The following is a 115,343-nucleotide window of genomic DNA, read 5'->3' on the forward strand; positions in this document are numbered from 1 at the left end:
GCCTCCGATGATCCGATCGATCGAGTGACGCACGGTCACGGCCAGGCATTCCGTGACGTTGTGCGTTGCTTGCTAGGACGCGTCGAGCATGTGCCGGATCTCGTGCTCCGGCCGCGAACCGACCATGATGTGGTCGACATTCTCGACTGGTGCACGGACGCGGGAATCGCCGTGGTTCCCTTCGGCGGTGGGACGTCGGTGGTCGGGGGCGTCGAACTTCGGTGCGCGAGCGAATATTCCGGAACGGTAGCACTGGATCTGGGTCGGCTCGACCAAGTTCTGGAGATCGACCGCACCAGCCGGGCAGCACGGATCCAAGCGGGCATTCTCGGCCCGGCACTGGAAGCGACGCTGCGACCGCACGGCCTCACATTGCGTCACTTCCCGCAGTCGTTCGAGTTCTCCTCGCTCGGCGGTTGGCTCGCGACCCGCGCGGGTGGTCACTACGCGACGCTGTACACGCACATCGATGACATGGTGGAGTCGATGCGAGTAGTCACACCCGCGGGGATCAGCGAATCGCGTCGGCTTCCCGGCTCAGGCGCGGGACCGTCGCCGGATCGAATGTTCCTCGGATCCGAAGGCATTTTGGGGGTGATCACCGAGGCCTGGATGCGACTGCAGGACCGGCCGCGTTGGCGGTCGGGCGCGTCGGTACTGTTCGACGACTACGACCGGGCGGTGGCCGCGACGCGCGCCATCGCGCAGTCCGGTCTGTACCCGACCAACTGCCGCCTGCTGGATCCGGTGGAGGCGTTCATCAACGCCGGTACCGCTACGGCCGGCGGCGTGCTGGTTCTCGGCTTCGAGTCCGCCGACCACCCGGTCGATGAATCCATGCGGCGAGTGGTCGAAATCTGCGCGGACCACGGTGGCAGCATCCCGGACGGGATCCGCGCGACAGATTCTGCGGAATCCGCCGCCCGACCGGAATCCGCCGCCCGACCGGGCGCGGCGGACACCTGGCGTTCCGCGTTCCTGCGCATGCCCTATCAGCGCGACGCGCTCGCCGCCCAGTCGATGATCGTGGAGACCTTCGAAACCGCTTGCACATGGGACCGTTTCGATGCACTCCGGGCCGCGGTGGCTTCCTCAGCGACGGAAGCGTTCCAGACCCTGGGTGTTCCCGGCGTGCTGACCTGCCGGTTCACGCACGTCTATCCGGACGGCCCGGCGCCGTACTTCGGCGTCTACGCGGCGGGCCGCTGGGGCCAGACCGTCGAGCAATGGGACGAGATCAAAGCGGCGGTGTCGGACGCGATCGAAAAGTCCGGCGCAACGATCACCCATCACCACGCGGTTGGTCGCGACCACCGGCGATGGTATGACCGGCAGCGGCCCGATCCGTTCGCTGCGGCACTGCGGGCAGCGAAGGCAACACTCGACCCTGCGGGAATCCTCAACCCGGGCGTGCTGATCGACCCGTCCCCACCAACCTGACGGTCAGACCAGGGTGCGCAGCCAGCGACGGGTGTCGGCCGGATCGATGACGTCGTCGAGCTCGAAAACCGTTGCCGCGGTGAGTGCTTTTCCGTTCGCATAGGCCAACTGAACCATGTTGTCGAAGGCGGCTTGCCGCTCGGCGGGGTCCTCGATGGCGGCCAGCTCTTTGGCGAAGGCAAGGCGCACTGCGCCTTCCAGGCCCATGCCGCCGATTTCTCCCGTTGGCCAGGCGATAACAAAACGTGGCGCGCGGAAGGACCCGGCTGCCATCGCCTGAGCACCAAGGCCGTAACCCTTGCGCAGGATCACCGTGCCGAACGGCACGTCCAGCGCCGCCGCCTCGATGAACAGTCGACTGAATTTCGTGACGGTCGCATGCTTCTCGGCTTCGGGGCCGACCATGAACCCCGGTGTGTCGCAGAGCGAGACGATCGGCAGGCCGTGTGCCCCGCACAACTGTAGGAACGCGGCCAGCTTGTCCGCGGCCGGCGCATCAATGGCACCACCCAGGTGATGGCAGTCATTCGCAATCAGCCCGAATGGCCGGCCCTCCACTCGCACCAGCGCGGTGACGATGCCGACGCCCCAATCGCGACGCAATTCGAGCACCGACCCGACATCGACCACCGACGCGATCGCGGCACGAATGTCGTAGGCGCGCAGCCGGTTCTCCGGAACCACATGGCGCGACAGCCGCGGATCGGGTGCCTGCCACTCCTGGACCGCGCCCTGGAAGTAGCCGAGATAGCACTGGGCGAGCGCGACCGCGTCGGCCTCGTCGGCGGCCACGAGGTGAACGACGCCGTTGCGCCGCTGGACGTCGACGGGCCCGATGTCCTCCGGCGCATACACGCCCAGACCGCCGCCTTCGATCATCGCCGGCCCGCCCATGCCGATGTTGGCGTCCGGGGTCGCGATCACGACATCACACATGCCCAGCAGTGCGGCGTTTCCGGCGAAGCAGCGGCCGGAGACGATCCCGATCAACGGCACCTGTCCGGACAGCGCGGCCATGGCCCGAAATGTCGTCACATCAAGCCCCGAGATGCCGCCGTAGTCGGTGTCTCCGGGTCGTCCACCGCCACCTTCGGCGAACAGGACGACCGGAAGTCGCTGCTCTCGGGCCAGCCCGAGCATGCGGTCGGTCTTGGCGTGGTTGCGCATGCCCTGCGTGCCCGCGAGCACGCTGTAGTCATAGGACATCACCACCGCTCGCGATCTGTCCGACCCGAACTGATCGGCATTGACGGTCGCAACCCCGACGATCAAGCCGTCGGCCGGGGTGTTGGCGATGAGGTCTTCGATACTGCGACGGCTTCGCTGTGCGGCGATGGTCAGCGCGCCGTATTCGACGAAGCTGTCGTCATCGACGAGGTCGTCGATGTTTTCTCGCGCGGTGCGCCGGCCCAGGCGGTGCCTCTTCGCCACGGCCTCGCTGCGGCTTCCGTCTCGCGTCATCTCCCGCCGCGCAAGGACTTCCTGCAGATCGGCGCGAACCAAATCCAGATCAGCGATGTCGGTTTCGTCGGACCTGCCATCGTGGTCGGCGGCGGTCCACGTCAGCAGTGCCGAGTGCGGGTCGACGACATCCCCCGGAGAGACCAACTGGCGCAACACCCGTAGTGGTTCCTCGGCTCGCACGACATGCTGCATCTTCATGGCCTCGAGCACGGCCACCTCGCCGCCGGCGGCCACCACGGCACCTGGTTCGGCGAGGCTGACCACCGTGGCACCCATCGGCGAGAGCAACGGGGACTCATCGATGCCCAGATCGGGGCCAACCAGCTCGGCAACCGGCGACGGCGAGCCTGGTGAAAAACCGGTGGGCTCTTCGTATTCAGCAGCGCGGCTGAGCAATTCGTCAAACCGCTGCTCGAACCACGTCGTCGTCACAGTTCCCGCGGCAGTGAGATCATCGACGACAGCCCGGAGCATGTGGAGGTTGGTGTCGATGCCGCTGATGGATGTCTCGGCCAGTGCGTCCGAAAGTCGTTGCAATGCTGCGTTGTACGAACAGCCGTGGGTGATGATCTTGGCGAGCAGCGAATCGAACTGCACCCCTTGCCGCATGCCCGGCTGCACGGCAGTATCCACCCGAACGCCGATGCCGGTCGGCGCACTGAAGTGCTCGATGGTGCCGGAACTGGGCAGCAAAGTGCCATCGGCGGCAGATAATTCGGCGTTGACACGTGCTTGCACCGCGAAACCGGTCGAGACGTCGGCGGCTAGCCCCAACTCTGCCAGCGACGCGCCGCCGGCCAGATCGAGCTGCACACCAACCAGATCCACGCCGGTGACTGCCTCGGTAACCGTGTGCTCGACCTGCAGGCGCGGGTTCACCTCCAGGAACCAGGCGTCGGTCCCGGTGACCAGAAACTCGACGGTGATGACTCCGCGGCACCTGACCGATTCCGCGAGTCGCGTGGCGGCCGAATGCAGTCGGTTGCGGACCGCATCGGCGAGATCCGGGGCCGGCGCGATCTCGATCAGTTTCTGCTGACGCCGCTGCACGCTGCAGTCGCGGTCGCCGAGGGCGATCGCCCGCACACCGTCGGCGACGACCTGGACCTCGATGTGCCGGGCATCGCGCACCAGTGCCTCGGCGTAGATCGCGTCACCGCCGAAACCAGCGCGGGCTTCCGCGCGACACCTGTCGTACACCTCGGTGAGCTGGGCGGGCTCACGCAGCACCCGCATGCCGCGGCCACCGCCGCCAGCAACGGCCTTCACCATGACGCCGTCGGGGTGCGCCGCGAGCAGCGCCGCGATATCCGATTGATTGGCGCCCGCATGAGTCGCTGGCAGCACCGCCGCGTCAGCTTGCTCGGCCGCAGCGCGCGCGGCGACCTTGTTCCCGAACGTGCGCAGGACGTCCGGTGCCGGTCCGACGAACACCAGACCGGCAGCCGCGCAGGCCTCGGCCAGCTCGGGGCTTTCACTGAGAAACCCGTAACCGGGATGAACCAGCGCACCCCGACCCGCCGAGGCGGCCGCGGTGACCAGCGCATCGACATCCAGGTAAGCCGCCGCCCCCCGACCGGGCAGTTGCACCGCGTCGTCGGCCAGCCGCACTGGCAGGCTCGCGGATTCTTCCGCGGTGTGCAGCACGACGGTCTCGTCACCCCGTTCCCGCGCTGTCCGCAGTATTCGAACCGCGATCTCCCCGCGGTTGGCAATGACGACTCGCATGCTGGCTAGTCTTCCTCGAGGGGATTCCGAACCACTTGCAGCCCGGACATGGACGGCGCCCCACAAGCCGTTTCGCTTGTGGGGCGCCGTTGTTGGGTCACCGATTACCGGGCGAGGTCGAACCGGTCAAGGTTCATGACCTTGCCCCAGGCGGCGGCAAAGTCATCCACGAACTTTTGCTGCGCGTCGTCGCTGCAGTACACCTCGGCCAGCGCGCGTAGCTGTGCGTTCGAACCGAAGACGAGGTCGACAGCGGTGGCCGTCCACTTGACCTCTCCGGTGGCCCGGTCGCGCACCTCGTAGACGTTTTCGTCCGTCTTGGACACCTTCCACTCGTTGTTCATGTCGAGCAGGTTCCGGAAGAAGTCGGTGGTCAAGCTCCCGACCCGATCGGTGAACACCCCGTGGGAGGTCTGCCCGAAGTTGGTGCCCAGCGCGCGCATTCCGCCGACCAGAACAGTCATCTCGGGGGCCGTCAGGTTCAACATGAATGCCCGGTCCACCAGCAGGCTCTCCGGCTGGAGTTTTTCGCCGGTCCGCACATAGTTGCGGAACCCGTCCGCGCGGGGTTCGAGGACAGCGAACGATTCGACGTCCGTCTGCTCCTGCGAGGCGTCGGTGCGTCCGGGCGCAAAAGGCACGGTCACGTCGAAGCCGGCATTCTTCGCTGCCTGTTCCACCGCCGCGCACCCACCCAGGACAATCAGGTCTGCGAGTGAGACCTTCTTGCCGTTGGACTGGGACGCGTTGAAGTCCTGCTGGATCTGTTCGAGCTTGCCCAGCACGAGGGACAATTGCGCGGGATCGTTGACCTCCCAATCCTTCTGCGGCGCAAGCCGGATGCGCGCGCCGTTCGCGCCGCCGCGCTTGTCGGTGCCGCGGAAGCTCGCCGCCGATGCCCACGCGGTCGCGGCAAGCTGCGAGATCGTCAGCCCCGAGTCGAGGATCTTGGCCTTGAGCGCGGCGATATCGGAGTCGTCGATCAATTCGTGGTCGACATCGGGCACCGGGTCCTGCCACAGTTGCGGCTCGGCAACCCACGGTCCGAGGTAGCGCGACAGCGGGCCCATGTCGCGGTGCAGGAGCTTGTACCACGCCTTGGCGTACTCGAGCGCGAACTCGTCCGGGTGGTCCAGCCAGCGCCGGGTGATCGGCCCGTAGATCGGGTCGAAGCGCAGCGAAAGGTCGGTCGTGAGCATCGTGGGCGCGCGTCGTACGTTCTCATCGAACGGGTCGGGGATCGCATCCGCGCCCGCGCCGTCCTTGGCGGTCCACTGCCAGGCGCCCGCCGGGCTCTTGGTGAGCTCCCATTCGTAGCCGTAGAGCGTCTCGAGGAAGCTGTTGTCCCACTTGGTCGGAGTGGGCGTCCAGACGACTTCGAGCCCGCTGCCCATGGCATCGCGCCCGACACCGGAGCCGAACGAGCTCTTCCAGCCGAGGCCCTGTTCCTCGATCGGCGCAGCCTCCGGCTCGGGACCCACCAGGTCGGCCCGGCCGGCGCCATGGGTCTTACCGAATGTGTGGCCACCGCAGATCAGCGCGGCCGTCTCGACGTCGTTCATGGCCATCCGGGCGAACGTTTCACGGATGTCCTTGGCGGCCGCCAACGGATCGGGCTCGCCGTTGGGGCCCTCCGGGTTCACGTAGATGAGGCCCATCTGGACCGCGCCGAACGGCTTGGCGAGTTCGCGGTCACCGCTGTAGCGCTCGTCGCCGAGCCAGGTGTCCTCAGGGCCCCAATAGATTTCGTCCGGTTCCCAAATGTCGGGCCGGCCGAAGCCGAATCCGAACGTCTTGAAGCCCATCGCCTCCATGGCCACGTTTCCGGCGAAGACGAGCAGGTCCGCCCAGGAGATCTTCTGGCCGTACTTCTGCTTCACCGGCCACAGCAACCGGCGCGCCTTGTCGAGAATTACGTTGTCAGGCCAGCTGTTGAGCGGGGCGAAGCGCTGCGCGCCCTCGCCGCCGCCGCCGCGGCCATCGGCGATCCGGTAGGTCCCGGCGGCATGCCAACTCATCCGGACGAACAATGGACCGTAGTTGCCGTAATCGGCCGGCCACCAGTCCTGCGACGTCGTCATGACCGAGACGATGTCCTGACGCAGGGCGTCGAGATCGAGCTTCGCGAATTGTTGTGCGTAGTCGAAGTCGGGACCCAGCGGATCGGTGGCGGCCGAGTGCTTGCGAAGAACCTGCAGGTTCGGCTGATTCGGCCACCAGTCCTGATTCGTCATCGGCCGATGCGCCTTCGGCGTCGGGGATGGGATTGCCGGATTTTCGCTTTCGCTGTTGGACACGTCAGTCCTTCCTTCGGAGGTGGGTGAATCTGCGAGCAATCACGGGTGTGATCGTGAAGTTTCGTTCTGGCTGGAACAGTTTGGGCACAGACCCCAGTAGATGACCTCCGCCTCGTCGATTCGAAATCCGTTGTCATCCATGGCAGTAAGGCACGGTGCCTCGCCGGTGGCGCAGTCGACGTCTGCGATCGCACCGCACGATCGGCAGACGACGTGGTGATGGTTGTCGCCTACGCGCGACTCGTAACGAGCGACGGAACCGGACGGCTGGATCCGCCGAACCAGTCCCGCGGCGGTCAGAGCGTGCAGCACGTCGTAGACAGCTTGACGCGATACCGCAGGCAGTCCCGTGCGGACGGCGCCGAAGATGGTGTCGGTGTCGGCGTGCGGATGAGCGTGCACCGCCTCCATCACCGCGAGCCGGGGACGGGTCACGCGCAGATCAGCCATTCGCAGCTGAGTCGCGTAGTCCGGCGTTGAGGACACGAGGCAACTATCGCCCCGTATCTGGAATGAGTCAAGAGTTTTTGGACAGTAATTTCCGCGGAGTTTTACGTGCCCTCGTGACCTCCTGCATTCAGTGTGGGGGCCGCGAGATATTCGTCCGAGAGATCAATACCATTGCACTGCAATAATATTGAGTGACGAGCCTGTCGATGAGGCGGTGTGGCGCGCACCACAGGTTTGCCGGACCGCCGGTTGGGGGTACCGAACGGATCGACCGCAACCGTCGAGAGAAAGGATCGCCACAATGGCCGACGAAAACAGTGGCCCCGCCGAAGCTGTCAAGGGCGTTGTCGAGGACGTCAAGGGCAAGGCCAAGGAAGCGGCCGGCGCCGTCCTGGGTCGTGACGAGCTTGCCCGCGAAGGCCGCGCGCAGCAGGACAAGGCCGAAGAGCAGCGCGAGGTCGCCAAGCACGAAGCTCAGGCGGAGCAGGCCCGGGCTGGTGCCGAGGCTGCCGAGCAGCGCCAGAAGGCGCACCAGCAGTAGTCACTGTGATCCCGGCCCCGTCCGCACCTACGCTGTGGGCGGGGCCGGCGTCTGCATCCGGCCCGGCGACGACAACCAAGGGTAGGGGCGTTCGATGACCATCACGAGTACGCAGATCCGAATGGCCGCACGCCCGGTCGGCGAACCGCAGGACAGCGACTTCGAGACATGCACGGTGGAACTTCCTGATCTGGAGGACGGTCAAGTCCTGCTGCGCACGATTTATCTCTCCCTCGACCCGTACATGCGTGGCCGGATGAGTGCCGCCAAGTCCTACGCGCAGCCGCTGGAGGTCGGCGACGTCATGGTCGGCGGGACGGTGTGTGAAGTGATCGAGTCCAGATCCGCGGCGCGCGAAGTCGGTTCGATCGTGCTGGCCTACACGGGATGGCAGACGAATGCGGTCGTCGACGCAAAGCAAACGCGCTTGCTCGCGGACTGGCCCGCTCCGGTGTCGACCGCGCTGGGCGTGCTCGGCATGCCGGGTTTCACCGCCTATGCCGGCCTGCTGGAGATCGGCCGGCCGAAGCCGGGGGAGACGGTCGTCGTCGCGGCGGCGACCGGGCCGGTGGGCTCGGCCGTCGGACAGATCGCGCGGATCAAAGGTGCGCGCGCCGTCGGCATCGCCGGTGGCCCGAAGAAGTGCCAGGTACTGCTCGAGGAGTTCGGCTTCGACGCCGCGCTCGACCACAGATCGCCGAGTTTTGTCGAGGATCTTGCCAAAGCCACACCCGACGGCGTGGATGTCTACTTCGAAAACGTTGGTGGCCCTGTCGCCGAGGCAGTCGGGCGTCGCTTCAACACCTACGCCCGGATGCCGGTGTGCGGGCTGGTGGCCAATTACAACGACACGGAGGCCCCGAGCGGCCCGGATCGCCTGCCCGGCTTCATGCGCCGAGTCCTGACGCTGAGCCTGACCATCCGCGGTTTCATTCAGTCGGAGTTCGTTGAAACACACCAGGATGCGTTCCTGCGCGACATGGCCGACTGGGTTCGCGACGGATCGGTCAAGTACCGAGAGGACATCGTCGACGGACTCGACGCCGCACCGGACGCATTTCGCGGATTGCTCCGCGGGGCCAATCTGGGCAAGCTGCTGGTCAAAGTGGGCGACGAGCCGTCGGGATAACGACAGTCATTGCAGCGTCGGATCCGTGACCCGGCCGCTGCTTCCGTTGGCGACCAGCAGGTCCGAAAGATCGAGTAGTGGATTTGCCGGTAGCACATCGACGTATCCCCGATAGATGACGCCGCCGTTGGGACACCACACCAGAACATGAGAGCGACCGGGTTCGATGTTGTGCGCCACCACGCTTCCCGACGGGCCGACAGCGACGCTCTGCGTGTGCCGCTCGGAGTCCGGATCGACGAGGCACTGACCGGGATCGGGATATCCGCTGACGGTCACCTTGATTCGCTGCCGCCCGGCGACGACGGTGGCGGTCGGGTCTGCGCCCGCGAATCCTGGTGTCGCCAGTGCGATTGCGGCGAGGCTAACCAGAACTGTGCACGCACGTAGGAAAGTCATTACCCGATCGTATGACTTTGCGGGCGATTAGCGGGACGATCGGCGTATGGTTTGACATCATCGGATGCCGCGAGAGAAACGGTCACAGATATATGAACGGGCACAACCAGACTGACGAATCCGGCTCGGTTTCAAAAGCACGGGAACGAGTGGCCGCCGAGTTGGCCGAGCTCCGGCAACGGCGCGAGCGCATGGCCAACGACCTGTCCCGACTCGACAACGTCGGCGATCGGGGCGACGACGCCGACGAACTTGGGCAGGCAGACGCCTTGGCAGCACTGGACAATCGAATCACCGAGTTGAGCACCTGGCTCGCCGGCGGCGACGCGATGAACGCTGACGGCACGCTGCCCGACGGCACCACTGCCACCCTGCGGTTCGGCGATTCGGATCCGGAGCGAATCCGGATCGTCGCCATCGCCGACGAAGTATCCGACGACGACGCCACCACGGTCACCGCACACAGCCCCTTGGGGCGGGCGCTCGTGGGTCGGCAATCGGGCGATGTGGTTACCTTCGAGACGCCGCAAGGACCGCGACAGGCCGAAATCCTCGCGCTGAATCTGCCCGAGGACTGATAGTTCGCGACTTGTGGGTATGAGTGCGGGTGTGGAGAACCTCGATGACAGTCAGCTACTGAACCTCGGCATCCAACGCGCGTACGAGGACAACGCCGAACAGCCCGCCCGACTCTCGGATGAGACCGTGCTGGCGCTTCGGGAAGCACTGGGGCAGCCTGATCCGCAGCTCGAGAGCAGCGCACCCATCGTCGTGCATCCCGGTGACGTCTGCGACTGGGATGTCGACGGCGTGGAATTGGAAGACGGCACGAGTACCGAGTTGCGGCGCGGTGCGGTCATCGACCTGCCCCTCGGCTACCACTACGCCATCGCCAAGGATCGACGCCGCCGCCTGATTGTCTCGCCGGGCCGCTGTGTGCTGCCAACGACGCGGCAGTGGGGCTGGACGGCCCAGTTGTACGCGACGCGCTCGAAAAAGAGTTGGGGGATAGGCGATTTCGCTGATCTCGGCGAGCTTGCGGACCTCGCGCGGGCGCAGGGTGCGGGCTTCGTCCTGGTCAACCCGTTGCACGCGGGCGGGTCGTCGCGGCGTCAGGAACCGAGCCCGTACTTTCCGACGAGCAGGCAGTTCCTCAATCCGGTCTATCTGGCGGTGCACGAGGTTGCGGGCGCGGCGCAGCTTGGTTCACGGTTGGCGGAATTGGAGTCGATGGGCCGGGCGCTGAACGAATCCGTGCACATCGACAGGGACAGCGTGTGGCGGTGCAAGCGCGAAGCGCTGCGAGCGATCTTCGATCACACCCGCGCGGGGGAGTCCCCGGAGTTCCTCGAGTGGCGGCGGCGACGAGGCGCGGTTATCGAACAGTTCGCGTGCTGGACACTGCTGAGCGAACGCTATCCAGGCGGCTGGCCGACGTGGCCGGGGGAGTTCCGCCGCCCCGACTCGCCCGCCGTACGTTCGTTTGCGCAGCGTTGCGCTGACGATGTGGCGTTCATCGTGTGGCTGCAATGGCAGGCCGAGCAGCAGTTGCGGTCGGCCGGCAGCGGGTCCCAAATTCTGCAAGACCTACCGGTCGGCGTCGATCCAGAGGGCGCCGATGCGTGGGCGTACCAAGACCTGCTCGCGCTCGGCACCGGGATCGGGGCGCCCCCGGATCCGTTCAACGCGGCCGGCCAGAACTGGCAGCTGCCGCCGTTCGTCCCGTGGCGCTTGCGTGCGGCTGACTACCAGCCGTTCATCGACGCCATTCACGCCACTATCGCGCTCGGCGGTGGGCTGCGGATCGACCATGTCATGGGACTGTTCCGGCTTTGGTGGATACCCGGCGGAATGTCGCCGGACCGCGGCGGATACGTCCGGTACCCGGCGTCAGATATCCTCGACATCGTTGCGCTGGAAAGCGTTCGCGCCAACGCGCCGGTGGTCGGCGAGGATCTGGGCACCGTCGAAGCGGGCGTTCGGGAGGAGCTAGCGCGCCGCAACATTCTGTCGTACCGGCTTTTGTGGTTCGAGGAGAATCCGCCGCGGCAGTGGCCGCGACAGGCGCTGGCCGCGGTGACCACTCACGACCTGCCGACGGTCGCGGGCGTCTGGTCGGGCCGCGACCTCACCGACCAGCGCGAGGCGGGCATCGACGCCGATGCCGAGGCGACCGCGCGGCTTCGGCAACTGTTGGTTACCAAAGCCGGTGTCGGTGCCGGTGCCAGTGCCGCCGAGGCCGTCGACGCTGCCTACGATCTGGTCTCACATGCGCCGTGCTTGATGGTATCGGCGACCCTGGACGACGCTTGTACCCAAGAACATCGACCAAACCTGCCCGGCACCCAGGTGGCCAGCAATTGGAGTCGCGCGCTGCCGTTGACGCTCGCGGAAATTGCCGAAGACCCGCGGGTCGACGGGCTCGCTCGCCACCTCACCGCTGCCGTCGGCGAAACTACAGAATGACACCCGGCTGCTCTGGCGGGTGGATGTTCTCCGGGTCTACCCTCGACTTGTGGGGTTCGGTCTGGCGCAGACCGTTGGCCTCGGCGAATTTGGCGCTCACGACCACACTGCGAGAAGTCCTCCGTGCACGTGCATGGTTTCCTGCGAAACCATCCGCACCAGCAGTCCGCCTGTGCTCCCGATGATTTCGCTCGATCGAGGATGCGCGGCGTGAGCGTTGGAAGGGGGTGTATGAGGCGATGTTTTCCGCAGTCTGCGGCAGCTTAGGGAGTCTAGGGAGCCTGTGGCTCTGGGGTAGCCTCGGCAGCTGCATATGTTGACAGACAAATCCGGGCGCGGAAGCCGCGCTGAACGACGCGTCGTCAGCCGCTTTCCGCGCCCGGTATCAGTCCCGTCAGCGGTCACTCTTTGTCGAGCCGATGCACGATCCGGCCTGCCACCTTCCGGGCTGCCCGGCCGACCGGTTCGGGAACGACGTGGCCCGGGCTGGCGTCGAAGCTGGACTCGTCAAGCATGTCCTTGACCATCTGCATGGCGATGCGGCTGCGGTTTGGCGTGCCGGACTTCATTGCCGAGTACAACTTCTTGACCTGATCCTTTTTGACCTTGGCCGGCATGGGTGGCTCGTGCTGGTCGACAACGCACTCGATGATCACCGGTCCGTCCCAGGACATGGCTTCCCGCAGCTGATCTGGGCAACGGGCCGGGTCCTCGATGCACATTCCACGGGCACCGCAGGCCTCGGCGAACTTTACGAAGTCCAGCGGCGCCATGTCGACGCCGTACTCCGGGTTACCGAGAAAGACCATCTGCTCCCACTTGATCAAGCCCAGCGAATTATTGGCTAGCACCACGACTTTCACCGGAAGTCGGTGTTGCACGCAGGTGAGGAAGTCGCCGAGTTGCATGGTCAGTGAACCGTCGCCGGTGAACACCACCACTTGCCGCCCGGGGTAGGCGGCTTGGGCGCCGATCGCATAGGGCAGTCCGGCCGCCATCGAGCAGTTGGTGCCGCTGAAGCTGAAGCGTTGCTGCGCACGCAGTTTGATCTGCCGGGCTACCCAGGTGGTGACGGTTCCGGAGTCGCCGCAGACGATGGCGTCGTCGGCGAGCACATCGTTGAGGTACCAGGCCGGGACCTGCGGTTTCATCGGCTTGTCGGTACGAGTGCCGCGCTCACGCATCAAATCCCACCAGTCGCGCATCCCCTGTTGTGCCTGCTCGAGGAAGGAGCGGTCGGAGTTGCGCGGCAGAAATGCGAGCAGTTCGGCCAACGTCGCCTTGGCGTCGCCACACAGGCCGATGTCCACGGGGTGGCGAAGTCCGATTCGCTCGGGCTTGTCATCGATTTGGACGCATACCACTTGGCCGGGGCTCGGGTAGTACTCGGTGTAGGGCATGCTGCTGCCGACTATCAACAGCGCGTCCGCCTGTTCGAGCGCCTCCTCGCTGGGCCGGCTGCCGACCAGCGCGATAGGCCCGGTGGTGTACGGGCTGTCGTCGGGCACGCAGTCCTTACCCAACTGTGCCTTGATGATCGGGGCGCCCAGCTTGTCGGCGACCTGTTCGAGTTCGGGACCGGCGCCGCGAGCGCCCGCGCCGGCCAGAATCGCGATCCGTTGCTTGCCCTCGAACAACTCGGCGGCCCGCCTGAGCAGGTCACGCTGCGGCACCCGGATCGGTGGCTGATACGACGTCGAGGTGTGTCCAGGGACGTTGCGCTGGAAGCGGTTTCCGCTGTCCGCGGGTGCCGCCTGATAGTCGATCGGGAAGCTGATATGCGCGGGACCACGTTCGGAAAGTGCGGTGCGGCAAGCGAAGTCGACGACATTGTGGACGTGCTGCGGTCCCATGATGCGCTGGTTGTAGAGCGCGACATCGTTCATCCAATAATCGGTGTTGATGTCTTGGAGGTAGGCGGTGCCGATGAGGTCGTGGTAGGTCATGCCGGTGATTGCGAGGATCGGCGCTTGTTCGACCTTAGCGTCGAGCATGCCGTTCATCAGGTGGACCGCCCCGGGTCCGGACGTCGAGAAGCACACGCCGAGCTTTCCGGTGAACTTCGCGTACCCGACCGCGGCCATGGCCGCCACTTCTTCGTGGCGGACATGGATGTACTGCAACTCGTCGTGCCGCTTTCGCAGCGCATCCATCAGGCCGTTGATTCCGTCGCCGGGAAGGCCGAAGATCGTGTCGACGCCCCATTCGATGAGTCGGTCCACCAGCACATCGGCGGCAGTCTGTTGGTCACTCACGGTGCACTCCTTGCTGTTTGTCCTCAGATGTCCAGACAGGACCGTTCCGGCAGATCGCCGGGCGGCCCGTCGCGGCCGAACCGTTGCGCGAGTTCGAGTAGTTGGGCCAGGTGAATCGCACCGCGATCGGTGAGTTGACCGATTTGCTCACGGCAGCTGAACCCGTTGGCCACCACCAGCGTTCGCGGGTCGGCCGAGCGCACGGCCGGCAGGATGACGCGCTCGCCAACCGCGACGGACACCGCATGACGCTCGCCCGCCTCATAACCGAAGCTGCCCGCCATGCCGCAGCACCCTGAGTCGGGATGGTCGATGTCCAGGCCCATCTGCTCGAAAAGTGCTATGTCGCACTCGGGTCTGAGCACCGCATGGTCGTGGCAATGAGTTTGCAGGAGAATCCGACGGTGCAGCGGTGGGGGTTGATACTCGCGGCCGCTCAGGTATTCACCGAGACTGACCGTTGCCTTGCTAAGTCGCTGGGCGTCCATGTCGTCGGGAAAGAGGTTGGTCAGCTCGTCCCGGAAGACCGCCGCGCAACTGGGTTCCAGCACCACGACGGGAAGTCCGTGCGAAACAGCTTCGGCGAGTTCAGCGACGGTTCGGCGCAGCCAGCGCTTGGCGGTGCGCAGCATGCCGTAGTCGTACAGTGGTCGGCCGCAACACAACGGCTTGGTCGGAATGCGCACGGCGGCGCCGGACGATTCGAGTACCGCGACCGCGGCGACGGCCACTTCCGGCTCGAAGAAGTTGGTGAAGGTGTCCGTCCACAGCAGCACCGGATCGCCGTGCGTCGTGGGATGGGCGCTGAACCATTCCCGAAAAGTGGTGTGCGCAAAGCGCGGTGGCGTTCGCTGCGGTGCGATACCGGCGGCGCTCTTCAGCGCGCCCGCAATGCCCGGGGTACGCAGGCCGGCGTTGGCCAGTCGCGGCGCATGCGCGGCCATGCGTGCCCACGTCGGGATCAGACCGAGCGCGTACGCGCTGCGCGGCCGCAGCCGTCGGCGGTAGTAGTGCGAGAGAAATTCGGCCTTGTAGGTGGCCATGTCCACGCCGACCGGGCAATCGGATTTGCAGCCCTTGCACGACAGGCAAAGGTCCAGCGCCTCTTTCACGTGCGGGTCGCGCCAGCCGGGCCCGTCGGCCAGGTGGCCGCCCATCATTTCGAACAACAGTCGCGCGCGACCGCGAGTCGAATGCCGTTCCTCGCGCGTCACCATGAAGCTGGGACACATGACGCCGCCGGAGGTGTGTCGGCATTTGCCGATCCCGAAGCAGCGGTTTGTCGCGTCGGCGAAACCCTTTTCGTCGTCGGGAAAGGCGAAGTGGGTCTGCAGCCGCCGCGGCCGGTAGTCCGGTCCGGTCGCCAGATTCTGGTCCGGGCGGTAGGGCCGCACAACTTTGCCAGGGTTCATCAGCGATTGCGGATCCCAGATCCGTTTGAATTCGTCGAACGCGGTGACCAGCTCCGGGCCGAACATTTTGACCAACTGGTTGGCGCGCAGTTGACCATCCCCGTGCTCGCCGGACAGTGACCCGCCGTATTTGACCACCAGGTCACCGGCGTCGTCGAGGAAGCGGCGGAAATTGGCGACACCGCGGGCGGTCTGCAGATCCAGGTCGAGCCGATTGTGCATGCAGCCTTGGCCGAAGTGACCGAACATCACGCAGTGGTAGCCGTACCGGGAAATCAGGCTGCAGTAGTCACGGATGTAGTCGCCGAGTTGTTCGGGCGCGACGGCGGCGTCCTCCCAGCCGGCCAGTCCAGCGTGTTCGCCCGGGATCCGGGTGAATTCGATGGTGCTGCGCCGCACCTCCCACACCTGCTCCTGCTGCTCGGCGTCGCTGAAAACCTTGCTGTGCCCGGGCCCGGTGATCCGACCTGCGGCCGCGCGTGCCACCTCGTCCACCGTGCGCTGGTCGTCGGCGCCGTATTCTGCGAGCAGCCATGCCTGCCCGTCAGGGAGTTGATCCATACCGGGGATGTGCAGGTTGTGTTTGCCCAGGTTGTCGAGCACGCCGGCGTCGAAACATTCCAGCGCGGTCAGCGACGAATCGTGCAGCGGCGACATGTGATCGGCCGCGGTGGCTGCGTCGGGGTAACCGATGACCAGCAACGTTCGGTGCTTGGGCTCCGGCAGCAGTCGCAGCGTCGCCTCCAGCACGAAGACGCAGGTGGATTCGGAACCGACCAGCGCCTTTGCCAGGTCGAAGCCATTCTCGGGCAACAGCGAATCGAGGTTGTAGCCGGAAACGCGACGTGGAATCTGCGGGTAGCGGGCGCGGATGTCGTCGGCATAGCGTCGAGCCAGATCGGCGAGCTGCCGGTATATTTCGCCGCGGCGTCCGGGTTCGGAGCACAACGCGGTCAGCGCGTCTGGGGGAGTGCGACCAACGGTCATCCGGTGCCCGTCGACCGTGACGACGTCCATCGAGACCACGTTGTCCACCGTCTTGCCGCCGAACACCGAATGCGTTCCGCAGGAGTTGTTTCCGATCATGCCGCCGAGCGTGCAGCGGTCATGGGTTGCCGGGTCCGGCGCGAACGTCAAACCGAAAGGTTTTGCCGCATCGCGCAGTTCGTCACAAATGACACCAGGCTGGACGCGGGCGATGCGCCGGTGCGGGTCGATTTCGAGGATGCGATTGAAGTGCTTGGAGAAATCGAAAACTACGGCGGAATTGACGGTTTGGCCTGCCAACCCGGTACCGCAACCGCGGGCAAAGACCGCCGCGCCATGTTCATGACAGATGCGCAGCGCGTCCAGCACGTCCTCAGCGGTCGACGGAAGTACCACGCCCGTGGGCACCTGCCGGTAGATCGAGGCGTCGTTGGCATAGAGCGCCCGGGCGCCGTCATCGAAGCGGACTTCGCCCGAGACGGCATGCGCGAGTTCGACGGCCAACTTGCCTCGGTCCAGCACCGCCCGCGTGCGCGCCATGTCCGCCCCTTTTATGTCCCCTTTATCCGAAACTGCCGGAAAGTTTTGCCGGTGCCGATAAGAAAGCCGTACCCGGCGCTTTGCCCGTCAAACGTCCGGGGAACCTATGCCGGTTCTGGATGCGGACTGGCTTCATCCTCCGTCGAAGCCGGCTCCGGCTCCGCGTACAGCAACTGGGTTATCGGCGCGTGGGCGAGGCCGGTGATGCCGAGGATGATCAGTAGGCCAGCCCCCGCAATCGCGGCAAGCGAGCCGGGGCTGGTGGGCGCTGGGGCGTTGAAAGCCAGTAGGCCCACGGCATAGCTCATGATCGGGTTCGTGACGCTGATCGAGGCGACCGCAGGCGGCAGCGCTCCGCTCGCAAACGCCAACTGGCCCAGCAGTAGCCCGCTCAGGGTCGAAACCGCTAGCGCGTAGCCGGGCCAGTCGGTAGCCGTAGCGCCGATGCCGTGATTGACCAGCTCTTCCGTCGTCAGCTTCATGAATACTGCAGTCATGGCGTGGCAGATGCCAGCCGAGATCCCGACCAGCATGCTGGCGATCCAGACCAAGGTGTGGCGACTGAGAAAGAGGAACGTCGCGACCAGTGCCACCGCGCACGCGGTGGCCAACAATATTCGCCCTATCCGCGGCGAACCGTTCAACGGCGCGGCGCCCTCCGTGATGACGAACAGGACGAGCCCTCCGCACACGGCGAACGCCGAAGCCCAGTCTCGCGGTCGCGGCCAGTGGCGGCGTTCGATCGAAGCGAAGGTAACCACGAACAGCAGTTGCGCGGACATCAGTGGTTGCACGGCCGCGACCGATCCCAGCTTGAGCGCGGCTCCGTGCGTCATGAACCCGCACATGTTGGTGAACCAGCCGGTGAGCCACGTCTTGCTGCGCGGCAGCTTCTTGATCAGCTCCTTGATGCCCGACGATTCCAGCACCGACGAGTCCGGGCGGCCAACGGCCTTGCGGGCAGCCCGTTTCTCGAGGTACGCCGAAAGCGCGAAGAGAAACGCGGCCAGGAGCCCCAGCGCGGTAGCGATCATCGACGCCTCTGTGTCGTCGTCCCATTTTCAGCATCGTCTCCGGTAATCAACCGCGCACCCACCTCCATAGCCTCGCGGTTCTCCGGTTACCCCATCTGTCGGCCTTTTAGTTGGCGCCGCCACGGTTCGTGCAGGTCGTCACAGCACTAGAGTTCACGAATATAGTGGTGGTTATCTCTGCGGCACACGAAAGGAGCGGACCTGTGCGCCTGTTGGTCACCCGCGACGACTACTTCGCCGCAGCCATGAAGCTTTTGGGCAAGCAGGGCGCCGGCGCGCTCAAGATCGCACCGCTGTGCAAGGCGCTGAAGGTGACCACCGGTTCCTTCTACGGCTACTTCGGCAGCTTCGACGGCTTCGTCGCCGAGTTCCTCGACTATTGGGAGGAGGCGCAGACCAAACGGATCGTGGAACTGTCCAATGCGCCGTCGGATCCCGCCGAGCGGATACATCTCATGAAGGAACTCACGGCCGGGCTTCCGCATGAGGCCGAAGCCGCGATCCGATCGTGGGCTCATACGAATCGCCAAGTGGCAGAAGCGCAAAGGCGCGTGGATGCGCGGCGGCAAGATGCACTGACCGAGATTCTGGTGCCGGTAGTCGGCTCTGTTCGGCTCGCGCAAACCCTGGCCATGATGGGTCTGACGTTGCTAGTTGGGTTGCAGCAGTTGCGCTCTCCGGTGACCAGGCGCGAGTTCGATCCGCTTTTCAACGAATACGAGCAGGTGATCTTCGCGCATGCAGAAGGTCGAGCTGCAGCGTCGTAAGTCCAATCAGCCCTCTCGCAATCGGTACAACGGTCTAGCGCCGTCATAACCCTTCAACGCGAATTGCCCGGCGGGTTCACACGAGAAGGACTTCGGGTCGAGATGGGCGTACATGGCCTCGTCGAGGTAAATAGTGTCCCGTTTCGCAGTTGCCGCAATTCGGCTCGCGAGATTGACCGTTCGCCCGATCCAGTCGCCGGCCCGCGGCAGCGCCGGACCCCACGCAATGCCGGCATGCAAAGGTGGCAAACCGTCGGCACGCGCGGCACCGAAAATCCTTGAGATTGTGCGCGCTAGCGCATTCGGGTCGGAGGAGATCAGCATGACGGCGTCTCCAACGGTCTTGACGAACCGGACCGGGGGTTCGATCGACTCAGTTGTCAGTCTGTCCAGCTGCTCGGCCAGTTCCGCAAGCTCAGTGGGCTCGGCAACCTCCCCGAGCGAGGTGAAACCGACGAGATCCGCGAAGCCGACCGCCAGATCTCTGCTCGGCACCCCCTCGTCGGTGAGCGTTGACGATGCCAGGCGTGTCGCGACGAGATGGGCCAGAATGTCCGCCTGGAACTGGGCGAGGCGGGTGACCTCAGAGGCGAGTCGAACCGCAACCTCGGAGTCGTCGCCTGCCGCGCTCAGCCGCAAATTGGTCAGTGATTCGACGGCGTCAGCCATCGCCCACAGGTTCCTGCCGAGGATGCGCGCCGCTGCGAACAATCCCGTTTCGTCGAGCCCGATTTGCCGGTACTCGATGAGGACCTGCGCCAACCGCAGATCGGCATCTCCATAGTCGGGTTCGGTCCGGCTCGCGACGCCGCGGCCCATCGCCCGAAACCAGCGTTCGACATCGTCGAGCGGTAGCCCGGCGAGTGACGCTATCTCCTCGAGGGTGTACTTCGGCCCGCGCGGTGTGAGCGCTTCTCGCATGACGAGATGTGCCAGCCGACCCTCTGCGGAGGCCTTGACCAGGCGCGGTGTCGAAACCCCCGCATCCGCAAGCCGAGAAAGCATTGCAAAGCGCTCTTGCCTTGCTGAAAAGTTGAGCCCGCGCAGTAGGCCTGCTTCGGAAAATTCTTGGAAGCGCGCGGTACGGCGCGTCCTCGACAAAAACCAGGACTGTGCTCGGCCGAGCGCCTCGTCGACACGCATGCAGCTAGTTTCACATTCGGGTCATTACCCACGGACCGATTCCCGCCGAAGCGAGTCTCGCCGAATCAGCGAAACGACGCCAATTGTGCGATCATTCCGAACTCCGGGTCCGCAGTTCCCCAAAAAGAATGCTGCGCCTTGCGGCCACCGGTCCGATACGCGGTTTCCAATAATGGCGGCAGCGGATCCCATGAGCCGATATCACAGGCGAAGGCGCCTTCGCTGTTCTCATAGACCAGCACCCGGCTGATACCGCGACCCATGAAGTGACCTCGGTGCGTGGTCAACTCGATGTAGGCGATCGGTTTCGATCCGGCGAAGAACGCGCCGACCCGACGGGGCATCGCTGCGAGGTCGCGCTCGATCTCCGACTCGTCGAGGTGCACAGCCGTGCACGTGACGTAGCCGCGGGTCGGGAGCAGCAGCTGGGTCACCGGATGCATGGCGAGATGGATCTCGAATGTCTGCCCAAGCAGCCCGCCGCGCCGCAGCGGGGTGAAACGTCCTGCGGCACAGGAGAAATCCGGCCAGGCCGCGGGGTCCAGCAACAGCCGCAGCGCGGTGTCCGGGTTCGGGAGCGGAACGGGCGGATAGGTGGACCAGACCTGGTCGGCGCCGGCGTTGCGGGGCGCGGCCAGCGGGCCGAGTCGGCCGTTGTGCAACCGGGCGGCGGGGTCGTAGGCGTCGCGTTCCACCCGGGTCGGAAAGGCAATGCCGTACGCCCGGCATTCGGGATCGGCCCACGCCCGGGGGAACCAGTCACCGACCAGTGCGGCCGCACCGGCGAGCAGTGCTTGCTCGTCCAGCGCTGGTCCGGATTTGCGGTGGCTGAGCGCATCGCCTCCGAACGCATCGCGAAATGCCGCGTGATCCTGTACGGAGATGCGTCGGCCGGTGCGGGCCCAGTACGTCGCGAGAACACCGTGCGCGAGCCGCAGATCGGCGACCGAACGCTGCTCCGGAGGGCGTCGGTAGAAGGACGAAATGAGGAATCCGGTGACCCACCATCCCGCGGTGGGCGCAACAATCGATGACCCCGCGAGCATCGGAGCGCCACTGATCAAGCTGCGCATACGGTCCCCCTCACGTCGGTGCGCGGGACACCAAGTGTCATTTTCGGCGCTCGACTGGCACCTGGTGTCCCGCGGCGGCCGTCAGTCGTTAGCCCCCGCCAACGCGGAATTGAACGTCTTGCTCGGCCGCATGACGTCCGCGGTCTTGTCCTTGTCCGCCGCGTAGTAGCCGCCGATGTCCACCCGCTGGCCTTGGACTTCGTTGAGCTCGCGGACGATGGTCTCTTCGTTCTCGCGCAATGTCTTGGCAAGTTGGGCGAACTGCTGCTGCAACTCCGGATCTTCGTCCTGCTCGGCAAGCTCCTCTGCCCAATACAGGGCGAGGTAGAACTGGCTGCCGCGATTGTCGAGCTCGCCGACCTTGCGTGACGGGCCCTTGTTGTTGTCCAGCAGCTTGCCGGTGGCCGCGTCGAGCGTCTTGGCCAGGATGGCTGCCTTTTTGTTGTCGGTCTTGCGGCCCAGGTCTTCGAGGCTCACGGCCAAGGCGAGGAATTCACCGAGCGAGTCCCAGCGCAGATGGTTCTCCTCCACCAGCTGCTTGACGTGCTTGGGCGCCGAACCGCCCGCACCCGTTTCATACAGGCCGCCACCGGCCATCAGCGGCACGATCGAGAGCATCTTCGCGCTCGTACCCAATTCCAGGATCGGGAACAGGTCGGTCAGGTAGTCGCGCAGGATGTTGCCGGTCGCGGCGATGGTGTCCAGGCCACGCATGGCGCGTTCCAATGTGTAGCGCATGGAACGCACCTGGGACATGATCTGAATGTCGAGGCCTTCGGTGTCGTGATCCTTCAGGTAGGTCTTGACCTTCTTGATCAGCTCGTTTTCGTGCGGGCGGTACGGGTCCAGCCAGAACAGCACCGGCATGCCCGAGTTGCGGGCCCGGGTGACGGCCAGCTTGACCCAGTCGCGGATGGGTGCGTCCTTGACCGTGCACATGCGCCAGATGTCGCCGGCCTCCACATGCTGGGTCAGCAGTATCTCGCCGGTCTCGATGTCGACGATGTTCGCGTCACCGTCCTCGGGAATTTCGAACGTCTTGTCGTGGGAGCCGTACTCTTCGGCCTTCTGTGCCATGAGCCCGACGTTGGGCACGGTGCCCATCGTGCGAGGGTCGAAGGCGCCGTTGGTCTTACAGAAGTTGATGATCTCCTGGTAGATCCGGGCGAAGGTGGATTCGGGCATGACGGCTTTGGTGTCCTTCGGCCGGCCGTCGGCGCCGTACATCTTGCCGCCGGCGCGGATCATCGCGGGCATCGAGGCGTCCACGATCACGTCGCTGGGCGAATGGAAGTTCGAGATGCCGTTGGCCGAATCGACCATGGCGAGTTCGGGGCGGTGTTCGTGACAGGCGTGCAGATCCTGAATGATCTCGTCGCGCTGCGAGCTGGGCAGCGTCTCGATTTTGTCGTACAGGTCGACCAGACCGTTGTTGACGTTGACGCCCAATTCGTCGAACAGCTTCTGATGCTTTTCGAAGGCGTCTTTGTAGAAGATCCGCACCGCGTGACCGAACACGATGGGGTGCGACACCTTCATCATCGTGGCTTTGACGTGCAGCGAGAACATCACGCCGGTCTTGCGGGCATCCTCCATCTGCTCCTCGTAGAACTCCAGCAAGGCCTTCTTGCTCATGAACATGCTGTCGATGATGTCGCCCTCGCCCATCTTGACCTCGGGCTTGAGCACAATGGTTTCGCCGCTCTTGGTCACCAGTTCCATCTTCAGGTCGCGTGCGCGGTCCAGCGTCATCGACTTCTCGCCGTGATAGAAGTCGCCGTGCTTCATGTGCGCCACATGCGAGCGCGAGGCCATCGACCACTCGCCCATGCTGTGCGGGTGCTTTCGGGCGTACTCCTTCACGGCCTTGGGTGCGCGACGGTCGGAGTTGCCTTCGCGCAGCACCGGGTTCACGGCGCTGCCCAGGCACTTGGCGTAGCGATTACGAATCTCGGTTTCTTCCTCGGTCTTCGGATCCTGCGGGAAGTCCGGCAGGTCGTAGCCCTTTGACTGCAGTTCTTTGATCGCCGACACCAACTGCGGCACGGACGCGCTGATGTTGGGCAGCTTGATGATGTTGGTGTCCGGCTCCTGAGTCAGGCGTCCGAGTTCGCCAAGGTTGTCGGGTACCCGCTGCTCTTCGGTGAGGCGGTCGGGAAACTCGGCCAGGATGCGGGCAGCCAGGGAGATGTCGCTGGTCTCGATGTTGATGCCGGCCGGCTCGGTAAACGCGCGCACGATCGGCAGAAAGGCGGCAGTCGCCAAAAACGGCGCCTCGTCGGTCAGCGTGTAGATGATGGTCGGCTGCTGGGCATTCATTGTGTGTGCTCCCGGCGTGGAGTGTTCTGGTCAGATTCAGGTCAATCTTTCCAGTTCCCTCCTGCGCGTGCCGATGGAAGGCGGGCAGGATGACCAAGAAATTGATTCTCGACGTAAGGACGCGCCGATGGACAGCCCGCTCGATATCGCCACACAAGGACCGACGCAGGTCTGGACGATCAATTTGCCGCGCGTGGGAAACGCCATCACGGACAGGTCGTTCATCACCGCTTTCGAGGCTGCGATCGACGCAGCCAACGCCGACACCGACGTTCGGGCGGTGATACTCACCGGTGCCGGCAAGATTTTCTCCGCCGGTGGCAACGTCAAGGAAATGGCCGACCGCCGGGGCATGTTCGGCCTCGATGAACGCGCCCAGCGGTACGCCTATGTCGATGGGATTCAACGGATTCCGCGGGCCCTTGCGCGTTTCGAGGTGCCGTTGATCGGTGCGATCAACGGAGCTGCCGTGGGTGCCGGATGCGATCTGGCGATGATGTGCGATCTGCGAATAGCCTCCGAGCGCGCGTCGTTTGCGGAGAGTTTCGTGCAGGTCGGTTTGATTCCGGGGGATGGTGGCACCTGGTTTCTGCCGCGGGCGGTCGGTTGGGAACGAGCCGCGGAAATGACATTCACCGGCGACCGGGTCGACGCCGCGACGGCGCGGGATTGGGGGATGGTCGGTCGCGTGGTGCCGCACGAGGAACTGTTACCGGCCGCGCACGAATTGGCTGACCGCATCACGAAGAACCCCGCCCACGCCTTACGCATGGCCAAACGACTGCTGCACGAATCCCGCACCGGTGTGCTCGAATCGGTGCTCGGTATGGCCGCGGCCATGCAGCCACTCATGCACGCCGACCCCGAACATGCCCAGCGCGTGGCGAAGTGGCGGACAAGCTGACTCTTGTGCGCAGCGCACGAGGCGGTGGCCGGATTTCGGGTTGTCCGACCGTTGTTTCACCCCCGTCGGCTGACTAGCGTTTTCGGTATTCCGCCAGCGCCGAATGGGAAGCTCGACGAAGCGTCGGATGGTGTAATGCTGAGGGCGTCAAGCACTTTCACGAACATCGTAGTTATTCGGAGCTGACACCTCACGCTTCCCGACGGCGCCATCCGCGATCAGACAGGGGACGCCCATGGCTTCGACCACCGTTATCAATTCGGCGCTGCCGCCCTCGCTTACGGCAGACCGCCTGCAGGTGCTTGCGGGACATGTCACGGCGTCCGGCGAGGAGACCGTAACCGCCTATGCTCCCTACACCGGCGCACAGATCACGAAACTGCCGGTCTCGAGCCAGTCGGACGTCGCGACGGCGTTCATGGACGCGCGTATCGCCCAACAAGCGTGGGCGGACACACCGATTCGCGAGCGCGCCGCGATCATGTTGCGCTTTCACGACCTCGTTTTGCGTCGCCAGGCCGAGGTTCTCGACCTGATTCAGCTCGAGAACGGCAAGACCCGCCGGGATGCGTTTCTCGAAGTGCTCGACATCGGGCTCACCGCCCGGTACTACGCCCGCACCGCCGCGAAGCTGCTCTCTTCGAAGCGGCGACGCGGGGCATTTCCGGTGCTCACCCGTACCGCGGAGCTGCGTCATCCGAAGGGCGTCGTGGCTATCGTTTCGCCGTGGAACTACCCGCTGAGCCTCGCCGCCGGCGACACCATTCCGGCGCTGCTCGCGGGCAACGCCGTGGTCCAGAAGCCCGATACTCAGACGGCGCTCACGGCGCTGTGGGCCCATGACCTGATGCGCACGGCGGGGCTTCCAGAGGGCTTGTGGCAGATTGTCATCGGGTCGGGCAGCAAGATCGGCGGAACGCTGATGAACAACGCCGATTACGTTATGTTCACTGGCTCCACAAGTTCCGGGCGCCGGATAGCGAGCGAGGCCGGCAAACGCCTGATCGGCTCGTCACTGGAGTTGGGCGGCAAGAACGCCATGCTCGTGCTGGCCGACGCGGACATCGATCGTGCCGCCGGCGGTGCGGTCGACGCGTGCTTTCCGTCCTCGGGCCAGTTGTGCGTCTCAGTGGAAAGGCTCTACGTCCACGAGGACGTTTACGGTCAGTTTGTCGCCAAGTTCACCGAGAAGACAGGCCGTCTGCGGATTGGCGCCGGTTACGACTTCAACTATGACGTCGGTTCGCTGACCAACCCCGCCCAACTCGAGACCGTTTCCGCGCACGTGCAGGACGCAGTCGAAAAGGGAGCGGTCGTGCTGGCGGGCGGGCGGGCAAGGCCTGACCTGGGGCCGCTGTTCTTCGAGCCGACCGCGCTCACCGGCGTCACGCCCGATATGAAGCTGCACAGGGAAGAGACGTTCGGACCGGTGGTGTCGATCTATCCGGTCTCCTCCGATGACGAGGCGGTGGCCCTGGCCAACGACACGTCGTATGGTCTGAACGCCAGCGTGTGGAGCCGCAGTGCCTCTCATTCGCAAGCGATCGCCGCCCGGCTGCACGCCGGAACCGTGAACATCAACGAAGCGTTCGCCGCCGCCTGGGGCAGCGTCGATGCTCCGATGGGTGGGATGGGCGATTCGGGTCTCGGCCGCCGCCACGGCTCGGAAGGTTTGCTCAAGTACACCGAGCCGCAAACCATCGCTCGGCAACGGCTCATTGGTTTCACGCCACCGCGCGGCGTCCCGTACCCGGTGTGGGCGAAGACGATGACCACGGCGCTGAAGGTGATGAAGGGCGCCCGGGTCAAGTAGCGCCCTTCACGTCATCGCGGTCTTTGCCTCACCTCAGTCGCGCGGCACCCGCCCGGCGCCCGGTGACACCGAGGTATATGGCGATCAGAATTGCGGCGACGACGATTCCTATCAGGAACGGGATCCATTCGAAGCCGCCGTTTTCGTTGTGGTAGCCGAGCTTGTAGGAAATCCATGACCCCGCCAGGGATCCGACGAACCCCAGGACGATCGTCATGATGATGCCGATGTTCTGCTTGCCCGGCATGACCAGCCGAGCGAGCGCTCCGATGATCAAACCGACCACGATTGCGCTGATAATCGTTCCAATCACGGCTTCTCCTTACACCTCGGCCCAACACCAGTTGTTGGGGCAGCGACAGAAGTAAGGTTCCCAACTTTGGTGAATATCTAACGCTTTCCGCGATGTATACCGAGACTGTGATGTTTCTTTGGTTGGCCGGCTCGAGGTAATCCGCTGTCAGCCCACCGGTCCGGCGACGAGTTGGATGGTCGACGAATGCGGCTGGCCCTGGGGATCGGTCCAGTCCACCGACACGCGGTCACCCGGGTGATGCTGGTCCATCGCCGCGGTCAGGGCGGTCGCCGACGTGACCGGCGCGGCGTCGAGTTTGGTGATAACCGCGCCGGTGACCAGTCCCGCTTGCTCGGCGGGCGCGCCCGCGACGACGGCGTGCACCAGCGCCCCAGAACCGTTGGCGTCGCTCACGGAGACGCCGAGCATCGCGGTCGCACCGATGTGCACGGCGGTCGACGCGGCGCCAGCTTCGATCTGCCGGGCAACCGGTAACACGTCGTCGATCGGGATCGCGAACCCCTCGCCACCGCGTGAGCCGAGCCGGTAGCGGGCTGTGGCGGCGGTGTCGACTCCGATCACCTGGCCGTTGGCGGACACGAGCGGACCACCGGAATCGCCGGGTTCGATGTCGGCGGCGACCTGGATCAGACCGCGCAATTGCTCCGCGCCACCGGTCACATCATCGTTGGCGGTGATGGTTTGGTTGAGCCCGGTGATCCGGCCGGGCGCTACCGTCGGTGCGCCGCCGACGCCGCCGGCGTTGCCCACCCCCGCGACGTCGTCACCCACTCGAGCCGCGCCGGAGGCGCCGAGCGGAGCCGTCGTCAGCCCGCTCGCATTGGTGAGATGGAGGACGGCAATATCGGAGGCACGGTCGAAGCCGGTGACAACGGCGCCGTAGGTCCTGCCGTTGCCGATGTCGGTAACCGAGATGTCGGTGGCGCCCTCGACCACATGGTTGTTGGTTATGACGTCATCGGCGGGCGTCACCACGATGCCCGTGCCGGCGCCGACCGCACCTTCAAGTCCCAATTGAGTATTGACATCGACGAGTCCCGGAACGACGCGCGCGGCAACGGCTTGCCAATCCGGCGCAGCCGTCTGCGAAAGTCCCTGGGCCGCACCGACTGCAGTGCCCGCGGCGCCGAGAACGAATGCGGCACCGACGATTCCGGCAATCCGGACAGATACACCGATCGGGACAGCTGTGGAGCAACCAGGTCGAATGTGCATGGTTACCTCCTCCAATGCCGCAGACTCTCAATGAATCTAGGCGCTTGTTGTGATGCCCGGGTTGGCCTGGTGGCAAACCGTATTGTGAGTCACGCTAAGGTGCGACGCGCCCGCGCGCGGGTTATTGACGCCGGCATTCGGCGCGGCGACGATTCTCAATCATTGCTCCGACAGGACGGCGGGTGGGCACGATGGTCGACACTGTGACTGTGGCGACGAAACCTGCCCGGTCGAGCGGAGAACTGCACCGCTCGGTGGGCTACTGGGGGCTGATGTTCATTGCCCTCGGCTCGATCATCGGATCGGGTTGGCTACTCGGCGCGCTCGGGGCCGCACAGACCGCCGGCCCGGCATCGGTGATCTCGTGGGTCCTTGCTGCGGTGATGCTGATGATCTTGGCGCTCATCCATGCCGAGTTGGGCGCGACCTATCCGGTGGCGGGAGGCAGCGCGCGATTCCCGTATTTCGCCTTCGGCACGCTGGCCGGTTTCACGGCGGGCTGGGCCGCATACCTACAGGCGGTCACGATCGCGCCGATCGAGGTCATGGCCAGCATTTCCTACCTGGCCAGTACCGAATGGTCCAAGCAGCACCTGCATGTGTTGCAGCCCAACGGCACGCTGTCGGGAACCGGACTGCTGGTGGCTTCGGCGGCAATGCTGGTGTTCACGATCGTCAACCTCTTCGGTGCCAAGCTGATGTCGTCGAGCAACAACGTCCTCGTTGTCTGGAAGTTGGCGGTTCCGATTCTGGCGATCGTGGTGATCGGCGTGCTGAGCTTTCATGCGTCGAACTTCCACGCCGGTGGGGGATTCATGCCATTCGGTGTGCACGGGATCTTTGCGGCGCTACCTGCGGGCGTGGTGTTCTCGATGCAGGGTTTCGAGCAGGCGGCCCAGATGGGCGGTGAGGCGCGAAACCCGCGCCGGGACCTGTCCCGGGCCATCATCTCGGCGATGTTCATCGGTGCGGCCGTGTACATCCTGCTGGAGGTCGTGTTCATCGGGGGACTGGCGCCGAAGGATCTCCTGCATGGTTGGGCAAACCCGATCGGCCCAAGCGATTTCGGCCCGTACTACACGCTCGCGATCGCTGCCGGGGCCGGCTGGCTGGCGACGATTCTGCTCATCGACGCGGTGGTTTCGCCGTGCGACACCGGCCTGATCTACGTGGCCACCTCCGCCCGACTCTCGTACGCGCTCGGCGAGGACGAGGTGCTGCCCAACAAGCTGACCGAAACCAACAAGCGCGGCGTCCCGGTGTACTCGATCTTGCTGGCCTTCATCATCGGCGAGATCGTCTTTCTGCCGTTTCCGAGCTGGAACTCACTGGTCGGTCTGGTGACCGGCGCGACCGCGATCATGTACGCCTTCGCGCCGGTGTCGCTGGCCGCGCTGCAGGCCCGTGATCCGGATCGCTCGCGGCCCTACCGGATTCCGTTCCCGAAAGTGCTCAACCCGCTCGGCTTCATCGCGGCAAATTTGATCATCTACTGGGGTGGTTTCGAGGCGACCTGGAAGTTGTTGACTGCCTTGTTCATCGGGCGGTTACTCTTCGAAATCGCGTTGCGCCGTCAGAAGGACGTGCGGCGGTCCGACATCGATTGGCGCGCTGCCTCGTGGATCTGGCCGTGGCTGATCGGGATGACGATCATCGGGCTGATGGGCCGGTATGGAAAAGGCTCCCACAACACGCTGCCGAACTGGGTCGACCTCCTGGTCGTGATCGCGTTCAGCCTGGTGATGTTCTACTACGCCGTGAGTCTGGCGATGGAATCGGACAAGATCTCCAAGGCCCTGGAAAGCGAAGATCGCCAGCTGGCCCACGCCGCCGAATTGAACCTGCCGGGGTAGGTCGAGGCCGACCGTCGAATTAGGTGTTTTCGACAAAAAATCGCCTTCAGGCGGGCAAAACACCTAACTCAAGTTCGCCGAGAGCCGTGGGATCGTCGGGCATGTTTCGCCGCGGTGACCGTCATCTATTATTTGCATATGAATGCAGATAGACAGCGCTGTCAGCGGGTGCTCGCCGACGACCAAGTTCTCCTGGTGGTCGAGGTGTTCCGGATGCTGGCCGACCCCACTCGTGTGCAGGTGCTGTGGGCGCTGGGCGACCGCGAGATGTCGGTCAACGAGTTGGCTGACCACGTCGGTAAGCCGGCCGCATCGGTATCGCAGCACCTGGCGAAGCTGCGGATGGCACGGCTGGTCCGAACTCGCCGCGACGGGACGACGATCTACTACAGCCACGAGAACGATCACGTTCGCCAACTCGTCACCGATGCCGTCTACAACGCCGAGCACGCTGGTCCCGGCATTCCGGCGCACCACCGCAGCGCCGGCGAACTCGCCGAGTTGCACCATCGGGAACCCGCGCGCCGAGAGGCCGGGAACTCTTGACTCGCAACCATACCCACGCAGGTTCCGTCGTCGGGCACGGCCATGGCCACGGGCACGGGCACGGCCATGCACCGGGTGTCGCTGGGGCGATCAAGGAGATCTTCGCCCCGCACAGCCACGACGCCGCCGACAGTGTCGACGACGCTCTGGAATCGAGCGCGGTCGGCATTCGGGCCGTCAAGATAAGCCTTGTCGGCCTTGCGGTCGCGGCTCTGCTGCAACTTGCCATCGTGGTGCTTTCGGGGTCGATAGCGTTGGCCGCGGACACTATCCACAACTTCTCCGACGCGTTGACCGCGATCCCGCTGTGGATTGCCTTTGTGCTGGGCCGCCGGCCGGCCACCCGTCGGTACACATACGGTTACGGCCGCGCGGAAGACCTCGCCGGGCTGTTCGTGTTGATGATGATGTCGTTGTCATCGGTCATCGCTGGATACGAGTCGATACGACGGCTGATCCACCCGGTCGTGATCGGCAACCTCGGGTGGGTCGCGGGCGCGGGAGTTGTCGGCTTCCTCGGTAACGAGATCGTCGCCCTCTACCGGATCCGCGTCGGCCGCCGAATAGGTTCGGCGGCACTCATGGCCGACGGTTTACACGCTCGAACCGATGGATTCACCTCGCTGGCAGTAGTTTTGGGCGCCGGGGGAGTGGCGCTCGGATTTCCGATCGCGGACCCGATCGTCGGTCTGCTCATCACCGTCGCGATCCTCATGGTCTTACGCACCGCCGCCCGAGACGTCTTTCGGCGCCTGATGGACGGGGTCGAACCTGAATTCGTCGATCTGGCCGAGCAGGTGCTTGCTGCGCAACCCGATGTCGTCGGTGTGCGCAGTATCCGGATGCGCTGGATCGGTCACCGTCTGCACGCGGAGGCTGAACTGGACATCGATTCGCGAGTGAGCATCGCCCGAGGGCACCAGATCGCCCACGATGCCGAACACGCCCTCATCGCCGCGGTGCCTAAACTCGACTCCGTGCTGGTGCATGCCTATCCGGCGCAGTCCGACACGCACGGCGTTGCGGTCGGTGAGCGGGGCTTGTAGTTCAGGTGTGGGAGGTGGGACGTGCGGGCATTGACCGAGCGTCCCCGCCCGAGTGCGATCCGCGACCATCCTGCGGCGGGTTGGTTCGCTGTCGGGTCGGTCTGCTTCGGTGCGTTCATGGGCCAGCTCGACGCGAGCATCGTGACCCTGATCTTCCCGGCGCTGCAGCGCGAGTTCGCCCAACCGCTCGCGGCGGTGCAGTGGGTGTCGTTGGCGTATCTGCTGGCCTTGATCGGGTCGCTGGCTGCGGTCGGGCGGTTCGCGGATTCGTATGGACGAAAGCTGCTCTACGTTTACGGGTTCGCGGTTTTCACGGCGGCCTCGGCAGCTTGCGGCGTGGCGCCGACACTATGGGTACTGATTGTTTTCCGAGTGTTGCAGGCCATCGGAGCCGCGATGCTGCAGGCCAACAGCGTCGCGCTAGTGGTCACCAGCGTCGGCAAGTCTCATGCGCGGGCCGCACTGGGGGTCCAGGCTGCCGCGCAGGCACTAGGTCTGGCCGCGGGCCCGGCCGTTGGTGGGTTGCTGGTCGACAGCCTCGGGTGGCGGTATGTGTTCCTGGTCAATGTGCCGGTCGGAATCCTCGGCCTGATTGCCGGCCAATTTCTCTTGCCTCGCACCCGCGACAGTGCGCGGCCGGGGCGCTTCGATTGGCTCGGTGCGATCCTTCTGGCGACGGCGAGTACGACGCTGTTACTGGCGGTTTCGGTCTTTTCCGGCCTGGCCCTACCGCTTTGGTCAATTCCGACGATGGTTGTCGCGGGCATCGCGTGTGCCGCCGCGCTCATTCGCCGTGAACGGCGAATCGACCACCCGGTCATCGACCCGACGGTCCTGCGCCCGGCCGCGGTGTCGATGGGATTGGTCGGCGCGTTATGTGGATATCTGGTGTTGTTCGGGCCGCTGACGCTGCTGCCTCAACTGCACGGCGGGCATGGCGGAGTGGGCCTCGTTTTGAGCTGTCTGCCAGCAGGATTCGCTCTTGCCGCGGTCTGTGGCGAACGGATCCTGCCGGCGAGCGTGGGAACCCGGGTTCGTGCGGTCGGCGGGGCGGCCGTCGCCACGTTCGGGTGCCTGGCGCTGCTGCTCAGTCACCGACCTGACGTCGCCACGGCCGCGGCTTTGTTCGGCACCGGAGTCGGGCTGGGAATGTTCATCCCGGCCAACAACGCCGCGATCATGCGGGCGGTTCCGACGCGGATGTCGGCGACCGGCGGCGGCATGGTGAACATGGCCCGCGGCCTTGGCACGGCACTCGGCGTGACGCTCGTCGCGCTGTGCCTGCATACAGGCGGGAGCGCCGGTGCTCAGGTGGCGCTGGGCGTTCTGGCCGGCGCCGGCGTCATCGCTGGCATATCCGCAATTCGTTCTCCTGCCGTGATCGTCACGCCGTAGCAGCAGGAGCTTGATCGGTGCCGCAGTAGCGGCACTTCGATGCGCCTTCGGGCAGGTCGTCGGACAAGCATGCCGGGCACGTCTTGGTCGGTGCCGGGTCGCCGAACACGGTCTTGCCCAGGCGAGCCTGAATATGCTTGTACGGCAAGACGATCAGGAAGTAGACCACCGCCATGAAGATGATGAAGTAAATGATGGCGGACACGAACGAACCGACGTCGACGTAGGTGGCCTTGTTGCCTTTCGCGCCGAGTTGCCAGCCGAGCCCGAGGGTATGGCCACCCTGAACCGAGGCAATCAGCGGGTTGATGATCGTGTCGGTGAACGCCTTGACCAGGGTAGAAAACGCCAAGGCGACAACCAATCCGACGGCGACCGTGATGACGTCACCGCGCATCAAAAAGTTTTTGAAGCCCTTGAGCATCGATCCGTTTCCTTCCGTGTGCACCGGATTGCGTGGCTGACTGTGGCCCCGCCCCGGAAATTACCCGCAAGGCCGCGGGGTCGGGCCGAATCGGGCCACCGAATTGCGCACCGGGCGACTAGCCTCGCAATCGCGGCTACAGACGGGAGTGCGGGTGCGACATCAGTCGGGGACCGAAGGAGATCTGGCCATCCTCGTGGAGGGCGTCACCAAGTCCTTCGGCCAGGTGCACGCGCTGCGCGGGATCGATTTGGCGGTGCCACGCGGCACCGTGCTGGGGATCCTGGGCCCCAACGGTGCTGGCAAGACGACCCTGGTCCGGGTATTGACGACGCTGCTGCGCCCGGGCGGCGGTCGAGCCCTCGTCGAGGGCCATGACGTGGTGCGCGAGGCCGCGGCCGTGCGGCGCCGGATCGGGTTGGCCGGACAATCTGCGGCGATCCAGGAGGAACTCACCGGTCGGGAGAATCTGCAGATTGTCGGTCGCCTGTATCACTTGGGGCGGGCGAAGTCCCGACAGCGGGCAGCGGAGTTACTCGATCAATTCGACCTGACCGACGCCGCGGACCGGCCGGCCAAGACGTATTCCGGCGGCATGCAACGCCGCCTCGATCTGGCCGCGAGTTTGGTCGCATCCCCGTCGGTGCTGTTTCTCGACGAGCCGACCACCGGGCTCGATCCGCGCAGCCGTCTGGGGATGTGGCAGGTGATTCGTGAACTTGTCGCTGCCGGCACGACCTTGCTGCTCACCACCCAATACCTCGATGAGGCCGATGAACTGGCGAACGAAATCGTGGTCATCGACCGGGGCCGCGTCATCGCGGCCGGCACCGCAGAGCAACTCAAGGACCGCGTCGGCGGAGATGTGCTCGAATTCGTCGTTCCGGATCCGGCGCGCCTGTCCGCGGCGGTCGCCGCCGTGGCCGAACTTGGACACAGTGCGGTTCAGTCCGACGAAGAGACCGGCAAAGTGTCGGTGCCCGTCGGCGATCGAGGCTCGCAGTCGTTGGTGGAGGCGGTGCGTCGCTTGGACGCGGCCGGGGTGAACACCGACCAAATGGCACTTCGGCGCCCGTCGCTCGACGACGTGTTTCTCAGCCTCACCGGCCACATTGCCGAAGACGAACAACCGGCGCAGCGATCCGGCGTGGGCCGCGGCCGCGGCACCCGCTCGAAGCGAGGAACCCGATGATCACCATGGCACCACGCCCGCAGAGTCCGCCGCCACTGACGGTGGCGACCAAAGCCCGCGACGCGGTCTCGGACACCGCCACGATTACCTACCGAAACCTCTTGGTGTGGATGAGGGTTCCGGCCTTTCTGGTGTTCACTCTCGTGCAGCCGGTGATGTTCGTGCTGATGTTCCGCTACGTCTTCGGCGGCGCGATCCACGTCGGCAACGCCGGGGGGTACGTGGACTACCTGATTCCCGGAATCATCGCGCAGACCGCCGGTTTCGCCTCGGTGGGCACCGCGATCGCGTTGTCGATGGAATTACAGAAGGGTGTCATCGACCGGTTCCGCTCCATGCCGATGGCCCGCTCGGCGGTGCTCGGTGGCCGGTTGGTTGCGGACGTCGTCCGGATGCTGATCACGATCCTGGTGATGATCGGCGTGGGCTACGCAGTCGGGTTCCGCTTCCACAACGGCGTCGGCGCGGCCGTGCTGATGGTGGTTGTGGCCACCGCGTTCGGTTTCACGGTGTGCTGCGTGTCGGCGTTCATCGGCCTGGCCATCAAGGACCAGGAATCGGTGCAAGCGTTCGGCATGATCTGGTTGTTTCCCTTGACGTTCGTCAGTTCGGCGTTCGTGCCGGTGCAGTCGATGCCCGGCTGGCTGCAAGGATTTTCGCGCAATCAGCCGGTCAGCCAGGTGGTGGACACGATGCGTTCACTTGCGCTGGGCGGGCCCGTTGCTACGCACTTGTGGCCGGCGATCGCGTGGATGGCCGCCACCCTGATTATCTTTGCGCCACTGGCGGTTCGGGCGTACCGGCGGGCATAACGGACGGGCTCGGTTCGTGAACGTCCGGAGTCGGGTCCGCGGCGTACAAGCGATCGATCTGGCCCGCGTACTTGTCGCGGACCAGATTTCGCTTGAGCTTTCCGGTAGGCGTAACGAGGTCGCTGCCGGGCTCCCAGCGGTCGGGGAGGAGGACGAACCGTTTGATCTGTTCGATCCGGGACAGGTGCGAATTGCCTTCGGCAACGGCGTTGCGCACCATGTCGATGATCCGCGAATCCTGCACCAGCGCATTAGGGTCGCGGTCGAGGTTCCATTCCTGCGACAGCGACCCCGCGACCTCCCAATCGAGGGTAATCAGTGCGACGTTGTAGGGCCGACCGTCGCCGTGCGCGAAGGTCGGGCCGACAATCGGTGACGCGCCGCTGATGGCATGTTCGATATTGCTCGGCGACATGTTCTTTCCGCCGGAGTTGATGATCAGCTCTTTCTTCTTGTCGATGATCGTCAGATAGCCGTCGTCGTCTCTGACGAAAATGTCGCCGGTGTGCAGCCAGCCGTCGCGGTCGATAATTTCGGCCGTCTTGGCCGGATCGTTGCGGTATCCGCGCATCATGAATGGCGCACGAATCAGCAACTCGCCATCCTCTTCGAGCCGAACCTCGTACCCGGGCAATGGCGTTCCGACCGTGCCCGCCTTAGCCTGTGCCGGGGACGCCGCAGTGGCGACGCCGATCTCTGACATGCCCCGGATGTCGGTTACCGGAATCCCGAGCTTGACCAGGAAGGCGAACACTTCCGGCGGGATGCCCGCCGAGCCGGACAGTGCCCACTTCACCCGGTCGAGTCCAAGTTTCGCGCGGACTGCGTCGACGACCTCGGGGACACCTGCGTCGAAGTCGGCCCGTAGCGTTGGGTTCGCGGCAAGTTGCAACTCGATGCCGGTCTTCAACTTTTCCCACACGCGCGGCACCGCGGCGAAGGTCGTCGGGTGGACTTCGGCCAACGCGGCCGGAAGCTGCTTGATGTCGGCGACAGTGGTGATCTGCGCGCCGTTGACGGTGTGGAAGTAGTAGAGAACGCCGCGGTCGGCCAGGTGCGCGGCGGGCAGGTAGGAGACGGCTGTGTCGGTGCTGTCGATCGGAAACCGTCGGGTGTGAGCGTGCGCCATGCCCAGGAATCCGGCGTGGGTGTGTTCGACGCCCTTCGGTGGCCCGGTGGTGCCGGAGGTGTAGATCAGGCAGAGAACGTCGTCGGGCTGCACGGCCCGCCACGCTGCCTCGAAATCGAAATCGGCTGCCGGCGTGAGGCTATCGAGATCGCCTTCTTCGACAATGAGTACGTGGGGGATCGCTGCGCCTGATTCCTGGACCGCGTCGATGAACTGTCGTTCGGTTACCAGCACTTTGGCGTCCGAGTGCTCGAGCAGGTAGCGGATCTGTTCGGGAGAGCTGGTGTTGTATATCGAGAACGTCGTGGCGCCGAGGTGGTTCGCGGCCATTTCGGTCAGGTTGAATTCGGGGCGATTGGCCAGCATTGCTGCGAACGTGTCTCCGCGTCGCAGCCCCAGCTTGGCGAATCCGCCTGCGAGGCGGCGTACTTCGTCGCCGTACTGGCGCCAGGTGAGACTGACCCCGCCGCCCACAGTGCGGAGCGCGACGTTGTCAGGCTGGGCGCGGACCTGGTGCTGAAATGCTTCCGGCAAGGTTGTGGGAATAGTCATGATTGGTCTCCCTCGGGGGCGACGGCGATAACTGCGAGGACTTGGTTGGTTTCGACTTGTTGGCCGGCAGTGACTTTCATCGCCGTGGCAATGCCGGCGGTTGGTGCGGTGATGGTGTGCTGCATCTTCATCGCCTCGAGCACGACGACGGGCTGCCCGGCGGCGACGGCGTCGCCCTCATCGACGTGCACTGCGACAACCACTGCCGGCATCGGCGCAAGCAAGGATCCCGCCGCGGTGCCCACGGCGGGATCGCAGAACCGGGGGATCGGGCGCAGGGTGACCGCGCCAAGCAGCGAGTCGACATCGATCCGGCCGTCGTACATTGCGATGGCGAACCGGTGTCGGGCGCCCGCGACATCCAGAACGACTTCGTCGGCGGTGTTGGCGATGACTCGCACATCGTCGAATCCGTCGGCCATCAGCCCCGCTCGGGTGCGCCGATACTCGATCTCGATTTCGCGGGAACCCGCCGAGTAGGCAGCCCGTTGCGGGCCCGACGTTACGTTGCGCCACCCGCTGGGGAGGTCGGAAAGGATGCGGGCAGAGGCGTGGTTTGCGGCGGATTCGGCGAGGGCCGCGGCGAGCGCACTCAGTCTGACCGCGACCTCGTCGGCAAGCGGAGCGGCAAGTTCGCCAAAGTCATCCCGCTCGAAGAAGGCGGTATCGATACGTCCGGCGATGAACTCGGGATGGCGCAGTACGCGCACGAGCAGATCGCGATTGGTGACGGGTCCATGCAAGTGGCTGGCGGCCAATGCACCGGCGAGCCTGCGGGCCGCCTGTGCCCGGCTCGGCGCCCACGCGATGACCTTCGCCAGCATGCCGTCGTAGTGCACGCCGATAGTGTCGCCCGCGCCGAATCCACCGTCGAGACGTAGGCCGAATCCGTTCGGTATAGCGAACTCCGAATCGACGCCGTGAATGGCGAACTGGTGAATCGGTCCGCTGGTCGGCATCCACGAGTTGCCGGGATCCTCGGCGTAAAGGCGGGCCTCGATCGCGTGCCCGCGCAATACCGGCAGGTCGGTGGTGGGCAGTGGTTCGCCCTCGGCGACGCGCAACTGCCATGCCACCAGATCGATACCCGAGACGCATTCGGTGACGGGGTGCTCGACCTGCAACCTGGTGTTCATCTCGAGAAAGAAGAACCGGCCGTCGTTGTCGGCCAGGAACTCCACGGTGCCGGCGCCCACGTAGTCGACGGCTTTGGCGGCGGCTGTGGCCGCCGCACACAGTCGCTCGCGCAATTCGGCATCGACCAGCGGCGACGGCGCTTCCTCGAGCACTTTCTGATGGCGGCGCTGAATCGAGCACTCGCGCTCACCCAGCGCCCACACCTGACCGTGCCTGTCGGCCAATATCTGGACCTCGATATGACGGCCGGCTTGCAGGTACGGCTCGCAAAAGACGGTCGGATCGCCGAACGCCGAGGCCGCCTCTTTTCGAGCGGCATCGACCGCGCCGGCGAGTTCGTCGATGCTGCGCACAACGCGCATGCCGCGGCCGCCACCGCCCGCCGATGCTTTCACCAACACGGGCAGATCGGCGTCGGTGATCGTTTCGGGTTCGAGTTCACCGAGGACGGGAACGCCTGCCGCAGCCATCAGCCGTTTCGATTCGATCTTCGAGCCCATCGCCTCGATGGCCTTCGGGTCTGGGCCGATCCAGGTCAGGTCCGCTTCGATGACCGCGCGAGCGAAATCCGCGTTCTCCGAGAGGAATCCATACCCGGGATGGACGGCGTCGGCGCCCGACTTCTGCGCCGCCGCGATGATCAGGTCGCTGCGTAGATAGGTTTCTGCCGGCGTTGTCCCAGGCAGCGCCACCACGATGTCGGCCTCTCGTGCGTGTGGTGCAGACAGGTCGGCGTCGGAGGCGACAGCGACGGTGGCGATGCCGCTGTCACGACAGGTACGAAAGATGCGGCGGGCGATCTCGCCGCGGTTGGCTACCAGTACTCGGTTGATCATGGTGGTCACATCCTGAAGACGCCGAAGGCGCTCTTGGCGCCTTCGATCGGGGCATTGTGGATGACGGACAGGCAGAAGCCGAGGACGGTGCGGGTGTCTCGCGGGTCGATGATGCCGTCGTCGTAGACCTTGCCCGACATGAAGGTCGCGAGGGATTCCCGTTCGATCTGGTCCTCGACGGCTGCCCGCAGGTCGGCGTCGGCCTGCTCGTCGAACGGACGCCCGCGGGCCGCGGCGGACGAGCGCGCGACTATCGACATGACGCCGGCCAGCTGCGCGCCGCCCATCACTGCGGTCTTGGAGTTGGGCCAGGAGAACAGGAATCGCGGCCCGTAGGCGCGACCGCACATGCCGTAGTTGCCGGCGCCGTAGGAGGCGCCCATGTTTACGGTCAGATGCGGAACCTTGGAGTTCGACACCGCATTGATCATCATGGCGCCGTGCTTGATGATGCCGTTCTGCTCGTATTCCTTGCCGACCATATAGCCGGTGACGTTTTGCAGGAACAGCAACGGAGTGTCGATCTGGTTGGCCAACTGGATGAACTGGGTGGCCTTCTGTGACTCCTCGCTGAAGAGCACGCCGCGCGCGTTGGCGAGTATCCCGATCGGGTAGCCGTGCAAGGAAGCCCACCCGGTGACGAGGCTCGTGCCGAACAGCGGCTTGAATTCGTCGAACCGGGATCCGTCGACGATGCGGCCGATCACCTCACGCGGGTCGAAGGGTTGCTTGAGGTCGGTGGGGATGATGCCGAGCAGATCCTCGGGATCGTGCACCGGCGCATCCGCGGGCAGGGTGGGGCCGGGGCCACGTTTGCGCCAGTTGAGCCGCGCGACGATCTGCCGGCCAATCCGGATCGCATCCATCTCGTCGACCGCCAGATAGTCCGCGAGACCGGATGTGCGCGCGTGCATTTCGGCACCGCCAAGCGATTCGTCGTCGGTATCCTCCCCGGTGGCCATCTTCACCAGCGGCGGGCCGGCCAGAAAGACTTTGGCGCCTTCCTTGACCATCACCACGTAGTCCGACATTCCTGGAACGTAGGCCCCGCCCGCGGTGGAATTGCCGAAAACCAGCGAAATCACCGGGCGGCCGGCCGCCGAGGCGTTGGTCAGATCGCGGAACTGCCGCCCGCCCGGCACGAAAATCTCACTCTGGGTGGGCAGGTCGGCTCCGCCGGATTCGACCAGGCTGATGATCGGCAGGTTGTTTTGTGCGGCGATTTCGAAGAGCCGCAAGAACTTCTTGACCGTGTATGGGTTTCCGGTGCCGCCCTTGACGGTCGGTTCATGGGCGAAGATCGCGCACTCGACGCCCTCGACGGCGCCGATCCCGGTCACCAGGCTGGCGCCGACGTGGAACTGGGTGCCCCACGCGGCCAGCGGGGAGAGTTCCACGAATGGCGAGTCGCGATCTATGAGCATCTCGATCCGCTCTCGAGCCAGCATCTTGCCCCGTCGACGGTGCCGCTCAACATATTTGGCGCCGCCCGCAGCCACGGCGGCGGCGTGCTCGGCGTCGACGGCAGCGATGCGGTCGAGCAGATCCGCGCGCTTGGCCTGATGGGCCCCGTCGGTTGGGTCGACGGTCGTGGTGAGGACCGGCATGGCATCTTGCCCTTCGCGCTCAGAAAATAAATTAGTAGTAACTAATATACGAGTGGCCTATCGTTTAAGCAACGGGTAGAGACGAGGAGAAGCATGCGGAAGCTCGCTGAATCCACCGACCGCAGGGCCCGGCCGCCCGGCCGGCCGCGAGCCGACGAAGGCCGAGACACGCGCGGCGACCTGCTACGCGTCGCGCGAGAACTGTTCGCTGCCAAAGGGTATGCGGGGGCGTCGGTGGCCGAAATCGGTGCTCGTGCCGACGTTACAGTGCCCGTGATTTACCAGCGCTTCGGCAGCAAAGCAGGGTTGTTCGTCGCCGTGGCCGACGATGTCTACGCCTACGGCGCCACCCGATTGCGCGCCGGGTTGGCCGCGGCTGACTCCTTCGATGCCGCGCTGGCCGCCGCGCTGCGTGACTTCGCGGGCTTATACGACGAAGACCCGACTCTGGCCGCCATGGTCGTCACCGTGCTCGTCGAGGCTGAGCGCGACGACAAGCTTGGACGGGCCCTCAAGCCGTCCCTGCGAAAGCTGCGCGAGTACTGCGATGATCTCGCCCGCTTCGCGCCTGCGGACCTCGCCGCGAACGACGCCGAGCGGCTGGACCTTTCGCGCGCGCTCGTGTCCGTGCTCAGCGGGCTGATGGTCTCCTCGGTCTTGCTGAACAGGGCGGCCGACTACGAGCGCATGGTCGGGGCGGTGGGCAAGCTGCTGCGTGTCCGCGAGCGGGCTCGGTAGCCGCAGCCGGCATGTCACTGCGTGTGGTCGATGCGGCCCTCGCCGCGGTGCGCCGCGGTGTCAGCCCTGAGCTTGGCGACGGCCTCCGCGACGCTTGCACAGACGGACACAGCCGAATCGAAATTGGCTAGCCGCAGAACTTTTGCGACCACCTGAGCGGACACGCTGATCACCACCGACTTGGCCATATCCGCAGCCCAGATGCCGGCATCGATCAAGTGCGCTACTCCGGCCGAGGACAGGAAGTGCACCTGATCGAGGTCGACGACAATCCCGGGTCCCCACGTTTTCAGCAACTCCGCCCGCAGCGGCGGATCGAGCTCCGGTGCGGTGGCAAGATCGATCTCGCCGGCGAATGCGATCACCGGCACGCCATCGACTCGTCGTACCTGAACGGACAGATGCTGAATCGGCGGCATGGGCCGGCGCGTGGATAGGTGTGTTGACGCGACCCGGTCGGCAAGTTCGTCCTGGATCAGAATCAAGCGGACGCGTTCCGCGTAGGTTCGGCTGCGCAGTGCGCGCAACGCCTGTTGCTCGCCGCGAAGTTCTGCGACCGACATTTCCCAGGGTTCTTTGTCGTTCATTCTCAATTTCAATCAAGTTCGCTTATCAAAAGTAGAGATGACATCCTTTGTGGGGCACCGAATATTGAATTTTAGAATAGGTTTCTCCACCCGCGGGCCGATGTGGCGTTTTGATTTCCCGACGGACGTACTTCAGGTCTACACCATGGGATTGAGACGTGGGAAGGGCTTCATTCTCTTTGACGGGTGACCAGTTTCTCCCGCAGCGCGATCACGAACGCGGATCAGTAGCGCGAGAAATGCCGCAATAATGCAAAGGACCGCCACGATCGCGAAGATCTCGTCGTATTCGGTCATCTGGGCAGCGTCCACCGACGCGCGGTAGGTCGCGAGCGCGCGCTCGAAGTCCTCGTTGGATTGGTACTGCATCGGTAGGGGCGGGTTGAGACTGCTCGTGAGGCTGTGGAATCGGTGCAAACCGAACGTGGACAGCGCCGCGATGCCGACCAGCATTCCCGTCATCCGCGCCACCACCACCGCGGCGGCAGCAGTGCCGTACCGAGTGGCCGGCACCGTCCGCAATGCGACCGCCGATATCGGCGCGATGATCAACCCGAGACCTGCGCCGGCAATGATCAGGTCGATCACCATGCGCGGAAGGCCCAGCGGGTAGCTGCTCGAGGCAATCGCGAGTGACCAGCCCGAAACCAGCCAGTACCCGCCCGCGGCGACCAGCATGCCGGCCACCGTGATCGGCCGGTCGCCGAACCGGGTAGCCAGAACGCCGCCGAGCACCGCGGCAATCGGCAGCGCAGCGAGAAACGGCAACAGCGTCAGCGCCGCGCTGGTGCGGTCGCGCCCGAGTACCGCCTGGGCGATCAACTCGATATCCACCAGCGTCGCCATCAATGCCGCTCCCGCCAGCAGGCTGACGCCGAGCGCCGCAGCCAACGGTCGCAGCGCCACCCCGGCGGGGTCGAGTAGTTTCCGACTCGACCACCGTTCCCACGCAACGAGTGCCACCAGGCACACTGCAGCGGCCGACAGCACGGGAATCGCCCACGGCGCGAATGCGCTTGCATTCGGGTCTGGATTCTGCAGCCCGGCGACGAGGAGCCCGAGCGTTGCCGCGAGCAGTGCACCGCCGACGAGGTCGATAGTTGTTTTCTCGCGCGGTTGGCGCGGCACGATCACCTGTACCGCCACGATCGCGACCGCGGTGAGCGGTAGGTTCACCCAGAACACGCCCCGCCAGCCGGTGAGTGCGGCCAGACCGATTCCGTAGAAGGGCCCGAATACGCTGCCCAGTTCTTGCGCGGCGCCGACGACGCCGAGCACCTCGGCGCGCCGCTGCTGTGACCACAGATCGGCGACGAGTGCCATTGTTACCGGCAGCAGCGCGCCGCCGGCGATCCCTTGCACGGTGCGACCGGCGACGAGCCAGGTCACCGTCGCACCCACCGCGGTCACCGCGGACCCGACGGCAAAGAGCACTAAACACAACTGCAACAACGGTTTCCGGCCCAAACGGTCCGAGGCTTGACCGAGCAACGGCATGGCAGCTACGTAACCGAGCAGGTAACCGGTCACGATCGGGGTCGCTCGTTCCAGCCGGTTCACCGGGATCCCGATGTCGCGGACGATGTCGCCGAGGAGGCTGACCACTACATAGGTGTCGAGCGCGCCCAGCAGTACACAGAGCCCGGCGGACGCGACAACCCAGCGCCGTGCGCTGGTGGTCACGACGGCGGTGTGACCGTGAAGGGCTTGTTGAAGTTGCTCAGCGTTGCCTGGACCGTCGGGTTCGCGCTGCTGTTCGGCAGTTGCAGCCAGAGTTGAAGGAGATCGCGCTCACCGTCCGCCCGCAGCCAGTACGTGACGTCTACGTCGTTGCTCACCCCCGGAACGATCGGCGCGATCACCGCCTTGGTGACCTTGCCGGACACCTTGTACGCGCGGACGTCACCGACGTTGTCGACGGCGTCCGTCTTCGCCGCTGTGGTGTGGGCGAGCACGTTGGCGATGCCGCGCTGGGGGTCGAGCAATGCCGAGGAATCGTAGATGCTCGCGGTGCGCTCGGCCGACAGAGTCTGGAAACCACCGGTCGGGCCCTTGAAGTACGCGGTCTTGCCGACAACAACGAACTCACCCTCGATGAGTGCGCCGGAAAGGTTGAAACGCAGCGTCCCGCGGGCATTTCCGCCCGTCGCGACATCACCGTCGACGCCGCGCAGCGCCATTCCCGGCGGATCGTCGTTGACCGTGAGGGTGATGTGCACACTGTGCAGGTTGCGCGCCGCGGCGGCCGCCTCGCGCAAGGTCGTGGCCGCGTCGGGCAGCTTTTCATTCGAGGACGAGGAGCATCCCGTCATCGCGAGCAGCGCAGCGACCAGGGCCGTGATGAACAGTGCAACCTTCGAACCCGCCACGAGTAAACGATAGAACGATGACAGCGCTCACGGTCCCGCTTCCACGGCGAGTCCGATGGCTGTCCGCCGACAGTCGCCCCCTTCGCGACGGGGTGGGGATTTGCGCACCCAAGGGTGCCTATCCGCGACCGGATCGCCGATTCACGCTTGCGGTGTACCTATTCCCGATAGCAGGGGCGGTGGGTCTGGTGAGCAACCGGGGAAGCCTACAGTCATCTCCTCCGGCCGAGGAGATGCCCGACGCGCTGTTTCGTATCCCGGAACTCGACAGGCGCGTATTGATCCTTGCCTACTACCGCCGGATGCCGCTGACGGACGTCGCTGCCCTCGTCGGCGGAGACGTTCCCGCAGTGCTCGACTGCCTCCATCGCGCCGCGCACGCCATCGTCAGCGCCGAGCGACCTCGCGTAGACGCGCCGTAACCGCTCCCATATCCCTCAGTACACAGCAAATCCCAACACCAGGGAGCAATGATGTTCCAGCGTGCCGTGCGGAGTCTAGTGCTGGTACTGGCCGCGGTTGCAGCGATCGCGATTGGCGCGCAAGCGGCGGCCATCGCGTGTCCGGCGAGCAATCCGGCGCCAAATCCGCCACCGTGCTACGAGGTTTACGACATCTACAACGACGTTTTCCACTGCGAATAGGCGCGGTGGCAGCGACGGCGTGTAACTTGCCGTGCTATCTCCTTGCGAACGTCGGCCTGCTGGGGCCGGGGTATGACTTCGACGGAGGTGGCGGATGGGGCTGCGGCCACAGCGACCTCGTCATCCGGCGCCGAGCGGCGTCCCTGATGCCGGGCGGGGACTGCGGGTGATTCGCGCCGACGCCTATCCGGACTGGCAGGCGATCTACGAAGACAACGCCGTGTGGGTGTATCGGCTGATGTTCGGCAAGGTCGGCAACAAAGCTGACGCGGAGGACCTGACTGCCGAAGTCTTTGTTGCGGCATTGGGGCCGTTGCGGGTGTCCGCCAGTGTCGCGGAGGTGCGAACGTATCTGCGGGCAACTGCGCGAACCGTGCTCGCGGCGTATTGGCGGCAGCGAATGGGTCGACCGATCACCACGATCGATGACGACGTGCGCGAGGCCGAATCGGCGGAAGCCGGACCCTCGGACGCACCGGCGCGGGTCGATGCGGTCCTGGACCGGCTGCCGGATCGGTACCGTCGAATCCTGGAATTACGGTTTCTGCAGGGCCACTCGGTACGGGAAGCCGCCGCGGCGCTCGGTGTGAGCGTCGCCAACGCGAAGGTCATCCAGCATCGGGCTTTGCAGATGGCCGCGCAGTTGGGCGAGGAGGTGGGTGACCGATGAGCGATCGACAGCTCCGGCGGTTCGTTGACCAACTGCTTCGCGGACGCCGCCCGACGGCATTTCGGCCCGATGACGCCGAGGCACAGCAGATGCGGATGGCGATCGAACTGCGCGCCGCGCGATCCGGCGCCGACCTGCCGAGCGAAGAGTTTCTGACCGGCCTGCACCGCCGCCTCGCCGAACTTGCCGACGACGACGCGGGTGCGAAGCCGCCCAAGCTGTCGAGCACCCGCAGGCAGGTGATCGGCGGGGTCTCTATCGCGGCAGCCGCGGCAGCGGTGGCGACGGTGGTAGACCGCAGCATCTTCGAGAACTCGCCCGCGCAGACGACCGAAACCGCGCAAACACTTTCGCCTGTCGATGGGGAGTGGCGTCCGGTCGCGGCGGTCGCCGACGTTCCGGAGGGCGCCGTGCGCGCCTTCAATTTCGGCGCCGTCAACGGATTCGTCCATCGCAAGGACGGGCAGCTGGCGGCCGTGTCGGGGGTGTGCACCCACCAAGGCTGCAAGCTGTGGTTCGACGCGTCGGCTGAAAATTTGCGCTGCCCCTGCCACACAACGTCGTTCGCGGTGACTGGGGAACTGCTCAACCACCAACTGCCCATCGCGCCCCGGCCGCTGCCGCGCATCGAGGTACGTCAAAATGCCGGGATGATCGAAGTTTTCGTGCCCGCGAAGCCGGCCTGATCGCCTCGCGTAACCGGGGCCCTATCTAGCTGGTGAACACTCGCTCCGGTCCAGGAGCAGTGTCACGATCTTCGAAGGGCTCGCTCATGATCGCTGTCGCACAAGGCTATCCGCGTATTGTCGGCACCGCGGTGGCCGCCGTTGCTGTTGTCGCTCTGCTCGCCGGCTGCGACGACTCCGCGCCGCAATCGGTTTCGCCAACGGTGGACTTCGGGTCCCGCACCGGCCCGACGCCCGGTATGCCCGGACACGGAGCGGCCGCGCACAACACGCCCACGATGCCCGCGACGACCGCTTCGGCTGGGACTGCCGCGGGTATGAAGGTGCAGATCGACAACTTCATGTTTTCCCCTGCGACACTGACGGTTCCGGTCGGCACCACAGTCACGTGGACCAATCACGACGAGGAACCGCACACGGTGGTGGCCACCGACGGGTCATTCCGATCCACCGCCCTTGGGTCGGGGGCGACGTTTGCGTTCACCTTCACAACGACCGGCAACTTCGACTACGTCTGCTCGATCCACCCGTTCATGCACGGCACCGTGGTGGTTGTGAAATGAACGACCCACAGTCGATGACGCGGCGGCAGTTGCTACGCCACGGCGCCTGGTTCGGCGCAGCCGTCGGGCTCGCAGTGGTCGGCGGCGAAGTCATCTCGCACACAGCGGCATCCCCGACACCCGAGGCTGCGGCATCCGACCGCCCGACGTTGCGGTTCGCGCAAATCAGCGACAGCCACATCGGTTTCCACGGCGCAGCCAATACGAACGTGACCGACACCTTCACCGAAGCGATTCGACAGGTGAACAGCCTCGGCTACACGCCGGATTTCGTCATCCACAGCGGCGACCTGACGCACCTGTCCACCCCGGACCAGTTCGACCAAGTCAAACAGATGCTGAGCGACCTCGACACCCCACACGTCTTTGTCGTTCCGGGAGAACACGATTCCATCGACGACGCGGGCCAGAAGTACCGCGCCGCGTTCGGCGCGGGCACCCGCGGCGACGGCTGGTACAGCTTCGACATCGCGGGCGTACACGTTGTGGCGCTGGTCAACACGCTGAACCTGAACCGGCTAGGCCACCTCGGGCGGGACCAGCTCGACTTTTTGCGCACCGACGTCACCGGACTGTCCAACGACACGCCGATCATCGTGTTCAGCCACATTCCGTTGTTCGCGATGTATCCAACGTGGGGGTGGGGCACCGACGACGCGGCCGAGGCCCTCAGCTACCTGCGCCGATTCGCGTCGGTTACCTGCCTCAACGGCCATGTGCACCAGCTGTTCACCAAGACCGAGGGGAACATCACCTTTCACAGCGCCACCACTACCGCCTACCCACTGCCGCAGCCCGGCGTCGGTACCGGACCGGTGCCGGTAACCTTGCCCGCCGGAAAGTTGCATGCCGCGTTGGGCATTCGTGAGGTCAGCTACCTGCGCGGCCAGCAACCGCTCGCCGTCAAGGAGCAGATGCTGGCCGAGGCCTAATCGGCGTGCTTGCCGTCGTGACGGTCACCTCGATGGCGGAACCGATCAACGACGAACCCGCCGGCCGCCAACGTGGCCGCAACCGGCCATTCGATGGTGCCGGCGAGCGCCAGGGCGCCGAGGCCGCCGTAGTAGAGGTAACCGGTGGGCAGGGTCATCGCGACCGGGCCGACCTTGACCGCTGCACCCGGGCCCGGCACCGTGATCGAGGCGCTGACGAATGGGACTTGGATTGTGGCGCTTTGTTTCTCTTCCGACGGTGCGTCTGGCTTGGCGGCGGCTTTGGTGGCCTTGGCCGCCGCGCGTTTGCGGGGCGTCGAGGTACCGGCCGTCCGGTTGTTGGTTGCCATGTCGAGGTCCTTTCTCGAGGGTGGATTCGATCAGTGCGTCTGTGCCTCGTGGCGCTGCGTCGTCGCCCGCGCAGTGCCGGTATTCGCCATCTTCACCAACAGATCGGGCGCGAAAACCGACAGTGCGGTGGCCGTCCCCGTCGCGGCGACTACGCCGGTCCAGGCGACCGGTCCCAGTGGTGTGCATCCGAAAAAGTGACTGACGACCGGTGTTTGGACAATGGCCGCGAGGGCGAGCGCACTGCCGACGGCCGTGGCCATGACGAGCGGACTGTGCCGCCGGGTGAGCAACGTCTGCGCCAGCTGGGTGCTTACCAATGCCGTCAATCCCATTGTCTGGGTGCGTCGCTGGGAACCTGGAGTCCAGTTGCCGATGGCCCAGGCGGCGGTTGCGCCGGCAGCCGTCACCACGCCGCGATTGATGATCTGACGCGTCAATGGCGCGTCGAGCGATGGCGCTGGTTGGGCCAGCAGGGTGTTTCGATGCTCGCGGCGGGCGGCTTCGAGTTCGTCGCCGGACAATTCGGCCGACTCCTCCGGATCCGGATCGCGCGGAGTCAGCGCGACGGCGAGCGCAGGAAACATGTCGGTGAGCATGTTCACCAACAACACTTGACGGGTGCCTACCGGCGCCCGCCCTGAACCGAGCGCGGTGCCGATGAGGGTGAACAGAACTTCACCGGCGTTGCCGCCGACGAGGATCGCCAGGGCATCGCGGACGCTGCCCCACATGTTGCGACCCTCGACGAGTGCGTCGAGCAAAATGGTCAGATCGTCTCGGGTGAGAACGATGTCCGCGGCACCGCGGGCGGCCGACGAGCCGCGACCACTGACTCCGATGCCGACATCGGCAAGGCGGATCGCCGCGGCGTCGTTGGCGCCGTCGCCGACCATCGCGGTCACCCGATGGCAGTGCTGCAGTGCGGCCACGACCTGAACCTTTTGCTCGGGGCTCACCCGGGCGAAAACATTCACGTCGACGGCGAGTTTGGCGCGCGCGTCCTCGTCGAGCGCACCGAACTCGGCGCCGGTGACCACCCGGACATCCTCGGGCATACCGAGCTGGTGCGCGATCGCGCGCGCGGTGACCGGATGATCGCCGGTGATCAGCACGACCTGACGGCCCGCCTGTTCCAGCGCCTCCACCAGCGGTCGCGCCGAGGCTCGGGCCACGTCCGCCAGCCCGACAAAGCCAACCAATTCCAACTCGGTTGCGTTCGAGTCGATCACATCGGCATCCGAATCTGCTAATTCGCCCTTCCATTTGCGTTGCGCCACAGCGAGAACCCGCAAACCCCGCGCGGCCAGAGTTTCGCTCAGTTCGTCGGCGCGGTGGCGGTCGGTGTCCGGGTCGGCGAATCGGCAACGCGGCAGAATCTCCTCGGGCGCACCCTTCAGCACTAGCATCGGTTCGCGGCTGGAAGGTTCGGAACCGACCGCCGCCGCGTATCCGCGGCTCGACTCGAAGGGAACTTCGGCGCTGGCAGTCCACTGCGCCACCTGCTCACCGCACAGCTCCTCGGCCGCGTTCACGACCGCCTCGTCGGTGGCGTGGGCATGGCCGTGGCCGTTCTGCGGTTGCGGGCAGGCGTGGGCCGCCACGCGCAGTACCTTGACGGCGCGCTTGTCTTTGAGGCCGGGGAGCCGGCGGTGCGGATTCGTCCCGCCGGGGACCGCGGCGACGACGTGCAGACGGTTTTCGGTCAACGTGCCGGTCTTGTCGAAACACACTGTGTGCACCCGGCCGAGCGCCTCGATCGCCCGTGGGGTGCGCACCAGCACGCCGTGCCGGGACAGTCGCCGGGCGGCGGCGAGTTGGGAAATCGTGGCCACCAGGGGCAGACCTTCCGGAACTGCCGCCACGGCGATGGCCACGCCGTCGGCGACGGCTTGGCGCAGCGAAGCGCGATGCAGCAGCGCCAACCCCGTGACCGTCGCGCCGCCGGCGAACGTCAGCGGCAGCACCTTGCTCGTCAACTCACGCAGTCGCGCCTGAATCCCCGGTGCGGGTCCCACGTCGGCCACCGCCGATATCGCGCGACTGGCGGCAGTGGCGCTGCCGGTCGCCACGACGATTGCGCGCGCCTGCCCGGCTACGACGGTGCTGCCCTCGAAAAGCATGCTGGCGCGGTCGGATTCGTCGGCGGAGACGGATTCGACTTGCTTGGCCACGGGCACCGACTCGCCGGTGAGGAACGACTCGTCAACCTCGAGATCGTCCGCGGTGAGTATCCGCGCGTCGGCGGGTACGACGTCGGGGGCAGCAAGATCGATGACGTCACCGGGTCGCAGTGAGTGCGCCGCGACCTTCACTGTCCGCTGGCCGTGCCGCGCCGTCTCGAGACGGCGCCGGGTCGTGGCAACGACGGGTACGACCACGCGCCGGGCGAGCAGTTCCTGTTCCGCGAACAGAGCGGCGGCAGCACGTTCGGCCCGAAGCCGTTGAATACCACCGACAATCGCATTGACCGTCATGACGCCGGCCACCAGGACAGCGTCGACGTTACTGCCGAGAATCGCCGACGCCGCCGCGCCGACAGCCAACACCGGGGTCAACGGGTCGCTCAGTTCGGTCCTCGTTGCGGCCCCCAATCGTGCCGCCGCCTTTGCCGTTCCGCGCAGCGGCGCCAGCACGGGCGTGTCGGTGATCTCGGCGATTCGGCGCCGCCACGGCGACAGGCTCGGCGCAGTGACGAGCGCGGCCCCGTTACCGGCGAGTCGTGAATACACGATCTCGGGATCCAGCGCATGCCATGCGGTCAGCGGTTGTGGCGTCGGTTCGGGCATCCGCAGCACTCCGCGGGCGGCGAGGGTGCCCGCCACGAGCGCTGTGCCGGCGGCCGCGTGCACCGGACTCACCCAGCGCCGCAAACTGATTCGGCTGGCGGTGCCGGACTCCCCGGTCACCAGCAGCAGGCCGGCCAGCGTGCTGCCCGCCTTTGCGAACCGCACTGCGGATTCGGTGGCTCGGCGGGCGGCCGGTAACGCTGCAAGCAGCCGTACCGCCGCGGCCAGATCGGGCCCGGTGATGATGTCGGCGGTCCAGGGCGTCGCCGCCTTCGGATCATCCAGTGCCACAGCGACATCGGCGATGGCTAGCGCCGCCAGCGTGTCGGTCGACGCGAAGTCGGGATGCAGACCGGTTATGAGCATGACCGGCCCGCGGTCGGCCCGAAGCTCGCGCACCAGTTCCAGCAGTGGCGTTCCCGCCGGGCGTACTTCGGCGACGCTGCCAGCCAAATCGTCGGTGCCGGCGACATGGCGCAGCACCACCCGGACGTCCGCGTGGTGTGCCGTCTGGAGCAGGGGAGCGGCGAATGGATCTACCTCCCACCCGACCTCGACACTGCCGACGCGCTCGCCGTCGACCATCAGATCGGCGTGCTCACGGCCTTCTGCGGGCGTCGCCGACGCATGCTGGCGAATCCAGCGCAGTCGGGCCCGTGCCGCGGGCGGCTCATCGGGATCCGGCTCGGGCGCCCGCTCGCCGTGGAGCAGAGCGTCGGCCACCTCGTAGACCCGGTCGTCATCCCAACCCGGAGCCAGGGGGTGTGCCCGCAGCACGGCACGCGCGTCACCGCGTAGCGCCGCGCCGTCGACCACCACAACCCGCACCCGATCCAATCTGCGTAGCGCGCCGGGATCGAGAACGAGTTGTCCGGCGTCGGCCAATCCCCGTCCGAGCACCGCGGCGAACGCCTCCCGGCCCAGATGCGCGGCTTTCGGAACGCCCGCCAAAACGGCGTCGGCAACCTGTTCCGATCCGCCACCGGCGAGCAGTGCGCCCGCGGCTGCGAGCAACGACCCATTGGCGGCCTGGTCCGCGTAGTCCTCGATGGCGCCACCTGCCGCGCCCTTGGCGGAATCGACGGCGACGTCGATGGCGCCATCCACCACCACATGCGAGACCTCGCCGGCCGCGGTGACCGCCCAGCCGTGGCGCGGTTGCTCAGCGCCGGCCGACGAGATCACCGGAACCACGGCCGCTTGCGGGCGATCGGAGGACGCGAGGTCTGGTTCTCGCTGTCGCCAGGTGCGCCGCTGGGCAGCCGCCTCGGCGATCTGCAACCCACGCTGGGCCAGATCGAGGGCGGGACCGCCCACGGACTGGCTCAACCCGTGCGTCACCGCCATCGATGCGCTCAGCAGGATGTCCGTGCCCACCCGTCCCAGGTGTGATTCGAGCAATGACACCACCCGCGGTTGGTGGTTGAGCACCGCTGCAGCCGCTCGTGCGGTGCGCGGCACGGCCGGCAGTCGGCCCACCCAGCCGGTAACTGCCGCACCGATGGCCACCACGTCCATTGCGGCAGCAGTGACCGGCAGTAGCAGGGCTAGTGGGTCGCCAGGGTCGGCGAAAGGTGCTGTTCGAGAAGGTGGTTCGCCGCCAGGCTCCGACTTCAGCGGCTCGAGCACCGCACAGACCGCCCCCCAGATCCGCTCGGCGTCGGCCTGCTCCCGGTGCTCGACCACCAACCGTCCGAGCGCACGTTCGACGTGCGCGGACGTGACTCCGGGCAGCTTGCGCACCGCCTCTTCGACCGCTTCCGCGTATTCGGACCAATGCGCGAACGGCAGCAACGGTTCCAGATCCAGGTGCACACGCCGACCGGTGTGCCACGCGACCGACGGCGGAACCCGCGGCGGCTCATGGTCATTGCCGACGACCGCGAGCAGTCGGCCGGTGGTTCGCTCGACCGAGGTCACCATCGGATTGGTCAAGGCCTGTACCGCGCTCGCCGTGCCGATCGCGCCGACCGCCCCCGCGCGCAGCACGCGGAGCCCCGCGCCGCCCACACTGCCAACAACCGTCATGGGTGCCACCTCTATCCCAGTTGAACCGAAGCAACGGGTACCCGTTTCGCCGCGGATCGCACCACCGCGGCCCAGGACATGGCCGTATTGTCCGATGTCGGGCGAAACGTCGTTATTTTCCTGTCCCGACACGAGATTGACGTTTCGTGCGCAACGCCGTTGCTGGTCGTAAGCCAGTACGCTTTGGCCGTGAGGAAGGCTTCACGTTGACGGTTGCCGTGTCGGTCAACCCACGCCGCGCCGCGGCACTGATGGGCCTGGCGGCGCTGCCGGTTATCGCTTCGGGTCTGTTGGTCCAACAAACCCTTGCCCAGCGCGTCACGGTCGCGGAGGCCGCATGGTGGATCGGGGGAGTGGCGGCCTTCATGCTGACGCTCTTCGGGGTCGGGCGTTGGCTGGTGCCGCACGCCGATCCGGTGCTGCTGCCGTGTGTGGCCATGCTCAACGGTGTCGGGTTGGTGCTGATCTACCGCCTCGATCTGGCCGGCCTGCCGATCGGGCACCGCTCGGTAGGACCGAGTCTGGAGTCGGATTCCGCGCACCAAGTGCTGTGGACGCTGATCGGTCTCTGCGTGTTCGTCGCGGTGCTGTGGTTCGTGGACGATCATCGAGTCCTGGGCCGCTACGGCTATACCTGCGGGCTGGCCGGGCTCGTGTTGCTTGTCGTTCCGGCGGTGCTGCCGGGCAGCATCAGCGAGGTCAACGGCGGCAAGAACTGGATCCGGGTGCACGGCTTCTCGATTCAGCCGGCCGAGTTCTCCAAGATTCTGCTGGTCGTCTTCGTCGCCGCATTCCTGGTCCATAACCGAGACCTGTTCAGCCAGGCGGGCCGTCGGGTCGCCGGAATGACCCTGCCGCGCGCCCGCGACCTCGGTCCGTTGATCGTGGTGTGGGCCATCTCGACGCTGGTGCTCATGTTCGAGAAGGGCCTCGGCGTTTCGCTGCTGATTTTCGGCACGCTGCTGGTCATGCTCTATGTGGGCACCGGCCGGGCCAGTTGGTTGTTGATCGGGTTGGTGTTGTTCGCCGTCGGCGCCACCGCCTCGTACTACCTTTTCGCGCACGTACGGGTTCGGGTGGAGATCTGGAACGATCCCTTCGCGACCTACGCGACCACTGGCTACCAGATATCCCAAGCACTGTTCGGAATGGCCACCGGCGGAATACTGGGCGCCGGCCTGGGCCAGGGCAGTCCAGACGATGTGCCGTTCGCGAAAACCGACTTCATCGCGTCCACCATCGGTGAAGAACTTGGGTTGGTGGGCCTGACCGCGGTGTTGCTGATCTACCTGGTAATCGTGATCCGGGGAATGCGTGCCGCACTCGCGGTCCGCGACGGATTCGGCAAGCTGCTGGCCGGAGGCCTCGCCTTCTCGATTGGTTGGCAGGTGTTCGTCGTGGTCGGGGGAGTCACCGGTCTCATCCCGCTGACCGGGTTGACGGCGCCGTTTCTGTCCTATGGCGGGTCCTCGGTGGTGGCCAACTACGCGCTCATCGCGTTGCTGCTGCGGGTCTCCGATGCGGCGGCGGAACCTGCTGTACCGGCCCGACCGGCCGCAGCGACGCCGCTCGATGCTGCGCAGACCCAGCAGATCTCACGACGCTCGACCCCGCGAATCGCGTTCCGGCGGCCCGCCCGGCCATAGGATTCCGGAGGTTGTTGATGGGATGCGCGACAACGGTGTTCGGCGCTGATGGGCCAGGAGGTCATCGATGACTTTGCAGAGCGAGAGTTCGCGGTTGCCGGCTTTTGCCCCGGAGTCATTGGGCTACGCGGTCAAACGACTGGTCCTGGGCAAGCCGTTGATCACCGAGCAACTGCGATCCGAGCGGTTGTCGAATCCGGTTGCGCTGGGCGTGTTGTCACCGGACGCTATCTCCTCCTCGGCGTACGGCACCGAGGAGATATTGCTGGAGCTGCTGCCGTATGCGGGGTTGGCGGCGTTCACGCTGCTCTTGCCGATCACCGGAGTGATCCTGGTGATCCTGGTGCTGGTAGCGGCGTCGTATCGACAGGTCGTCATGGCCTACACGCGTGCCGGTGGCTCGTACGTGGTGGCCCGGGAGAACTTCGGGCCGCGGGTGGCGCAAATAGCCGCCGCGGCACTGCTGATCGATTACGTGGTGACGGTGGCGGTGCAGTCGGCGGCGGGCACGGTGGCGGTGGTCTCGGCCGTTCCGGTGCTCGGCCCGTACAGCCTCGAGATCACCGTCGCGGTAGTGCTGCTCATGTGCTACGCGAACCTGCGCGGGCTGCGGGAAGCGGGGCGCCCGTTCGCGATTCCGACCTATTTCTTTTCGATCATGGTCATTTTGATGATCGTCGTCGGCGTGGTGCGCGAGATGTGGGGCGGGTTGCCCGTCTACGATTCGGCGCATCTGTCCGGTGCGGTGGCTGTGCATCAGGGCAGCGGGTTGGTGATGGGCGCGACCATCTTGGTGTTGTTGCGTGCCTTCGCCAATGGTGGTTCGTCGCTGACCGGGGTGGAGGCGATTTCCAACACCGTCAGCACATTTCGGAAGCCGGAGGGCCCCAACGCGCGCAAGGTGCTGACGGTGATGGCCACCACCCTCGGTTTCTTGGTAGGCGGGGTGTCCTATCTGGCCTACGTCACTCACGCGACGCCGTACACGGCGGGCTACCCGTCGGTGCTGTCCCAGATCGCGCGCGCTGTTTTCGGCACCGGCATCATCGGTCACGTCCTTTATGCCTTGGTGCAGATCGCCTCGGCCGCAATCTTGTTCACCGGAGCCAACACCAGCTTCAACGGGTTTCCGGCCCTGGCCAATTTCGTTGCCGAGGACCGGTTTCTGCCGCGGCAGTTGACCAAGCGCGGGCATCGCCTGGTGTTTTCCAACGGCATTCTGGTGCTGACCGTGTTGTCGGTGGCCCTGCTCATCGCCACCGGCGGCACCGTCAACGCGCTGGTGCCCTTCTATGCGATCGGCGTGTTCACCGGTTTCTCGATGGCCGGGTACGGAATGACCAAACACCATCTGTCCCACCGCGAAACGGGGTGGCGGTACAAGCTGGCGATCAACCTGTCGGCGGCGGTTCTGTCGACCGTCGTGGTGGCGATTTTCGCGGTCGCGAAGTTCACCGAGGGCGCATGGCTGGTCGTGGTGGTGTTTCCGCTGCTGGTGTGGATCCTAATGAGACTCAACCGCGAATATCGCGCTGAGGCGGCGATTTTGGAGGAGTTCCGGACCAACCGTCCAGACATCGTCAACTACGCGCGCCATTACGTGGTCGTCCTGGTCAACACGGTCGACCTCGCCGTCCTCGAGGCCCTGCGCTACGGCCGCGGTCTGGGCGCGGACAAGGTCACTGCGGTGCATTTGATGATCGACGCCGCCCATGCCGAGCGGTTGCGAAATCGATGGGACCACTTCGACATGGTGACGCCGTTGCGGGTAGTGGACTGCCCGGATCGACGGATCACGCGCGCGACACAGGAACTCGTAATGCAGGCGCTGTCGCAATATCCCAACACCCACGTCACGGTGTTGCTGCCGCGCCGCAGCTACGCCCCGCTGCTGGGCCGGCTGTTGCATGACCGCACCGCCGACCGGGTGGCGCGGGCGGTCAGTCGCATCCCGCACGCAGCGGCCACCATCGTGCCCTACGACGTGCAGTCGCGGATTCGGCAAGCCTTCCCCGACCTCGCCGAGGAACGCATCACCCGCCGGGTCGAGCGCCTGCAGGCGCGGATCACCAGCGCGGACGAGCGCCAAGTGGAGACTTACGAGCACCCACATCAGGCATCGGCCACGATCGGAATCGGCGGTTTGATCAGCGGCCACCGGGGCACGGTCGAAGGCCGGATCAGTGAGCTCGACACAGACGCAAACGGTCGATGCGTCGCTCAGATCGGCGACGACACCGGCAGTCTCACCGTGGTCTTTCGGCATGGTCACGGCAAGGACCTTGTGCCTGGGCAACTGATCCGGGTAAGCGGCAAGGCACGCCAGAACGGCCACAATCCGGTGCACATGGTCGACCCGAGCTACAAGATGCTCGATGAACCGGACAGTTCGCCCTAGTTGGCGTGTGGCCGACATTCGAGTTGACCGCGAGCCGTTTTGGGTTCATCATTGACGGCGGTCAGCACCTCGGTAGGTGAGGTTCCTGCGCGAACACAGGCCACTGATCTGACGACGTCGAGAGACGCCCAAGGTCAGGACAGGTCTTCCCGGATTAAGGGATGACCCAAAGTGGCTACCCGGACAACGGGTTACGTCGCGCAGTGCCAAAGCTCTGACGAGAGGGTGCGCTGCTGCGAGGATTCGTAGCAGGATTCCCTCTCGCCCGTGCTGATATGCAGACGGCGCCCGCGTGCGCCCCGGCGGCGAGGAGGTGAGAAGTGTGAAACCCGGTGATAGTCCGTATCCGAGTTGCAACACTTGTCCTTTCGGCCGCGACAAACGCGTCTGTGCCTGAGATCATTCGCCCCGTCGATCGGTGTGCGTCTTAGATCGCACTGCGGCGCAAGCGTTCACGCGCGGTCGGTGACCTCGTCGGGAGCCGATCATGACAACTTTCGAATCGTTCGTTCGCCGTGTCTGGGCGCGGCGCCGGTTGTCCGCTCAGGAGCGGGCCAATCTGTATGCCTCGTGGACGCCGCCGGCGGTAGTGACCGCCTCGCTTGGCGGGCATCCGCGGCGCGGAATGTGGGGGTGAAGGTATGTCCGCGAACGATATTCGCTTCCTGGATGAGTCCGACCGGTCAGCGCCAAGTCTGCGGGTACGTACCGCATACGCAATGTTGCGCAAGGGAAAGGCGCCCGCGGTGGTCGCGAGGGTCACCGGTGTCCCGCTCGAGCTGATCGAAAAGCTATGCGCTAAGCGCGATTTCACGTAACCGGTGCGCCACAGCACCGGCTAGCCACCGAGCATCAACTGCCTGTTTCGGCCCGCCCCGTTCCGGGGAAGGGCCATCGAGGCATGAGCCAAGGAGACCGAAATGACCGCGTCAGTACCAGACAACGCCGCGACGCGGCGGCCTGTACTGCACCTTTCCGAGCTGACCAAAGCGGCAGTGGTGGCTCGCTCCGGCGAGACCATCGGGCGCGTCGGCGATGTGATCGTTCGACTGCGCGGCGCAGGCACCTATCCGCTCGTAACGGGACTCGTCGTGGTAGTCGGCGGCCGACGGGTGTTCGTGCCGGCGACCGACGTCCGCATGCTCTCCGCCGAGCGGGTCGAGCTCACCAGGAACAAGGTCGACCTTCGGCGGTTCGAACGCCGCGACGGCGAGTACCTGCTCGAGGCCGACGTGCTCGGGCACCGATTCATCGACGTCCCCAATGCCGAACTCGTACACGCCTACGACCTGGAGTTGGAAGACACCGGTTCCGGCTGGGTGCTGGCGCGGTTGGACACCCGCCGGCCCGCGCGACTGTTCGGTCTCATCAAATCCAGCGGCGGCCATCCGAGCCGGGACTGGAGCGCGTTCGAGCCGATGATCGGGCACAACCGCTCGATCCTGGTGCGTCGCGTGGGCGGCCGGGTGCACACCCTCAAGCCGGCGCAGATCGCCGACCTACTCGAGGAAGCCACCAAGGCCGAGGGTGGGGAGATCCTCGACCGGGTGCACGGCGATCCCGAGTTGGAGGCCGACGTCTTCGAAGAACTCGACCCGGACAAGGCGAGCCAGCTGTTCGCCGACATGGCCGATGCCGATGTCGCCGCCGTGCTGGCGCGGATGCGCGCGGACGATGCCGCCGATGCGGTGTTCGACCTGCGCCAGTCACGCCGCCGCGCCATGCTCGAGCTCATGCCCGCCGGACAACGAACCAAGGTGATCACCCTGATGGGCTTCAACCCTGGTTCGGCAGGCGGCTTGATGAACACCGACATCGTCACCTGCAAACCAGACGATACTGCTACCCAAGCTCTTTCGGTTATCGCCGCAGCGCGTTCGATGCAGCCCGAAGCATTGCTCAAGATGCACGTGGTTTCCGACCGTGGTGACCTGCTGGGCGTGGTCTCGGTGATCCGGCTCTTGCAGGCCGCAGACGATGCGCCGGTCCGCGAACTCATGGACACCCATCCGGTGCGCGTGTCGCCCGACGCGGATCTGACCGACATCGCGCTGCTGATGGCCGACTACAACCTGGCCACGATCCCGGTCGTCGACGAGTCCGACCACGTACTCGGCGTGGTCACCTACGACGACATTCTCGAGGCCCTCATTCCCGACGATTGGCGTCGCCGCGAGCCCGGCGCACGGCCCACCGGGAGCGGACCGGACGGAGGTCAGCGATGACGGACTTCGACCAGCACGCACGCGCCACCGCCGTACTCGATTCCGCACATCTGGGTGACATCGAGGGGGCGTTCGGGCGGATCAGTGTGTCCGGGAGCGAGAGCGCTGTCACGCTGAAAACGAAGTTGGCGACGTTGGCCGCGATCGTCGGTCCCGGCATCATCGTCATGGTCGGCGACAACGACGCAGGTGGGGTGTCTACGTACGCGCAGGCGGGCCAAAACTACGGCTATAGCTTGTTGTGGACGCTGCTGCTGTTGATTCCGGTGCTGATCGTGAACCAGGAGATGGTGGTGCGCCTCGGTGCGGTCACGGGTGTGGGGCACGCGCGATTGATCAATGAACGCTTCGGACGCGGCTGGGGCTGGTTCTCGGTGGGTGATCTGTTCCTGCTGAACTTCCTGACCATCGTCACCGAGTTCATCGGTATTGCGTTGGCCGCCAACTACATCGGGATCTCGAAGTACATCGTGGTGCCGACCGCCGCGGTGGCGCTGGTGGCGATCATGGCCACCGGTAGCTTCCGCCGCTGGGAGCGCGCCATGTTCGTGTTCATTGCAATCAGCGCGCTGCAGCTGCCCATGCTATTGCTGGCACATCCGCAATGGGATAGTGCAGCAAGGCATTTCGTCGTGCCCTCGATCAGCGGCGGAGTGTCCTCGGATGCGGTGTTGCTGATTATCGCGATCGTCGGCACCACGGTGGCGCCGTGGCAGTTGTTCTTTCAGCAGTCCAACATCGTCGACAAGCGGATCACTCCGCGGTTCATCGGTTACGAGCGGGCGGATACGGTCATCGGCGCGTTCGTGGTGGTGATCGGTGCGGCCGCGATCGTGATGACCGGCGACTGGGCCGCTCGCTCGACCGGTCAACGCGGAAACTTCATCGACGCCGGCGATATCGCCATGCTGTTGGGTGCGCACAGTCACCTGCTCGGGTCGATCTTCGCGATCGTGTTGCTGGACGCGTCGATCGTCGGCGCGGCGGCGGTGACGCTGTCGACCAGTTACGCCTTCGGTGATGTGTTCGGGCTCAAGCATTCGCTGCACCGCGGCTTCAGCGACGCCAAGCAGTTCTACCTGTCCTATTGCGCCATGGTGGCCCTCGCCGCGGCGATCGTGCTCATCCCCGGTGCCCCCTTGGGGTTGATCACCACCGCGGTGCAGGCGTTGGCCGGGCTGTTGCTGCCGAGTGCGAGTGTGTTCCTGTTGTTGCTGTGCAATGACCGTGAAGTGTTGGGCCCGTGGGTGAACCGGCCCTGGCTGAACGTCGTCGCCGGGAGCATCGTCGCAGTGCTGTTGCTGTTGTCGGGGATTCTGATGGCGACGACGCTGTTTCCCGACATCGACGTGGTCGCGCTGAGCGGGTATCTGGCTGTTGCGCTGGCCGTTGTTGCCGGTGGGGCGTGGGGTGCGCTGCGCTGGCGTGGTCGCTCTCGCCCGACCGCGCCGGTCGCAGGTTTTACCCACGGCGAGCGCAGCACCTGGCGCATGCCGCCGCTGACGCTGCTGGCGCCGGTCACCTGGAATCCCGCCACCCGCCTCGGCATGATCGCGTTGCGCAGCTACCTCGTCCTCGGGGCGGTACTGCTGATCGTGAAGGCGGTCCAACTCAGTCACGGATAGTCGCGCCGGTGATCGATTGGCACTGTTGCCTACCGCGGTGTCGGGCCGCCGTGCGCGGACGCTGACCCGCGGCGACGACCCGGTGGCCTCAGCTGTGCTCGGCCGTCGGCAGGGGCGGTGCGTCCTCTGGTGCGCTTCGTTGCACGTCCTTCTTGGTGATCGCGAGGTAGGCGACCATTACGACGATCAGCACGCCGAGGACGACGACGACCGTGCTATCGCCGACGCCCAAGCCGCTCACCGATCTCGGTTTGCCCAACCAGTCGGCGATCGACGCCCCGAGCGGTCGGGTAATGACGTAGGCGAGCCAGAAGCACGCCACCGGGTTCCAGCCGAGCCACCGGTAACCCACGGCGGGAATCGCAATGAGAACGGCGAAAAGCAATGCGGAGGAGGCGTATCCGAGGCCGGGTCACTCTGCGCGCGCCAGCAGCGCGTGCGCGTCGGTGCCCTCGGGCGCGCCGATGACATCGCGCCGGGAAACGGTCAAGTAGGCGACGAGTGCGACGATCGCGGTCAGAAACACCGCGGTGGTCCAAGTGGTGCCGAAGCCGAGTCCCCCGCTGTCGCTGGGTTGGGCGAGCAGATCGCCGAGCGACGCGCCGAGCGGCCGGGTGAGGATGTAGGCCAGCCAAAACGCAAGGACCGCATTGAGACCCAGGACTTTGTGGGCGGTGAAGATCGCGGCGATGACGGTACCGACGATCAGCGCGGACGTTCCGTAGCCGAGGTGGAGTTGTTCGCCCATGAGGTCGCCCGCGGCGGTGCCGAGCGCGAAGGTGACCAGAATCGCGAGCCAGTAGAACGCTTCGCGGCGGGTGGTGACGATGGAGTGAATCGACAGCGTGCGTTCGCTGGCATACCACGCGGCGAACACGATGACGAGCGCGACAGTGAATGCCGCAGTGGAGGTTTGCAGCGGCACTCCGAGGTTGTCGGTGAGATTGTCGGTGATGAGGGTGCCGACAACGCTGATCAAAGTGACGGTCAGCCAGTACACCCACGGTACGTAGCCGCGGCGACAGAATTGCCAGGCCAGCACCGCGGTGAACAACCCAGCCATGATCAACGTGGTGTCGGCGAGCCCGAGACCCAGATGCATGTTCAGGTAGTCCGCAGCCGTTTCTCCGACGGTGGTGGCAAGGATCTTGATGATCCAGAAGTAGACCGTGACCTCGGGAACCTTGTTGAGCATCTGCCGGGCGGTAGGTGTCTGTATCGTCACAACCGCAGTGTGGCGGTTGGTTGCTGTGATATCGCTGAGTCCGAATTGTCAGATCTCGGCGTCGGCGGGCAGGTCGACGACGAACCTTGCGCCGCTCAGTTCCGGTGCCGAAGTCACGGTGATTTCGCCGTGATGAGCGGTGACGATCTCTGCCACGATGGCCAGGCCGAGGCCGGAACCGCCGGCGCTGCGGGCTCGATCCGGATCGAGGCGGACGAACCGGTCGAAGACGCGGCCGCGGTCGACCTCGGCGATGCCGGTACCGTCGTCGTCGACCGTGATGCGGGCTCCGGATATGGTCCGCTCGGTGGTCACCGCGACCGTGGTGGCGGCATGCGCTTCCGCATTGTCGGTGAGATTAGTGATCGCCCGCGCGAGCTTCTCCGCGTCGCCGCGCACCCGCACCGGCTGGAGATTGGTCCGCACTGCAACGTTGTTGCGCAGTCGCAGTCCGCTGGTTACGCCGGCGGCGAGGTCATCGATGTCGACATCGGTGATGTGCAGGGCGAGACGGTGTTCGTCGGCTGCGGCGAGGGTCAGCAGGTCGGTGACGAGCCGCCGCATCCTGTCGGTTTCCGGAATCATGGTCTCGTTGATCAGCTGCAGGTCGATCAGCTCGGGATGGTCGCGGGCCAACTCCACGGCGGCGGTGATCGTGGCCAGCGGGCTGCGCAGTTCATGCGAGGCGTCGGAGATGAACCGTCGCTGCGCGGTGTGGCCGGCCTCGATGCGGGCCAGCATCGCGTTCATGGTTTCGGCCAACCGGCCGATCTCGTCGCGCGCGGCGGGCACCGGAACGCGCGCGGACAGATTGGTGGTTTCGATGTGTTCGACTCGTGCGCGGATGGCGTCCACCGACGCCAAGGACCGGCGCACCAACCAGTAGTTGGCCGCGGCGCCGACGATGACAAGCAACGGTATGCCGATCGCGAGCAGAGTTGCGACATCTGCGACGGTCGATTCCACCGATTCGGTACTCGCGGCAACGAGCACCGTCTCCGGTCCCGCAGCATCGGTGGCGCGACGCGCCACCACGCGCAGGTCCGAATCCGCGCCGAGCGGTTGCTGCGCGCTGTGGGCAGCGGCGGAGGTGCCGGCCGGATCGAGCAGTGGGTCCGGCCACTCCGGACTGGAGGTGCGCTGCACGCGTCCGTTGTGGTCGAGGATCTGCACCGCGGAAATCCGGCTGTCCGTGGCGAACAGGGCGGGGTCGAGTTCGCTGGGGCCGTCGTGGGCCAGTTGCAAGACGATGTCGTGGGCGCGTGCGGCCGCGGCCGCGTCTGCGGCGCCTATCAGTGACCGATGGAGCAAGAACAGCAGCACAATGGCCCCGACGATCCCGGCCGCGGCGATTACCAATCCCGCCGCCGCGGCCGAGCGCGTCCGGACACCCCATTGCGCGGGCCGTGCGACCCCCGTCGGCGACCAGCGCCTCGCCATGGTGTGTGCTCCTCTACGGTTCAGCCGCCGACGCGGCTGACTCCATTGTGTTATCCACCGGCGCCGTCGGGGGTGTCGCCCGGTTCGGGAGTGTCGGGCTTACCGGGCTGATCGGCGTGATTGCCGGGGCCTGTCTGCATACCTGGGCCGTCGTAATCGGCGGTGCCCGGCGTGTCGGGGGTGTCGCCGGGCTCGGCTCGGTCGGGGACGCCTGGTTGATCCGGCGCGTTGCTTGGCTGCGCCGGCGCCGAGACAGCCGGCGAATCGTGCGCTCCGGAAAGCGTGGCAGCGGTGGCGATTCCGGCGCTTACCCCGCCGAGCGCGATGACGGCGGCGGCGGCACCTAGCATCCGTCGTGTCGTAGACAGTCGAGACTTCATAATTGCTTCCCTTCGTGATAGCCGTCCGGCGCGGACGTGCCCCGGACGCGTCGTCCACAGTTGCGACCCGCAGCTGAAAAACCGCTGTGACTCCTACGCGCTTCAGCGTTTTCACAGCGGAACCGAGTCAGGGTGGCGCTGTTGGTCTTGACGATGAGTAGGGGAATGCAATGAAGCTAGGAGTGGTCGGTTCGGGTTCGGTCGGCTCGGCGTGTGGATTGGCGCGCTCGCATCCATGCCGCCGTCGCCGCCGCCAACCGTCATCGTCGGCTCGCAGCATCGAGTACGTGACGGACATTCGCATCCCGGCACGTCGACGGTGGAGGAGAGTGAAGCGGTGCGCGTGTTGATCGTCGACGACGAGGTGCGCCTGGCAGAAACAGTGCGCCGGGGGCTGGTCGCGGAGGGCTTTGTCGTCGACGTCGTCAACGATGGGGTCAACGGACTCGACGCGGCGCTGGCGGGGGAATTCGACGCGATAGTGCTCGACATCATGTTGCCGGGCATGCACGGCTACGAGATTGTTCGGCGGCTGCGCGCTGCACGCGTGTGGACGCCTGTTCTGATGCTCTCGGCCAAGGACGGTGAATACGACCAGGTGGATGCGTTCGACCTGGGCGCCGACGACTATCTGACAAAGCCCTTTTCGATGATGGTGCTGATCGCGCACCTGCGGGCGTTGCTGCGACGCGGCGCCCCGGAACGACCGACGGTACTGTCGGCCGGCTCGCTTCAATTGGATCCAGCGCGACGTCGGGTGGCTCGCGACGGCAACGAAATCGCCTTGACGCCAAGGGAATTCGCATTACTGGAATTTCTGCTGCGGCACAAAGGGCGGGTCGTCAGCAAAACCGACATCCTGCGCGGTGTCTGGGACAGCCATTACGAGGGCGATGACAACGTCGTCGAGGTGTACATCGGCTATTTGCGGCGCAAGATCGACGCACCGTTCGGCGAAGACAGCATCGAGACCGTTCGGGGGGTGGGCTACCGCTACCGCGACGAAAGCGGGTGACCGCTTACCAACCGCGGTGAACTCGCCGCCGGCGGAGCTCTCAGCGGGCTCTCAGCGCGGTCGGGGCAGACTGTTTCGAGTACCCGGTACACGACGAGACTGGAGGACTGGTGTCTTTCGACAGCACCTCGATGCAGCAAACCGGACAGCAGCGGTATGTCATGCGCAAGTTGCCGCACATTACGGCCGTGTTCTGGATCCTGAAGATCGTCGCGACCACGCTCGGTGAGACCGGGGGCGACCTCCTCGCCCAGACCCTGCAGGTGGGGTACCTGGTCAGCACGATCATCTTTTTCGCCTTGTTCGCAGTGGCGGTCGTTTTCCAGCTTCGCGCCCGGCAGTTCCATCCGGCGATCTTCTGGACCGTCATTGTGCTGACCAGCACCGCCGGCACCACCCTGTCTGATCTGATGAACCGCACCGGCGATATCGGCTACACCGGCGGGGCGATCGTGCTCACGAGCTGCCTGGCGGTCGTTTTCCTGTTGTGGTGGCGTAGCGGGCAGACGTTGGATGTGGAGAACGTGGCCACGTTCAAGGGCGAACTGCTGTATTGGGTCGCCATCTTGTTCTCCAACAGTCTGGGAACCTCAAGCGGGGACTTCATGTCCGACAGCCTCGGTATCGGTTTCCGCGACAGTGCGCTGATCGTGTCGTTGGTGATGTTGGCTCTGCTCGCGGCGCACTACAGCACCCCCATCAACAGCATGTTGCTGTTCTGGCCGGCGTTCGTGCTGACCAGGCCCCTTGGCGCGACCGCCGGCGACGCGTTGAGCAAGCCGCGCGATCACGGCGGACTCGCGTGGGGTACGGAGTGGACCACAGCCGCGCTGGTGGCCGTTCTCGTCGGTCTGGTCGTCTACCAAACCATCCAGGTCCGTCGGCACCCGCTGGATCCCGTGCCGGCGCTGGTCAATCGGCGCACGGGCGAGCCAGAACAACCTAACGGCGCGCTGGTCAGCGTCAGCTGAGGTCCGCTGGTTATCGCGCGACTATCGATAGCCGCGCTTCAACAGGTATCGCGCACCGGATTCCATCGCCGCGGGACTGGCGACGTCGAAGTTGAACGCATCGGCGAGCCGGTCGGTGGTGTTGAAGACCAGGCACACGGCCAGGGCGTCCTCGAGTTGCGCTTTCGAAACGCCGGCCGCCATCACGTCCCGGACATCGTCCGCATCGATGTGATGCTCCCGCGTGAGCTTGCCGAGCAGGCGAAGCGTCGCGCGGAGCGGCTCGTCGATCGGCGCGGTCTCGATGTCGCTGAGCGTGGCGGCTACCTTTGCGCGATCGCCGTACCAGAGGCCCGAGGTGGCCGAGTGTGCGGCGATGCAGAACTCGGTCTGATTGACCTTGGAAACGAAGGCGGCCATCAACTCGCGATCGCCGACCGACCACGCCGACGGCCCGCGCATTGCTTCATGAGTGAGATCACCGCCGCCGTAAAACTCCGGGCGGTACAGCGCGAGCTTGACAGCATCCACCACCGGTTGGCGCGAGACCAGCCGAATCACCGCAAACAATGCCTTAGTCCGGAGCCCGTGGCCGTGGTCGAGGATCGATAGCCGCATCGTTCAGCCCTGCCCGGTTGCGGCGGACACAGCAGACAGCGCGTTTTGGTAATCGCGACTGGCTTGTCCGACGGCCGCGCATACCACGATCTCGAAGATCTGATCTTCGCTCAGGCCGGCCGCCCGGACGGCGGCAACATCGGCATCGGTGACGCTGGTGGCGCGGTGGGCCACCTTCTCGATGAGCGTGCGCATCGGTTCGGCGAGCCCGGAGTTGTCGAACGCGGCGCGGCGCAGTTCGGGTGGTGCAGTCGCAGCATCGTCGAGGATGCGTGCAACGAGCGCGCTGTGCAGCGCGGCGATGTCAGACATTGCCTGTCTCCCTAGTGATTTCGTGTAGAAGGGCGGCGAACCGGTTCAGGTAGAGCGGCCATCCTTCGCTGCCGCCGACACCATCGCGGACCGCTTGCCAACCTGGACCGTGCCGGTCGAGGTGGCTGTGCTCGACTTCAACGCGTGTGCTGCGTGATGAGGTGGCGCGGAAGCGCACCTCGACCTCGCTGGTGCGGTTTGGATCCGATTCGATTCGCCACTGGGGGCTGATGTTCCAGCTGAAGACGAGCCGCCGTGGCGGATCGTAGACGATGATTCGTGCCCACCGGCACTCCTCGCCGGTGGCCGCGCGATCCACGATATAGCCGCCCACCCACGGCTCGAGTTGGGTCGAAACGATGGGCGCGCCAAGCAGGTTGTGCTCCGGCGGTTTGAAGTCGCCGAGGCGCTCGGTGAAGACCGCAAAGGCCGTTTCGATCGGCACGGGAACGTCGATGCTCTTGTGCACCACGGCTTGTGAAGAAGTCATCGATCCTCCTCGGATTGGCTCTCCTCGCCAGAGACCAGATCTGCATATCCGGCCAACGTCCGCCTCCAGTAGGTGTCCAACTGGTCTCGCAGCGCCGCCAAGGCCACCGGGTTGACGTGATAGATACGCCGAGTACCCGAGGCTTGCTCGCTGACCAAACCGGCGTCTTTGAGCACCTTCAGATGTTGTGAAACGGCAGACCTCGTGACCGGAAGCCCTTCAGCAAGTTCACCGACGGCACGCGGCCGCTCCGCGAGACGGGCCACGATCGTGCGTCGGGTCCCGTCTGACATCGCGGCCCAACCGTCTGGTGCTTGGTCAGCATTCACTAACCGTTAGTAGACGCTCACACATGGCGCCGAGTCAAGAGCCGACGGCCTTCTCGCCGCGCGCGGTTTTGCTGTGCTGGCCTACACCCGCGCCCATGCAGCCTTGCAAAGCACGCGCGGCGAGTGCGCTCACTCGGGGTGCTTGTCCAGGGCGCGATCGCCCCGAGCGCTGCCGAGGTTCGTCACGGTCCAGGTGGCGAGCAGGGTCATCGCGTCGTCCGACGGCGAACCGGGTTCGGGGCTGTAGATCGTGAGCACGAGGCCGGGGTCGGCTGGCAGCGGCATGGTTTCGTAGCTCACTTCGATGTCACCTACGACGGGGTGGTGGAAACGCTTGGTGCCGGTGTAATGCAGGCGCACATTGTGTTTGGCCCAGCGGGTACGGAATTCTTCGCTGCGCGTGGACAATTCGCCGACCAGATCGGAGATGCCGCGGTTATAGGGGTCGCGGCCAGCGTCGGTGCGCAGCAGGTTGACCGCGCTGTCGGCCATCTGATCCCACTCGGGATAGAACTCGTGCGCGCGCGGATCGAGAAAGCAGAAGCGGACGAAGTTGACCGGCTGGCTCGGGTCGGGATGCAGCGGATCGGGATAGAGCGGGCTGTAGAAGGCGTAAGCAAGTTGGTTACCGCACACGAAGTCATGGCGGGCGTTGCGGACGAAGGCAGGCACGGTCATCGCGTCGCACAGGCGCTGGACCATTGGCCGGATCGTCTTGGTGCGCCGCGGCCGAGACCGCTGCGGGCCGGTCGTGACCGCGCGGTGCAGGTCGAAAAGGTGTGAGCGCTCGGCTTCGTCGAGTTGCAGCGCGCGGGAGATCGCGTCCAGAACGGATTCCGAGACGCCACGAACCTTGCCCCGCTCGATCTGGGTGTAGTAATCGACCGAGAGCCCGGCCAGCGTGGCAACTTCCTGGCGACGCAGTCCGGCCACCCGGCGCTTGGCCGCGTCGTACACCGGCAACCCGACCTGGTCAGGGGTGATTCGGGCGCGCCGCGACGCAAGGAACTCACCGATTTCCGCTGCACGTTGCTGGCTGTCCATACCGGCGACATTACGACTGGGGCGACCGCCGCGACCAGGTGTTGTCAGAGGGGTGTTGGCAGCACCCCTCTGGTCATCACCTCCCACGTGCGCCGAATTCAGCGTTGCATGAGAGTCAGTAACCGATGGGGAACCAGGAAGAGAGCACATGTCACTGCGACACGACAACGCGCCGACCCGGCTGCCGGCTGTGGTCTATGTGATCGGTGCAGGCATCTTCCTCATGGGTACCACTGAGTTCATGATCGCCGGTCTGCTGCCTGAGGTCGCAATGGATCTGGGCGTCGACGTCGCTCGGGCGGGTTTGCTGGTCACCGCGTTCGCGGCCGGGATGATCATCGGGCCGCCGGTGATGGCCTTGGCCACCGTGCGACTTCCCGCCCGGGCGACCCTGGTGGGCGCGCTGGCCGTGTTCGCTGCCGGACACATCGTTGCGGCGGTGAGCGATTCGTTCGCCATCGTGACCGCTTCCCGAGTCATCACCGCACTGGCGACCGGAACCTTCTGGGCGGTGGGTGCAGTCGTGGCGACCGCCGTAGCAGGTCCAGGAGCGAGCGCACGAGCGCTGGCGGTGATGTCGGGCGGGCTGAGCCTGGCCGTGGTTGCCGGGGTGCCGTTGGGGACCTTCGCCGGTCAACTCACCGGATGGCGTGGGCCGTTCTGGATGCTGGCCGTCCTCGCGATCGTGGCGATCGGCGCGGTTGCGCGGTTCGCTCCCGCGGATGCGGGCGAGCCGGGCGATCGGTTGTCAGCCCGCGACGAGGTGTCCGCGGTACGGCCGTGGCGAATGTGGGTTGTGCTCGGCGCGATCATGCTCGCCCAAGCCGGGTTCCTCGGCGCCTACAGCTACATCAGCCCGTTGCTCACCGACCGCGCCGGGATTCCCGCCGGGCTGGTGCCGGTTGTGCTGGTCGGGTTCGGGATCGGTGCGCTGGTCGGCACGGCAATCGGCGGTCGCATCGGCGACCGCTACCCGCTGGCCACGGTCGCGGCCGCCGTTTCGCTCACCGCGACCGCGCTGCTGGTCCTGGCCGCCGCCGCGAGTCACTCGCCGATCGTCGTAATCCTGGTCGTGCTGCTCGGCGCCTGCGGGCTCGGCGCCAACCCGGTACTGATCGCCCAGACACTGCGTCAGGCCGGTGGCGGCTCGACGCTGGCGTCGTCGCTGGCAACGGCGGCTTTCAATCTCGGCACCGCCGCCGGATCGGCGCTGGCCGGCGCCACGCTGACGACCTCACTGGGACTCGTCGGTCCAGCTGTGCTCGGTGCGGTGCTCACCGGATCCGCGCTTGCACCGATAGCGGTGCTGGCCGCAACAACGACACGACGGAGCCCGACGGGCCCACACGAAGACGGCAGGGCCGTGCCGGTCGCAATCGGCTGACACGCCCCGAGCGCACATAGAAGAGAAAGGAGCCAACCATGCGTGGAGTTGTGATGGACGCCCCCGGCCAGGTTCGGGTGGTCGAGCGAGAGGACCCGAAGATCGAAGAGCCGACCGATGCGGTCATCCGCATCACCGCAACGTGCATCTGCGGGTCGGACCTCTGGCCCTACCGCGGTGTCGAGGCTGTCGACCACACCCTGATGGGCCACGAGTACGTAGGCGTCGTCGAAGAGATCGGCGACGCGGTAAAGACCTTGAAGGTGGGCGACTTTGTGGTCGGCTCGTTCTGCATCTCCGACAACACCTGCGAGATTTGTCAGGCCGGGTATCAATCGCGTTGCGTGCATGGTGGATTCGTAGCCGGGACGATCGGAACCCAGGCCGAGCGCGCTCGCATTCCCCACGCGGACGGAACCCTCGTCGCCACCCCCGGTAAACCTGATGCGGAGCTGATCCCGTCGTTGTTGGCCGCTTCCGACGTGCTGGGCACGGGGTGGTTCGCGGCGGTGGCGGCCGACGTCGGGCCCGGCAAGACGGTCGCCGTGGTCGGCGACGGTGCCGTCGGACTGATGGGCGTGCTGGCAGCGAAGCAGCTTGGTGCGCAACGAATTATCGCAATGTCTCGCCACGCCGACCGGCAGCGTTTGGCTCGGGAGTTCGGGGCGACCGACATCGTCGAAGAGCGCGGCGAGGCGGGTGTGGCCGCGATCAAGGAACTCACGGATGGCCTTGGCGCACATTCGGTCATCGAGGCGGTGGGCACCCAAGAGTCGATGCTGCAGGCCATTCGGTCGACCCGACCCGGCGGTCACATCGGGTATGTCGGCGTCGCGCACGAGGGTGTCGCGCTGCCCGCCGACGAACTGTTTTTCTCGGAAGTGCACCTGCACGGCGGCCCCGCACCGGTGCGGCGGTTCTTGCCCGAACTGATTCAGCTCATCTGGGATCGAAAGATCAACCCGGGCAAGGTGTTCGACCTTACGCTACCGCTCGATGAAGCTGCGGAGGGCTACCGGGCGATGGATGAGCGTCGCGCGATCAAGACCTTGCTGACGGTCTGAGTGGACGGCGTGTCAGGGCTATTTGTACATGCCGTCGCGCAGGTTGATGCCGTACTCGATCCAGGCGTCATGCGTCTGGTTCGCGCACTGTTTAGGCGGTTCGGACCGGTTGTAACCGCACCGAACCGGTAGGACGGGGAGCGAAAGCATGGGAACTGCGCGAAACCGGTCGGAGTAGACACTGCCGCCGACACCGACACTTCGATCACGAATGAAGAAGCGTCACCGGCATCGTCCGGCCTAGCCTTCGTGACAAGGCCGGCAGCACGCCGAGCCAGTGACCCAAAAGGAGGCGCGACAGATGCCAGCGAAGAGTTCCCCAACCGAATCCGGTGGCTTCACCGATGCCGAGCGCGCGGCGATGAAGCAGCGCGCCGCGGAGTTGCGTGCGGAAGGCAAGAAGGGTGCCAAGCAGGCCGACGGACTGCAGGCGCTGCTCGATGCAATCGAAAAGATGACGCCGGAAGATCGTGCGCTCGCCGAGCGCGTCCATGCGACGATCACGGCAACCGCGCCGGAGCTGTTGTCGAAGACGTGGTACGGGATGCCCGCCTACACGAATGCGGACGGCAAAACTATTGTGGCGTTCAAGAATTCGGGCAAGTTCAACACTCGCTACTCGACGCTGGAGTTCCAGGACGCGGCAAACCTCGATGACGGGGACGTGTGGCCGGTGTCGTACGCAATGCAGAAGTGGAGCCCCGCGGTCGAGAAAAAGCTCATCGAGCTGATCAAGGCCGCGGTCTCCTGACTCCCGAGGTCTGTCATGACCGGCGCCGCGGATGCGGCACCAGCATCGGCACCTGCCGGCGGTATTGGCGGTAGCGGTCACCGAACGCGGTGACGAGGTCATGTTCCTCGAAACGGACGGCGACGAGAACGTAGCCGGTAACCACTGCGGCGAACAGCAATCGGCCGTCGGTCATCGTCGGAGCCGCCCAGAAGGCGATCAGAAAGCCGAGGTAGAGCGGGTGCCGCACCATCCGGTACAGCGTCGGGGTCCGGAAATCGATGGGACTGGGCGACTTTCCGGCGCGATAGCGAAACACCTGCCGAAGTCCGAACAAATCGAGGTGATCGATGGCAAGGGTGGCGATCAGCGCGAGGGCCCAACCGGCCAGTGACAACGTGTAGATCGCAATCCGCGCAGGCGTCGCATCAACTTCCCAGACAATCCCGGTCAGGGGCCGCCACTGCCACATAACCAGCGCCAGTGCGGCAGTGGCGCACAGGACATAGGTCGAACGCTCCATCGGTGGTGGGATGACGCGGGTCCACCGCCGCTTGAACGCCGGGCGTGCCATCACCGAATGCTGCACGGCGAACACCGACAGCAGCGCAAGGTCGATGACTATGGCGACAGCCGTCGAAGCCTCGTGACCCGAGTCGATGGTCCGCGGCACGACAAGTCCCTCCACCCAGCCGATGGAATACAGCAAAGTGGCCAGAAACAGCAGGTAGACGAGACTGCCGTAGACGGTCATCGCGCTCGCAGAGCGGCGGTGCGGCGCCGCGTCGACGGCGCGATACCTGGGTGCGGTTGTGGACATGGCGTACTCCTGAGGTTTGCCGGTCGAAGCGGACGGTCGGGTGTTCACGAGCATGCGCGGGCGCGCAGGTACCCAGCCAGCGACCCAAGGGTGCGAAACCCTCCACCTCGATTCGGCCTGATGCGTGGCGACACAGCAGTGAGCGTGGGACAGTTCCCTCATGACGGGGCGGCGAGTCGCTGTGATCGGATCCGGACCTGGTGGGCTCGTGGTAACGCGCTGGCTTGTGTCCCAGGGATTCGAGCCGACGATCTTCGAGCAAAGTCACACGCTCGGCGGCCAATGGGCGAGAGTTCCCGGCAGCAGCGGGATCTGGCCGGCGATGCACACCAACAGCAGTCGGGTCCTGACGGCGTTCAGCGACCTCGAACACGTCGACGGTGCTGTCTACCCGTCGAACAGTGCGGTGCTCGACTACTTGAAGCGCTACGCACAGTTGTTCGGTCTCGTGCCGCTAATGAGATTCGGCACGCCCGTCGAGGACGTACGTCGAGACGACGACAGGTGGCTCGTGCGGCACGCGAATGGCGAGGAGACGTACGACCGCGTCGTGGTCGCGAGCGGCCGCTTCCACGCCCCGGCGATACCGCCGGTTCCGGGGCTCGAGACCTTCGCGGGTTCAGCCGGCGTGATCAGCACCTACCACTACCCGGGACCGTCGAGCTACCGCGGGAAGCGAATTCTCGTGGCTGGCTGCGCCGTGAGTGCTCTCGAAATCGCTGCCGAACTCGCCCAACTTGGCGCCGCTCGCGTGGTAGTGACACAGCGGCGCCAGCGGTACGTGCTGCCCAAATTCGCCGCAGGTGTTCCGTCCGACCACAGGATGTTCACCAGATACGGCACGCTCGCGAGCGAACGACTACCGGCAGCCGAAATCGACCGGCAACTCAAGGAAATCGTGCTCGACGCGGGCGGAAGCCCGGAGCAGTACGGGGCCCCAGCGCCGGACCGCTCGCTCCTCGCCGCTGGCGTGACGCTGAACCAGCACTATCTGGCGTTGGTTGCCGAGGGCCGAATTGCGGTGCGTCCGTGGATGACTTCCGTTCATGACGCCAGGGTGACGTTCGCCGACGGCCATGCCGAAGACTTCGACGCAATAGTCCTGGGCACCGGATTCCACCTGCACGTGCCGTTTCTGAGCGATGAGGTCAAAGCGGTGCTCGACATCGACACGCTGCACCTCGACGCCGACCGGTATACGTTCCACCCTGACCTGCCGGGGTTGGCATTGATGGGGATGTGGGACCAATCCGGTGGCTATTTCGTGCCATTGGAGCTGCAGGCTCGATGGATCGCATACACGTGGGGCGGTGCCATCGCGTCACCAAACGAGCCAGACCAGCGACGGTCGATCGATGCGTACCGCGCCCGGCGCGGGATGCCGCAGAAGACGCGAATGAACCTGGCAGCGCTCGCCTTTGCCCGAGCCGCCGGGGTGGAGCCGCACCTGGACAATTGGCCGAGCCTGCGCCGAGCGCTGCTCTTCGGACCTCTGGCGCCAAGCTGCTTCCGGCTCGAGGGACCGGATGCACTGCCCGACGCGCCGCACCGAATTGCGCGCGACGCCGCCGCGTTCGGTGCCATCACGTCCAACGAGCTGTCCGAACGTGAACAGCGGTATTGGTCGCTAGTTTCGAGCGCGCTCTAAGGCTCACTGGCGATCACGGTTGGGCGTCGAGGTGGCGTTCGAGGTAGTCGAGGTTTTGTCGAAGTTGTGCGATCGCTCTGGCCGGCCCGTCAAGAGACTGGGCTGCTTGCCCTTCGATCACCAGGCTGTGGATTGCCATGTCTGCCAGTTGGTTTGCCACGGCCTGGTCCTTGCTCGCGCCCCCGCCAGGGCGATACCACCAGGCGACCCAGTTCAGCATGCCGATGATGCCGAGGGCAGCCGTTCTCGAGTCGAGAGGACGGAACTCGCCGGAAGCGATCCCGTCGTCGATGACGGTGACGAATTCCTTGAGCACGCGGCGCCGACTCTGCTGATATGACTTGGAAAGTCCCTCGGGGAGTTCGGCTTCGGACCTGATCATTACCTGGAATCGTTCCGGGGACTGGGTCTGGTGCAGCGCGATCGCGCTGGCCATCGCTCGCAGCTTATCGACCGGTCCAAGATCACCACGCTCGTTGATCCCGTGCAGTAGCGCGGCCGGTTCCTCGGTGATCTCGCTGACCAGTCTGGCCAACAGCTCGTCCTTGTTCGCGACGTAATGATAGAGCGCCGGGCGGGTCAACCCGGTCGCATCCGCGATGTCCTGCAGGCTTGTCGCCGCGAATCCCCGTTCAGCAAAGAGCCGGGTGGCGTGCTCCATGATCTGCTTCTCGACAAGGTCACGGCGCGGATTGCTGGCGGCCGGCGCAGACCGGGTCTTTTCGCTCTTGCGGCCGCGTCGCGCTTCTTGCTGGGCTGGCATGGGCGAAGAATAGCCCTCCGCAACGGTGCTTTTCATGCGTGTGCCTGAAGATACAGTTCTGCCGCCGGGTCGGTGGATTGTGCCGCGGCATCGTCGATATGAACCAGATCTGTTCTGGCGCTGGCTAGTCCGGCGGCGAGATCACCGGTATACGTGCTTGGGGCCTCGACGACAACGCGCACTTTTTGGTTGCGGAGCCGCTCGGCGACGGCGAGCCGGGTGAGCACGCTGGACCGGTCGCCAGCGCCCGTGAGCCACAGCGTTCCGGTGCTGGGGATATCACGCAACAGCGCATCGGCTTCGGTGCCCCAGGCGTCGTTGATCGCTACGTTGATCACAGACGTGTCGGCGTCGTCGCGCAGTTCGGCGGGCGCGATCCGGGTCGGGTGGCGGGCCGAATCGCCGTCGAGCGGGCGAGAAAGAACCCACTCGATCACGTCGGTGCCCGGAACGGCCGCGCGGTCGACTCCCGCATAGGCGGCCAGTCCGTCGCGCGCGAGGTCCGGCGCCGACCGGAGGTAGTGGTCGATATCGACCTTGCCGGCGCGGGTCATGTAGCTCAGCATGAGTTGTTCGACAGGCAGATGCAGCCGATCCGGGAACGACTCCCACCACAACTCGCTGCGGTGCGCCACCGTCTGGAAGTGCTCCACGGCGGGACGGCGCGCCGAGTCGTAGTCGGCGAGGGCGGTGGCGACGTCTGGCGCGGCGGTGATCGCGGCGTCGAGCGCGATAGCGTCCTCCATGGCGAGTTTGGTTCCGGAGCCGATGGAGTAATGCGCGGTGTGCGCGGCGTCACCGAGCAGGACGACGTTGCCAGCGTGCCAGTTGCGGCATTTGATGGTTCGGAACTGCGTCCACCTCGTCCGGTTGCCGATGAGCGGGTGTCCCTGCAGTGGGCCGGCGAACGCTTCCTGCAGATAGGTGAGGGAGGCCAGGTCGCTGTCGCTGGGCAAGGTCTGCTCGGTGGAACGGTCGAATCCCGCATTGCGCCAGGTGTGTTCATCGGTCTCGATGAGGAAGGTGCTGCGGTCCGGCGCGTATGGGTAGGCGTGCGCGACGAACGTGCCGTGTTCGGTGGTCACCGGCACGAACATCGCGGTGGGCAACGCGAAATCGGTGCCGCACCAGAGATACAGGCCGGCGCCGGTGTCGATGTGCGGTTGAAATCTGTCGGCCAGTGCGGTGCGCGTGGCACTGTTTATGCCGTCGGCAGCGATGACGAGGTCGGCGTCGAGAGTTGCGATGTCGCGCCGAGACCCGTAATGCAAATGAACACCGGCCTGTTCGGCCTTGTGCTGCAACACCTCGAGCAGAGTGGTGCGGGCGATCGCGAGCAGGTTGCCGCCGGGCAGGCGTGCCACCTGATCGCTGACCTGCATCGACATCTCGTGCGGATAGGCGACGTCGACGATCGCATCCAGCGAAGCGGGGTCGGCCTCACGCAGATTGCGCTGGGTCCGCGACGCAAGCCCGACGCCGAAGCCGAACGTTTTGTCCGGCACGCCCTGCTCGTACACCCTGACGTCCGCGTCGGGATTGCTGAGCTTGAGAAGGCGCGCGGCGTAGAGGCCGCCGGGACCGCCGCCGAGCACGGCGACACTATCGAGTCGCATAGTGTTCACTTCCTTTCGCCGCCGTGGCGTTTCGCTCGGCGTCCAGCTTTGCGACGACATCGGCGCGTAGCGACTTCTTGTCGATCTTGCCGACATTGCTGCGCGGCAACGCCGCTACCCACTCCAGTCGCTCCGGCCATTTGAACTTGGCCACTCCGAGATCGGCGAGGTGTGCCTGGATGGCGCTGAGCGGTAGTTGACTTCCATCCGTGGAAACCAGGTAGGCGCAGGTCTTTTCGCCGAGCCGTGGATCTGGCATGGCGACGACGGCGGCGTTGGCGACCGTCGGGTGTTGCAGCAGCAGCACTTCGAGTTCTTCGGCATTGATCTTTTCACCGCCGCGGTTGATCAGATCCTTGATTCGGCCTTCGATGGAAACGTAGCGGACTCCGTCGACCGTGGTGATGGCCGCGAGGTCGCCGGTGCGATAGAACCCGTCCGTCGCGAAGGCGGTGCGATTGTGCTCGGGCGCATCGAAGTAGCCGGGAATCGTGTAGGGCCCGCGGCAGCACAATTCGCCCACCGCGCCGTCGGGCACCGTGTCTTCGGTTCCGGGTTCGAGGATACGAATTTCGTCCTCTGCACAGACCGGGACGCCAACTGTGGTGAGTCGTGCCGTCGCCGGCGACTCGAGCGGGGTGACCATGAACATGCCCTCGGACATGCCGAAAAGCTGTCCGGCCCAAGCTGTCCGCTCAACGTGCTGAAACAGCGCGGGAGTCACTTTGGCTCCGGAGAGCACCACCCGCTGCAGGTGTTGCCGGGCCGGTTCGAACGCCGGTGACAGCAGCGCCTGATAGTGGCCGTGCCCGATCAGTACGTCTGTCGCCCGCGCGCGGGCCATCAACTCGAAGGCCTTGCCGGCGTCAGTCGTGGCGAGGATCAGGCACGCGCCGACCGAGTGCGCGGCGTGCAGGCCGCAGGTGATTCCGGCGTTGTGAATGATAGGAATCAAATGGGCCACTCGAACGTGCTCGTCCCAGCCGAGCGTCCGCGAGTACATCACCGCGTTGTTCCAGTACTCGGCGTGGATGCGCGGTATCACCTTGGGGGTGCCGGTGGTTCCACCGGAAAGTTGGAAGGCGACCACGTCGCACGGGTCTATACCAGATTGGATGCACTCGACCAATTCCCGTGCGGCGCCGGCGTCGATGTCCTCGCCGAGCGATTCGCCCGCGATGAAGAGGTGCCGGATCGTGGGATGTCCTTCGGCGTGCGCGCGGGCGAAGTCGAGCAGACCGGGCACCTGCGGATCGACGAAATGCGCTACTGCACCGACCTTCCGACTGATCGGGCCGATCTCGTTGTCGCGGTGTGCGGCCAGGGTGGCGACCGGGACCAGCCCCGCCTTGATCGTGGCGTACCAGGCCAGCACGGTATCGAGGCGATTGGTGAGCTGGAAGATCACCGGGTCTCGGGGCTGCAGACCCAGCCGCACCAGCGCCGCGGCGAGTTGATCTGTGCGCCGGTCGAGTTCGGCGTAGGTGATGGACTCGTCGGCGGTGATCACGGCGGGCCGGTCTGGGAAGCGGGCAGCGACGCCGTGGAGCCGCTGCCCGGTGGTCTGGTTGCTCCATGCTCCGCTGGCGCGATACTGCGCAGCGCGCTCGGTCGGGTAGGGAACCACCCTCCCGTCCCAGTTGCTCATGAGTGGAGGTCCTTCCTGAGCATCGCAGTGAGTACCGCAGCGACGAAGGAGTGAGGAACGGAGCGAGGAGCGGAGGGAAGGACCGCAACGGGCAACACAGTCATGAGTGGAGGTCCTTCCTGAGCATCGCAGTGAGTACCGCAGCGACCAAGGAGCGAGGAACGGAGCGAGGAGCGGAGGGAAGGACCGCAACGGGCAATACAGTCATAACGCCACCGGCGCCGCCGGGAGTAAGCGGGCGATGTCGAGCGCGTAGTCGGGATGGTCGGCGGGCACGATGGCCGAGTACAGCGCCGTCCAGCAGCCAGGGCAGCACAGCTGGCGGAACACGACCGGCGCGTCGACGTACTCCGACGGATCCGAGGTGACCTGTGGGCCGGCCGCCGATGATGGTCCGTCGAATCGAGCCAATTGCAGTGCGGCGTCGTTGCGTTCGTCGCCGAGCAGCCGCCCGCAGTGGGCGCACGCGATGACCCGGGTGTCGCCGACGGTGACTTCGGCGATGTTGTCGTCGAGGCGACGTGCCCTGCTCAGGTCGAGTGTGGGCGCGTCGGCTGGCAAGTGGCCGGAGCGCTCGCGTCGGTCGCTGCGCAACTGTTCGCGACGACGCGTCGTTGCCGCATCGTCGACCGATCCGTCCGCAAGCACTACGCCATAGACGCTGTCCGCGCCACCGATGCTGACCTTGCCCTCACGTACATCGTCGGCCACCGCGTGCGGGTCGCGGAGCAGCGGGTCGCCGTAGCCGCCGCCGCCTTGCCAGTGCATGTAGAGCACTTCTCCTGGGGCTACATAACTTTCGGCATAGCAGGCGCCGAGTTCGCGTGCGCCGCCGAGCTCATCGAGTGCGCCGGGGATTTCCCCGCGGCGGAATTGTTCGCGGACATCGGTGTTGCGGGCCAGGATCTCCACACCGGTGTTGCCGGGATAGCCACCGGCCAGTCCGTTGTTCTGTGAGACCGCCTTGCCGGCCGAGGCGAGAACGAGACCCATGGGCAGGCTGGTGCCATACGGTGTGACCGCGATGGAGGCGCTCACGCCGCCACGCTGACGGCCGGGCCCACCCGAGTCCGGCTCCTCGCGGCGCCACAGCGTCAGCAACGGGTAAAGGAACTCGGTCATTTCGGTGTCGGGGACGCGTCCCATCGGGATGCAGAAAAGGCCGCCGGTGTCCATGCCGTCCGCGGTCGGGCGGGCACCGTACCCGCCGGCCATCGGTTCCATCATCACGTTCAAGAAGGGCACTGGTTGCTCGTGACGCTCATCGAGGCCGGCGAGCACGGCGGTGTCCCAGGTGCCACAGCAGGCCGCCTGCACGTTCTTGCCCAGATCGACGGAGCGGTCGAGCATTTGGGACAGGCACTCGGCGATCAGGGTGCCGGTGAGCCAGGCGGGACCGATCGGACCGCGGCTGACCGCGGCCGGGAAGGTGGCGTTGTTGATGGTGCCCGGCTCGGAGATCAGATCGAAGCAGCGCATCAATCCGCCTGCCGACCAGGGGATGTCGCCGGCCAGGATGGGTAGCAGGGCGAGCATGACGCCGCCGCGCATTCCGGCATAGGTGCAGTTGATGACGCCGGCCTGCTTGTCGGTGCCGGTGAAGTCGAAGGTCAGGTGATCGTCCTTCTTGGTCATGGCGACGGTGATCTTGTGCAGGCCGCGGTCGCCGGCGTGCGACTGGTCCTGGTATCCGGTGGCCTTCCAGGTTCCGTCCGGCAGCGTGGTGAGCTTGCCGCGTAGTCGTTGTTCGGCGTCGGACATCATCCGCTTCATCACGGCCTTGACGGTGTCGGCGCCGTATTGCTCGATCACCGCGAGCAGGCGGTTGCGCCCGACGGTGTTGGCGCCGATCTTGGCGCGCAGGTCGAGGCCGACGAGCATCGGCACGCGGGAGCGACGTACCCATAGGTCGGCGACATCGCTCTGCAGTACACCGTCGCGAACCACCTTGACGGGCGGGGTCGGCAGCGATTCGGAGAACACGTCCTGGGCGGCGGGGGAGAACGAGCCGAGCCCGACGCCGCCGAGATCCGGTTCGTGACACAGCGCGCTTGTCCACCCGAACAGCTTGCCGTCGTAGAAGATCGGCTGATAGACGATGACGTCGTTCTGGTGCAGGCCGCCGCCCACCCAGGGGTCGTTGCACAGGAACATGTCGCCCTCGGCGATGCCGGGGTTGGTGGCGCGGTGCTGCAGGGTCCAGTAGATGGCCAGGTCGACCGCGCCGACAAGCATTGTGTTGTACAGACCGACCTGTACCTCTTGACCGACTTCGTCGCTGATGGCGAAGTCGAAGTCGTTGGCGTCGGTCACAATTGGCGACCCGGACATGCGCTTGAGCGCTTCACCCATTTCTTCGGTGACCGACCAGAGCCGGTGCCGGACCACCTCGTAGGTGAGTGGGTCGATGCTGTCGATCTGGTCTTGGGTGACGGTGTGCACCGGCAGTGAGGGCGGCAGCGTGCTGGTCAGCTCGTCGGGGTCGATCGGTCGGCTGGCGAAGACTTCCGAGCCGGGAATGGGCATGGTCATTATGGCTCCTAGTGGGCGACGATATTGAGATTGCCGAGGCGGTCGACGGTGCCGGTGGTGTTGTGCGGGACGACGACGGTGGTGGTCGGGACCTCGACGATCGCGGGCCCGCTGAGGGTGTGCCCGGCCAGCAGCTTGCTGTAGTCGTACACATCGGTGTCCACGTAGCCGAGGGCGCCGTCGAGGCAGACCTTGCGGCTGCCGATCCGAGCCACGGCGGCGTCGGCGGAGTCCCCCGACTTGAGTTCCGGTAGAGCGGGGGAGAAGGGCAGGATGCCGGTAGCGCGTACCCGGAAGGTGATTGCCTGGATTCCGGCTTCACGGAATCCGCTTCCGGCGCCGTACAGTTCGGCGTAGCGCTGCTCGAACAGGTCCGCGGCTGCGGCGATGGCGGCGGCATCGAGGCTGCCGTTGGGGACTGCAGTGGCGACCTCGGCGAGCTGCATCGTGAACCGCATGTCGATCTCGCGTTCGATCTCGATGCCCGAGTACTTCAGCCCTTGGCGGTCGAGCGCGGCGCGCACCTGCGCCTCGAGCCGCTCGAAGTTGCGTTCGACGCGGCCGGGGTCCATCCGCATGGCGCCGGGGTCGGACAACTCGGCGGCCAGCACGATGTTGGATGCGGCCAGGCCGTAGGCAGAGAATGCGGAGGCGACCTGGCCCAGCGGCACGATGACCTCCCGAACACCGACCTCGGCCGCGTAAGCGGCGCAGTGGGCTGGCCCGGCACCGCCGAACGCGTACAGCACAAAGTCGCGGGGGTCGTGGCCGGCTTCGACGACCGTCTTGCGCAGCAGGTCCCCCGTCTGGGCGTTCTGCACTGCATAGATGGCCGCGGCCGCGTCCTCGACCGAAAGCCCCAGCGGTTCGGCAATTTTGGTGCGAATTGCCTCGCGCGACAAATCTTTGTTGAGCGGCTTGCGCCCGCCGAGCAGGCCGCGCTCGGGCAGGATTCCGAGTACCAGGTTGGCGTCGGTGTTGGTGGGTTCGGTACCGCCTTGGCCGTAGCACGCGGGACCCGGTACTGCTTGGGCGCTGCGCGGGCCGACCTGAAGGTTGCCACCGGCGTCGATCCAGGCGATGGCGCCGCCGCCGGAGCCGATGGCATGTACTTCGAGGGTCGGCACGTTGATGGGGTGGTGATTGATGACTGTGCTGCTCGCGCGCACCGGCTCACCGTCGACGACCAAACCGACGAGGAAGGTCGTTCCGCCGACGTCGGTGGCGATGATGTTGCGGTGGCCCAACTGCTTACCGAGCGACACGGCGCCGACCACGCCCCCGGTCAGCACCGAGCCGACGGTGCTGATGGCGTTTCTGGGTGCTTCGGCCGCAGCGACTGCGCCACCGTTGCTCTGCATCACCAACAGTGGCCCCGCCAGCTTGCGTTCGCGCAGCTGCGATTCCAGCGAACCGAGGTAGTCGCGCAGCCCGGGGCCGATCTGGGTGCTCATGATTGTCGTTGCGTTGCGCGAGAATTCGCGGATGCGCGGGCTGACTTCGCTCGACAGTGAGACGAACACGGTCGGGTCGATCTCGTGCACGAGCTCGCGAATCCGCTGCTCGTGGGCGGGGTTTCGGAACGACCAGAGCAGCGACACCGCTATTGCGGAGACCCCGTCATCCAGCAGCGTGCGGATCGCGGTGCGCGCCGAGTCCTCGTCGAGCGCGACCACCACGTTGCCGTCTCGATCCAGCCGCTCGGTGACCTCGAGTGCGTGCTTCTTCGGGATCAGCCCGTGGGACTTGCTCTGGCCCAACAGGTTCTGCAATTCCTCGGGCGAGCGGCCGAGGTAGCGGCCCTCCACGTTCATGATGTAGATCGAGTCGCGATGTCCCTTGGTGGTCAGGAAGCCGACCGGCGGCACATTGCCCATCACCAGCGCGTTCAGTGACGACGTGGTTCCGTGCGCGATGTGGTGGGTCTCGGCGAGCATGGCCTCGACCGACACACCGAGTTGTTGTGCCAGCACATCGAGCACATCGAGCACGCCTTGTGAATAGTCCGGCGGCGTCGACGGTGCCTTCGCCGCGAGTACCGTGCCGGCGTCATCGTCGAGCACCGCGTCGGTGAACGTGCCGCCGACGTCCACACCGATCACATATCCCATGGTCGCTGACTCCTCAGATTGAACTTACGTATGCGTCGAGTATTTGACGCCGATGGTGAATTGTCAACAGTGACTTTGAGTGAAATTCGAGGGGTTGACGGTTCGTCGTTAACGTCGAATACTTGTCATGAGCGTAAACGCGCGTTGTCATGGAAGGAAGTTTGTGGATGGGTATCCATCGGATCGGGCTGATCGTGCCGAGCTCGAATGTCACCGTCGAGACCGAGATGCCAGCACTGTTGGCGCGTCATCCGGTTTCGCGATTCTCGTTTCACTCCACGCGGATGCGCATGCACACGGTGTCCCCCGAGCAACTCGCGGCCATGAATGCCCAGCGCGAACGGTGCGTCTTGGAAATTGCCGACGCCTCTCCCGACGCGATCCTCTACGCCTGCCTCGTCGCAGTGATGGTTGGCGGACCCGGTGAACACCAGCGTGTCGAGGCCGCGGTGGCCGAGCAGTTGGCCGCGGGCGGCTCCGACGCGCGAATCCGCTCGAGCGCCGGGGCGCTGGTCGAGGCGCTGCGGGCGATGGATGCCAAGCGGATCGCCATCGTTACGCCATATCTGCGACCGCTCGCCGAGCTGGTCGTGGCGTACCTGGAGTCCGAAGGATTCACGGTTGCCGACTGGCGGGCGCTCGAGGTCGCCGACAACGCCGAAGTCGGCTGCATACCGGGGGAGCGGGTGCTGGACGCGGCGCGCTCGTTGGATCTCGGCGATGTTGATGCTCTGGTGATCTCGGCGTGCGTGCAGATGCCATCACTGGATCTGGTCGAGGCTGCCGAGGTGGAGTTCGGCGTGCCTGTGCTGTCGGCGGCCACCGCGGGCGCATACAGCCTGCTGCGCAGCTTGAACCTTTCCGTGGCGATCCCGGGTGCCGGCAGCCTGTTGCGCGCCGACCTCGAATCCGTTCCTGCCTGAGGAGGCCTGTGATGACCGATCTTCCGCACAAGGTGCACGGCGTCGACCACGTCGCGTACCCGACTTTCGATCCGGCCGCGACGGTGAAGTTCTACCGCGACGTCCTGGGTTTCCCGGTGGTGCACTCGATCTGCGCGGCTGGCTGGGGTCCAGACAAGCACCCGGACTTCATCCATTTCTTCTTCGACATCGGCAACGACGACCGGCTCGCGTTCTTCTATTACTTTGGGCTCGAGCCGTTCGAGGGCGGCCCGCAGGGCGACGCATACTCGCGCTTCGACGAACATGTGCCTATCTGGTTCATCCGCTCCCGCCACCTGGCCATCCACGTCGCCAGCGAGGACGACCTGCTCGAGTACCGGCGCCGCCTCGACGGCAGCGAATGGCCCGTCGAGATGCAAATCCAGCACGAGACCATCGAATCGATCTACACCCACGACCCCAACGGTTACATGATCGAGATCACCCGAGCGATGAGACCCGTTACGCCGCAAGAAGACTTGGACGCCAACCTGACCATCGACGCGCTCGTCGACGTGGTGCAAGGCCCCGACCCGAGCATGGCGGCGCTGCTCACCCGTAAAGCCGAACTCATTGTGGAACGGGCCGCGGCATGGGAAGAACAGCAGAAGGTGGGGCAGCGATGACCGAACTGTTCATGCTCGACGTGCCGGAAAACACGTCGATCGTCGCGGTCGCCGACAAGGACGCGGCGGTGACCGTCGACCGCGTCGGACCGTACTTCCGGATCAGCTCCGAGTCGGCCATCGTGATCGACCGCCGCGCCACCGGCTGTCGGCACGCCGTCTGGTACAGCAGCGTTGCCGGTCTGGTCGGGTCTCGAATCACCCAGTGGGACAAGGACGCCATGCGAATCGAGCCGATATGACAGACACCGTCCAGCGACTCGGTGCGGGCCGCTACATCGAGGCTGCCGCCGCACCCGCCAACACGGTAACAACCGTGCACGAGTTGGAAACGCATGACGGGGCAAAGGTTTCCGGCGTACTGCGGACGGTTCCCGGCGCGTCAACCGTCGTCACGCTCATGCATCCGCGCCAAGATCTCACCCACCACGTCCTGGTCCCCGAACTGCTGGCTCGCGGATTCGCGGTCTGGACCCAAGGCACGCGGTCGGTCAACAACGACATCTCCCTCGTGCACGAACAGGCGCTGCTGGACGCGGCCGCCGGTCAGGCGTTTTTACGCGACCGCGGATTCGAGCACGTCGTCACGCTTGGACATTCCGGCGGGGGAACCCTTTTCGCCTTCTACCACCAGCAAGCCGGGCTCGAGCCGGGGGAGCGCATCGCCAAGACTCCTGCGGGACGCCCCGTGGACCTGGCCGGGGCCGACATGCCGGTGCCTGATGGCGCCGTGTTCATGGCACCCCACCCGGGTCAGGGCGCGTTGCTACTGAGGTTGATCGACCCGTCGGTCACCGACGAAAACGACCCCATGTCCGTCGACCCGGAACTGAACCCCTTTGCACCCGAAAACGGATTTGCCGAACCACCCGAGAGCTCAACGTATTCGACTGAGTTCGTGACGAGGTATCGTGCGGCGCAACGAGATCGGGTAGCGCGATTGGACGCGGTGGCCAAGGACCGGGTCGCGGACGCCGCTGCTGCGCGTAATCGGTTCAAGGCCAGCGAAAATCCTCACGATCGGCGTGTCGCCCTGGCGCCGCGGGTGCTCACCGTCTACCGAACCGACGCCGACCTGCGGTTCATGGACATGTCGTTGAGCCCGAACGATCGCCCCTACGGCTCGCTGTTCGGCCGCCGACCCGACCTGACCAATTACGGCCTGGTCGGCTTCGCCCGGTTCGCCACGCCGGACGCCTGGCTGTCCACCTGGTCGGGCCTGAGCAGCAACGCCGACTTTCTCCGCTGCGCGCCCGGGGTAACCACGCCAACGCTGTTCGTCGAACTGAGCGGCGACCAGGCATGCTTTCCCGAAAACGCCGAGGCGATGGTCCACGCACTCGGCGCGCAGGATAAAGACCACGTCCGGGTTGCCGGCACCCACTTCGGCGGCCCGATCGCGAAGGGGCAGCCGACCGGCGCCAGTCTCGCCGCAGCCGAGATGGGTCACTGGCTCGCGGAGCGTTTCGGCTGACCCTGCTGAGGTTGGGTTGCTCGCCGCGCCGGCGGAACCGGGTGCAGCACAGGCCCGTTCACTACGGTGTTGTGGATCGTGCCGATGCCCTCGACGGACATGGTCACGGTGTCGCCGATGCGCAGCGGCGGCGGTCGCAGCTCACCGTGCCAGCCCCACAGTTCGGCGAGGCAGCCACCTCCGCAGGTGCCGGAGCCGAGCACGTCGCCCGGCCGAACCCAGGTGCCTCGGCTGGCGTAGGCGATGAGCTCGGCGAACGTCCACGCCATGTTGGCCAGCGTGTCCCCGCCGATGCGGACATCGTTGACGAACACGTCCATGGCCAGGTCGTAGCGGCCGTTGCGCTCGTGGTGGGCGAGATCGTCCGGAGTGACCAGCACCGGACCCAGCGTCGTCGCGGTGTCCTTGCCCTTGGCCGGCCCGAGCCCGACGCGCATTTCCCGGCTCTGCAGGTCGCGCGCCGACCAGTCGTTGAGAATGGTGAACCCGGCGACATGGTCGAAGGCCTCCGCCGCGGACAAGTTGTAACCCGCTCTACCGATCACCACCGCGACTTCCAATTCGAAGTCCAGCGTTTCGCATCCCGGCGGCATCGGGACCGGTTCACCCGAACCGATGGCGGCGTGCGGGTTGGTGAAGTAGAACGCCGGCGCCTCGTACCACGCTGGTGGGATTTCGCTGCTGCCGGTGACCGAGCGCAGCGAGCCCGCGGTGTGTTGCTCGAAGGTGATGAAGTCGCGGATGCTGGCCACCGGAACCGGCACGGCCACCGTGTCATTGGAGTTCCACGGCAACTGCTGACCCGCCAGAAAGGCGCCGGGATCGGCAGCGGCAAGCACGTCGAACACGTCGGCCGCCTCGAAAAGCAGGTCGATGCGATCGCCCTCGACGACGCCGTACCGCCGAACGCCGTCGAGAATCACCGACCCGATTCTCACGCCGACTCCTCGTCGAAGATCGCCACCGCGCGGGTCCAGCCGGCCGAGGCCTGGTGCACCTTCACGGGGAAGCACGCCACCTGAAAGCCCTGGGAGGGAATGGATTCGAGATTGCCGAGCTTCTCGATGTGGCAGTAGCCGATCTCGCGCCCGGCACGATGTCCTTCCCAGATGATGCTTGGGTCATGGTCCGTGGCATAGCGCGCGGCGGTGTACACGAACGGGGCGTCCCAACTCCAGGCATCGGTGCCGGTGACCCGGACGCCTTGGCGGAGCAGGTGCAAGGTCGCGTCCCGTCCGACGCCGCAGCCGCTCACCACGTAGTCGTCGTGGCCGTACCGGCTGCCGGCACGTGTGTTGACCAGGACGATGTCGTACGGCGCGAGGGTGAAGCCGATGCGGTCGAGCTCGCGGTCGATGTCGTCCGGGGTGACCACATAGCCGTCGTCGAGGTGGCGGAAGTCGAGTTTCACGCCACGCCCGAAGCACCAGTCGAGCGGGACCTCGTCGATCGTGATGGCACGTTTGCCGCCATCCATGGTGGAGGCGTAGTGATACGGCGCGTCGAGGTGGGTGCCGTTGTGGGTGGAAACCCGGACCCGCTCGATCGCCCAGCCCTCGCCGTCGGGCAGGTCATCGACACGGGCGCCGGGGAAGAAGCGCAGCATGTCTTCGCGGGTGTCCTGATGGTCGAAGTAGTCGATTTCGGGCAGATGCCCGGGCGGGTCGGAGGCGATGCCCGCCTGCAACGACACGGACAGATCGACGATTCGTCGCATGAGCGTTCCTAACGTAGGGGCGTCTTCGAAGCTACCGCGCCGGGATCACCGGTAGCAGCAGCGAAGTTCCGGAGTCTGGGCCGGTGTACAGGGTGGTGGTGCCGTCGAAGACTCCGGCCGGGCGGTCGTCGGGGTCGTCGTGGACGAAGACGCCGTTGCCGCGTTGTTGGATGCCATACAGCACCGGCCACGGGCCCTCACCCGGCATCTCGAAGTCCTTGCCCGACAGCGTGACTCCCAGGCGATAGCCTCGCGGCACGACGATGGATGTCGGCCAGATCTCGACATCCAGATCAACCGGATCGCCAGGGGTGAGCGGCAGAGCACGGGTGTGCCGATGCCACGGCTGGTGCGGCAGGCTTGCCTGCTCGTCGAGTTCGCGATGCGAAGCACGCAGCCAACCGACCGCAAGGACGCCGTGGGCGTCGATGGCGGACACGAGCGACGCCTCGTTGCCGTCCGGATCCTGCACCCGGAGCGTGACGAAGGCGTCAGCGTCGGTGGTTGACGAGGCCAACCTGATTCGCGCGCTGGCCGGTCCGGTGATCTCGAGTTGCTCAGTCAGCGGTTCGGTCCAAAAGTCAACGCCGGGACCGAGCGCCGCGAAGTCGATGGTGTGCTCGGCCGACGGTTCGCTCGTGCCCAATGTTCCAGACGCCGCGTCGAGATAGAAGCGGGTCCATTGGGTCCGTGCCAACGGCCACTCCTGCTCGTCGCGAAGTTCGAAGGAACCATCGACGTGGCGGACGTTGAGCCGAACCGGTGGCTGCTCGTCCCACCCGGTGTCCTCGCCCTTGAGGAAGTGTCCGAAGAACCGTTTCTGCAGGGCGACACCGTAATCGGTGTAGAACTCCGCGTAGTGCTCGTTTCCGTGCACTTCGAGCCACTTCTGTGGTGATGACACCTTCGCCCAGCCGTCGAAGTTCCCACGGGTATGCAGGTGATGTGCCCAATTCGCGGGCGAGAGCACCGGCACCTCGATGCGAGTGAGGTCCGGAGTGCGGGCGCGGGCGAAATCGTCGAGCAGGTTGCGCTGCTTGGCTTCAGCGATCGTCTCGACGCGGTTGGCCGCCAACTCCGTTTCGCTCAACGTCGGGGGTCCGGCGACCAGTTCGCCGTTATTCGGATTGCGACGACCGTGCTCGCCGACGCCGTGCTGCACCGTGAAGATCTGGTAGTCCTGCCACGCCTGGCCGAACCGGCTGAGGATGCCGCCGTGCCGGTTGAGGTCGCGATAGAAGTCGGTGAAGCCCTCCCACGGGCAGATCGCGGCCAGATGCGGCGGCCGCAGCGCCGCCACCAGCCACTGATTGGCCGCGTAGTAGGAGATGCCGAGCAGGCCCACCTTGCCGTTCGACCAGGGTTGGGTGCCGGCCCATTCGATCGCCTCGTAGTAGTCGTGCGCCTCCTGTGGACTGAGCATGTCCAGCAGTCCCGGTGAACGTCCGGCGCCACGGGAATCCACCCGGATGCACACGTATCCGTCCGGAACCCACTTCTCGGGGTCGACCGTTTCCCAGACCTGGTAGCGATTCGACGAGCCGGCTACGGCATCGGGATAGACGCTGGCCAGTCGCTGCCACATACCGGCGAACCCCTCCTGGAATGCCAATCCCTTGCCGTATGGCCCGAGCGTCATCAACACCGGATGGTGACCGTCGTCGTTGGGTCGGAACACGTCGGCACGCAGCAGCGCACCATCGGCCATCGGCACCGGGACATCCCAGTCGATCCGCATTCCGTCCGCGGTCTCGTTACGTTCGGTGATCACCAGGTCCTCCAAAGTCTAGGAACTTGCATTAACAGTATGTGCTGGGTCACTCCTCAAATGCAAGTGTCTTGCGTTAGATTGAAAGCGTGACCGACAACGCGACTCCCCGCCGCCCCGGCGGACGCTCCGCCCGGGTCCGCCGCGCGGTGCTCGACGCCACCCTCGATGCGCTGCACGCCCACGGCATGGCAGGGCTGACCGTGGCCGACGTCGCGGCGCGAGCGGGGGTGCACGAGACGTCCATCTACCGCCGCTGGGGAACTCGCGAGAACCTGATGGTCGAAGCGCTACTGGAAGAAGCCGAGGAACTGCTGCCGGTGCCGGACACCGGGTCGCTGCGCAAGGACTTGCTCGCGTACGCCACCTCGCTGGCTGCCTACCTGAGCAGTCCGATTGGCAACGCCTTCGACCGGGCGTTGGCAGCCACCGGCGATGACCCGGCGAGCGTTCGAACCCGTGACCAATACTGGGAAGCCCGTTACGGGCGCTCCGGCGACATCATCGAACGAGCGATCGCTCGCGGGGAGCTTCCGGCCGACACCGATCCGCGTCATGCCATCGAGATGCTCGTGGCCCCTTTGCATTTCAAGGTAGTGCTCACTCGGGAGCCGCTCGATCCGAAGCTTCCGGAACAGATCGTCGACACCCTCCTACACGGACTCCTTGCGGATGGAGCTAGCCCGACCGTTCGACACGTGCGCGAACCGCAGTGAGCTGTTCCGGGGTGCCGACGGCGAGCAGGATCGTCCCCGCGGCGAGCACGGTGGAGTCCGGCGGGTTGGCGTGAAACTGGCTGCCCGCCGGTCGAATAGCCACGAGCAGTGCGCCGGTCGTGTCCCGGAGCGCGGCGTCGGCGAGCGATTTGCCGACCAACCAGGAATCGGGACGGATGTCCACCTCTTCGAAGCGAAACTCGAGGCTCGCGTCATGCATGACGATGTCGAGAAACTCGGCGACGTTGGGTTGCAATGCGAAGGCGGCCATCCGTCGGCCGCCGATCAGTTGCGGGTTGACCGCTCGATTGGCCCCCGCGCGAAACAACGCCGGCTTCGATGCTTCGGTGCGGGCGCGGGCAATGATGGTCAGATCGGGGCGTAATGCCCGGCTCGACAGCGTCACGTAGATATTGCCGGCATCGGTGTCCAGCGCGGCGATCAACGCGTCCGCCCGGGCGATGCCCGCCGCTTGCAGCACCGTGTCGTCCGTGACGTCGCCGTTCACCGTCGGATGCGTCAGACCGGCGAGTCGGGCCGGATCACGGTCTGCCACAACGACCGATCGACCGATGGAGGTGAGGTACTCGACGCACGCCCGACCGACGCGGCCCCAACCACAGACGATGATGTGGCCTTCCATTCGACCTGATTTGCCGGTCCATCCGCCGCCTCCGTAGCAGTTGGCGCAGGTCGTTGCTCCGAGATGGTCACACCCGCCTCGAGATGGAGCTGAGCGACTTCATCCGATAGTGAACCGCAACTCGGGGTAATCGATCTCGTCATAGTCGACCGACGCCGACTGCGCGGGACCGAAGGGCCGCAGGTGGGTCTCGGCAATGACGCGTATGTGCCGGTGGCGGCGGAAGAAGTTCAATCAATTGCTCGGCCAGTCGGCCGCCTGAATTTTCACCGAGTCCGTCTACGACGAGTACGAGCGGTTCATGCAGATCGTCGAGCGCCTTCGATGAGCGCTTCCAACAGGACACCGAACATGTACAACGCAGTGCCGACACCGATGAGGATGAGCACGATCGTGAATATCTCGCCCGCCGGGGTGAGCGGCCGCACCTCACGGAAGCCGACTGTCGTGATGGTCGTGACCGTCTGGTAGATCGCGGCAAGCAGACCGAAGCCCAGTAACAGGTAGCCGATAGTTCCGGCGAGCATGACGAGGGTGAACGCGCCGAGTGCGCGCATGATGCGTCGCAACGGTGTCAGCATCGAAAATCCTCTCGACCATGATCATTGTGCGTGATCAGCGCCGCTCGATGGTCGAGTTCCTCCAGGTACGCCGACCGAAGCTAATGCCGCCGGTCGCTTTTGGATTCGCCAAGCTTGATGCGCCGCGTAACCCGGCAGCCGATCACGTGACGTACGGACCTCGCGCAGCCGGTGAGCCAGCCGGCCATCTTGCGGTTGTGGCCCTTGCGGGTCGTCGCAGTGCTGGTCAACGTGCGATCCCAGGCGGCGAGTTCCAGTTGGGGGAACGCATCGATGACGGCCTGTGCGGCGGCCGTGTTCGCGAGGACCTGATCACCGAGCACGCCGTCGGATCCGACCAATGTGAGGCGCACGCCGACGCGGCCGACGGGCTCGATCACGGCGTTCGCCGAGCCGCCATGGCGCTCGAGAAACCGTCCGATCGCCGCCGACACAGCCCTCGGAACCGCGGCGCTGTTCGGGTGGCCCTGATCGGCTGCCGCACGCTGATTGCCCATGCGCTCACATACTGACGCATCTTCGGATGCCGCACCGGCGGATTGTGCCGATGCACAACGTCGACTGCGGGCCGAACCATATCTGGATTGGCACGAGACTGCGGCACTCCGTCGGCGATATGGTGAGCCTGCAGTTGTTTGAGTTCCTTGTACCCCGTCCGGCTGGAGCGACCTCATGGACGATTCGATGACGATCACAGCGAAGACGACGGGCAGCCCGTACGGGGGCGAGGCCGACAATCCTTGGCCAGCAGGGCATCCAGCGGAGGGGGAGCGGGTCGCGATTTTCGCCTTCGAAGTGACCAGCGTCGACGGGGAAAGCGAAGACATTCGGACGTACCACGTTGCGCCCGTCGATTCGGCCACCCAGGGTCGCGTCTCGTCGAATCATCCAGATCCGCAAGGACTCACGGTGCAATGGACCGGGTGTGGCGCAGGAACCGTTGTGCGCGCGCCTGCCGGCGGCCACGCCGAAGCGCTCTCGGATGATCCTGATCGCGCCGACGCCATCTTCGACTGCGAGGTCAAACCTGATGACATGCAACTGATCACCGTGCAGCAATGACCCTATCCCGGGAAGGACGGTCACGATTATGAGCGACAAGAACGCACGCGAAGAAGCCATCGAGAAGGAAGAGGAGCGTCGCGAAGAAGAGCGCAAGCGCCTGGAAGAGGAAGAAGAGCGTCGACTGCGCTAGCCCGGGCTCGGTCCGGCTTGGTGCGCCGATCCTCAGTCGCTGAGATCGATCCGGATCGTGAGCAGGTTGGTGCCGGCCACGCGTACGCCCAGGCTGTTGAGTCCGCCCAGGTCCGCCAGGCGCGCGCATGGATCGTCATCGGGTAGCAGATGCGCAACTCCGCTGTGCCACTGTCCGCGAAGGCGGAGCCGCACAGCGGGATTGGCCTGGATATTGCGCACGTAGTCGGCGTCGGTGCCGTGCTCGGAAACTATCCAGAAACTCTGGCCCCGACGACGACCGCCGATGGGCGTCAACCTCGGTTTGCCGCTGCGGCGCCCGACGGTCTCGATCAAGGTCTGGCCGCCGATGCGCCGTGCGAGGGGGTTGACGAGGTGTCGCTGCCCCCAGGTGACGAGTTCATATTTGCTACCGCCCATGTGCGTGATTTTTCACCGCCTGCGGTGAAAAATCACGCACGGGCGGTCGCTTGTTCCTGGTCTAGTGGCCGTAGGCCGCGGGTGGTGCCTGCGGCCGTGGAGTGCCGGCCGCTTTGGGTCGAAGTAGCCAGATCCGCACGACACCGACCGTGCTGGCGATCACCGCGGCGGTGTAGAGCAACAGCCCCAAGGACGGGGTGGCGTCGGTGAAGTCCTGGACACCCGAGTACCCGCTGAGACCGACGATCGCCAACACCACCAGAAGCCCGACCGCGGCACTCAGACCGATGAGTCGCCACAACACCATTCGTGATCCGGTGATGGCAGGAACCGCACACCACGCCGCGCCGGCGCTCAACAGAATGACGGCGAACTTGCCGACGCCGCCGAGCGCAGTTTCTTCGTCGATACCGAGAACGGCGTCCGTACCGGTCTGCCAGGTGAGGAATACGGCGATCACACCGACGAAGAGGCCTAGGTACAGCGTCCACGCGGTGGCGGACAATCGCTTTGCCGCGGTTCTGACTTTGTCCAGTCCCTCCGAGATCGACATCTCAGCGGCCGGCGCCGGCTGGTACGGAGTGGACTGGTACGGGCCGGACCGGTACGGGGTTGGCCCCGCGCCGGGCGGTTGCGCTGGCGGCGCCGGAAAACTGGGCTGGCCCGGAGGCTGCGACCGATAGTTCGGATGGGTTTCTGGTGGATAAAACTTCGCGTCGGAGGCTTGCCACCAGCCAGGCCCCATCGGTTGTTCGCTCATGAGTTTGACTTCCGCTGACTTACCTCCGTCAAGGGAGGCAATGGCGTTCTAGCGGTGAATCTCAGTCGAATTCAGCTGAGATGCGTGATGTGTGGACGTCCTTGGGCAAGCAGAGCTTTCATCGACCCGTCCCCTCCTGGGATGTGGAGTGACGCCCCATCTCATGTGTCCGCACGGCTCTAGCGGACGGTGCTGCCGTGTGTTGACAATGCGACTCACCTGGCCTTATGTCAAGGTTTCGCAGCACTGGCGTAATCATTTGGTCGTGACCAGCTCGGTCACTAGGCACGAACTGTCAGCTCGGCTCGTCATCGACCTTGTGCCCGGGTTGGTGAAAGTCAACGTCGATGTCTTCGAATCCCTTGGCGCGCTGTGCTTTTGCTTGTCCGCTGTAGGTGCGACGGTCGGCACCCGTGAGGGTGACGTTGTCGGTGAACGGGGTCAGCAAGGCGCGCGGGTGCAACTTGGCGTCGGCCACCACATTGATTTCTGCGCACAACACGACCGCGATGGCGCTGATGTAGAGGAATCCCAGCAGACCCAACACGACCGCGAAAACGCTGTTGGTGTTGCTGGCCGATTTCACGACATGCGCGACATACACCGACCCGAAGTTCTGCAGGATTTGCCAAATCAGCGCCATTAGCGCGGCTCCGGGCAGCACTTGGCGGAATGTTAGCTCGCGGGCGGTACCCACCCGAAAGCCGATAGCGAAAACTCCGGTGTCGATCGCGATCGTGAGAATTGCGGCGCCGACGGTGGCTGCTACGCCGAACCGGTTGGCGTGTGCCACGACCGCGGTGATCGCCGTGGTGGCCAGGAGTACGGCACCCAAGACGACGATCAACCCGAAACTGCGCAGCCGGGACCGCAGCGGGTCCGGTCGGTTGTTTCGCGGAATCGCCCAGACGGTGTCCATGGCATTTTGACTGGCTTGTCCGACGCCGGAGGCGCCGTAGAGTGCGCCGATGACTCCGACGATCACGCCGCCCATACCGCCGCTGAGCCGTTTCGGGTGACCGAGTTGGTCGCCGATGACCGGAAACTGGTGCAACGCAGAATTCAGCACATCAGCTTGCAGCGCTGGATGCCCGGCCAACACCACGCCGGTGACAGTCGTCAGCAGCAGCAAGAGCGGAAAGAGCGACAAGAACGCGTAGTAGGCGATCAAGGCCGCCAGATAGCCACCCTGATCATCGAGGTATTTGTAGATCACGGCAATCACAAATCCGAGGCTGCGATGTCGCTGCTGAATCCGATCCAATCGGTGAATCATATTGGAGCCCTTATTAACTGCTTCGGGCGCGCCGGACGAGACGGTCAGTCGAGGGCGCGGCAGCGAGCCACCGGAGTGCCGACGAGTCGGAAGTCGGTATTCGTGTCCACCTCGGGATCGACTCCGGCCTGGAACAGGATGATGATGTCGGAGCCACCGAATTGGAAGTAGCCGAACTCGTCGCCCTTCGCCATGTGCGTCCCGGCAACTGCGGTGAGAACAACCGAGGCGACGTGCGCCATGCCGACTGGGATCACCGCGACCACACCGATATCGCCCATTCCGGATGCGGCGGTGTCAAGTGTGACGACGCCCCGATTTTGGGAGAATTCGAAGCCGCTGGTGGCGCTGTCCTTGGCTTTCAGCTGATGATCTTGCAGATCGACCTGCAGGAATACCTTGCCGCTGATTCCGAAGACCTCCTTGACCATCCCTGCGACCGGCAGGTGGAAACGGTGGTAAGCCGACGGGGGCAGCATGTAGTGCACGAACGTGCCGCCCGCAAAGCTGTCGGCGTACTCGCTGCCTTCGATCAACTGGCCGATGTTGCCGTACTTGTGGTTCTTCTTGATCGCCGTCGCTGGAATGTTCGAGTCGGCGTCGATCGAATACGCGTGCGCAAAGCTGCAGTCGGCGGGTGAGGTGACGACGAGGTTGCTCGTCGGATCGGCGATGGGACGCAGGCCACCGTTGAGTTGGCGGGCGAAGAACTGATTGAACGTCTGCCATCCACTCGGCATGTTTGGCGAACCGTTGATCATCGACTCCTCGACCCGGTACTCCGGCGCGTCAGCCAAGAAAGAGGACAAGATGTCGCGATCGAACGATTCGGGAGTGTCGAGGAAGCTGCCCCATTGCTGAGCGAATTCGGTGAGCCAGTCGCGGAAGGGTCCACAGTCCTCGCCGATGGCGCCACGATCGTCGATCTGCTGGTCGACGAGCCAGAAGAAGTGCGAGAGGCGGTCGCTCACCTCCTGCGCGTAGCGCTCGTGGGCAGGGCCGCCCTGCCACGCCGGATTGTCGGACTGGCGTGGGATCCAGCGCTGAAATCGTCGGAGATACTCTTCGTACTCCTCGAGGTTCCGCGGCCATTCCAATGCGCCGAACAAGTCGGGATCCAAATCGTTTTCAGCACGTTTTCCCGCGCGCACCAAGGACTCCTCGAGCCATGCCGTTAGCGTGTCGTCGCCGTCGAGAACCTGCCTCAACCCTTTGATAATCGTGTCCGTTCGACTCACTGGCGATCTCCTGTCACTGGTGTCGGCGAGGACGAGCTGCTCGCTCCGACTCGCCCAGGCAATACCCACCTCCTCTCGGCGTAACACGCGCCCGATTCATCGACGTGCGGGCCTGGACTGGCCGGGTTCGCGTTCCCGGCGCGACCTGCTCATCAGCAGGATGATTTTTAGGGTGAATTTCCCGCCGTTTCGGACGGGGGATATTGCGCGGGGATCGGCTACCTCGAAACGATTGACCGACTCTGGCGGCATTGTCATCGTCAGGTGACTGCCGACGGGCCGAGACGGGGCACCGTGTGCACGTTCGCGGCTGCGGTGTACCTGCGGTTCGAGGGGGAGAGGGCGATTTCGCTGTACGGTAGCGCACTGGCGGCATCCCCGTTTCAGCCGTCGCTCATTCTGGAGCGCCCCCGATTGCTGGGTCGGTTGAGTTCGGATGCTCGGCTCGTGGTGGTGCGTGGGCCGCGTGGTTGCGGTAAGTCGACGTTGATCACGTCGTGGCTGGCCGGCTTCGACGGGCAGCGGCACGTGGTGCGTTTGTCCGCGCGCGGGTTGGATGCCGACGACTGGTGGGGCGGCGTTCTCGCCGCCTTGCCCACCGAAGTACTTTCGCGCGCGGGCGCCGCCGCAGGGTCTTTTGACGCGGTGGTGACCGCGCTCGACGATCTGCATGAACCGCTCGTACTCGTCGTAGACGGACTCGGTGAAAATTCAGGCGGCCGACTGGCCGAGCAATTGATTGAACTTCTCCGCCGCCACCGGCACATACGCGTCATTGCCGAGACCCACCTGCGGCCCTTCGGTCCCGCGCAGTCGGCGTCGGTCGACTATGACGAGATCGATTACCCCGAGTTGCGGTTCACTATCGATGAAGTCGCTCAGCTCCATCTCGAGGCGGGTCTGACCATCTCGGAGCAGGCCTGCCAGCGCCTGTATCGCCAAGTCTCCGGGACGGTGATGCCGACGGTGTTGGCCGTGCGAACCGCCGAACGAATCGGGCATCCGGTCATCGACCAGTTCGGCTCGCCCTGTCCGGAATATGTGACGGCGTTGGTCGACATGGCCGAGGAGATGCTGGCCGAAAGCGAGATCGCGCCGTGGCGGACCGCCGTGACGAAGTGCGCGCTCGCACGAAAGCTCTGCGCTGACACGATCGCCATCGTCGGGATCGATGATCCGGAAACGACCTTGCCCACGCTGGAACAGCTCGGCCTGCTGCAACGTCGACGCGACAACGTCCCCGAGTGCCCGCCGGGACTGCGGTTGCCGCTGCTCGAACTCGCCCGGCGAGCGGAGCCGGTGGAAGTCCGTGAAACGCTCGATGTGCTGGCGTCACAGCGGCTTTCGGCCGACGACGTGACCGAGGCGATGCACTACGGCAGTGATGCGGGCAACTGGACACTCGTGGGCGAGATCATCGAAACCCACTTTGTGCGAATTCTCGGCGAGGATCTCGACGGCATCCACCGCGTGCTGCAGATGTTTCCCGCCGCCGACCGCGCGCCGTTCCCGATCGTGCGCACCGTGCGGGCCATCCTGACCGGGCTCAACGAGGTGCCGATCCTGCCGGTGTTGCTGCCCGAGTCGATCGAGGAGTTGGCAGGCATCGGCGCCAGCCGCGACGCCCTCGAAACAGCCGGGCGGGGGACTATCAATGCGATCGGGTTGCGTCGCCGCGGCGCTTACCATCAGGCGGCCGTGGTTGCCGGGCGGGTCGCAACGATTCTGGATGCTGCCGAACCGCACCTCGACCCGGCATGCAGCGCTTACATGGCGGTGCTGCGCCAGCAGTTGGGCAACACCTGCCAATTGGCGGGTGCGCTGGCGCAATCCACCGCGTTGTTCCAGCAGGCATACCAGGCCGACTCGGCGTTTGCGGCCAGGTTGTCGGCGGGCTCGATCGCCCTGAACCGGGCACTGCAAGGCGACATTCGGCTGGCCGAACAATGGTTGGTCACCGAAGCCGACGAGCCCTACCAGCGCGGGCTGTGGGGCGAAACCACGCGCCTGCCGGGCCGTTGCGCGGCGGCGATCGCCGAAATGGAGTGTTTCGATATTGCTGCGGCAACCGCGATCCTCGAAGACATCGGCGAACCAGACTTCCGACAGGAGCGGTGGGCGTTCATCGCGTACGCCCGCGGACTGTGGTCGCTGCTTCGCGGCGAGCCGGTGGAGGGAATCGACTGGATCGACCGAATCATCGCCGAGCATGCCCGCTTCTACGCGCCTGACTCGCTCGCCTTCAGCTTGCTCACCGCGATGAAGGTCGATCTGGATCTCGCTGCCGGGCACACCAATGCCGCGCTGGCCACCGTGACCGGAATCGAGGCATCTGGCTATGTTCCGCTGGCCGTCTCGCGAGCGCGCACCGAACTGCTCACCGGTCAATACGAAGCCGCTGTCGCGGCGGCAACCGAAATTGCTTGGCGCCCAGAGTCATACCCGCGAACCCGAATCGACGCCCTGCTCATCGAAGCTGCCGCGCACGTGCACCTGGGCGATGAGACCGCAGCCGTCGACGGCTGGCGTACTGCGGTAATGATTGCCAACCGGTCCGGCTGCTGCCTGCCGTTCGTTTTCATCGACGACCGTGTTCGGGACCGGCTAACCGAATTGTCGGGGGTAGCGCAGCCACAAAGGGTTCCGCCAACGACGGTGTTCGCGCCGGGACCATTGCCGATCGTTCGGCTGACCCCGCGTGAACAGGTCATGCTCGACAAGATCATCGAGGGCGGCACAATCGTGCAGATCGGCAAAGAGCTGCACGTTTCCACCAACACCGTCAAAACGCAGCTGCGCAGCCTGTACAAGAAGCTCGGCGCGAGCAGCAAAGAGCAGGCCATCGCCCAGGCCAAACGGTTACAGCTCGTTCACGACCGTCACGACACCGAGGCAAGCCGCGCATCCCTCGACACCGGACCCGTCGCCGATTCCGCCGATGCTTACGAGCCATCGATATACAAAGCGCTGATCAACCAGATGTCGGTGGCGGTTGTCATCCACGGTGCGGATGGGCGGGTTGTCGAGGCTAATCAGGCCTTCGCCGACCTGCTCGGATACACCCTGTGTGAAGCACAGAGATTAACCGCCACCGACGTCGTCCACCCCTCGGCGATGAGGGAGCGCAATGCGGACGCGACGCGCCTGATCAGCGGTTCCGTGTCGGAGTTGGCGACCGAACGCCCCTTGGTGCACAAGGACGGAACGACGCTGTGGGCGAAGGTGCGAAAAGCTGCGATCGAGATCGACGGTGAACCGGTCGTGATGGTGATTATCGAGAAGGCAGAACCTGGAGTCGGATTCCGAACCGGATAACTACCAGTACTGATGCCGTTTGCCGTCGGTATCCGCGATAAAAATGACCGCGTCGGCGCCGTTGATGACCTCCCGGCTCAGCGGGACATGGCCGGGCACAATCGGTGTGCTGGCACCGATCGACGGCGGAAGCGCTGCGCGCAACTCCGGTGTCGGGAACAGAGCCCGCCGGCTGGTCGCCTCGGCAAGCGCACGCTGGAGTGTTCCGGGGTCGCTGTCCGGGCTCGCGTCGGTAGCCACAAAGAGGTAGCGCTCGCCAAGTGTGAGCCCAATGAGCTCGCCGGCGCTGCCCCATTGAGCCGCACGCGCACCGATCTGCATATGAGACGGCATTCGTTGTAAATGCACGTTATGCGCGAATACCAGGCAAGGCCCACGGCTACTCTCCTGCGCATCGATCGCGTGCAGGTTCTCCGCCATCATCTCGGCGCGCACGCTGAGCATGCTCGCGATCCGATCGGGCCCGGGACTGGCCATGGCCGCGTGATAACGCAGCAGTCCCTGAGCGGTGCGTGCGTGTGAAAGTGCCTGGTCGTGGGCGCTCGGATCGGCTGGTCGCAGGCTGGGAGCCGAGCGGCGCAGCGCGCTGGCGAGATCCTCGGCGACGATGCGGAGGGCCTTGGCGCTGTCGGAATCGCCCACGGACGCCGTCGCGTCGTACATAGCCGCCGGATTCGTCCAGTCGGCATTCGAGCCCAGCAGGGAGTCGAGATCGCGGGCCGAATCCGGTCGCAGCGCCGCCGGCAGGTAATCGTTGACCGCGTACAGATGACGCCGCGGGCTCGGTATGTCGGTCTGATCGCCCGGCATATCAAAGCCGTAGAAGCGAACCCGATCCTGCGGCGCACACCGGGCGTTGTGCGTGCGGAGCCATTCGACGAGTTCACGGTTGCCAGGGATGGCGCCGAACCGATGGCTGAACCCGCTCGCGAGCACGGCGTCGATGTCGCCCGTTGTCCCGGCCACAAAGTCGTCGACCATGGATGCGGCGAAGAAGTCGATTTCCAGGGCGACCGACCGGCAGCCGCGTTCGACGAGATGGGCGAGTATCTCGTTGCGCAGCAAGGGAAATGCGGTGATCCCATGGGTCGGCTCGCCCAACGCGAACAGGGCCGGCGGCGAGCTTCGGGCGCTGAGCAACTCATCGAGGGCTCGGCCAAGCCTTTCCGGGTCGGCGATTTCGCGGCCGATTCGATGCAATGCGGCGGCAGTGGACATGAACACCTCTTTGCGGAAGGAACTGCCTTCGACAGTATCGTTGAAGAATCGGGTGAGACTTCGGTCGAAGGAACTCGGATAACGGAGTCAAAGCCTCAAACGGAGGTGCGCACTGCGACCTATCGACCTCGCTCGCGAACACGGGTTGTCGGCACAAGCGATTCGCAATTACGAGGATGCCGGCATCCTTCCGCCGGCGCAGCGCAGCGAGGCTGGCTACCGCCGGTACACGCCGCTGCATGCGCAGGCCGTACGGACCTTCGTGTCGTTGCGCCGCGGCCACGGCCATCAGCAGGCATTGGAAATCATGCGGGCGATAAACCGGGCCGACACCGAGCACGCCTATCGACTCATTGACGCCACACACGCTGCACTGCTCGCCGAACGCGGCACCCGCAGCCAGGTCGCCGGTGCCCTTGGCAGCCTGTCTACCGCGAAACTGCTTGCCATTCACGGCCCGCCGCTATCCGTCGGTGAACTCGCACGCCGCCTCGGCATCCACCCGGCGACGTTGCGCGCTTGGGAGCGGGAGGGCATCGTCCGACCGGAACGCGACAAGGCGACGGGTTACCGCCAATACGGATCGGAATGCGTGCGCGATGCCGAGATTGCTCGGCAGCTACGCCGTGGCGGTTATCCGCTGCGACAGATCGCCCAGTTTGTGGAGTCGGCGCGGGAGGCTGGCGGGGCAGCGGCGTTGAGCGGCTTCCTTAGTTCGTGGCAGGACCGACTGAATACGCGCAGCCGCGACCTTCTCACCGGCGCAGCTCACCTCGACGCCTATCTCTCGGCGCTCAGTCAACTATCCGAGCACTGTTGAGCAGCAGGAGTTCACTTGTCCGAATGCGAGAACAGATTTGCATAGTCCGGAAGTTCCACGGGCGTGGTCCCCGCCTCGACAGGGTCGGCGTCAGCGGTCGCCCGCGCCGCGACGAACAATGATTGCGGGTCAGGGGTTTGTTCTGCGTCCATGGTGACGCTCCGATCTCAGCGCCGTGACGCCGTTGTAGTGGTCTCGATCGGATTCCTTGATCCGTACCGAAGACGTCGATTCCGCGACGATATTTGCTGCGGTTCTGCGGCCCGTCGGGGCCGCTCGATGCCTCCACCGTACCTCAGTACGGGCGCCATCATCCGCGCGTCACGGCCAGTTCCTCGGCCAGGATCTTGACCGTGTCGCGGATTTGCTCCTCCGAGTGGCAGGAGGTGATGAAGAAGCGAAGGCGCGCAAGGTCTTCCGGCACAGCCGGATAGATGATCGGATTGACGTTGATGCCCCGCTTCAGCAGCGCATCCGAGAGCGCGAGAGTCCTTCGTGAATCACCGACGATACAAGGGATCACGGGTGTGTCATGGCTGTCGCCGGTATTGATGCCGAACTCTTTTGCCAGTTCCAAGAACAACCGTGAATTCTTCCGCAACCGCTCCAACGCTTCTGGTTGTGCTTTCAGCTGTCGCAGCGCTGCGAGCGACGCGGCCGCGTTGGGTGGAGTGATTCCGACGCTGTACACGAACCCGGGGGTGGTGTACTTGAGGAACTGAATGAGCTCACGGCTGCCGGCGACGTAGCCTCCGCAACCGGCCAGCGCTTTCGACATTGTTCCGCACCATAATTCGACGTCGGCACGGTCGATGCCAAAGTGCTCCCCGGCGCCGCCGCCGTGCGCGCCGAGCACGCCGATACTGTGTGCCTCGTCGATCATGAGCAGTGCCTGGTGCTTCTTCTTGACTTCTATGAATGCCGGTAGGTCGGGGATGTCGCCGTCCTGGCTGTAGACACCCTCGATCAGGATCAGCACCCGACGGTATTGGTGGCGGACGGCCGTGAGCAGTTGGTCCAGCGCCCGGTGGTCATTGTGTGGGAAGGGATGCCGCGTCGCCCCAGAAAGCTTGCAGCCCTGCAGGATGCTGTCGTGCGCCAGGCTGTCGTGGATAACCAGGTCGTCCGGGCCCATGAGGTGCCCGATGACCGTGACGTTGGTGGCGTGTCCGCTGACCAGCGCCATCGCGTCTTCGGTGCCGATGAGCTCGGCGAGTTCGGTCTCCAGTTCGTGGTGGACGGGTTTCTCGCCGGACAGCACCCGACTGGCCGAGCACGAACTCCCGTACGCGGCGACGGCGTCCTGGACCGCCTTGATCACGGCCGGGTGACCGGACATACCCAGATAGTTGTAGCTGGAAAAATTCACCACCTGCTGGCCGTCGATGATCGAGGTGTCTCCGGTGATGCCGTCGTTGATCATGAAGTACGGGTTGCGCACTCCGATGGCGTCGGGCATCTTCAGCCGTTCAGCCAGCGCCTGCACTTCGGGAAAGTCGGCCACCCGATATTCCGCGGTCGGTGCCGGACGCGAATCAGGCTGCGCCACCGGCACTGCTATGGGTTGCCTCCGTGATTCGATGTGCTCGATCAGCTCGTCGAGGGTGCGCTTTCCGGTGAGCCACTCCGACGGGATGTCCACGTCCGCGAAGCGATGGCCGAGGCCGATGAGCAAGTCACTTCGCATAATGGAATCGAAGCCGAGCTGGTCGATCGTCTTGCCGAGAGTCATCTGCTCGGCCGGAAAGCCGCTGACCCGCGTCGCCTCGGCGGACACCGCTGAGGCGATCGCCGATCGGTCGGATGCCGGCACGCTCGGTGTGGCAACAGGATTGCCGGTGCCTGCCACCGACGCAGCCAGCACGGCGGCCTGCTCGCGAAATAGCGCAATGAGTTGTTCCATGGTGGATGCCTTCGTCGATGCGGGTGGTTGGGGATGGTCGGCGGGCGCCACTGGATCGACCCAGTAGCGGTGGGCGGTAGCGAATTCGTATCCGGGCAACCGGTGCGGTCGGCGGGATTCATTGCGGTAGAGGAGGTCCCATGTCGGCGTCGCTCCGTCTCGATACAGGGCGGCGGCGGCTTCGGCTGGGCTACCGGCAAACATCATGCGTGGGCTGGCTTCGGTGGACAGCCGCCGGACGAGGGGGGTCAGGACTTGCTTAGGTCCGATCTCGAGCACATGCGTCGTTCCAGAAGTCAGCGCCACCGTCGCTGCCGCATTGAACTCGACTGTGGCGCTGATATGTTCGATCCAGTAATCCGCGTCCATGGCCTCGTCGGAACCGAGCAGTCTGCCGCGCACGGTGGAATAGATCGGCACCGCCGACGTGCGGTAGGCGCAGTCGCCGGCTATTGCGGCGAAGTCCGCGAGCATCGGTGCCATCAACGGTGAGTGAAACGCGTGAGAAACATGGAGTCGACGAGCCGCGACACCGTCGTCACGTAGTGTCGCGGCGATTCGATCCAGGGCCGCGACGGGACCTGACAGCACCAGATCTCGTGGGCCGTTGACCGCCGCGATCGACGTTTCGGGTTCGGCCGCAACGAGTGTGGTCACCTTGTCGGTGCCCGCGCGGACGGCCAGCATGGTGCCGCCGACCGCTAACTGCTGCATGAGCTGACCGCGTGCGACGACGAGTCTGCACGCGGTGTCCAGGTCGAACACACCGGCCAGTGCCGCGGCAGCGTATTCGCCGATGCTGTGGCCCAGCATCCAGGCTGGTCGTAGATCCAGCTGAATGAGCGCCAGTCCCAAGGCATATTCGGCTGCGAAGATTGCTGGTTGCGCAAATTCGGTGCGGTTGAGCAGATCACGGCCGCTGAACATTACCTCCCGGATCGACTGCTGCAGGTGCGGGCGCATTCGCGAGTCCACCTCGTCGAGCGCTGCACGATAGAGATCGTCGGATTCATAGAGCGCACGGGTCATTTCCGAATGCTGCGAGCCCTGGCCGGTGAACATCCAGCCGGCGGTGACGGCGGCCGCGACACCGGTGTCGGCACCAGCTCGCAGCGTCGCGACCGCATGCTCGCGGTCTCGGGTGACGAACGCGAGACGATACCGGCCGGACGCCTTGACGGTGTTGCTGGTCCAGCACGCCGCCGCCAGCGGCACCGATGTGTCGGACAAGTGTGCCGCCAAGGCAACGGCGTTGCGTCGCAGTCCTTCGGCATCGTTGGACGACAACGTCAGCACGCCGGCGCCGCCGGCCGCGGCCGTTGCCTCCCTGGGCACACTGCTCAGCACCAGGTGCGCGTTTGTCCCGCCCAGACCGAAGCTGCTCACCGCGCCAATGGCATTGGCTGGCAAGGAGGTAGCTTCGCGGGCAAGCTGCAAACCTTTGTCCGCCAACCGGAGCTGTGCGTTTTCTTCGTCGGCGTACCGCGTGGGCGGCAAGGTGCGGTGGTGCAAACTCAAGGCCGCCTTGATCACTCCGGCAATGCCAGCGGCGCCTTCGGTATGGCCGATGTTGCCCTTGATGGAGCCAACGACGCACGGCTGCGATCGGCCCGCATGTACATGTCCCAGGGCTTTCGATTCGATCATGTCGCCGAGCACCGTTCCGGTTCCGTGTGCCTCGACGAAATCGACTCGTGTCGGGTCGATCCCGGCGCGGCGGCACGTCTGGAAGATCAGGCGTTGCTGCGCCCACCGGTTGGGCGCCGTGACGCCGTTACTGCGACCGTCGCTGTTGACCGCGCTGGCCTTGATCACCGCGTAAACCGGTAGGCCCTCGGCGCGTGCGTCTTCCAGCCGACGCAGCACCACAACGGCGACGCCCTCGCCGCGGCCGATGCCATTGGCACGCGAACTGAACGGCTTGCAGCGGGCGTCAGGTGCGGAGAGCCCGGCCTGGGTGTAGAAGACGTTCAGGGTCGGCGTCACCGCGATATTCACGCCGCCGGCCACCGCCTGGTCGCACTCGCCAGTGCGCAACGCATTGCAGGCCAGGTGCGCGGCAACCAATGACGACGAGCATGCGGTGTCAACGGCCATGCTGGGGCCGGTGAAGTTGAACTGATAGGAGAGCCGGTTCGCCGTCATGAAGTAACCGTTTCCGGACCCGTGCTGCGGGGTGATCTGCGCGTAGTCGCGCATGGTGACCTGCGCCCACTCGTTGGCCATGACGCCGACGAAAACGCCCGTGTTCGAGCCGGATTGCGACCGCGGGTCGAGGCACGCATCCTCCAGTGCGCGCCAGGTCGCTTGCAGCAGCAGCCGCTGTTGTGGGTCCATTGCTTCGGCCTCGCGTGGGGTGATGCCGAAGAATTCGTCATCGAATGCGTCAGCGTCGGCGAGGAACCCGCCGCTGCGGTTGTTCACCCGCCCGGCGCCGCTGGGATCGTGAAATTCGGCTGCGTTCCAGCGGTTGCCGGGCACCTCGGTGATGGCGTCGGCGCCGGTCATCAGTAATTGCCACAGCGCAGCGGGGTTCGGAGCCTGAGGGAACCGGCAGTCGAGCCCGACAATGGCGATGTCCGAGTCGAGCGCGCTCATGCGGCTCGCTCCGTCCGCAGTGCGACCTCTGCGGCGATGAAGCCGGCCAGATCGAGGATGGTCGGGTAATCGAAGACCATGGTGGGGTCCGCATCGATGTCCCATTCGTCCTCGACTTCTCCGCACAATGCGACCGCGGTAAGCGAAGCGATGCCGAGTTCTGCCAACGGAATTGTGGTGTCGATGAGGCGTCGCGGTTGCTCGGTGTGTGCAGCAACGCGGTAGATCAGCCAGTCGACGATATCGGCGGTGGTCATGAGTACTCCCGGGGTTTCGCCGAGGATCAGGCGTGGACGTAGGTGGGGGATTGGTGGCGGAGGCGTTGCACGATCGGGTCGATCTCCTCGTGCAGACAGTCGAGTTCGTTCGCGAGGAATGCGGCGAGCATCGAGCGGCGCTGCACCTTGCCGCTGGTGGTGCGGTGCACACGGCGGCGTCCGACGAACACCACGCTGGGCGCGGCGATGTCGAATGACCGGGCTACGGTCGACTTCAGCTGCCGTGCGAGTGCGGCAACGTCCAGTGCTGGAAGTAGCTCCGTTTTGAGTTCGTGCACGACCACGACTCGTTCCTGTCCGGCGGCCTCCACCGCCAGCACGACGCCGGTAGCGTCACGGAGCGCCGGATGCGATTCTCGGACCACCTCTTCGATGTCCTGCGGGTAGATATTCCGGCCGTTGATGATCAGGAGGTCCTTCAGCCTGCCGGTGACAAAGATTTCGCCGTCGACGCACACACCGAGGTCGCCTGTGCGCAGGTACGGTCCGTCGCCGTCGATTCGTGCGCCGAAGGTTTCGGCAGTTTCGGCCGGGCGGTTCCAATAGCCTGCGGCGACGCTGGGACCACGCATCCAGATCTCACCGACGTGCCCGTCCTCGAGTGGCTTTCCGTTCGTCGGGTCGACTATTCGGATCTCGACGCCAGCGGGACGACCACTGCTCACCAGCGTCCGGCCGCCTCGAGCAGCAACGAATCGATTGGCTTCGAGGGCAACCGGATCCACGGTCCGCAGTATTGGGCCGGCGCCTGGTTCGCTCGCGGTGGCGAGCAGGGTGGCCTCGGCCATGCCATAGGCGGTCAGCAGCGCTCCGGGCCGCAGCCCGACCGGGGTGAGCCGGTGCGCAAACGCGGCGAGAGTGCGCGGCCGGATCGGCTCGGCCGCGTTTAACGCCACTCGCACCGAGGAGAGGTCCACGCCGCTGAGTTGTTCATCGGTGACGCGTCGAGCGACGAGGTCGTACGCGAAGTCCGGAGCGACGGTGATGTCCGCGCGGTAGCGGTCGATCATCGTCAACCACCGGTGTGGGCGTTTGAGAAATGTCAGCGGCGACATGAATGCCAGGTTGAAGCCGGTAAACAGGGGCAACAGCATCATGCCGATCAGCCCCATGTCGTGGAAGTGCGGCAGCCAACCGGCGCACATTCTCATGTCCGCGGCGCCGACGGCGGCGCGGATGGTCGCGATGTTGTGTAGCAGGTTGCGGTGGGTGACCATGACCCCCTTGGGCGCGCTGGTCGATCCCGAGGTGTACTGGAGGAAAGCCACTGCGGCGCTGTCTAGTTGCGGCATCACCCAGGTCTGCGCATCGGCCAGTGCAGCGCCGTCGGTCGCGACGCAACGAACCGAGTCCCCGACAGCGCTCTGGAGGAACGGCTGGATTTCTGACCCGGTCAGAACCAGGCGCGCGTCCGCGTCGCGCATGATTGCGGCGACTCGCGCAACACTGCGCTGATCGTGCGGCACCGGAGCGGGAACCGCGATCACGCCGGCATATAGGCAGCCCAGAAACGCTGGCAGGAAATCGATTCCGTCCTTAAAGAGCAGCAGGACCGGATGCTTGGACGCAGGTTGCTCGGCGAGCCACACCGCTATTTCGCGTGCCTGTCGGTCGAGGTCCGCGTAGCTGTGCCGGTCTTCGATCAGGTTGCGCGCCACCTCACGGAGATAGACGTAATGGCGGGCGTTGCCATGGTCGGCAACCTGGGCGCGGACGTGGGATACGAAGTCGGGATGCATTCCGGGGAGGTCTCCTCGCTGGCCCGTGCCTTGTCGCAGCACCGGTTTCGGTTCGGTGTGTTAATCCTGCGATCGTTGGCTACGGCGAACCAGATACCCCAGGGGGAGCTTTTCGCACCCCCGAATGCGTCGCGCCGCTACTTCGGATCGGCCGCTCGACGCTTGTTGTACAGGTGCAGCGACCAGAGGTAGCTGACGCCCGCGATGCCCACGCTCCAGGCGATCGCGGCGATGGCGTGACTGCCGACAGGGGTGCCGGTCAACAGCCCACGGACCGTTTGGGTTACTGGGGTGAAGGGCTGGTATTCGGCGAACTGACGCAGGCCGGTGGGCATGCTGGAGGTGGGTACGAATCCGCTGCTGAGGAACGGCAGCAGAGTGAGGAACATCGGTGTGTTGCTGGCGGTTTCGACGCTCTTGGCGGCCAGTCCCAGTGCTGCGGACAGCCAGATCAGGGCGTGCGCGAAGAGCGCAAGGATTCCCAGTGCAGCCAGCCATTCGAGAGGGCTTGCCGTAGAACGGAATCCGAGACCAATGGCGACACCGACAACGATGACAAGGACAACGATGGTTTGCAACAGACTGCCGAGCACATGGCCGGTGAGCACTGCCGCGCGAGTGATGGCCATGGTGCGGAAGCGGTCGATGATGCCCTCGGTCATGTCCATTGCCACCGAGATCGCGGTACCGAGCGCCGCAGAGGCGACGGTCATCACGAGGATGCCCGGTACGACGTAGGTGAGGTAAGCCGCGCGGTCGCCCAGTTGTTGGCTCGAATTGAGGCCGGCGCCCAGCTGGCCGCCGAAAACGTAGACGAACAGCAGCAGGAAGACGATCGGGAAACCGGCCAGCATCAGCGTCAGCGACGGATAACGCAGCTGGTGTTTGAGGTTGCGCCGCAGCATAGTTGCGGAATCGGCGACAGTGTAGGTAAGGGTGCTCATGGCTGCAGAACTTTCTCGGGTGTTTCGGCGGCATGACCGGTGACTGCGAAGAAAACATCGTCGAGGTCAGGGGTGTGAATCGAGAGGTGCTCGACCTCGATGCGAGCCGTGTCCAACTCGTCGAGCAACCGGCGCACCGCGGCTACCGTGCCGTTGCCCGGTACCTGAAGCGCGAGTTGATCGTGATCCGCTGCAGCCGCTGGAATTATCTCGGCGGCTGCCTGCAATACCTGTGGGTCGCTGAAGTGCAGCGTGATGTGTCCGCCGGGAATCCGGCGCTTGAGTTCGGCTGGCGTGCCGGCCGCGACGACGCGGCCGCGGTCGAGCACCGCGACGCGACCGGCCAGGTGGTCGGCCTCGTCGAGGTACTGGGTGGTGAGGAAGATCGTGACGCCACTGGCGGCGAGTTCGCCGATGATTGCCCACATGGTCCGGCGGCTGCGTGGGTCGAGGCCGGTCGTCGGCTCGTCCAGGAAGATCACTCGCGGGTTGCCCACCAAGGTCATCGCAAGATCCAGTCGCCGGCGCATACCGCCCGAATAGGTGGAGAGCGGCTTGTCGGCGGCCGCGGTGAGGTCGAACTGGTCGAGAAGTTCGGCCACGCGCTGGCGTCCGGCCCGGCGGCCGAGGTGACGCAGATCCGCCATGAGTTGCAGGTTCTCTGCGCCGGTGAGCAGATTGTCGACCGCGGAGAACTGTCCGGTCACTCCGATGGCGGCCCGGACCTGGTCCGCCTCGGTGACGACGTCGTGGCCCGCGACGCGGGCACGCCCGGAATCGGCGCTGATCAACGTGGACAGAATGCGGACCATAGTGGTCTTGCCGGCCCCGTTCGGGCCGAGCAGCGCGAAGATTTCGCCGGCGGTGACGTCGAGGTCCACGTTGTCCAGGACGACGGTGTCGCCGAAGGATTTGCACAGACCGCTGACGGTGATGACCGAATTCATTGCTGGACCTCCTGTGTCGGAGCGTATGTGACCGTGAGGTCACCCATGCTGGTGCGAGCGCGCACTCGCACAACGGGATTGCCCAGTGACGGGGCCGTGGCTGCTTTCAGTTCGTTGATTACCTGGCCGCAGCTTGTGTCCAGGTCGAGCCACGCCGCGGTACCCGGTGAGACGCCGACTGCTACTGAGCCACAAGCAGTTTCGGCCACAACATCGCCGCCGCAGACGCGCGCCAACGTGATGGTACCGTTGGCGGTCTTGGCACTGACATCGCTTCGGGCGTGGTCGATAGCGATATTTCCGTTGGCGGCCTTGACCTCCGTGCGACCGGCGCAGCGGCCGAGCCAGCTGTCGCCGTTGGAGTTCTTGACTGTCGCGTATCCCCCGACTGCGTCCAGCCGGACAGCTCCAGTTCCGGTGTTGACTGTGGCGCCGCTGTCGATGGGCCCGGCGGTGACGTTGCCGTATCCGGTACGCGCGTCGAGGGCGGCGGTTTCGCCCACCATGACGTCCCCCATGGAGGTGTGAATGCGAACCTGGCCCAGTGTGCCCTCGGCGTAGACCGTGACCATCGGTCCGGTGACCGTGAGATTCGCGCCTGGCGGACACTGGATTCGCACCGCGGTCGATCCGCCGTCGCCGCGCCAGCTGTAGCGCCGCCACGTGCCGGACGTCCGTACCGAGAGCCGGCCCTGCGTGTGCTCGACCCGCGTGCGCTCGGCGGCCGCGACGTCGGCGGGTTTGCCAGGATCCGACGCCGTGACGTCGACGGTGGTTCTATTCGGTTGTGTGGCAACGATGGTCACGATTCCGACGGCGTTGTCGACCGACACGGTGATGGGTCCCGGAGTATCGAAACTTGGCATCGCGAAATCCTTCACTGGGCCCAGCCGGTGTAGCGCTGGGATCCTGCGGGTCGATGCGGATGCGGTGTTGGAGCCGTCGAACGGTCGGCCGCGGCGGCCGCCGCGCGGACGAGCCAGGCGTTGATCGACAAACCCTCCCGCTCGGCAGCGTCTTCGACGCGGGTCTTGAGAGTTTCCGGTAGTCGCAGGTTGATCCGCGCCATGCCGCCTTCGGTATCGAGTCCGGGGGAGGGGGCGACGGGCGCTTCGGTTACCGGGGACGACCCGGCTTGCGGTGGGTTGACAACAAACTCCGGTTCTCCGGCGCGCAGCCGTAATTCGACTGAGCCCGGCGCCATCTCACCCGTGATCTCGGCGGCCGCCGCGCTGAGCGCCTCCAGCAATACCAACCGCAGGGCCGTCTCCAGTGGGGCGATCACGCGCTGCACGGTGGCCTGGGCCTGCTCATCACCGGTCGCCGCGATGGTTCCTAGATGTCGATTGATCTCGTCGACGAACCGTCTCAATTCCATGGTGCCATGATGGCATCATTACGGCATCAGCGCAATGCCAGAGCGGCACTGTTGTCGGGGCAGATTTCAAGTGCGAAGATTGCACGATGAGGTTTCGCGCATTCCTCGGCGCGGCCATCCTCGGTATCGCGGTTGTTGGGGTGGCGCCAGCGCAGGCTGATCCTGTCGCGCCCACGCCGGTCGTCGATATGTCGTCGTGCCCATCGGGACCGGTTCTCTGCCCGATATATGGAGTCATGCTCGACGTTGCCGAGGTTATGGTCGTCAACACCCTGGGGCTACTGACCTATGGGCTGTGCTTCGGCCCGGTGCCACCGGGCCACGGCGCCATCATTCCGCCGGTTGTCTACAACTACCGGCCTTGGTGTCCGCCGCAACCGCCTAGCTGATGGGCGGTAGGGCCACGACCTGCGCCGCATAACTCAGGCCGGCGCCGAAGGCGATGAGCAGTGCGATATCGCCGGGGTTGGCTTCACCGGCACGGAGAAGGGCCTCCATCGCCAAGGGGACCGAGGCCGCGGATGTGTTGCCGGCATCGACAATATCGTTGGCGACGGCGCAGGTCGGTGGCAGTTTCAGCGTCCGCGCCATCACTTCGGTGATGCGACCGTTGGCCTGGTGTGGGATCAGCGCGTCGAGGTCCTCGGGTGACACTCCCGCCCTGTCCAACGCGTCGCGGCAAACCTTCTCGAGCGAGTGCGCGGCCCACCGGAAGACGGATGTGCCACGCATCTCCACGTAGGGGCGTACCGCGTCGGATCCTTGCGTGCCGACGTCGTTTATGTAGGTCAAGAAGTCCTTCGTTTGTCGGATCGCGTCGGCACTGGTCCCATCCGAGCCCCATGATGTCGGCCCGATACCTGCGCTCTCCGAGGCGCCCACCACCACGGCGCCCGCACCGTCGGCGAAAATGAACGCGGTCGATCGATCGGTGAAGTCCACGGCGTCCGAGAGTCGCTCCGCGCCGACGACGAGCACGTGCCGCGCGCTGCCTGCGCGGACCATGTCGTCGGCGAGGCTGAGGCCGAAACAGAAGCCCGAGCAGCCCGATGACAGGTCGAACGCGGCGGTGTCGGTCAGGCCTAACGCCGCGCCGATTTGGGGCGCTGCTGCCGGCGTAAGGGAGAAGTTTGTCGAGGTTGCCAGAATGATGCAATCGACCTGCTCAGCGGCAATGCCTGCGGCATTCAGCGCAGCGCGCGAGGCGGCGGCGCTCATGTCGACCAGCGTCTCGTCCTCGGTCGCGTAACGCCGCGAGCGGATACCGGACCGGGTTTGGATCCATTCGTCGCTGGAGTCGATGGGCCCGGCCACCTCGTCGTTCATGACGACGCGGCTCGGGCGGTAGACACCGAGACCCAGAAGCGCGGTCTGGGTCGGTTTCTGCGCCGGTGGCCGAGTAGAAATCGTGGCGGGCATTGTGCGCTCCTTCGTTGGCGGCACCTCAACGAACAGATTCGAGGTGCCCTACGCCATTAGAACATGAGGAGCCCTCATATTAAAACGAAATCAGCGCGTCGGGCGAGTGTGGCCGGGCGGATCGACCTTCACCGGCCGGCCGAGGCGGAAAACCGCCAGGCTCGGCGCGAAAACCTAGCCGCCCGGCGGCGACCAGTGCACCACTTTCATCGCCGTCATCTCGTCGAGCAGTTCGGGGCCGTATCCGAAACCCATGCCGCTGGCCCGTCGCGGTTCCGCGCTTCCGCCGGGCGCCCCGCCGAACACCGCGTTGATCTTCACAGTTCCCACCGTCAAGGTGCGCCATGCTTCTTGCGCATGGGCCATGTTCGGCGTCAGCACCGTCGCGGCAAGGCCGTAGCTGTCATCGTTTGCCTCTGCGAGTGCGGTTTCGAAGTCCGGGACGGTCCGGACGGGCGCGAGCGGCCCGAACGTCTCTTCTTGAAAGACAAGCATTTGCGGGGTGCAGTCCGTCAGCACCGTCGGGGGGTAGAAGGCCCCATGCCCGTCCGTCCGTGCTCCGCCGACCAGCACACGAGCCCCGCATTCGACGGCGTCCGTCACGTGCCGGTGCACTACGTCGAGCTGCCGTTCATCCACTAGTGGGCCGATGCGCGCCGCCCAGACTCGCGCTTCGTCGACAAGGGCGCTCGTGAAGGCATCGGCAATCGTGTCGACGACGAAAATCCGCTCGACCGACACGCAGATCTGACCGGCATTGGCAAAGGCGCCCAATGCTGCTTGGCCTGCGGCCCAGGACGGGTCCAGGCCCTCATCGACGATCAGTGCGTCGTTTCCGCCGTTTTCGAGGATGGCTTTGGCGCCGCGTTCGGCGCACGTCTTGGCTATCTCGTGTCCCGTTCGGCTGCTGCCGACGTGTGCCACCACGTCGACATCGGGGGCTGCCGCCAGTTGCTCGCCGACCGAACCGTCACCGTCGAGGATCTCGAGCACACCGTCGGGCAGGTGTTGGGCAATCAACTCGGCGAACCGCCGGCCGGTGCGCGGGCATCGCTCACTCGGCTTGTGCACCACGGTGTTTCCCGTGACCAGCGCCGCGCCCAGCAGGCCGGCAGCAACGGCGACCGGGTCGTTCCACGGCGTCAGCACGGCCGCAACACCGCGCGGCTGTGGAAGCATGAGGTCCGTTGCCGAGCAACCGCCTTGCAGCGTGCGCCCACGGTGCAGTGGTCCGAGTTCGGCGTACTGGACAAGAGTGCCGACGCCTGCTTCCACGCCGCCACGGGCATCGTCGATCAGCTTGCCGGTTTCGCTTTCGTTGAGTGCGGCCAGCTCGCCTGCGGCATCGCGCACATCCGCAGCGGCGTCGTGAAGGGCTTTGGCCCGTTCGGCGGCAGGTGTTCGCGACCAGTCGGAGAACGCGGCGCGGGCACGCTTCACCGCGTCGAGACAGGTCGCGGAGTCGGCGACGGCGACTTCGGAAACGATGTCACCGGTGCGGGGGTTTCGGACGGTCATCGACTGTGGCACGCCACCGCTTACCCGGCTCGAGGACCGGCAACACCTCGGGAGGGTTGTTGCCGCATCGGTGATCATCCGTCGGCGGCAATAACCACACCGGTGAACACGGTTGCCGGGCCGCGGGGCTGGGTAACCGAACTGCGGAGACAAGTCACGCACGAGAGGAGGTGACTTGGCATGGGACTCGGGTTTGCGCCAGATGTGTTGTATTCCGGGCTCGCTGCTGCGGTCAACGTCCTGCTTGGAGGAACGGTGACGAGCCAGCGTTAGGGAGTTAAATTCCGAACGCGATCACTCGCTCCGGGTGGATCCGAATAAGGGCACCCGACATTCCCGGTCGCAGTGGCGGCTCATCTCGCAGGGCCTCGGCGTACCCGCGGATCTCCACGCACCGCACCTGCCACGGGTCGACCGAGGGTAGATCATCGACCACGAACGCCACCCGGTTGTTATTGGCCAGGTTGCGAAACTTCTTGCTGTGCGCCAGATTGCGACCGCCGACGTCGATGGTGCCCAATTCAGCGTTGTAGCGGAAACCGACTGGATTGTTCTGGGGTGCACCGTCGCGGTCGACCGTTGCGAGGCGGCCGAGGCGCTGGGTACGAAGGTAGGCGACTTGGTCGTCGCTGAGCGTCTGGTGCGTAGTTGGCATAGCCGCCACGGTAGAACCTGAACCACGCTCGAGGTCAAGCCGAGAGTCGTAATCCATCGACGGTCAGTTCCGCCCAACGCGTTATTCCGAGCCGCTCGAGAAAATCGATGTCGTGACTGACAACCAATAGTGCACCGCGGAAGCTGTTGAGCGCCTGAGTCAGGTGCTCGCGACTCGCCAGGTCCAGATTGTTCGTCGGCTCATCGAGCATGAGGAACTGTGGCGCGGGCTCACCGAGGAGCAGGGTTGCAAGCGCCGCCCGCAGGCGCTCGCCACCCGACATCGACTTCGCCGGCACGTCGGCGTCAGCACCGCGAAACAGGAAGCGCGCCAACTGCGCCCGAATCGCCTGGGGATCGGCGTGCGGGGCCTTGCGAGCGACATTCTCCAACACCGACATGTCCTCGTCGAAAATGTCGAGTCGTTGCGGGAGCATTCGCCACGGCACCCAAGGTCCGGCGGCGGCGATAGCTTCGAGCAATGTCGTTTTCCCGACTCCGTTCGGTCCGGTGAGCGCGATTCGTTCCGGACCGTCGATCGACAGCGACACAGTCGGTCCACAGGGTAGTCGCCGATCGTTCAGCTCGACCACCTGCTGACCTGAATAGAGTTGAGTCGCCGGAAGTTCCACTCTGATCTCGCGGTCATCGCGCAACTGGCGTTCCT

The 115,343-nt window shown here is 65.3% G+C and carries 101 protein-coding genes and 1 riboswitch (2 of these 102 cut by a window edge); of the genes, 41 read left to right on the plus strand and 60 right to left on the minus strand.

The genetic code is table 11. The features are described 5' to 3' along the window. Positions 1-1,440 carry the 3' portion of an FAD-binding oxidoreductase gene (locus FOS14_RS02630; RefSeq protein ID WP_143768718.1) on the plus strand. 192 nt of this gene lie to the left of the window's left edge, so 1,440 of the gene's 1,632 nt are visible here — the last part of the coding sequence; its start codon lies off the left edge, out of view; the stop codon is at positions 1,438-1,440. Positions 1,441-1,443: 3 nt separating this feature from the next. Here the strand turns inward: FOS14_RS02630 and FOS14_RS02635 are convergent, their stop codons facing one another. From FOS14_RS02635 to FOS14_RS02645, 3 genes are all read right to left on the minus strand, one after another. Next, positions 1,444-4,632: a carboxyl transferase domain-containing protein gene (locus FOS14_RS02635; protein ID WP_143768719.1), complete on the minus strand. Its 3,189-nt coding sequence runs from the start codon at positions 4,630-4,632 to the stop codon at positions 1,444-1,446. Positions 4,633-4,736: 104 nt separating this feature from the next. Then, the gene (katG, locus tag FOS14_RS02640; RefSeq protein WP_143768720.1) at positions 4,737-6,866 is read right to left on the minus strand and encodes a catalase/peroxidase HPI; all 2,130 of its coding nucleotides are present in this window, start codon (positions 6,864-6,866) and stop codon (positions 4,737-4,739) included. Positions 6,867-6,968: 102 nt separating this feature from the next. Continuing rightward, complete coding sequence (locus FOS14_RS02645; protein WP_143768721.1) at positions 6,969-7,415, minus strand: Fur family transcriptional regulator; 447 nt, start codon at positions 7,413-7,415, stop codon at positions 6,969-6,971. A 265-nt stretch (positions 7,416-7,680) separates the two neighbouring features. Here FOS14_RS02645 and FOS14_RS02650 point away from each other — a divergent pair, with 265 nt between their 5' ends. Then, positions 7,681-7,920, plus strand: a complete 240-nt coding sequence (locus tag FOS14_RS02650) for a CsbD family protein (RefSeq protein ID WP_143768722.1) — start codon at positions 7,681-7,683, stop codon at positions 7,918-7,920. 94 nt (positions 7,921-8,014) lie between these two features. Beyond that, positions 8,015-9,049: an NADP-dependent oxidoreductase gene (locus FOS14_RS02655; protein ID WP_143768723.1), complete on the plus strand. Its 1,035-nt coding sequence runs from the start codon at positions 8,015-8,017 to the stop codon at positions 9,047-9,049. Positions 9,050-9,055: 6 nt separating this feature from the next. On the opposite strand, the gene FOS14_RS02660 is transcribed toward FOS14_RS02655, so the two are convergent. Then, entirely contained in the window at positions 9,056-9,448 is a 393-nt protein-coding gene (locus FOS14_RS02660) for a hypothetical protein (RefSeq protein WP_255450018.1), read from the minus strand. 92 nt (positions 9,449-9,540) lie between these two features. Here FOS14_RS02660 and FOS14_RS02665 point away from each other — a divergent pair, with 92 nt between their 5' ends. Both FOS14_RS02665 and malQ read left to right on the plus strand, forming a co-directional pair. Beyond that, the gene (locus tag FOS14_RS02665; RefSeq protein ID WP_185981581.1) at positions 9,541-10,026 is read left to right on the plus strand and encodes a GreA/GreB family elongation factor; all 486 of its coding nucleotides are present in this window, start codon (positions 9,541-9,543) and stop codon (positions 10,024-10,026) included. Positions 10,027-10,045: 19 nt separating this feature from the next. After that, entirely contained in the window at positions 10,046-11,914 is a 1,869-nt protein-coding gene (malQ, locus tag FOS14_RS02670) for a 4-alpha-glucanotransferase (RefSeq protein ID WP_143768725.1), read from the plus strand. A 401-nt stretch (positions 11,915-12,315) separates the two neighbouring features. On the opposite strand, the gene FOS14_RS02675 is transcribed toward malQ, so the two are convergent. The 3 genes from FOS14_RS02675 to FOS14_RS02685 form a co-directional block, all read right to left on the minus strand. Next, complete coding sequence (locus FOS14_RS02675) at positions 12,316-14,169, minus strand: thiamine pyrophosphate-dependent enzyme (RefSeq protein ID WP_221936641.1); 1,854 nt, start codon at positions 14,167-14,169, stop codon at positions 12,316-12,318. A gap of 23 nt (positions 14,170-14,192) precedes the next feature. Continuing rightward, positions 14,193-17,108, minus strand: a complete 2,916-nt coding sequence (locus FOS14_RS02680; RefSeq protein WP_143768726.1) for an FAD-binding and (Fe-S)-binding domain-containing protein — start codon at positions 17,106-17,108, stop codon at positions 14,193-14,195. 104 nt (positions 17,109-17,212) lie between these two features. After that, positions 17,213-18,142: a DMT family transporter gene (locus FOS14_RS02685; protein WP_143768727.1), complete on the minus strand. Its 930-nt coding sequence runs from the start codon at positions 18,140-18,142 to the stop codon at positions 17,213-17,215. Between the two features lie 203 nt (positions 18,143-18,345). Here FOS14_RS02685 and FOS14_RS02690 point away from each other — a divergent pair, with 203 nt between their 5' ends. Then, positions 18,346-18,909 carry a TetR/AcrR family transcriptional regulator gene (locus FOS14_RS02690; protein WP_143768728.1) on the plus strand — a complete coding sequence of 188 codons (564 nt, stop codon included), beginning with the start codon at positions 18,346-18,348 and terminating at the stop codon, positions 18,907-18,909. 6 nt (positions 18,910-18,915) lie between these two features. Here FOS14_RS02690 and FOS14_RS02695 read toward each other — a convergent pair whose 3' ends face one another. From FOS14_RS02695 to FOS14_RS02705, 3 genes are all read right to left on the minus strand, one after another. Continuing rightward, positions 18,916-20,052, minus strand: coding sequence for an adenylate/guanylate cyclase domain-containing protein (locus FOS14_RS02695; RefSeq protein WP_143768729.1), 1,137 nt, complete (start codon positions 20,050-20,052; stop codon positions 18,916-18,918). Positions 20,053-20,117: 65 nt separating this feature from the next. Beyond that, positions 20,118-21,125, minus strand: a complete 1,008-nt coding sequence (locus FOS14_RS02700; RefSeq protein WP_143768730.1) for a hypothetical protein — start codon at positions 21,123-21,125, stop codon at positions 20,118-20,120. An 81-nt stretch (positions 21,126-21,206) separates the two neighbouring features. Beyond that, entirely contained in the window at positions 21,207-23,444 is a 2,238-nt protein-coding gene (locus FOS14_RS02705) for an NADP-dependent isocitrate dehydrogenase (protein ID WP_143768731.1), read from the minus strand. A 127-nt stretch (positions 23,445-23,571) separates the two neighbouring features. On the opposite strand from FOS14_RS02705, the gene FOS14_RS02710 reads away from it, so the two are divergent. Both FOS14_RS02710 and FOS14_RS02715 read left to right on the plus strand, forming a co-directional pair. Further along, complete coding sequence (locus FOS14_RS02710; RefSeq protein ID WP_143768732.1) at positions 23,572-24,348, plus strand: crotonase/enoyl-CoA hydratase family protein; 777 nt, start codon at positions 23,572-23,574, stop codon at positions 24,346-24,348. Between the two features lie 235 nt (positions 24,349-24,583). Beyond that, a complete protein-coding gene (locus FOS14_RS02715) occupies positions 24,584-26,161 on the plus strand; it encodes a succinic semialdehyde dehydrogenase (RefSeq protein ID WP_143768733.1) in 1,578 nt (525 codons plus the stop codon). Positions 26,162-26,189: 28 nt separating this feature from the next. Here the strand turns inward: FOS14_RS02715 and FOS14_RS02720 are convergent, their stop codons facing one another. Both FOS14_RS02720 and FOS14_RS02725 read right to left on the minus strand, forming a co-directional pair. Then, positions 26,190-26,474: a GlsB/YeaQ/YmgE family stress response membrane protein gene (locus tag FOS14_RS02720; protein ID WP_143768734.1), complete on the minus strand. Its 285-nt coding sequence runs from the start codon at positions 26,472-26,474 to the stop codon at positions 26,190-26,192. 147 nt (positions 26,475-26,621) lie between these two features. After that, a complete protein-coding gene (locus tag FOS14_RS02725) occupies positions 26,622-27,692 on the minus strand; it encodes a S1C family serine protease (protein WP_221936642.1) in 1,071 nt (356 codons plus the stop codon). Positions 27,693-27,901: 209 nt separating this feature from the next. On the opposite strand from FOS14_RS02725, the gene FOS14_RS02730 reads away from it, so the two are divergent. The 4 genes from FOS14_RS02730 to FOS14_RS02745 all read left to right on the plus strand — a co-directional run bounded on the left by FOS14_RS02730 (position 27,902) and on the right by FOS14_RS02745 (position 32,532). Then, the gene (locus FOS14_RS02730) at positions 27,902-29,545 is read left to right on the plus strand and encodes an APC family permease (protein WP_221936643.1); all 1,644 of its coding nucleotides are present in this window, start codon (positions 27,902-27,904) and stop codon (positions 29,543-29,545) included. A gap of 138 nt (positions 29,546-29,683) precedes the next feature. Beyond that, positions 29,684-30,091: a metalloregulator ArsR/SmtB family transcription factor gene (locus FOS14_RS02735; RefSeq protein WP_143768735.1), complete on the plus strand. Its 408-nt coding sequence runs from the start codon at positions 29,684-29,686 to the stop codon at positions 30,089-30,091. Continuing rightward, complete coding sequence (locus FOS14_RS02740) at positions 30,088-31,137, plus strand: cation diffusion facilitator family transporter (protein ID WP_143768736.1); 1,050 nt, start codon at positions 30,088-30,090, stop codon at positions 31,135-31,137. Before FOS14_RS02735 ends, FOS14_RS02740 begins: the two co-directional genes overlap by 4 nt. A gap of 21 nt (positions 31,138-31,158) precedes the next feature. Beyond that, positions 31,159-32,532 (plus strand): MFS transporter, encoded by a 1,374-nt coding sequence (locus FOS14_RS02745; protein ID WP_221936644.1) that lies wholly within the window; start codon positions 31,159-31,161, stop codon positions 32,530-32,532. Here FOS14_RS02745 and FOS14_RS02750 read toward each other — a convergent pair. Further along, positions 32,522-32,956 (minus strand): MscL family protein, encoded by a 435-nt coding sequence (locus FOS14_RS02750; RefSeq protein WP_143768737.1) that lies wholly within the window; start codon positions 32,954-32,956, stop codon positions 32,522-32,524. The two genes, FOS14_RS02745 and FOS14_RS02750, sit on opposite strands and share 11 nt — an antisense overlap. A gap of 154 nt (positions 32,957-33,110) precedes the next feature. On the opposite strand from FOS14_RS02750, the gene FOS14_RS02755 reads away from it, so the two are divergent. Together FOS14_RS02755 and FOS14_RS02760 are read left to right on the plus strand one after the other, a co-directional pair. After that, positions 33,111-34,148, plus strand: coding sequence for an ATP-binding cassette domain-containing protein (locus FOS14_RS02755; RefSeq protein ID WP_143768738.1), 1,038 nt, complete (start codon positions 33,111-33,113; stop codon positions 34,146-34,148). Further along, entirely contained in the window at positions 34,145-34,960 is an 816-nt protein-coding gene (locus FOS14_RS02760; protein WP_221936645.1) for an ABC transporter permease, read from the plus strand. The genes FOS14_RS02755 and FOS14_RS02760 overlap by 4 nt, the downstream gene beginning before the upstream one ends. Here the strand turns inward: FOS14_RS02760 and FOS14_RS02765 are convergent. The 3 genes from FOS14_RS02765 to FOS14_RS02775 are packed head-to-tail and all read right to left on the minus strand — an operon-like array spanning position 34,917 to position 40,221. After that, the gene (locus tag FOS14_RS02765; protein ID WP_143768739.1) at positions 34,917-36,641 is read right to left on the minus strand and encodes a long-chain fatty acid--CoA ligase; all 1,725 of its coding nucleotides are present in this window, start codon (positions 36,639-36,641) and stop codon (positions 34,917-34,919) included. The genes FOS14_RS02760 and FOS14_RS02765 overlap by 44 nt on opposite strands. Further along, positions 36,638-38,614 carry a biotin carboxylase N-terminal domain-containing protein gene (locus FOS14_RS02770; protein ID WP_143768740.1) on the minus strand — a complete coding sequence of 659 codons (1,977 nt, stop codon included), beginning with the start codon at positions 38,612-38,614 and terminating at the stop codon, positions 36,638-36,640. The genes FOS14_RS02765 and FOS14_RS02770 overlap by 4 nt, the downstream gene beginning before the upstream one ends. A gap of 5 nt (positions 38,615-38,619) precedes the next feature. Beyond that, on the minus strand, positions 38,620-40,221 hold the full coding sequence (locus FOS14_RS02775) for an acyl-CoA carboxylase subunit beta (protein WP_143768741.1): 1,602 nt from the start codon (positions 40,219-40,221) through the stop codon (positions 38,620-38,622). 93 nt (positions 40,222-40,314) lie between these two features. Between FOS14_RS02775 and FOS14_RS02780 the strand changes: the two genes are divergently transcribed. After that, a complete protein-coding gene (locus FOS14_RS02780) occupies positions 40,315-40,959 on the plus strand; it encodes a TetR/AcrR family transcriptional regulator (protein ID WP_143768742.1) in 645 nt (214 codons plus the stop codon). Positions 40,960-40,973: 14 nt separating this feature from the next. On the opposite strand, the gene FOS14_RS02785 is transcribed toward FOS14_RS02780, so the two are convergent. From FOS14_RS02785 to FOS14_RS02795, 3 genes are all read right to left on the minus strand, one after another. Further along, positions 40,974-41,546 carry an STAS domain-containing protein gene (locus tag FOS14_RS02785; protein WP_143768743.1) on the minus strand — a complete coding sequence of 191 codons (573 nt, stop codon included), beginning with the start codon at positions 41,544-41,546 and terminating at the stop codon, positions 40,974-40,976. A gap of 138 nt (positions 41,547-41,684) precedes the next feature. Continuing rightward, positions 41,685-43,229, minus strand: coding sequence for an MFS transporter (locus FOS14_RS02790; protein ID WP_143768744.1), 1,545 nt, complete (start codon positions 43,227-43,229; stop codon positions 41,685-41,687). Beyond that, positions 43,226-43,915: an LppX_LprAFG lipoprotein gene (locus FOS14_RS02795; protein ID WP_143768745.1), complete on the minus strand. Its 690-nt coding sequence runs from the start codon at positions 43,913-43,915 to the stop codon at positions 43,226-43,228. Before FOS14_RS02795 ends, FOS14_RS02790 begins: the two co-directional genes overlap by 4 nt. A 188-nt stretch (positions 43,916-44,103) precedes the next feature. On the opposite strand from FOS14_RS02795, the gene FOS14_RS02800 reads away from it, so the two are divergent. The 6 genes from FOS14_RS02800 (at position 44,104) to FOS14_RS02820 (ending at position 47,410) form a co-directional block, all read left to right on the plus strand. After that, positions 44,104-44,337 (plus strand): hypothetical protein, encoded by a 234-nt coding sequence (locus FOS14_RS02800; protein WP_221936646.1) that lies wholly within the window; start codon positions 44,104-44,106, stop codon positions 44,335-44,337. Positions 44,338-44,388: 51 nt separating this feature from the next. Continuing rightward, positions 44,389-44,559, plus strand: coding sequence for a hypothetical protein (locus tag FOS14_RS24920; protein WP_221936647.1), 171 nt, complete (start codon positions 44,389-44,391; stop codon positions 44,557-44,559). A gap of 94 nt (positions 44,560-44,653) precedes the next feature. Continuing rightward, complete coding sequence (locus tag FOS14_RS02805; RefSeq protein ID WP_143768747.1) at positions 44,654-45,229, plus strand: RNA polymerase sigma factor; 576 nt, start codon at positions 44,654-44,656, stop codon at positions 45,227-45,229. Further along, positions 45,226-45,915, plus strand: coding sequence for a ubiquinol-cytochrome c reductase iron-sulfur subunit (locus tag FOS14_RS02810; RefSeq protein ID WP_143768748.1), 690 nt, complete (start codon positions 45,226-45,228; stop codon positions 45,913-45,915). The genes FOS14_RS02805 and FOS14_RS02810 overlap by 4 nt, the downstream gene beginning before the upstream one ends. A gap of 86 nt (positions 45,916-46,001) precedes the next feature. Then, positions 46,002-46,478 carry a cupredoxin domain-containing protein gene (locus FOS14_RS02815; protein WP_255450019.1) on the plus strand — a complete coding sequence of 159 codons (477 nt, stop codon included), beginning with the start codon at positions 46,002-46,004 and terminating at the stop codon, positions 46,476-46,478. Then, on the plus strand, positions 46,475-47,410 hold the full coding sequence (locus FOS14_RS02820) for a metallophosphoesterase (protein ID WP_255450020.1): 936 nt from the start codon (positions 46,475-46,477) through the stop codon (positions 47,408-47,410). The genes FOS14_RS02815 and FOS14_RS02820 overlap by 4 nt, the downstream gene beginning before the upstream one ends. On the opposite strand, the gene FOS14_RS02825 is transcribed toward FOS14_RS02820, so the two are convergent. Both FOS14_RS02825 and FOS14_RS02830 read right to left on the minus strand, forming a co-directional pair. Beyond that, positions 47,407-47,760, minus strand: a complete 354-nt coding sequence (locus FOS14_RS02825) for a hypothetical protein (protein WP_143768749.1) — start codon at positions 47,758-47,760, stop codon at positions 47,407-47,409. The genes FOS14_RS02820 and FOS14_RS02825 overlap by 4 nt on opposite strands. A gap of 30 nt (positions 47,761-47,790) precedes the next feature. After that, complete coding sequence (locus tag FOS14_RS02830; RefSeq protein WP_143768750.1) at positions 47,791-52,575, minus strand: cation-translocating P-type ATPase; 4,785 nt, start codon at positions 52,573-52,575, stop codon at positions 47,791-47,793. Positions 52,576-52,721: 146 nt separating this feature from the next. Between FOS14_RS02830 and FOS14_RS02835 the strand changes: the two genes are divergently transcribed. The 5 genes from FOS14_RS02835 (at position 52,722) to FOS14_RS02850 (ending at position 60,469) form a co-directional block, all read left to right on the plus strand. Continuing rightward, positions 52,722-54,221 carry an FtsW/RodA/SpoVE family cell cycle protein gene (locus FOS14_RS02835; protein WP_304944894.1) on the plus strand — a complete coding sequence of 500 codons (1,500 nt, stop codon included), beginning with the start codon at positions 52,722-52,724 and terminating at the stop codon, positions 54,219-54,221. A gap of 67 nt (positions 54,222-54,288) precedes the next feature. Further along, positions 54,289-56,619, plus strand: coding sequence for an APC family permease (locus tag FOS14_RS02840; protein WP_143768751.1), 2,331 nt, complete (start codon positions 54,289-54,291; stop codon positions 56,617-56,619). A 61-nt stretch (positions 56,620-56,680) separates the two neighbouring features. Next, positions 56,681-56,851, plus strand: a riboswitch (M-box (ykoK) riboswitch). Positions 56,852-57,106: 255 nt separating this feature from the next. Further along, positions 57,107-57,256, plus strand: a complete 150-nt coding sequence (locus tag FOS14_RS24580; RefSeq protein WP_185981582.1) for a hypothetical protein — start codon at positions 57,107-57,109, stop codon at positions 57,254-57,256. A 283-nt stretch (positions 57,257-57,539) separates the two neighbouring features. After that, complete coding sequence (locus FOS14_RS02845) at positions 57,540-58,844, plus strand: CBS domain-containing protein (RefSeq protein WP_143768752.1); 1,305 nt, start codon at positions 57,540-57,542, stop codon at positions 58,842-58,844. Continuing rightward, entirely contained in the window at positions 58,841-60,469 is a 1,629-nt protein-coding gene (locus FOS14_RS02850; protein WP_143768753.1) for an NRAMP family divalent metal transporter, read from the plus strand. The genes FOS14_RS02845 and FOS14_RS02850 overlap by 4 nt, the downstream gene beginning before the upstream one ends. An 88-nt stretch (positions 60,470-60,557) precedes the next feature. Here the strand turns inward: FOS14_RS02850 and FOS14_RS02855 are convergent, their stop codons facing one another. The 4 genes from FOS14_RS02855 to FOS14_RS02870 form a co-directional block, all read right to left on the minus strand. Then, positions 60,558-60,821 carry a hypothetical protein gene (locus tag FOS14_RS02855; RefSeq protein WP_221936648.1) on the minus strand — a complete coding sequence of 88 codons (264 nt, stop codon included), beginning with the start codon at positions 60,819-60,821 and terminating at the stop codon, positions 60,558-60,560. 60 nt (positions 60,822-60,881) lie between these two features. After that, positions 60,882-61,664: a hypothetical protein gene (locus FOS14_RS02860; protein WP_143768952.1), complete on the minus strand. Its 783-nt coding sequence runs from the start codon at positions 61,662-61,664 to the stop codon at positions 60,882-60,884. A 78-nt stretch (positions 61,665-61,742) separates the two neighbouring features. Further along, positions 61,743-63,134, minus strand: coding sequence for a cell wall metabolism sensor histidine kinase WalK (locus FOS14_RS02865; protein ID WP_143768755.1), 1,392 nt, complete (start codon positions 63,132-63,134; stop codon positions 61,743-61,745). 50 nt (positions 63,135-63,184) lie between these two features. Continuing rightward, positions 63,185-63,484 carry a hypothetical protein gene (locus FOS14_RS02870; RefSeq protein ID WP_143768756.1) on the minus strand — a complete coding sequence of 100 codons (300 nt, stop codon included), beginning with the start codon at positions 63,482-63,484 and terminating at the stop codon, positions 63,185-63,187. Between the two features lie 367 nt (positions 63,485-63,851). On the opposite strand from FOS14_RS02870, the gene FOS14_RS02875 reads away from it, so the two are divergent. Further along, positions 63,852-64,529, plus strand: a complete 678-nt coding sequence (locus tag FOS14_RS02875) for a response regulator transcription factor (RefSeq protein WP_143768953.1) — start codon at positions 63,852-63,854, stop codon at positions 64,527-64,529. A gap of 131 nt (positions 64,530-64,660) precedes the next feature. Beyond that, on the plus strand, positions 64,661-65,500 hold the full coding sequence (locus FOS14_RS02880) for a hypothetical protein (RefSeq protein WP_255450053.1): 840 nt from the start codon (positions 64,661-64,663) through the stop codon (positions 65,498-65,500). Between the two features lie 21 nt (positions 65,501-65,521). On the opposite strand, the gene FOS14_RS02885 is transcribed toward FOS14_RS02880, so the two are convergent. The 5 genes from FOS14_RS02885 to FOS14_RS02905 form a co-directional block, all read right to left on the minus strand. Further along, complete coding sequence (locus tag FOS14_RS02885) at positions 65,522-66,097, minus strand: carboxymuconolactone decarboxylase family protein (protein ID WP_143768757.1); 576 nt, start codon at positions 66,095-66,097, stop codon at positions 65,522-65,524. A 3-nt stretch (positions 66,098-66,100) separates the two neighbouring features. Continuing rightward, positions 66,101-66,409 carry a hypothetical protein gene (locus FOS14_RS02890; protein WP_143768758.1) on the minus strand — a complete coding sequence of 103 codons (309 nt, stop codon included), beginning with the start codon at positions 66,407-66,409 and terminating at the stop codon, positions 66,101-66,103. Then, complete coding sequence (locus FOS14_RS02895; RefSeq protein ID WP_143768759.1) at positions 66,402-66,899, minus strand: SRPBCC family protein; 498 nt, start codon at positions 66,897-66,899, stop codon at positions 66,402-66,404. Before FOS14_RS02895 ends, FOS14_RS02890 begins: the two co-directional genes overlap by 8 nt. Continuing rightward, positions 66,896-67,228: a helix-turn-helix transcriptional regulator gene (locus FOS14_RS02900; protein ID WP_255450021.1), complete on the minus strand. Its 333-nt coding sequence runs from the start codon at positions 67,226-67,228 to the stop codon at positions 66,896-66,898. Before FOS14_RS02900 ends, FOS14_RS02895 begins: the two co-directional genes overlap by 4 nt. 129 nt (positions 67,229-67,357) lie before the next feature. Continuing rightward, a complete protein-coding gene (locus FOS14_RS02905; protein ID WP_143768761.1) occupies positions 67,358-68,272 on the minus strand; it encodes a helix-turn-helix transcriptional regulator in 915 nt (304 codons plus the stop codon). Between the two features lie 148 nt (positions 68,273-68,420). On the opposite strand from FOS14_RS02905, the gene FOS14_RS02910 reads away from it, so the two are divergent. The 3 genes from FOS14_RS02910 (at position 68,421) to FOS14_RS02920 (ending at position 71,471) form a co-directional block, all read left to right on the plus strand. Then, positions 68,421-69,656: an MFS transporter gene (locus FOS14_RS02910; RefSeq protein ID WP_143768762.1), complete on the plus strand. Its 1,236-nt coding sequence runs from the start codon at positions 68,421-68,423 to the stop codon at positions 69,654-69,656. A gap of 38 nt (positions 69,657-69,694) precedes the next feature. Beyond that, on the plus strand, positions 69,695-70,720 hold the full coding sequence (locus tag FOS14_RS02915) for a zinc-dependent alcohol dehydrogenase family protein (protein ID WP_143768763.1): 1,026 nt from the start codon (positions 69,695-69,697) through the stop codon (positions 70,718-70,720). Positions 70,721-71,021: 301 nt separating this feature from the next. After that, the gene (locus FOS14_RS02920) at positions 71,022-71,471 is read left to right on the plus strand and encodes an iron chaperone (RefSeq protein ID WP_143768764.1); all 450 of its coding nucleotides are present in this window, start codon (positions 71,022-71,024) and stop codon (positions 71,469-71,471) included. 13 nt (positions 71,472-71,484) lie between these two features. Here the strand turns inward: FOS14_RS02920 and mddA are convergent, their stop codons facing one another. Continuing rightward, a complete protein-coding gene (gene mddA / locus FOS14_RS02925) occupies positions 71,485-72,204 on the minus strand; it encodes a methanethiol S-methyltransferase (RefSeq protein WP_143768955.1) in 720 nt (239 codons plus the stop codon). Positions 72,205-72,430: 226 nt separating this feature from the next. On the opposite strand from mddA, the gene FOS14_RS02930 reads away from it, so the two are divergent. Continuing rightward, entirely contained in the window at positions 72,431-73,918 is a 1,488-nt protein-coding gene (locus FOS14_RS02930) for an NAD(P)/FAD-dependent oxidoreductase (RefSeq protein WP_143768765.1), read from the plus strand. 13 nt (positions 73,919-73,931) lie between these two features. Here FOS14_RS02930 and FOS14_RS02935 read toward each other — a convergent pair whose 3' ends face one another. From FOS14_RS02935 to FOS14_RS02955, 5 genes are all read right to left on the minus strand, one after another. Then, positions 73,932-74,681, minus strand: coding sequence for a TetR/AcrR family transcriptional regulator (locus FOS14_RS02935; protein WP_143768766.1), 750 nt, complete (start codon positions 74,679-74,681; stop codon positions 73,932-73,934). 32 nt (positions 74,682-74,713) lie between these two features. After that, positions 74,714-76,297: an FAD-dependent monooxygenase gene (locus FOS14_RS02940; RefSeq protein ID WP_143768767.1), complete on the minus strand. Its 1,584-nt coding sequence runs from the start codon at positions 76,295-76,297 to the stop codon at positions 74,714-74,716. Then, positions 76,284-77,945, minus strand: a complete 1,662-nt coding sequence (locus FOS14_RS02945) for a (2,3-dihydroxybenzoyl)adenylate synthase (RefSeq protein ID WP_143768768.1) — start codon at positions 77,943-77,945, stop codon at positions 76,284-76,286. The genes FOS14_RS02940 and FOS14_RS02945 overlap by 14 nt, the downstream gene beginning before the upstream one ends. A 204-nt stretch (positions 77,946-78,149) precedes the next feature. After that, entirely contained in the window at positions 78,150-80,477 is a 2,328-nt protein-coding gene (locus FOS14_RS02950; protein WP_143768769.1) for a hydantoinase B/oxoprolinase family protein, read from the minus strand. A gap of 8 nt (positions 80,478-80,485) precedes the next feature. Next, positions 80,486-82,588 carry a hydantoinase/oxoprolinase family protein gene (locus FOS14_RS02955; RefSeq protein ID WP_143768770.1) on the minus strand — a complete coding sequence of 701 codons (2,103 nt, stop codon included), beginning with the start codon at positions 82,586-82,588 and terminating at the stop codon, positions 80,486-80,488. Between the two features lie 167 nt (positions 82,589-82,755). Between FOS14_RS02955 and FOS14_RS02960 the strand changes: the two genes are divergently transcribed. The 4 genes from FOS14_RS02960 to FOS14_RS02975 are packed head-to-tail and all read left to right on the plus strand — an operon-like array spanning position 82,756 to position 85,632. Continuing rightward, on the plus strand, positions 82,756-83,511 hold the full coding sequence (locus FOS14_RS02960) for a maleate cis-trans isomerase (RefSeq protein ID WP_143768771.1): 756 nt from the start codon (positions 82,756-82,758) through the stop codon (positions 83,509-83,511). Between the two features lie 11 nt (positions 83,512-83,522). Next, complete coding sequence (locus FOS14_RS02965; protein WP_143768772.1) at positions 83,523-84,158, plus strand: VOC family protein; 636 nt, start codon at positions 83,523-83,525, stop codon at positions 84,156-84,158. Then, positions 84,155-84,400 carry a hypothetical protein gene (locus tag FOS14_RS02970; RefSeq protein ID WP_143768773.1) on the plus strand — a complete coding sequence of 82 codons (246 nt, stop codon included), beginning with the start codon at positions 84,155-84,157 and terminating at the stop codon, positions 84,398-84,400. The genes FOS14_RS02965 and FOS14_RS02970 overlap by 4 nt, the downstream gene beginning before the upstream one ends. Next, entirely contained in the window at positions 84,397-85,632 is a 1,236-nt protein-coding gene (locus tag FOS14_RS02975) for an alpha/beta hydrolase (protein WP_143768774.1), read from the plus strand. Before FOS14_RS02970 ends, FOS14_RS02975 begins: the two co-directional genes overlap by 4 nt. Here the strand turns inward: FOS14_RS02975 and FOS14_RS02980 are convergent. The 3 genes from FOS14_RS02980 to FOS14_RS02990 are packed head-to-tail and all read right to left on the minus strand — an operon-like array spanning position 85,605 to position 89,120. Further along, the gene (locus FOS14_RS02980; protein ID WP_143768775.1) at positions 85,605-86,570 is read right to left on the minus strand and encodes a fumarylacetoacetate hydrolase family protein; all 966 of its coding nucleotides are present in this window, start codon (positions 86,568-86,570) and stop codon (positions 85,605-85,607) included. The two genes, FOS14_RS02975 and FOS14_RS02980, sit on opposite strands and share 28 nt — an antisense overlap. Then, on the minus strand, positions 86,567-87,349 hold the full coding sequence (locus FOS14_RS02985) for a cyclase family protein (protein WP_143768776.1): 783 nt from the start codon (positions 87,347-87,349) through the stop codon (positions 86,567-86,569). Before FOS14_RS02985 ends, FOS14_RS02980 begins: the two co-directional genes overlap by 4 nt. A gap of 31 nt (positions 87,350-87,380) precedes the next feature. After that, a complete protein-coding gene (locus FOS14_RS02990) occupies positions 87,381-89,120 on the minus strand; it encodes a CocE/NonD family hydrolase (protein ID WP_255450022.1) in 1,740 nt (579 codons plus the stop codon). An 86-nt stretch (positions 89,121-89,206) separates the two neighbouring features. Between FOS14_RS02990 and FOS14_RS02995 the strand changes: the two genes are divergently transcribed. Continuing rightward, positions 89,207-89,833: a TetR/AcrR family transcriptional regulator gene (locus tag FOS14_RS02995; protein WP_255450023.1), complete on the plus strand. Its 627-nt coding sequence runs from the start codon at positions 89,207-89,209 to the stop codon at positions 89,831-89,833. Here FOS14_RS02995 and FOS14_RS03000 read toward each other — a convergent pair. From FOS14_RS03000 to FOS14_RS03010, 4 genes are all read right to left on the minus strand, one after another. Continuing rightward, positions 89,796-90,476 (minus strand): TrkA family potassium uptake protein, encoded by a 681-nt coding sequence (locus FOS14_RS03000; protein ID WP_370512152.1) that lies wholly within the window; start codon positions 90,474-90,476, stop codon positions 89,796-89,798. The two genes, FOS14_RS02995 and FOS14_RS03000, sit on opposite strands and share 38 nt — an antisense overlap. 99 nt (positions 90,477-90,575) lie before the next feature. Continuing rightward, positions 90,576-90,710 carry a hypothetical protein gene (locus FOS14_RS25110; protein ID WP_255450024.1) on the minus strand — a complete coding sequence of 45 codons (135 nt, stop codon included), beginning with the start codon at positions 90,708-90,710 and terminating at the stop codon, positions 90,576-90,578. A gap of 65 nt (positions 90,711-90,775) precedes the next feature. Continuing rightward, complete coding sequence (locus FOS14_RS03005; protein ID WP_143768777.1) at positions 90,776-91,057, minus strand: ion channel; 282 nt, start codon at positions 91,055-91,057, stop codon at positions 90,776-90,778. Positions 91,058-91,137: 80 nt separating this feature from the next. Then, positions 91,138-91,554, minus strand: a complete 417-nt coding sequence (locus FOS14_RS03010; protein WP_255450025.1) for a hypothetical protein — start codon at positions 91,552-91,554, stop codon at positions 91,138-91,140. Positions 91,555-91,741: 187 nt separating this feature from the next. Here FOS14_RS03010 and FOS14_RS03015 point away from each other — a divergent pair, with 187 nt between their 5' ends. Further along, positions 91,742-92,119 (plus strand): hypothetical protein, encoded by a 378-nt coding sequence (locus tag FOS14_RS03015; RefSeq protein ID WP_255450026.1) that lies wholly within the window; start codon positions 91,742-91,744, stop codon positions 92,117-92,119. A gap of 165 nt (positions 92,120-92,284) precedes the next feature. Here the strand turns inward: FOS14_RS03015 and FOS14_RS03020 are convergent, their stop codons facing one another. The 4 genes from FOS14_RS03020 to FOS14_RS03035 form a co-directional block, all read right to left on the minus strand. Next, positions 92,285-92,671, minus strand: coding sequence for a nitroreductase/quinone reductase family protein (locus tag FOS14_RS03020; RefSeq protein WP_143768779.1), 387 nt, complete (start codon positions 92,669-92,671; stop codon positions 92,285-92,287). Positions 92,672-92,732: 61 nt separating this feature from the next. Then, positions 92,733-93,431 carry a hypothetical protein gene (locus FOS14_RS03025; RefSeq protein WP_143768780.1) on the minus strand — a complete coding sequence of 233 codons (699 nt, stop codon included), beginning with the start codon at positions 93,429-93,431 and terminating at the stop codon, positions 92,733-92,735. A 295-nt stretch (positions 93,432-93,726) separates the two neighbouring features. Then, positions 93,727-94,707 (minus strand): YihY/virulence factor BrkB family protein, encoded by a 981-nt coding sequence (locus tag FOS14_RS03030; RefSeq protein WP_143768781.1) that lies wholly within the window; start codon positions 94,705-94,707, stop codon positions 93,727-93,729. Between the two features lie 44 nt (positions 94,708-94,751). After that, positions 94,752-95,945 carry a phosphatidylserine decarboxylase gene (locus FOS14_RS03035; protein ID WP_143768782.1) on the minus strand — a complete coding sequence of 398 codons (1,194 nt, stop codon included), beginning with the start codon at positions 95,943-95,945 and terminating at the stop codon, positions 94,752-94,754. Positions 95,946-96,209: 264 nt separating this feature from the next. Between FOS14_RS03035 and FOS14_RS03040 the strand changes: the two genes are divergently transcribed. After that, positions 96,210-99,260, plus strand: a complete 3,051-nt coding sequence (locus tag FOS14_RS03040) for a PAS domain S-box protein (protein ID WP_143768783.1) — start codon at positions 96,210-96,212, stop codon at positions 99,258-99,260. On the opposite strand, the gene FOS14_RS03045 is transcribed toward FOS14_RS03040, so the two are convergent. Beyond that, positions 99,261-100,478, minus strand: coding sequence for an erythromycin esterase family protein (locus tag FOS14_RS03045; RefSeq protein WP_143768784.1), 1,218 nt, complete (start codon positions 100,476-100,478; stop codon positions 99,261-99,263). Between the two features lie 112 nt (positions 100,479-100,590). On the opposite strand from FOS14_RS03045, the gene FOS14_RS03050 reads away from it, so the two are divergent. Next, on the plus strand, positions 100,591-101,298 hold the full coding sequence (locus FOS14_RS03050; RefSeq protein WP_143768785.1) for a MerR family transcriptional regulator: 708 nt from the start codon (positions 100,591-100,593) through the stop codon (positions 101,296-101,298). Between the two features lie 11 nt (positions 101,299-101,309). Here the strand turns inward: FOS14_RS03050 and FOS14_RS24585 are convergent, their stop codons facing one another. From FOS14_RS24585 to FOS14_RS03085, 8 genes are all read right to left on the minus strand, one after another. Continuing rightward, positions 101,310-101,450, minus strand: a complete 141-nt coding sequence (locus FOS14_RS24585; RefSeq protein ID WP_185981583.1) for a hypothetical protein — start codon at positions 101,448-101,450, stop codon at positions 101,310-101,312. Positions 101,451-101,608: 158 nt separating this feature from the next. Further along, complete coding sequence (locus tag FOS14_RS03055) at positions 101,609-105,799, minus strand: type I polyketide synthase (RefSeq protein WP_143768786.1); 4,191 nt, start codon at positions 105,797-105,799, stop codon at positions 101,609-101,611. Beyond that, on the minus strand, positions 105,796-106,056 hold the full coding sequence (locus FOS14_RS03060; protein ID WP_143768787.1) for an acyl carrier protein: 261 nt from the start codon (positions 106,054-106,056) through the stop codon (positions 105,796-105,798). Before FOS14_RS03060 ends, FOS14_RS03055 begins: the two co-directional genes overlap by 4 nt. Positions 106,057-106,082: 26 nt before the next feature. Next, positions 106,083-107,816, minus strand: coding sequence for a fatty acyl-AMP ligase (locus tag FOS14_RS03065; RefSeq protein WP_143768788.1), 1,734 nt, complete (start codon positions 107,814-107,816; stop codon positions 106,083-106,085). Between the two features lie 137 nt (positions 107,817-107,953). Beyond that, positions 107,954-108,760 (minus strand): ABC transporter permease, encoded by an 807-nt coding sequence (locus tag FOS14_RS03070; protein ID WP_143768789.1) that lies wholly within the window; start codon positions 108,758-108,760, stop codon positions 107,954-107,956. Next, the gene (locus FOS14_RS03075) at positions 108,757-109,707 is read right to left on the minus strand and encodes an ATP-binding cassette domain-containing protein (RefSeq protein WP_143768790.1); all 951 of its coding nucleotides are present in this window, start codon (positions 109,705-109,707) and stop codon (positions 108,757-108,759) included. Before FOS14_RS03075 ends, FOS14_RS03070 begins: the two co-directional genes overlap by 4 nt. Beyond that, positions 109,704-110,573: a hypothetical protein gene (locus FOS14_RS03080; RefSeq protein ID WP_143768791.1), complete on the minus strand. Its 870-nt coding sequence runs from the start codon at positions 110,571-110,573 to the stop codon at positions 109,704-109,706. Before FOS14_RS03080 ends, FOS14_RS03075 begins: the two co-directional genes overlap by 4 nt. Before the next feature lie 11 nt (positions 110,574-110,584). After that, positions 110,585-111,085 (minus strand): toxin-antitoxin system HicB family antitoxin, encoded by a 501-nt coding sequence (locus tag FOS14_RS03085; RefSeq protein ID WP_143768792.1) that lies wholly within the window; start codon positions 111,083-111,085, stop codon positions 110,585-110,587. An 86-nt stretch (positions 111,086-111,171) separates the two neighbouring features. Here FOS14_RS03085 and FOS14_RS03090 point away from each other — a divergent pair, with 86 nt between their 5' ends. After that, entirely contained in the window at positions 111,172-111,474 is a 303-nt protein-coding gene (locus FOS14_RS03090; protein ID WP_143768793.1) for a hypothetical protein, read from the plus strand. On the opposite strand, the gene FOS14_RS03095 is transcribed toward FOS14_RS03090, so the two are convergent. From FOS14_RS03095 to FOS14_RS03110, 4 genes are all read right to left on the minus strand, one after another. Beyond that, positions 111,467-112,504 carry a beta-ketoacyl-ACP synthase III gene (locus FOS14_RS03095; protein WP_143768794.1) on the minus strand — a complete coding sequence of 346 codons (1,038 nt, stop codon included), beginning with the start codon at positions 112,502-112,504 and terminating at the stop codon, positions 111,467-111,469. The genes FOS14_RS03090 and FOS14_RS03095 overlap by 8 nt on opposite strands. A 174-nt stretch (positions 112,505-112,678) precedes the next feature. Further along, entirely contained in the window at positions 112,679-114,022 is a 1,344-nt protein-coding gene (locus FOS14_RS03100) for an aldehyde dehydrogenase (protein ID WP_143768795.1), read from the minus strand. Between the two features lie 277 nt (positions 114,023-114,299). Next, positions 114,300-114,677 carry a PPOX class F420-dependent oxidoreductase gene (locus tag FOS14_RS03105; RefSeq protein WP_143768796.1) on the minus strand — a complete coding sequence of 126 codons (378 nt, stop codon included), beginning with the start codon at positions 114,675-114,677 and terminating at the stop codon, positions 114,300-114,302. A 34-nt stretch (positions 114,678-114,711) separates the two neighbouring features. Next, positions 114,712-115,343, minus strand: partial view of an ATP-binding cassette domain-containing protein gene (locus FOS14_RS03110; protein ID WP_143768797.1) — the end only. The gene runs 952 nt beyond the window's last position; only the last 632 of its 1,584 coding nucleotides appear in the window; its start codon lies off the right edge, out of view — the gene reads right to left on this strand; its stop codon occupies positions 114,712-114,714.

It is taken from the genome of Skermania sp. ID1734 (assembly GCF_007489285.1).
Classification (GTDB): Bacteria; Actinomycetota; Actinomycetes; order Mycobacteriales; family Mycobacteriaceae; genus ID1734.

What these genes read in the sequence shown, in the direction of transcription:
- FOS14_RS24920 (WP_221936647.1), top strand. Translation starts at nt 44,389, where the DNA reads ATGTTCCAGCGTGCCGTGCGGAGTCTAGTGCTGGTACTGGCCGCGGTT.
- FOS14_RS02805 (WP_143768747.1), top strand. Translation starts at nt 44,654, where the DNA reads ATGGGGCTGCGGCCACAGCGACCTCGTCATCCGGCGCCGAGCGGCGTC.
- FOS14_RS02815 (WP_255450019.1), top strand. Translation starts at nt 46,002, where the DNA reads ATGATCGCTGTCGCACAAGGCTATCCGCGTATTGTCGGCACCGCGGTG.
- FOS14_RS03080 (WP_143768791.1), bottom strand. Translation starts at nt 110,573, where the DNA reads ATGCCAAGTTTCGATACTCCGGGACCCATCACCGTGTCGGTCGACAAC.
- FOS14_RS02905 (WP_143768761.1), bottom strand. Translation starts at nt 68,272, where the DNA reads ATGGACAGCCAGCAACGTGCAGCGGAAATCGGTGAGTTCCTTGCGTCG.
- FOS14_RS02955 (WP_143768770.1), bottom strand. Translation starts at nt 82,588, where the DNA reads ATGGGATATGTGATCGGTGTGGACGTCGGCGGCACGTTCACCGACGCG.
- FOS14_RS03095 (WP_143768794.1), bottom strand. Translation starts at nt 112,504, where the DNA reads ATGCCCGCCACGATTTCTACTCGGCCACCGGCGCAGAAACCGACCCAG.
- katG (WP_143768720.1), bottom strand. Translation starts at nt 6,866, where the DNA reads ATGACGAATCAGGACTGGTGGCCGAATCAGCCGAACCTGCAGGTTCTT.
- malQ (WP_143768725.1), top strand. Translation starts at nt 10,046, where the DNA reads ATGAGTGCGGGTGTGGAGAACCTCGATGACAGTCAGCTACTGAACCTC.
- FOS14_RS02660 (WP_255450018.1), bottom strand. Translation starts at nt 9,448, where the DNA reads ATGACTTTCCTACGTGCGTGCACAGTTCTGGTTAGCCTCGCCGCAATC.
- FOS14_RS02785 (WP_143768743.1), bottom strand. Translation starts at nt 41,546, where the DNA reads ATGAACGACAAAGAACCCTGGGAAATGTCGGTCGCAGAACTTCGCGGC.
- FOS14_RS24580 (WP_185981582.1), top strand. Translation starts at nt 57,107, where the DNA reads ATGACAACTTTCGAATCGTTCGTTCGCCGTGTCTGGGCGCGGCGCCGG.
- mddA (WP_143768955.1), bottom strand. Translation starts at nt 72,204, where the DNA reads ATGACCGTCTACGGCAGTCTCGTCTACCTGCTGTTTCTGGCCACTTTG.
- FOS14_RS03100 (WP_143768795.1), bottom strand. Translation starts at nt 114,022, where the DNA reads ATGACCGTCCGAAACCCCCGCACCGGTGACATCGTTTCCGAAGTCGCC.
- FOS14_RS02750 (WP_143768737.1), bottom strand. Translation starts at nt 32,956, where the DNA reads ATGCTCAAGGGCTTCAAAAACTTTTTGATGCGCGGTGACGTCATCACG.
- FOS14_RS02865 (WP_143768755.1), bottom strand. Translation starts at nt 63,134, where the DNA reads ATGGCGAGGCGCTGGTCGCCGACGGGGGTCGCACGGCCCGCGCAATGG.
- FOS14_RS02945 (WP_143768768.1), bottom strand. Translation starts at nt 77,945, where the DNA reads ATGAGCAACTGGGACGGGAGGGTGGTTCCCTACCCGACCGAGCGCGCT.
- FOS14_RS03025 (WP_143768780.1), bottom strand. Translation starts at nt 93,431, where the DNA reads ATGAGCGAACAACCGATGGGGCCTGGCTGGTGGCAAGCCTCCGACGCG.
- FOS14_RS02685 (WP_143768727.1), bottom strand. Translation starts at nt 18,142, where the DNA reads ATGATCGCTACCGCGCTGGGGCTCCTGGCCGCGTTTCTCTTCGCGCTT.
- FOS14_RS02725 (WP_221936642.1), bottom strand. Translation starts at nt 27,692, where the DNA reads ATGCACATTCGACCTGGTTGCTCCACAGCTGTCCCGATCGGTGTATCT.
- FOS14_RS02910 (WP_143768762.1), top strand. Translation starts at nt 68,421, where the DNA reads ATGTCACTGCGACACGACAACGCGCCGACCCGGCTGCCGGCTGTGGTC.
- FOS14_RS03060 (WP_143768787.1), bottom strand. Translation starts at nt 106,056, where the DNA reads ATGACCACCGCCGATATCGTCGACTGGCTGATCTACCGCGTTGCTGCA.
- FOS14_RS02940 (WP_143768767.1), bottom strand. Translation starts at nt 76,297, where the DNA reads ATGCGACTCGATAGTGTCGCCGTGCTCGGCGGCGGTCCCGGCGGCCTC.
- FOS14_RS02970 (WP_143768773.1), top strand. Translation starts at nt 84,155, where the DNA reads ATGACCGAACTGTTCATGCTCGACGTGCCGGAAAACACGTCGATCGTC.
- FOS14_RS02950 (WP_143768769.1), bottom strand. Translation starts at nt 80,477, where the DNA reads ATGACCATGCCCATTCCCGGCTCGGAAGTCTTCGCCAGCCGACCGATC.
- FOS14_RS03020 (WP_143768779.1), bottom strand. Translation starts at nt 92,671, where the DNA reads ATGGGCGGTAGCAAATATGAACTCGTCACCTGGGGGCAGCGACACCTC.
- FOS14_RS03000 (WP_370512152.1), bottom strand. Translation starts at nt 90,476, where the DNA reads ATGGAAGGCCACATCATCGTCTGTGGTTGGGGCCGCGTCGGTCGGGCG.
- FOS14_RS02850 (WP_143768753.1), top strand. Translation starts at nt 58,841, where the DNA reads ATGACGGACTTCGACCAGCACGCACGCGCCACCGCCGTACTCGATTCC.
- FOS14_RS02735 (WP_143768735.1), top strand. Translation starts at nt 29,684, where the DNA reads ATGAATGCAGATAGACAGCGCTGTCAGCGGGTGCTCGCCGACGACCAA.
- FOS14_RS02635 (WP_143768719.1), bottom strand. Translation starts at nt 4,632, where the DNA reads ATGCGAGTCGTCATTGCCAACCGCGGGGAGATCGCGGTTCGAATACTG.
- FOS14_RS02760 (WP_221936645.1), top strand. Translation starts at nt 34,145, where the DNA reads ATGATCACCATGGCACCACGCCCGCAGAGTCCGCCGCCACTGACGGTG.
- FOS14_RS02845 (WP_143768752.1), top strand. Translation starts at nt 57,540, where the DNA reads ATGACCGCGTCAGTACCAGACAACGCCGCGACGCGGCGGCCTGTACTG.
- FOS14_RS02885 (WP_143768757.1), bottom strand. Translation starts at nt 66,097, where the DNA reads ATGCGGCTATCGATCCTCGACCACGGCCACGGGCTCCGGACTAAGGCA.
- FOS14_RS02665 (WP_185981581.1), top strand. Translation starts at nt 9,541, where the DNA reads ATGAACGGGCACAACCAGACTGACGAATCCGGCTCGGTTTCAAAAGCA.
- FOS14_RS03090 (WP_143768793.1), top strand. Translation starts at nt 111,172, where the DNA reads ATGAGGTTTCGCGCATTCCTCGGCGCGGCCATCCTCGGTATCGCGGTT.
- FOS14_RS02915 (WP_143768763.1), top strand. Translation starts at nt 69,695, where the DNA reads ATGCGTGGAGTTGTGATGGACGCCCCCGGCCAGGTTCGGGTGGTCGAG.
- FOS14_RS02860 (WP_143768952.1), bottom strand. Translation starts at nt 61,664, where the DNA reads ATGCTCAACAAGGTTCCCGAGGTCACGGTCTACTTCTGGATCATCAAG.
- FOS14_RS03030 (WP_143768781.1), bottom strand. Translation starts at nt 94,707, where the DNA reads ATGATTCACCGATTGGATCGGATTCAGCAGCGACATCGCAGCCTCGGA.
- FOS14_RS02715 (WP_143768733.1), top strand. Translation starts at nt 24,584, where the DNA reads ATGGCTTCGACCACCGTTATCAATTCGGCGCTGCCGCCCTCGCTTACG.
- FOS14_RS02870 (WP_143768756.1), bottom strand. Translation starts at nt 63,484, where the DNA reads ATGCTAGGTGCCGCCGCCGCCGTCATCGCGCTCGGCGGGGTAAGCGCC.
- FOS14_RS03075 (WP_143768790.1), bottom strand. Translation starts at nt 109,707, where the DNA reads ATGAATTCGGTCATCACCGTCAGCGGTCTGTGCAAATCCTTCGGCGAC.
- FOS14_RS03065 (WP_143768788.1), bottom strand. Translation starts at nt 107,816, where the DNA reads ATGCATCCCGACTTCGTATCCCACGTCCGCGCCCAGGTTGCCGACCAT.
- FOS14_RS02975 (WP_143768774.1), top strand. Translation starts at nt 84,397, where the DNA reads ATGACAGACACCGTCCAGCGACTCGGTGCGGGCCGCTACATCGAGGCT.
- FOS14_RS03085 (WP_143768792.1), bottom strand. Translation starts at nt 111,085, where the DNA reads ATGGAATTGAGACGGTTCGTCGACGAGATCAATCGACATCTAGGAACC.
- FOS14_RS02830 (WP_143768750.1), bottom strand. Translation starts at nt 52,575, where the DNA reads ATGACGGTTGTTGGCAGTGTGGGCGGCGCGGGGCTCCGCGTGCTGCGC.
- FOS14_RS02880 (WP_255450053.1), top strand. Translation starts at nt 64,661, where the DNA reads ATGCAGCAAACCGGACAGCAGCGGTATGTCATGCGCAAGTTGCCGCAC.
- FOS14_RS02780 (WP_143768742.1), top strand. Translation starts at nt 40,315, where the DNA reads ATGCGGAAGCTCGCTGAATCCACCGACCGCAGGGCCCGGCCGCCCGGC.
- FOS14_RS02965 (WP_143768772.1), top strand. Translation starts at nt 83,523, where the DNA reads ATGACCGATCTTCCGCACAAGGTGCACGGCGTCGACCACGTCGCGTAC.
- FOS14_RS02680 (WP_143768726.1), bottom strand. Translation starts at nt 17,108, where the DNA reads ATGGCGCGCACGCGGGCGGTGCTGGACCGAGGCAAGTTGGCCGTCGAA.
- FOS14_RS03010 (WP_255450025.1), bottom strand. Translation starts at nt 91,554, where the DNA reads ATGGGCAATCAGCGTGCGGCAGCCGATCAGGGCCACCCGAACAGCGCC.
- FOS14_RS02710 (WP_143768732.1), top strand. Translation starts at nt 23,572, where the DNA reads ATGGACAGCCCGCTCGATATCGCCACACAAGGACCGACGCAGGTCTGG.
- FOS14_RS02985 (WP_143768776.1), bottom strand. Translation starts at nt 87,349, where the DNA reads ATGCGACGAATCGTCGATCTGTCCGTGTCGTTGCAGGCGGGCATCGCC.
- FOS14_RS02890 (WP_143768758.1), bottom strand. Translation starts at nt 66,409, where the DNA reads ATGTCTGACATCGCCGCGCTGCACAGCGCGCTCGTTGCACGCATCCTC.
- FOS14_RS02895 (WP_143768759.1), bottom strand. Translation starts at nt 66,899, where the DNA reads ATGACTTCTTCACAAGCCGTGGTGCACAAGAGCATCGACGTTCCCGTG.
- FOS14_RS02655 (WP_143768723.1), top strand. Translation starts at nt 8,015, where the DNA reads ATGACCATCACGAGTACGCAGATCCGAATGGCCGCACGCCCGGTCGGC.
- FOS14_RS03005 (WP_143768777.1), bottom strand. Translation starts at nt 91,057, where the DNA reads ATGCTGACACCGTTGCGACGCATCATGCGCGCACTCGGCGCGTTCACC.
- FOS14_RS03070 (WP_143768789.1), bottom strand. Translation starts at nt 108,760, where the DNA reads ATGAGCACCCTTACCTACACTGTCGCCGATTCCGCAACTATGCTGCGG.
- FOS14_RS02700 (WP_143768730.1), bottom strand. Translation starts at nt 21,125, where the DNA reads ATGCGCAGCTTGATCAGTGGCGCTCCGATGCTCGCGGGGTCATCGATT.
- FOS14_RS02825 (WP_143768749.1), bottom strand. Translation starts at nt 47,760, where the DNA reads ATGGCAACCAACAACCGGACGGCCGGTACCTCGACGCCCCGCAAACGC.
- FOS14_RS03015 (WP_255450026.1), top strand. Translation starts at nt 91,742, where the DNA reads ATGACGATCACAGCGAAGACGACGGGCAGCCCGTACGGGGGCGAGGCC.
- FOS14_RS02810 (WP_143768748.1), top strand. Translation starts at nt 45,226, where the DNA reads ATGAGCGATCGACAGCTCCGGCGGTTCGTTGACCAACTGCTTCGCGGA.
- FOS14_RS02930 (WP_143768765.1), top strand. Translation starts at nt 72,431, where the DNA reads ATGACGGGGCGGCGAGTCGCTGTGATCGGATCCGGACCTGGTGGGCTC.
- FOS14_RS02705 (WP_143768731.1), bottom strand. Translation starts at nt 23,444, where the DNA reads ATGAATGCCCAGCAGCCGACCATCATCTACACGCTGACCGACGAGGCG.
- FOS14_RS02650 (WP_143768722.1), top strand. Translation starts at nt 7,681, where the DNA reads ATGGCCGACGAAAACAGTGGCCCCGCCGAAGCTGTCAAGGGCGTTGTC.
- FOS14_RS02695 (WP_143768729.1), bottom strand. Translation starts at nt 20,052, where the DNA reads ATGCGTGTCGACGAGGCGCTCGGCCGAGCACAGTCCTGGTTTTTGTCG.
- FOS14_RS02770 (WP_143768740.1), bottom strand. Translation starts at nt 38,614, where the DNA reads ATGATCAACCGAGTACTGGTAGCCAACCGCGGCGAGATCGCCCGCCGC.
- FOS14_RS02920 (WP_143768764.1), top strand. Translation starts at nt 71,022, where the DNA reads ATGCCAGCGAAGAGTTCCCCAACCGAATCCGGTGGCTTCACCGATGCC.
- FOS14_RS03055 (WP_143768786.1), bottom strand. Translation starts at nt 105,799, where the DNA reads ATGAGCGCGCTCGACTCGGACATCGCCATTGTCGGGCTCGACTGCCGG.
- FOS14_RS02765 (WP_143768739.1), bottom strand. Translation starts at nt 36,641, where the DNA reads ATGACTATTCCCACAACCTTGCCGGAAGCATTTCAGCACCAGGTCCGC.
- FOS14_RS02935 (WP_143768766.1), bottom strand. Translation starts at nt 74,681, where the DNA reads ATGCCAGCCCAGCAAGAAGCGCGACGCGGCCGCAAGAGCGAAAAGACC.
- FOS14_RS02820 (WP_255450020.1), top strand. Translation starts at nt 46,475, where the DNA reads ATGAACGACCCACAGTCGATGACGCGGCGGCAGTTGCTACGCCACGGC.
- FOS14_RS24585 (WP_185981583.1), bottom strand. Translation starts at nt 101,450, where the DNA reads ATGGACGCAGAACAAACCCCTGACCCGCAATCATTGTTCGTCGCGGCG.
- FOS14_RS02840 (WP_143768751.1), top strand. Translation starts at nt 54,289, where the DNA reads ATGACTTTGCAGAGCGAGAGTTCGCGGTTGCCGGCTTTTGCCCCGGAG.
- FOS14_RS02960 (WP_143768771.1), top strand. Translation starts at nt 82,756, where the DNA reads ATGGGTATCCATCGGATCGGGCTGATCGTGCCGAGCTCGAATGTCACC.
- FOS14_RS03105 (WP_143768796.1), bottom strand. Translation starts at nt 114,677, where the DNA reads ATGCCAACTACGCACCAGACGCTCAGCGACGACCAAGTCGCCTACCTT.
- FOS14_RS03045 (WP_143768784.1), bottom strand. Translation starts at nt 100,478, where the DNA reads ATGTCCACTGCCGCCGCATTGCATCGAATCGGCCGCGAAATCGCCGAC.
- FOS14_RS02775 (WP_143768741.1), bottom strand. Translation starts at nt 40,221, where the DNA reads ATGCCGGTCCTCACCACGACCGTCGACCCAACCGACGGGGCCCATCAG.